This is a genomic window from Bacillus sp. V33-4, from assembly GCF_002860225.1.
In the GTDB taxonomy this organism is placed as follows: domain Bacteria; phylum Bacillota; class Bacilli; order Bacillales; family Cytobacillaceae; genus Bacillus_BJ; species Bacillus_BJ canaveralius.
This window is the reverse complement of the sequence record NZ_PGVC01000018.1, coordinates 1-89,384: the sequence shown is the minus strand read 5'-3', so window position 1 is coordinate 89,384 and position 89,384 is coordinate 1. Positions and strand designations below refer to the sequence as shown.

The window sequence follows — 89,384 nt, the reverse complement described above, 5'->3', positions numbered from 1 at the left end:
TGATTTTTATTCCATTTTTTCATCCTTGACTTTTTCATAGATTTTTTGTGCAACGCTAGTGTAGTTTTCTCTATTGATAAAATACATGATAAATCCCCTCCCCTTATCTAAAAACTATTCTACTCTTTTTATAAAAAACCTTTATTGAAGTTTTAAAACTCAACGCAACCTTGCAATTAGATATGCGGAAATGCATAGATTTTTTGTCATGGTACTGATTTTTCAAAATAGATTGACCCATACATAAATAAAATGTATGTTTATTTTATTAACAGAAAAGTCGAAATTATGAGTATTTATTTGTTTATTCTAACCTAAATTGTTCGTTCATAGAATCATCTTTATTTTTTGGCACAAATATTGCATCTTTTCAAGGGAGAACAAATTCATCTTATAGGAGTGGTTTGTAATGACAAAAAAAGAGATTTTAGTTGCATACGGTGTAGATGTTGATGCAGTAGCTGGATGGCTTGGTTCTTATGGAGGGGAAGATTCACCGGATGATATCTCTCGCGGTCTATTTGCTGGGGAAGTGGGCTCTCCCCGTTTACTTGATTTATTTGAAAAGCATAATTTAAAAACAACCTGGTTTATTCCTGGACACTCTATCGAAACATTTCCAGAGCAGATGAAGGATGTTCATCTCCGCGGGCATGAAATCGGTATTCATGGTTATTCTCATGAAAATCCAATTGCAATGACACGCCAGCAAGAAGAGGCTGTTCTCTTAAAATCTATTAAATTGGTTGAAGATTTAACAGGCAAGAAGCCAACCGGGTATGTTGCACCATGGTGGGAGTTTTCTAATGTAACCAATGAACTTCTCCATAAGCACGGCATAAAATACGATCATAGCTTAATGCACAACGATTTTACCCCTTACTATGTACGGGTTGGCGATAGCTGGACAAAAATTGATTATCGAAAACAGGCAGAAGAGTGGATGAAGCCTTTACAAAGAGGTAAAGAAACCAGCTTAATCGAAATACCTGCAAACTGGTATTTAGACGATCTTCCGCCTATGATGTTTATAAAAAAATCGCCTAACAGCCATGGTTTCGTTAATCCGAGGGATATTGAGCAAATGTGGAAGGATCAGTTTGACTGGGTATATGAAAACATGGACTATGCTATATTCACAATGACCATTCACCCGGATGTCAGCGGCCGTCCGCAAGTGTTAAAAATGCATGATAGATTAATTGAATATATTAACACTCATGAAAATATAAAATGGGCGACATTTGACCAAATTGCTGATGACTTTGCAAAGCGTAATCCATTCAAAGGTGAATTCGAAGAAGTCGCTGTATCGAAGGCCACTGAATAACGGCCATTATCAACGAGTTGTTCTTTTGCATCGTTCTATAAGATAGGAGGAACAGATTTGTGTGTGTTCTTTGCGGAGAGTTTGTGATGCAGGTACATTGGACTGACCAAACGTCAGAAGTATCAAGTGAGATTATTGTTGGTGAGCTGCAACGAGAAAGACAGAGGACTCGTCTTCACCGAACCCGTCTTTGTAATGAAATTCTGCAATTCTACCGCCTAAAATTGGAAGAATGGAACGGCAGTAAATTTATCTTAAGTGATCCTAAGGGCAGTCAAGAAATTGTCCATGATCTTGGAACGCTCTGGCATACTGCTGAAAAATTGCTTGGATATCCAATCGACCCATTGGATCCATACTTGCTCCAACAGCTTCACGAAGAAAAGAGTCGCAATTAAAGGAATGAACATAAATGAGCCAAGCATTCATAATTCCTATTACAGTTGTGACTGGCTGCTTAGGAAGCGGGAAGACGACCTTATTAAGAAAATTATTAACGGAGCCTGAACTTCAACATGCGGCTGTTATTGTAAATGAATTTGGCAAGGTTGGACTTGATCACCATTTGCTAAGGAAAACCGATGAAAAAACAGTTTTACTTAAAGGTGGATGCATCTGCTGCAACAACAGGGAAGATTTAGAAAACGAATTAAAATCACTATTATGCACGGATGAAAATAACCAGACAAGTATTAACCGAGTCATTATTGAAACAACTGGCATGGCCGATCCGGTTCCGATTCTTTTTACGGTCTTAACCAACCCTCTTCTACAGCACCATTTTTATATTGATTGTGTAATTGCTACTGTAGATGCGAAGAATGGATTATTGCACATTAAAAATAATCCTGAGTTAGTGAAGCAAGTGACCGTTGCTGATAGAATTGCTTTAACAAAAACCGATATTGCTTCTCCTTCGGAAGTCATGGAACTGGTTAGTCAATTGAGGAAAATAAACCCTTCCATTGAGATTATTGAAGCGGTTCATGGAAATGCTGATATCGCAATCGTTACAGGAAATTTCAAAAAGGGGTACATAACTCCTTCATTAAAAACCGAATACAGGGAAAATAAAAGCCATTATTCTTCAAACATCAAGTCGATATCTTTTACTTTTAAGAGACCGCTTGATTGGACCGCATTCGGGTTATGGCTGAGTGCATTACTCCATGCAAATGGCGAAAAAATTATGCGGGTAAAAGGACTCTTGGATGTGGGCGAGAAAGGCCCCATTGTTTTAAATGGTGTTCAGCATATCATCCACCCTCCCGACCACCTTCATGAATGGCCTGAAGAAAGCAACCAGTCCCATTTAATTTTTATTCTTAAAGATATCGATCCAAATGCTATTTTTGAGTCGCTAAAGACATTTCAGTATTTCCTTAATTCTGATTTTGAATTATTGGAATTAAACACAGCGTTATAAAAATTATGGTCATTTTATACTTCCCAACTTAGGGAATCACCTTGGTTAAGAAAGAAATATATAAAAATCACTTGAACTAAATGTTAAGCAACCTAAGTTCGTAATACTACCCGAACATAGGTTGCTAATTTGCGATAATTATTTATTGTGGGATTCTCATGCTCCCTACAGTCTATTCGTAAATTTGCTGTATAGCTAAACATGGTATTCCTATGTATACGCTAGATAACTTTTTCCTGCTGCGTCTGCTTTTGTACTTGTTTGTGGACTTTCAGTTCCTTAAACCTGCCTGCTAATATAACACCAGCAATAATTAAGAATTCGAAGCCATATTTAATGATCGCATTTGAAAAATAGTCATGTAAAAAAGGCTCATTAATAATCATCTTTGAAGCTGTCCATGCTAAAATGGCTGAACCAATCGTAATAATAATTGGAAAGCGATCAATCCACTTAAGCATAAGGGTGCTTCCCCACATCACAATAGGTACAGAAATTAATAAGCCGAGAATCACAAGGGCAATATTTCCGTGTGAAGCTCCTGCTACAGCCAGAACATTGTCTAGTCCCATTAAAGCATCGGCGATAATGACTGTACGAATGGCGGACCAGAAATTTTCTCCTGCTTTAACATCTGAGTGATCATTTTCCTCTGCCAGTAATTTATACGCTATTATCACCAATAAAAGCCCGCCGACCAGGTGCAAACCAGGAATCTTTAGTATCCAGACAACCGTTAGCGTCGCTACTATTCTAATAAGAATAGCTCCTACTGATCCCCACAAAATCACTTTCTTTTGCTGGCCTTTTGGCAGATTTCTAGCCGCCAGCCCTATTAGGATCGCATTGTCACCAGCCAACACTAAATCAATAACAATAATAGCTAACAGTGAACTTAAAAATTCCATCTCCATTTATGTGCCTCCCTTATTTTTTTCTTATTAACTTTATACAGTTTGCTGTTTATCTGCTTTGTGTTCCGCTTTTACTTTTTGCATGCGAGTAAAATAGGCTCCAAACAGGAGGATCCCGCCACTGACCAAAAAAATCGCCGAAACACCAGCCATTCTGCCCACCATCCCAAAGAAAAAAGGTGAAATAAACTGGGAGAAGCGGTTAAATGTCAAGCGGATTCCGAGCACCTCTCCCTGTCTTTCAAAGGGACTAATGTTCATCGCATAAACAAGACTCAGCGGCTGGCCCAGACCTAAACCGGCTCCAAGAAAAATGGCAATGATTCCAAAAATAATCGGCCATGAACTCAATTGAAAACACATAAAGGAAATACCACTGAGTACTAAAGTCGCAGTCAACACCTTTCCACGTCCAAACGATTGCACCAATCGGAACTGAACAATGCGAACTATAATCGATGCTGATGCTGTTAAAGACAAAATAATACCAATACCGCTAGCCGTCATCCCTGCCTCTGTTCCCAAGACTGGAAAGTAGGCTACAAATAAATCTTTGGAGTATAAAACTAATCCACTAATAACAAGGGCTTTACGTAAATTAGGATTTTTCAGCATTTTCCAGGAGGAAGATTTCTCTACTAATTTTCCTGCTGCCCCGCCACTTTTCCACGATTCCTTCGGGACTAACAGGCCGATAAGCAATGCCACCCCAATAAAGACTGCAGCTGTCATGAACGTAAAACGAAATCCATAGTGGTCATAGCCGAATCCGGTTACCAATGGACCAATTAACTCACCTATCGATGCGGTAAGACTGAACATTGCTATAAGTTTATCACGGTTTCCCGGCAAATTACCAACTGTTTTTTGTAAAGAAACCAGTGCACAGATTTGGCACAAACCCGTTAATAATTGAGAGAAAAATAGAGTCGCCATGTGAGGGATTAAAATAGGAATTATTATCGCAAGCAGCATTCCTGTGCTTCCTAAAAAACATAGTCGGCGGGCCCCGTATATATCCAGCCATTTTCCTGCCTTGACCGCCAAAAGCATTGGAAAAAAGGCATAAGAGGAAACTAAGAATCCAATGACAGCAACAGATGCTCCTTGCGAATCAGCAAATATCGATACAATCGGCCGGGTTCCCTGTATAGCTATTGAATACAATGTCTGCATGACTAAGAAATAAAAAAGAACCAAGAATACCTCTTCCTTTCACCTCATTTAAAAGGATAAAAGGTAAAGGGCTTCAACTCTTTTGGAGTTGAAGCTTTTTACCTCATTTTACAATGTGTATTCTTCAAAAGTAGAGTTAATAAAAAGGTCTTCAATTTCAAGTTGTTTATGGATCATGCCCTGTTCTAGAGAATAACGTACCGCTGTATCAATTGTTTTACGGTTCTTTTCAATGCCATATGGCCAGAAATCATTCCCCATCAGTTCTTTTGTTTTCTCCACTTCTGAAACCAGCCAAGGTAAAGTCGTTTTACTGGCTGCTGTCTGTGCAAGTCCCTCGTATACCAGGTTTTTTGCTTCTGTAAAGGACTTATATAAGTTGTATGCGACCCAAGGGTGTCTTTCCAAAATTTCGTCCTTAATGACGACCACATGCATAATTGGGAAAATTCCTGTCTTTTTGTAATACTCTTTTTCTACAGATACATAGTCAGGAAACAATCTTCTAACATTGGGTGAACCGTTAAGAAAGCATGATGGTGCCCTTGGAGCAATCAGTGCATCAATTTCCCCACTTTCAATCATTTCATTTAATGTTTGCTTTGCACCAATAGGTCTTATTTTGATTTCTTCAGGAAGTTTTATAGCTACTTTTTCGACTCTTCCAGGGGCTTCTTCTCCGCCGGTATACCAGTTCATTTCATAACTGTCGACCCCATATTCACTTTTTAAAATCCCCCGGATCCATAGGCAAGCAGTTAACTGATATTCGGGGATACCCACCCGTTTACCACGTAAATCCTCAGGCTTTTCGATACCTGAATTGGCATTGATGTAAATTCCTGAGTGACGGAAAAACCTAGAAACGAAGACAGGAATAGCAGTAAAATTATGGGTTCCGCGATCCTTCGCGATTAAATAAGATGATAACGACAATTCAGATACATCAAACTCCTGATGACGCATCATTCTCCAAAATGTCTCCTCCACAGGCATATTCAGCCAGTTTAAATTAATTCCTTTAGGCTGTATTGTTCCGTCGGACAACGGTCTAATCCGGTCATAATCCCAACAAGCGAAAGTAAGGTTTAGCTTCGACATACCATTACTCCTCCATAATATATAATTATTTGCTTACGGTTCTGTGAGACGGTTCTACTGCAACCTGATGAGATAAATAGACTTCCTGTCGCTTCTTTGCAGATTCTAAAACTGCCCGACACACTTCAAGATTAGCCTTTCCCCATCTTCCATCATGAGTCGGGGGATGGCCATGTGCAACAGCATCATAAAGTTCAGCAATCATTATATCCCGACCTGTTTCATGACTGAGTTGCACCTCGTATTTATTATCGTCACCATAAACAAACAACCCATTTGGGGATTGACGAATATCTCCTCTTTCACAGCTTACAACAGTTAAACCAAAAAACGGTTGAGTGGTTACTTCTTTCGAATAGTTTTTAGAATGGCTGCCACCGTAACCCTTTTGGCTTTTCATCGTTGTTTCTGCTTCACCGCTGCCCAATTGCCGGATTGTTTTTCGGGAGCTGCCATATCCTGATGGCTTGATTGAAGGACCTCCTTCACCAATTCCAAATGTTAGTTCAGTTGTATGAAAGTGATCGTAACCATTATAAATGGCGGTGGCCGCAGTTCCATCTTCAAATTCAAGGAAGGCAGCATGGGCGCCTTCTGTTGGACGCGTTTCATCCCAGCGTCCTGTTATGGCACGAACGCTCCGTAGCATTCCGCCTCCAATATAGCGAATAATATCAAACTGGTGGGAACCTTGCCGATAAGTTACACCCCCGCCTAAAGAGGTATCCAGTTCCTCGGGCGTTCGAGGCCGATACATCCAATCATTGAAATACCAATTATTAATGATCCGTACCCGTCCAAGTTTGCCTTCCTCAATGATTTCCCTTATCTTGCGGATTGGGGGCTCGAAACTAAATGAATGGCCAACAATCATATGCACTCCAGCTGATTCCACCTCTTGAATGAGCATATCTGCCTCTTCAACAGAGACCGCAAGTGGCTTTTCAACAATGATATGCTTTTTGTAGGAAGCAGCAATCTTTACATGTTCAACGTGAAGCTCAGTAGGGCTTGCAATGTAAACGGCATCCACATGCTCACTCCGGCACAGGTCATCTACACTTAAATAATAGTTAGCCTGAAAATCAGCTGCAAACTTCTCTAGCCGCTCTTTATTTCTTCCAGCAGCAGCCGTGACCTTTACATGCGGGTGTTTGGAAATGCTCGGCAAAAGAGCACTACCTGCATTGCCTAAGCCGATTATGCCAATTCCCAATTGATGCTTTCTGTTTATTAAGCTAGTCATCTGTTCACCCCTTCTTGATTTATTCTTGTTTTTGTTCCACTATGCGGAATCCGTTTCGTTTGTTGGATAAAAAAATATAACATTCACATTATTATAGTTTCAATATTGAAATTTATTAAAAACTTCTGAAAATAAAATAAGGATAATGAAAAATGCATCAGAAAAGCATGATCCCAATGCATTTTTGATGAATATTATCCTGCTGCTATCTCCATCATCGGATAACGGTTTTTGGCTTCGCTATCGCCCATGGCCTCAGAAATTTTATAGGCGGTATACATCACCAGTTGATGAAGCGGCCGCTCCTCGGAAAGCCGGTGAATGGGTCCTGCGGCGGTTATTCCACCTATTAAATTTCCTTCATGATTAAAGATAGGCGCAGCAACCGCAAATGATCCCTTCACCCTGTCATCCACAGAGGTTACATAACCCTGGGATTGAATTGTTGCCAATTCTTTTACCAAATTGTCCAAATCACCCTCGAATTGATTATTGGACATTGCTTCGCTGAGAATCCTGTGACGTTCCGATTCATCTAGATTGGCAAGCATAACTTTACCCGAAGCACCAATCCATAGTGCATTGCGCTGCCCAACTTTTACAATATTGCGTATTTGTTCCGAACTTTCTACCATTTCGATACAAACACGTTGGCCATCCTCAATAATATTTAGATCTATCGTCTCCGATATTTGATCGCAGAGATCCCTCATAAACGGCAAAGCTGTATCACGTAATGAAATGTTCCCGGCTATTACGGCTCCCAGATTGAACAGCTTAAACCCCAGACTGTACTTTTGTGTTAAATGATCCTGTTTGATATAGCCACATTTCGCCAATGTCGACAACAGGCGATAAACAGTACTCTTAGAAAGCTTCGTCTGGACTGCCAACTCTCCCAGAGTCTGTTGGGGCTTTTCCAAAGAAAAGCATTCCAAAATCATTAAGGCTCGTTCCACTGATTGCACTGTTTGCACTGATTCCCTCATCCCTATCCCCTACTTCGCAACCGTTATGTTTCACTTTATCAGGTTCAAATACAAAGTTTCTTTAATCTTATCATTTTTTCTGAACTTTTCAAATTCCACTATTCAGAGGATTTCGTCAGGCAATGCTATGCATCAATCCAATTCATTAAATGTTTCCAAGCTTACTTACGCTTGGCGAGCATTAATCAATGACGATCCGAATTTTCAAAGAAAGTAATGAATTTTGAAGCCTACAACAAAGACTACATAAATGAATAAAGTGACTGTGGAAGAGTATATGATGGACATTTTCCAGCTCTCTTTGGAAATCCATTTCAAATAGAGGAACATGGAAATTAAGATACCCCATATCATACTGGAAAAATAGATGAGTATCGTGAACAATAACATCCATCCTATAAAAAAATACCTCTTCTTCACATTCTCCTGGGTTTCGACTAATTTCTCCTCCCGAGCAGCACCACTTTCACTGAGTGCGGACGCTTCTCTTTCTATCTGGAGCATGAAAGTTCGCTTTATCGGTATACGCGGCAGTAACATAGTAACCAATTGTATTCCAGAAAAAAACAATAAACAACCGCTGACTATTTTGGGGACAAGTGCTACATCTCCTCTTAATCCTAACGTGGAAACGAAGATAAGGAGGCCAAACAAAAAGATAACAATGGAGAAAACATTGTTCTCGTTTAAACGTGTCATACTACAAAGCCTCCTTTAAGCAGCTTTCTTTGTTTTATCTTTTTCACATAGTGCCAAACAAGGGAAGCAATGATCATTAAACATAAAGTTAGAGCAATCGGCCTCGTAACAAACCCTTGAGGGCCAAAAGTTGCCATTGTCTGATGGTAGGAAGATTCCATCAACTTCCCTAACACCAGTGCAATAATCAAAGCGATTCTTGAAAAACCGTATTTTTCCATCATATAACCGATAACCCCAAACACCAATGCTACAATAATATCCCCAAATTTCCCATCCGTTCCGTATGCACCGACGAAAGAAATGGTTATTATCGCAGGTGCCATTATTGATCCACGAATTTTTGTTACAAAAACAAGCTTAGGGCCTAACAAAAGTCCAAAAATCATTGCGACAAACTTTGCGATTATTGCCGCGGCAATCAAAAAGTAAGTAGTTTGGAGATTATTAGTCAACATTTCAGGGCCTGGTGTAAGTCCATGGATCATGAGCCCGCCAATCAGTACCGCCATTGCTGCTCCTCCAGGTATACCGAAAGCCAGCGTTGGCAACAGATTCCCACCTTCTTTTGAATCATTTGCTGCTTCAACTGCAATTACCCCTTCAATAGCTCCTTTACCGAATTTCTCCTTATTCTTAGACATTTGAACGGCTGTTCCATATGCCATGAAACTGGCTACAGTTCCTCCAACTCCAGGGATCATGCCAAGATAAATACCTATGAAACACGATCGGAGAAACAACCAGAAGTTTTGAAAAACAGACTTAATCCCCTGCCAAGCCCCGCCAGTTTTAACTTTCACCTCGTCCGCGATGGCGGAATTCTGAGTGAATAATGAAAAAGCTTCGGTTATCCCAAACATTCCGATAACAACTGCAAGCAACGGGATTCCATCCCAAAGATAATCGGTTCCGAACGTAAAGCGGTCCGATCCCATAATCGGATCTGTGCCTATATAGGCTAACAGTAAACCTATTAAACCCGACATGATCCCTTTAAACAGGCTTCCCTTCGTGACTACTGCGATAATGGCGAGGCCAAAAATCGCTAACATGAAAAATTCAGGATATGAAAATGCAAGAATAAGTTTACGTGCAACTGGAATCATTAAATCTAACACAACCAAGCCGATCATTCCACCAAGGGCAGAAGCGACCATCGCAGCTGCGATGGCCATGCCTGCCTTCCCTTGTTTAGCGAGCGGAAATCCATCAAAAGCGGTTGCCGCATTTGATGCATCTCCAGGTGTATTAATAAGGATTGAAGTTAGCGAACCGCCAAAATTACTTGATCCGTAAGCGGAAATGAGTAACACGATAGCCTGCTCCGGAGTTAAACTAAATGTAAGCGGGATCAGAAGGGCCATAGCTATACTTCCTCCAAGGCCCGGCAGAATCCCGATGATAAGACCATAAATAACTCCTGCAACCATAAAGAGCATCATTTCAGGTTGCAATACATTTCCTATTTGTGATAGAAAACCCATATTTCCACCTCCAGCAGAACATTGATTCGTCTACTATTCTCCTTTGTCGAATAATTCTTTGACAGTGTCTGTATAATTTGAATAATCTTTTAACAGCTTTTCTACACGTGCATCTGTCGCTTTTGCATCCAGGTAACTCGATGTCCGCTTCATTTTTTTAAGAACTTCCTGGAACTCTGGGTCCTCTACAGATTTTTTTATGGCCTCTTCGAGGATGGAACTTACATCTTCCGGCATATTTGGCGGAGCACCAATCATCTTATAAGTATCGAATATTTCGTTAAATTCAGGCATGCCCAACTCCGATGGAATCGGTACATCCGGAAATTTCGGATTTCGCTCGGTCCCGAACCATATGGCCGGTTTTAAATCACCCGAATCAATATATTTCTGTTGGCTTTCGTAAGATCCAAACAAAATATCCGCGTCTCCCCTGATCACTGACAATACGGCTTCACTTGTCGCTTCATGATTCAACGGCTCCCAATTTACACCCATTTTCGTTAACGTGATCGCACCAACAATCGAGTCATTTGAAGCAAGACCCCGTGTGGAAACTATATATTTCGGCTTCTCTTGCTTCATAATATTTTCAGCCGTATTATCGCCCGTGGCCTGCACAGATCCTACATTGTTATCTACAGCCACGGTCCCAAGCCAGGTCACCTTTCTTAGATCGAAGGAATCTGGACGAGCCAACTGAGTAGGAGCAAGCCCATTAACATCATAGAGCCCAATCGTATAGCCGTCCGGCTTTGCTTTTTGGATATGGTTTGTTGCAATGACACCTCCGGCACCTGGCATGTTGTGCACTGTCACATTTACTTTATTGGGCAGGTGCTTTTCTATAAATGGAGCGATTGCCTGGGCCCATTCATTGAAACCTCCTCCCGGCTTATAACCCACGACCAACTCAATATTTTTTTCTGGATATTTCGTTGCAGAACTTGATTTTGTGTCGTTTGCTGAAGCAGATTTCGTTGTGCTTCCTCCCGACCCGCACCCTCCGACTATCAACCCTAACACGATAATGATCAGCATGGTTGTTAAATAGCTACCCTTCCTCTTCTGCATTTCCATCCTCCTCAAACAAAATATGCAAACGCTTACAGTTTTTTCTTGACAAATAGACCTGCCATTAAAAGCCTTCATCTTCCTCATCGAGCTCCATTGTCGTAATTGTTTTTATTTCAACCAATTCCCACCTGTGTCCGCACGAATGGCACCAACAAAAATATACTGTCTGGTCTGACCTCCAATATTCCAGAATAAAACTGCGAAGATCTTTCATGGAATGCCCACACTGGTTGCAAAAATGAATCATCGAAAAAGGGCTTGCTCCTTCCTCTTCCGAAGGAATGAGGAAGGGTTCTACATATTCACCGGAAGCTCTCATACTATTGCTCATTTTTACTTGACACCCACTTTATCAAACAGTTCGACCACATCATCAATGATTGGGGAGAACCGGGTCTGGAACCGTTTGAATACGCTTTCAAAACCGTCACTGAAATGATGTTTCTTACGCTCCAGTGGGAGCTTAATGATTTCGTTTTCCTCTGGATCACGGATGGTACCAATCGGGTCTTCTCCCCGTCCAACTCTGGCAATTTGCTCCTTAAGCATTTGGCGGTAAAAGATGATCCCTTTGTCAGTTGTCCCTAAACGTTCTGTCATTCTGTCGGCAACAGTTCCCTGGGTAATCCAGCACATGATATCCTGGCCATCTATATAATCAGTCAAGAATTCCCCATTTTCGTCTCTGTACGGAACGTCATATAAAGGAACTTCCTTAAGATGCGGCGGAATCTCTACATCCGGGCCAGGAATATACGCCATATACCATACATGCCATGTGTTATCATCATCGATCGGTACTCTGATTTGGAATTGGTAGGATCCCAATCCACCGCTGCCGACCGCGAGCATGAATGGAAAAACAACAGGATGACCAATCCGCCAATCATCACTATCTTCCGACTGTCCTTCCAGCAGCCTTCTTTTTACTATGCCGTATTCAAAAGCATCAAAGGCAATTTTATTATGCTTTCGCTGAAAGGCTACCTCCTGGGTTTCACCCTTTAAACCTGTAATATAGGCATGGTAATGTCCATGGAGCCATTCAGTATGGACTGGATCCAGTGAGTTCTCCATAATTTGCAGCCAGTTACAAGGAAGCACCGCATTTCCAATCATGCGCACCGCACTATCTACCACAAAACCGTCAAAACGAGGGAGCAACGGGGCAGGCTCAGGTCCGAGATAAGCAAAAATAAGTCCTCCCATTTCTTGCACAGGATACGATTTCGTTTTTATGCGGTTTTTAAAAGTACTTGTTTCCGGCTCATTTGGCTGTTCAAGACATTGCCCCTTTTGATTAAAGCACCATCCATGATACTGGCAGCGCAACCCTTCTTTTTCGGGCATCCCGTAAACCAGCGAGACTTTACGATGTGGACACTTTTCGTCAATCAGTCCGAGATTCCCAGACAGGTCACGGAAGAGGACCAAATCCTCGCATAGAACCCTGACTTTTTTTGTTGCTTTGTCTTTTAGCTCACTCGTGGCCGCTACAGGTATCCAATAGCGACGCAATAGATTTCCCATCGGCGTACCTGGTCCGACCTTTGTTAATACATCGTTTTGCTCCTTACTTAACATACTTTAGCCTCCTGGTAATTTTTTAGATTATTAGATATTAAAGCAGTTCGACATTGTCTTTTGAAAACCATGCCTAGTTTCAAACTAATTTTTTACGGGCCATGACTATGAATCATGCTCGAAAGATATTATTATAGAAGGCCTGCCAGCGCATTTTCTTTCATGGCTTTTTCCTGATAATACGTCCATATTTTTTCAATGATACTCGGTTGCCAGTTTGTCTCTCTTGTACGGACTAAATTCTCTCCATCAAGCACCCGAATATCGGGTCTTATTAACATAGCATCGTATTGTTTTTTAGCATTTTCTTCTAAAAACACCGATTTTGCGAATGCAGCTTTTACACTGTCGCCTACGACAACTGTGCCATGATGTCGGATCTGTACGGTGACCTCCCCCCCGAGGAGTTCAGCTAATTCTGCGCCCATTTCTGCTGTATTGACCAAACTTGATTTTTCGTAAACCGGCACTTTTTCAACAAATGAACCGATGCCAAACACGGGTTGCATCGGAATGTCAGCAATTCCGAGGACTGTTTGATAGTGAGGATGGTTGTGAATGACACTAAACACATCATTCCGCCTTTTAAATATTTCTGTGTGGATGTGATATTCACTCGGTGGCTCCGTATCCCCTTCTAACAAGTTCCCTTCCAAGTCACACATAACGATATCCTCCGCCGTTACCGAAGCACGGCTTGCCTTACGAGAGTTGATATAAAACTGATCCGTACCGGGAATCCGGAAGCTCACATGTCCATTCATATCAAGCAGATCAATATTTTCTAACAAACGCACTGCTGTTGCTACCTGAAGTTTGGAGTCTTTCACAATCACCTTATTCATTTCCTGCCTCCCATAAGAATTTTGATTTAATAATCTGGACAACGAGTAAGCTTTCTCAACAGGCAATTAAAAACGCTTTTTTACCCCCTTTTGATTTTAATAAACTAGAACATCCAAGTACCTTATTACACATTGATGTTGTTCCACCATACGGAACGCATGTTGTATTGTGGTTTCATGTTTTGATTATACTATTCGCACAGTGTTAAAATCAATACTGAATATTTATTATTTTCAGAATTATATCTAGATACTTTTTCCTAACAATGGTGCTTCGTTCAGTACATTTTCAAATTGTTTTTTTTGAATTGGCGCGTTTAAACAGCTTTCCACGAAAGCCATTTCTGAAAAACACGTGGAGAAAACTCTTTTATTCTTGGGCCACAAATCCATTTATCTTTTATTGAACGATCTTTTACTCAATGCTTCTGCTTCAATGAGACAGGTTTCATTATTAAAACGCACGCAGCTACTTTAATGCTGAAAGAAGGATTACAACCTAAAGACGTTCCAAATAATTAGGACCTTCAATGAGTGGATGACTTTGGATACGTAGATCGTATTGGATGCAAATATGAATAGAAGCTGCCCAACAGTTTGAGCAGCCATGAAGTCACACGTATTAAATTTAAAATTGAACATAGACCTGTCCAGGTCACTAGCAATTTTGAAGAGCGTGAAAAAATATCGGGAAGCCATAATCGGTAAGTTTCATTCAGGTTACAAGTTCGCCCTTTCACCTATATAATCCGATATCCATTTAGTATATCCTCTTATTTCTAAAGGTGTATTGTGAATCCATAAAGTGCAACCGTCGGAGTGGGTTGGCCGCGGAGTCGCCAGTCTTGATTCTAGACAATTTCTGTGCCCACAACGTGCACCATAGCATACATAATCCTTGGGAACGTAAAAAACCACGGTTTTATTCACCGTGGTTCTCATTCATTATTCTAATCCAAATTGAGCTTTATTTTGTAGTTTATTTCCCTGGAACATAAAGTTTGCGTTAGCCCCTAATCCGCTCTCACCTTTGTATTCATACATTACGGTATAAAGATCGCTACCCTTCTCACCGGATTCGGATAATATTGTGCCTTCACCACCAATAATTGAGACCACTTCTTCATATGACATACCGTTCTGTACTTCATTAAATTCATCAAGCGTAACAGTAACGTCGGACCTTTCTACAACGCCCATTTGCGCTTTATTTACTAGCTTTCCACCTTGAAACATGAAATTAGCATTTGCGCCTAAACCTCCGTCAGCCTCCCATTCGTACATAACGGTATGGAACTCCGTACCTGCTTCACCTGATTCGGAGATTACTTGACCTTCCCCGCCAATGATGCCGACAACTTCCTCATAGGTCATTCCATTTTGTATTTGATTGAATTTCGCTTCATCAAGAACGCCGGCCTTACTCTCTGGTTGTGGTGCAGTAGCTTCTGCCGCATCTTCCTTCGGTGCCGATTCGTCTTTCTTGACTTCCGTAGACGCTGCGTCAGTTTTTTTCTTGTTGTCGGCCGCTGTTTCTTCTTCGCCACCGTTTGCAGCAATCGATCCGACTACGATCACAACAATTACCCAAAACCACCAACGCTTGTAAAACGGTTTTTTTACCTTTTCCATTCCATAAACCCTCCTGGTAATCTATTAGTAGTCTACATGAAAATAATACCATAAAAATTCCGAAAAAAATCGACATTGTAAAAATCTTGAAGTGACAATTTTGTGTCTGTTTGTGCTTTGTTTTCACGAACAAGAGTGAAATAAAATGAAATAACAACTTTCCTTGGAGCTATTACTTTTGCACACTTGACAGCCAAGAAACGTTCAAACATATCGGAACAATTGATTAGCTTCTAACCATCGGCATCTGTGCCAGCCTATGTCCTTCTCCTGAGAAATGAATTTGGTTGCAAAATAAAAAAACGCCCTTTTTGCTCGTAATTTTAGTACGAAAAAGCCAGCGTTTAAACTAACATACTCCTGTATTTTTTACGAAAAAATACTTTGTGCCCTACTGTCATAATAACCGTATTCATCTTCGAATGAGAATCGGATAAATAACGTAGAGTAGCGCGTTTATTTGGCGGGACTGCGTGGGAATCGAACCCACCTGACCTGGCACGCAGGTCACAAGCGGTTTTGAAGACCGTGGAGGACACCAGTACCCCATTCAGCCCCGTATATTGAGCATTCCAATTATACATGTTAATAACTAGTCTATCAAGCAGGAAAGAGGCTTGACCGGAAAACGGACAATTTTAATGTCCTCAATTGAAAATGTTTGGCATAACACCATGTATTATGTATTAAAATAAATCAAGAGAACAAATCGTCTAAATGATTGTTCCCCTCCTAAATCTATTATATGTCCTCATCTAACCCGTATCCTCTCCCCCACCCGAATCAGATCAGGATTCCTAATATGATTCAACCTTACCAACTCTCCCACCGATGTCCCAAACTGCACTGCAAGTTCACTCAGTGTATCCCCTGCTCTTACCGTATACATCTCTACAACAGGTGTGGCAATTCCATCCGGTTTCTGAGCCAAGTTGAACGATCGTGCAAGTCCATTCACATGTCCCCGTGCTATTCTCTCAATAAATGAAGCTTGTTTTAGGCTGGTTGCATCTGCCTCATTGTCGATAAAACCGTTCTCTGTCAGCAGCGCCGGCATTGCCGATTCCCGCAGCATATGGAGATTGGCTTGTTTTTTGCCGCGGTCACGGAAACCTGTCGCCGATACTACTTCATTATGGATGATATTATGATAGGTCGTTGTCGGGGCACCTGTTCCGGGATAGATATAATCTTCATATCCTGTTCCACCACCAGCGTTCACATGAATCGAGAGCAAAAAATCCGCGCCCCAGTTATTTGCCAATGCTGTCCGTTCAGAAAGAGACAAATTTTGGTCACCGGTGCGACTCATTTTGATCTCTGTATTTTCGTATTCAGACAGAAGAATATCCTGGACTCTTAAGGCAATTTGCAAATTAATCTGTTTCTCTTCAATGTCGTTTGCACTAGCACCAGAATCCCTTCCTCCATGCCCCGGGTCTATAAAAAATTTAACCATATGTTTCATCTCCTTTACTTTATATATATGGATGACTTTTAAATATGGCTTGTTTATCGTGATAATTAGACGATGACAAAAATTACATAAGAGATTTTGAGAATACTGCGGGCGCAAGCCTAGATAAGCTATGAAGAGCAACATTCCCCCGCACGCTGCTCCAATCATTCTCTCCAAAATTGCGGACGTCAGCTAGACACTGTAAAATTTGCGGCTTGTCTATCTGACTTTAAAAACATTATAATAGGATTGAAAGCGTGAGCGGGCAACTGCTTAAAAATAGATTTGCAGGTGAGGATTTATGCTTGATGGTTGGTTCTTATGGTTTATTTTATTTTGGATTTTTATATTGATCGGTTCTTTTGCCATTGGCGGATTTTTTATGTTCCGCAAATTCCTGAAGAAACTGCCGAAGGAAGATGGCAAATCGGATATGGATTGGGAAGAGCATTATGTGAATAAAACGAGGAAGCTCTGGAACGACAGCGAGAAGGAGCTGCTTGAGGATTTGGTAAGTCCGGTCCCGGAATTATTCAGGGATGTGGCCAGGCACAAAATCGCAGGAAAGATCGGCGAGCTGGCACTTAAGGACAATGCCAAACAAATTAGCGAAGAGCTCGTCATCCGCGGCTATATTTTAGCGACACCGAAACGTGACCATAAATTTTTAAGAAAAAAACTGGCTGAAAAACAAATTGATATTACACCATATGACCATCTGTTCCAATAAAAAAACATCAGTCTCGCTGATGTTTTTTTTATTGAAAGCGGACCGGTCTTGGCGGCCCATGCGTTTCCGTATACAGTTTTCTATAGCTTAAATACATTGCCACACGCCATGGCACGATCATTCCAAATGCGAGAATCCAGAACATCCCGCTTAGTTCCCCATAATCGATCGACGCGCTCAGCACCGTTTTTCCGATAATACGGATAATAAGCAAGCCAATCAAAATAAACACAAATGCTTTTGAACGCTGTAAATAAATTTTATTTTTCCGTACTTCAAAACGGGAGGTTTTTATTAGAAGGATTGAAAAGAGCATCCCGACGCTTAACGCTTCTACTATTTCTAAAGGGGTGACCCGAAAAAAAGGAAATAAAAACATCAAGGCTCCGGTGCTCATAAAAATTGGCGGCAGAATAATTTTTCTCGCTGTGACCGGTTTATTTGCAGCCTTTATCCGGACGAACATGACGAGAATTGCCATACCAATCGCTCCAATCGATGAAGCAATGACCATGTTCATAAATTTTCATCCTCACCTAAATTTCATTGTTGTCTGAATCATTATAACTTAAAAGAAGCTTGTCTAAAAGGCATTTTCGCTTGAGGTTGTTTGTGGATACGCTGATTTCGCGATATATTATGATTTTCGTGGATAAATCGTTCCTCCACAGGTTGTTTAAACTTTTAAAAAAGGCTGGCGCAATGGAAGAATGATTCCGATGCTGCCAGCCTTTTATTGCATTTAAACAATCAACTTAACACTCTGTTAACAGCATCTATCACACGGGCTTCATCAAATGGTTTGACTATAAAGTCTTTGGCACCTGCCTCGATCGCTTCGACGATGATTTTCTGCTGACCCATCGATGAACACATAATGACTTTTGCCTGGGGAAATTCATTTTTAATAACCCTTACAGCTTCAAGTCCGCTCATTTCAGGCATTGTTATATCCATTGTGACTAAATCAGGTTGGAATTCACGATATAAACTGACCGCTTCCTTACCGGTTCCGCACTCTCCGACGATTTCGTGGTCTGCCTTGGTTAAAATATGGGACAGGGTCACTCTCATGAATTTTGCATCATCTACAATTAATATTTTTGCCAACTCTGCTTCCTCCTTGATACGCACAACGGATGAAAAGTCTATTGAATTGTTTGCTAAAATCATGAAAAATATATTAATCCGTTTCAAATGAACACTGCTTCAAATATATCGAAACCTGATCTAAATTTCAATTGAAAGAATCCGACAAATTTCGTAGTTCTTATGGAGTCAACGAATTTAGAAGGGATAAATCCAGGAGGACACTGTTCATCAAAAACCAGTAAAGCCGCCAAACAAGCCAGAAAAAATCGCAATAATTTTTGTCATCCAGTTAAAATACAGAACGACACCCATAACGATCATGATGTAGCCGCCGATTTTCATGATCTTAACACTGTTTCGCTTAATCCATTGCATTCTGCCGACAAAAAATGATAATACGAAAAACGGAACAGCAAAACCAAGAATATATGCAATCATATAAATCATTGATGAGGAAGGATTCGTTGAAGACAATGAAAAGACGGCGCCTAAAATTGGGCCTGTACACGGAGTCCATCCGGCAGCAAATGCAACACCGATTAAAGCTGAACCTAAATAACCGGGAGGCCGGTTTTTAAATTCAAATCTTCTTTCCTTCATCAGAAATTCGGGCTTGATGATACCGACAATAATCAAGCCAAACAATACGATAAGAATCGCACCAATTTGGCGGATTAAATCCTGATATTCTTTGAAAATAGTTCCGATTAGTGAGGCACTAAAGCCTAGTGCTATAAAAATACTGGAAAACCCGATGAGAAAGAACAACGTATGAAGCATGCTCCGCTTTTGTAGCTTGGCGGTGTCACTCTTCAAATCCCCAACGGACATTCCGGTTATGTATGAGAGAAAGGCCGGGTACAGTGGCAAACAGCAAGGTGAGATGAAACTTAAAAAACCTGCACCAAGCGCCAGAAAAATATTTACGTCGGTCATAACAACAACTCCGTTTCAATCGATTCGTATTCATTCTAACAAATCTTTTCTTTAAATGATAATGACAAGATGTGAACAATTTTTGAATAGACCCTATCTTTTTTGCTATGTCTGTAACATTGATAACAAAGACGGCAGTTAACAACGAAAGATTTATGGCAGTAAAATCACTTTTTTTCCACGGTAAAAATTGTTAATTAAATTACTTGAAATATCTTGGTTTTTCTTTTGAATTAATGACCTTAATCCGCTATACTGTTAAAAGACTTAAACATTTATTGCTATTATCTTTCATCATTATACATATCTCTCTCACCAATTCTTCCATTTTTCATGAAAGGAGTATCAGCCGTGTCGAAACAAAATTTGCTTTCCCTAATTGAACAAAAGCGTGCTGAACTCATTCAAATCGCGAGCAAAACAGGATTGAATTCGACAGCAGCAATCCGCCACAGCCAGGAGCTTGACCATCTTCTCAATGAGTATAGCCGTTCCTTTATAAAGAAAATGCAAACCTATTAGGTTTTAGAACCATCTCCTTGATTCCACAGTCATTCACCAAGTTCTCAGCTATTCCCAATAAAAAAAGGAGCCGGAATTTTTCATTCCGCCTGCTCCCTTTTTTATTGGTGTCTAGCTGACCACATCCTCGAGGCGCTCCGCTGAACCATTTTGCAATAGATACATTTTGTGGTAAAGGCCGCGCTTTGCGAGGAGTTCTTGATGGGTCCCCTGTTCAACAATTTCCCCCTGGTGCAGGACAAGAATCAATTCAGCATCCTGGATTGTTGAAAGTCTGTGGGCGATCGCAATCGTTGTTCGGCCTTTTCTCATTTTTGAAAGAGCAGTTTGAATCGCTTCTTCTGTTTCTGTATCGATATTGGCCGTCGCCTCGTCGAGAACGAGAATTTTTGGATTGGCAGCAATCGTTCTGGCAAAAGCAAGCAGCTGCCTTTGTCCGCTTGAGAACGTCGCTCCCCTTTCGACCACTTTATGGTCATACTTGTCTTCCAGCTTTTCAATAAATGTATGGGCTTGAACAAATCGGGCCGCTTCGACCACTTCCTCTTCTGGTAGGTCCGCGTTGTGCAAGCGAATATTATCTTTTATCGTTCCATAAAACATAAAAGGATCCTGCAAAACGAGCCCCATCTTATCACGCAGTTCCTCGATTGAAAACGACTTGATTGTTTTTCCATCAATCAGGATTTCGCCTCGTTCAAATTCATAAAACCTCATCAGTAGATTAATGATCGAGCTTTTCCCGCTTCCCGTATGGCCAACAAGTGCAACGGTTTCACCCGGGTTAGCGGTAAAGGAAATATTTTTCAGTACATCCCTCCTGCCATCATATGAAAAACTGACATTTTTAAACTCAATTTTCCCAGCTGATACTTTATGATTTTCAATATCTGCTTGTGCCGGCGCAACTTCCTGTTCATCAAGCAGCTTAAAAACCCTCGACCCGGCAACAATCGCTTGCTGGTATAATGACAGGCGCATCATCATCTGGTTAACAGGCTCAAAGAACCGGTCCAGATAACTGATAAACGCATAGAGGACACCGATTTCTATCGTATTGTTTAACGAAGTAACGCCAAAATAGCTCAATACAAGGATCAGGGCAAAGACATAGACCAAATCAATCGCAGGCCGCAGCAGTAAACCGTCGACCTTGATGTTGCGCATCCCGGACACATAATGTTTCTCATTAATGTCACCAAATTCAGCGCGCAGCCTTTTTTCCTGGCGAAACATTTGAATGATCCCCATTCCCTGCAGTGATTCACTAAGTTTGGCATTTAGCTGGCTGAGCCTTTCGCGCATATCCTGGTAAAAAAGGGAGCTGTATTTCCGGTATGACTTGATGATCATTAAAATGATCGGAAGAATCAATAAACAAAACGCTGCTAATTGGACGTTCAGAATAAACATCGCCACAAAGATTCCAGCGAGCAGAAAAAAGCCCTGAATAAATGTTACTAGTACGGTCACAAACATCTCTTTAATCGCTTCCGTATCATTGGTCACCCGCGAGACAATACTTCCGGCTGGCGTTTTATCAAAGTACTTCAAGCCGAGAGCCTGCACTTTTGAAAAAACATCGATCCGGAGCTGCTGGATAATCTTTAATGCGATTTTTTGAAATGTTAACAGTTGAAAATAGGAAACAAGAACATTGGCAACCTGAATGCCAATATAAGCAGAAGCGAGACCAACAAGGGCACTTCTCATCAAATTTCCCGGTGTTAAATAATCATCAATAAAGATTTTTACTAAAATCGGGCCCAATATATCCCCTACCGTTGTTAAAATAAGCAATCCGAAGGCAAGGCTGATTGTTTTCATATGCGGTTTTGTATAGGAAAGGAGACGGAACAGCACGTGCCTCTGCTCTTTCCCGCTTAGGGTCGTTATTTTCTCCATTCGTTATCCTCCATGCTCGACAAGTTCTTCCAGCTGCTGGCGCAAATACATTTCCTTATACCAGCCTTCTTGGGGCATTAATTCTTCATGGGTGCCTCTCTGGATGATTTGCCCTTCGTCCAAAACAATAATCAGATTGGCATGTTGAATCGCACTGAGCCGGTGCGCAGTAATGATCGTTGTTTTACCGTGCCTGTTTTGTTTTAGAGAGGATAAAATTGCCTCCTCTGTTTTTGCATCGACGGCTGACAGGGAGTCGTCCAGAATCAACACTTCCGGATCCATGAGCAATGCCCTGGCAATTGAAATCCGCTGTTTTTGCCCGCCTGAAAGAGAAACACCCCGCTCACCGACGACTGTTTCATATCCATCAGAAAATTGGAGAATATCTTCATGGATATGAGCCATTTTCGCCGCATTATAAATCTCTTCACGCGGTACATTCGGATTCGTGAATGCAATGTTTTCTGCAACAGTTGCAGAGAATAGAAAATGGTCCTGCGGGACGTAGCCAATTGCTTCACGTAACTTTTCAATCTTAAAGTAGCTTAACAGCTCGCCGCCAAACTTGATATGTCCATCATAGCCTTCAAACTCTCTCGTTAACAACTTTAAAAGGGTGGTTTTGCCGGCGCCGGTTTTCCCAACAATGCCAAGCGTTTCCCCCCTGTTCAGATTGAATTGAATGTCTGAAAGCATTGGTTTAGATTCACCTGGATACTGGAATGAATCAATCGCATATGTGATATTCCCAGAGGGCAGACGATCAACTGCATGTTCATCATCCACAATATCGACCGTTTCACGTAACAGCGCGGCAATGCGGTCATAGGAAGCCCGGCCCCGCTCGACAATATTAAAAAGCCAACCAAAGGCAAGCATCGGCCAAATGAGCAGCCCGAGATATGTCGTAAAAGAAATCAGCTGTCCGATCGTCAGTTCTCCATTAAGGACATATCTTGCCCCAAAGGCAATCGACATGAAAAAGGAGATTCCCACGATAATGCTGATCGTCGGATCGAATAAAGAATCTATTTTCGCCACAGCAATATTTTTTCGCACCACATCTTCAGACTGTTTTCGGAAATCCTCAATATCTTCTTGTTCCTGCCCGAATGTTTTAATCACTTTAATCCCGGATATACTTTCCTGCGTTTTATCATTTAACGAAGAAAAAGCTTCCTGGGCTTTGTGAAATTCCTTGTGTAAAAGGGTTCCGTACCAGCTGGTCAGCATCGCCATTAAAGGCATTGGAATTAGCGCGATAAGCGTAAGTTTCCAGCTGATCGTCGCCGCCATCGCAATAATCACAAAGCCGCCTGTTGCGAGCGAGTCGACAAGTGTCAGCACACCGGCACCGGCTGTCTGTTGCACAGCTTGCAAGTCATTGGTCGCGTGTGCCATCAAGTCCCCTGTTCTGCGCCGCTGGTAAAAGGATTGCGACATATTTGTAAAATGGTGATAAAGCCGATTCCTTAGCAAGCGTGATAGCTTGACAGCCGAACCAAAAATCATTATTCGCCAATAATAACGCAAGATATACATCATCATCGCGGCAACAATTAAGATACCGATCCACTGGAGAAGAATGCGCCCTGATAATGTTCCGTTCTCGATATGATCAACGACGATTCCAATTACCTTGGGTGGCACCAGCTGAAGAAACGCAACGAATAGTAATAGAATAATTCCGGAAATATATGATTTTTTCTCTTCCTTAAAAAACCACATTAAATCATGAAATACTTTCATGGTGCCTCCCCCAGAGCTTGAGTCAAATTATAGGAAACAAAACAAATGTAAAAATAGTTTATCAAATATTCACAAAATAAGGAAGGTAAATGTATTTGGTTGCGGCAACTGCGCAGTTGGTGCTGCTTCGCCTGATTTAATTTGGTTCGAGGCCATAAGAAAAGCACTCTCCCTGAGTGCTTGTCCTTGATTATTTTGTTTGTTTATTCATGGCAGACATCATCTGGTTGATTTTCTTTTGGGATGGCTTCATGCCCATTTGCATCATCATCATTTTTAACATTTGTTCATTGATTGGCGGATTTTTCTTTAAATAGCTCATCATATATTTACGAGCAATGAAAAATCCTAGCGCTACACCAGCCAATAGAGCCAGTATACCAACTAGAATAAGATCCCACATAGCTTAACTTCCTCCTTCGTGTTGTCTATCATACAGTGTACTAGACCACACGTTATTATACAATATTTGCGCTGTGTTTTCCTCGTTTTATACAAAATTTCTTTCTTTAATCGGTTTCAGCCATCCATACCGATTTTGCGAAGTATCAACCGCCAAAAAAGAGTGTTCACATTTACGAAGCACTTCGAAAAAAATTGTTTCCGAATCAAAGCTGCCGTATGACTCCACTGTCACCAGGCGGTCGTAGACGGCTAGCTTGGCAACACTTGCATTTCCTTTTTTCTCAATTAAATAGGAGTTTTGCTCAATACGGAATCCCCGGTTCTTGACGAGCTGCTGATGGATAAGCTGATGAAGCTTGATTGCAGGAATCTTTTTCGTAATATAATCGATTTGCATATGCAGTATCGACCGCAGTTGGCCATGTGATTGCTCATAATCCTTAAAAAGTTCATAGAACATTCGTTCTCTTCCGTAATAATGACAGGCGAATTCATCTTCAATTAAATAAAGGCTATAATTCCGCATTGCTGCCCTCCTCAAGGACAAACTTTTTCTTTCATTATAATGAATAAAAAAGGGGCTGTTTGTCTGAAGATGTTAAAAAATAGCGATTTTTTTGTCGAATTCGGAAATTGTGATTAATTTAACTATATCTTATGGGTTTGTTGTTAGGAAAGGGGGGAAATTATTTTCCATCATTGATTAAATAAGAGTTGAATGCAGCAAGCATAAGGATTTTAGTAGAGAATTTCGGATATTTCGACTAATTAAAAGCCAAATATTAATGTCTTATACCCTTAAATTGAACCCCATCAGCATTTTTTCTTTCCATATCGGGTTCCAATGTTGTCGCTTATCATGGCTTGACCATTTTCGTTTGGCATTGTTGTACACCGGTCATTACTTTTTTCGTCTCGATTAATGGAGATTCTTCCATCAAGTGATTATGGATTCTGTATTTTTTTAATAAACTGTCCTTTGAAATAAATAAATACAACGGATCAGGCCTTTTACTACCCCTGGGAATTTCCGACTTTGAAAGGAGATAAATTGGGTAGAGTGCCAGTTGTTTTATCCATTTATACGGGCGACTCGAAATTGCATGAGGCTCAAATCCTAATCGTTCGCACCCTTTGTTTATCATTGTAATGCCGATGATTCCTTTAATTTCTCGGTTATTTTTATGCTGATGAACATATAGCGCAAGATAAGGCAGCGACTCTTTTACTTTTTTATACAGGATCACCGCCTTTTTAACATCATTCTCAATATGTTGCAGCTCTTTTAATAAACGAACGTTGTATAAATGTATCTTTATTAGAACATCATTTTTCTTTATCTTTGTTCCATCCGCCAAAACGACTTCACGACCTTTATAGCGAGTTAGCCTTACCCGAAATATGGCGGCTTTTTCTTCCGTTCGGTCAAGATAATTTAAGCGAGAAAGGAAAAAGTACACCGGATCAATTATACTCCATGCCAATAGAAAGTAATGTCTCAGCCTCATTGTCATTCTCCTTGCAAATATGTTACATAGTTCTTTAATAACTGTTTTATTTTGACTAAGTCGATGAGTAAATATAGGTGGAAATTGTAGGTTGTGTTGAAATAAAAGGTAAATTAATGTTATTGTTCCAGGGAGAAGGAAGCATTTTGTCAACGATGAATTGAATCACTCTTACCTGATCTGTAGTCTAATTGTAAGAGGATCGTATTTTTAAATTCACAAGAAAAAGGCATTTCTGAGGTTAATGTTCTGTTCATTATAGGTGAAAGCAATCAGGTTTCAACAGAAATGCAAAAGAGCAGGATATCCAAATTCCTGCTTTATGCTTTCAACATATGTCTGAACCCGTATAACAACAACGGGCCACTTCTTTCGTTTGTTTCTTGTCTATTACATGCTTTTGTCTAAATAACGTATATCGGCATATCCTTTTTTACGGCGGTAGTATATTATCATTATGGCCGCAAAGATTAAAACGACAGAAATGACTTGTGCCATCCGTAAATAATCTGTAAGCATTAAACTATCTGTTCTCATTCCCTCGATAAAGAAACGGCCGAATGAATAGTAAATGATGTATGTTAAAAACAATTCACCACGCCTTAAATTTGTCCTGCGGAGGGACATCAACACAATAAATCCAGCAAAATTCCAAAGAGACTCGTATAAAAAAGTCGGATGAAAATAAGTCCCTTTAATATACATTTGGTTAATGATAAAATCGGGCAAATACATACTTTCGAGAAATTCCCGCGAGACGGGTCCTCCATGAGCTTCTTGATTGATAAAATTTCCCCAGCGTCCGATTGCTTGACCGAGAATCAGACTTGGTGCCAAAATATCGGCAAGTTTCCAGAAGGAAATATCCCGTAGCTTCGAAAACACGAATATCGTCAACACTGCACCGATTAGTACACCGTGCATGGCCAACCCACCCTCCCGGATAGCGATTATTTTGCCGGGATTTTCGACATAATAATCCCATTTAAATATCACATAGTAAACGCGGGCAACGATGATCGAAATCGGAACGGCAAAAATGACGAGGTCAGCTAAGGTTTCTTTTGGTAAATCTCGTCGTTCGCTCTCACGCATGGCGAGCCACAGGCCGAGAAGAACACCGGAAATGATAATAACACCGTACCAGTAAAGTTGGATAAAACCGAGATCGATTGCAACCCTATCAATCGATTCAATCGTTACTTCCATATTCTCACCCTTTTTTTTACAATTTTGGTCATTTCAAATCGTTTTTGTAGTTGAAATTAGGGTTAAACGGCATTCATGGCTTGTCTGACATTTAACATCCTGGTTTATACTGAAGCATACACATCTGTTTCACAAAAGACATTCATGCCTGCCCGGTCGAACACAGATGATAAAGTTTCTAATTATAATATCAGCTAGATAATTTGTTTGGCCTCCCTAAACTTTTTATCCCATCGGTACTTGGGGAATGACTTTTCCTTCAATACGTTCAAAAATGTCACTTAAGTCACGCCCTGTAATGGTTAAACCATGATTTCTAAGACCAATGATCGTCCTTGAAGCATCATCGGCATTTCGTACCAGGTCGGCTACAGTTTCTGCCAGTTGTATCGTACCACAAGGATAATTCATGTCAGTGGCTTTTACCCCATCCATCCATGCATGAATATGAACAATAGCCCCCACTTTTGGATGTTCTTTATAAATCATCCAATGTTCAATGGCATCAACTGATGCTCTTTTTGGAGAAATAGAAGGTGGAACACTTATTTCCATCGCATTTTTCTTCGGATTAAATCCTTTAATATATAAAATATCTTGTCCTATTACGCGCATATTCGCTTTATTGACACCACTTGCGCTCATCCAAAATCCCCTGTCATCGTGACGGCTGCTAAGATTACCATAGCTTAGACCGCCAATCCCATATAATTTTTTCAACTGACGCATATCACGATATGATAAATATTTTTCAAGTGGAAATGGTGCAGGTAATAAATTCATTTCATCCAATTTCTTACCTGATACGTACATTCTTTTTGTAATTTCGTTACCATTCCATAAATTTTCATCCAGATCCTCTGCAAACTCATTGTCGATGACTAATTGAGCTGATGCCACCGGTTCCAATCTTTCATAAATCTTTTTGAAAAAGTCTTCCGCGTTATTTTGGTAACTTAATTTGTAAAATCCTTGTTCAGGAGTAATAAAATAAACATCCATTTTTTCCTTAGTGTTTATGATAAACATTAAATGGTTGGCTAATGACCTGATTAGATATGGATAAGCAGCTTCAAAGATATTCTCAGGTTCTTCATTTGTCTCAAGTATTGAGATAACAAAAGTCGCCTGTGCTTTTCGACGAAATGGACGTGGTTTTTCTTGATCGATGACATTAAACACGATCCTAATATCATCGACTGTTTCTTTACAATATGTATATCCTTCGTTCGAAAATTTTTCTCTTAATCCTTCCATATACCATGTCAGGAAAGGAGTTTTTTTGGTACCTGTTATCGCAAAGTTATTCATATTGTCTTCCTCCAAATTTCTATTAAGATCATCATCGTTTACGGTTCAAAAACTACTTTGATTGCTGCAGTATTTTTCTTATTTGATGCAGTACTAAGAGCATTTTGGTATTCTTCTAATGGAAATCTGTGAGTGACCAATGGTGATAGATCCAGTTTTCCAGCATGCATTAACTGAATTGCAATATCAAACGTCCGTTTTCTTTTTCCTTGAAATACTTCTGTGCTATAAGCGAAGCTTCCTTTGATATTTAACTCATTAAGCCACACTGTGGTCCAATCAATTCCGTCCATGATCCCGGCAAGACCTAACAGCACAATTTTTCCACCATTTTTTGCAAACCGCAGTGCATCATTGATACTCTGTTTTTTCCCAACACATTCAAATACAATATCCGCACCTCCCTGTATCACTTCAGGACCAAAAAGCGGCTTTAATACTTGTCCTTTAATAGATTTTGTTAGGTCCCCAACGTAAGTTTGCTTTCGCAAGAAGATTATTTTGTTTGCCCCGTAATTGGATGCCAACCCGGCCTGAAAATCATGTTTCACCAAAGCAACAATGTTACACGGGATTTCCAGTGCTCGAATAGCAGCAATAACGCAGAGCCCAATCACCCCTCCTCCTATAACCAAGACGGTGTCGCTTTTACCAGGTCGATTCCTTAAAATACTATGTAAAGCGCAGCTAAAAGGCTCTATCATCACTCCGTTTAAATCATCTACGGTTGCAGGGAGCTTAAAAGCTTGACTCTTGTGAGCCACAATATATGAACCCCATCCCCCACCTGTGTCATGACAGGTTCCTATTAACAGTCCCGGGGATAAATTTCCTTCAGTTTTATAGACACACAAACTAAAATTTCCTTTAAGGCAAGCGGGACAAGGAGGGGCTATTCCTCGTGACACACACGACAAGATTGGATCTATTACTACTCGATCTCCCCTGTTCAAACCAGTAACTTGTGAACCCGCTGCCACAATTGTTCCTACAATTTCATGCCCAATCGTAAAAGGAAACGAAACAAATGGTGAGGTAGCAGGACTATCCCTTAAAGAAATAAGATTAAGATCACTGCCGCAAATACCGCCATATTTCACCTTTACTTTAACCCAATGTTCATTGGGAAGCCCCGGCTCCGATTGTTCAAGAAATTTTAAACAGGATAGCCGGGAATCCCAATAAACAGACGGAAATAACTTTCCCGTTATTTTACTGAAGATGTAGCGAGGGACTTTATAATCGAATTGCAAAGCTTTCAACACTAATCACCTAGTTTCTTCAAACGTTATAGTCAATAATTTTTCCATATCGGTATCTGGCTATTCATGTTTTTGATAAATATGGAAAGAACTTCTGAGTATTTTTGAAGGAAAAAAAGAAAAATAAGTATTGGTCAAAGAATTTTTCTTTTGGTCGGAGGTTGGACAATGAATACAGTAAACAAACAGGCTTTAATGGTTTATAACGCTTTTTCCGGGAAAAAGGCAACTCACAAAGACTTTCCTTTACTAATACAAAGACTTACAGAAATGGGTTATCGAATCACGATTCAGCAGCCAGCAGAGTTCGAAGATGTGGTTAAAGCTATTAAAAATGCATGCCAAAGCAGATGGGATGCGATTTTTATTGCCGGAGGAGACGGCACAGTAAACCAGACAATCCAATTGTTAGCTGAAGAAGAATATAGACCAACTGTAGGAGTTTTCCCATTTGGAACGAGCAATGAGCTTGCAAAATATTTAGGGATGTCATGCCCCATGGAAGCTCTTTCAATTATTGAAAGAGGTAATACTAAACAAGTTGACATCGGAAAATTTGGAAACCGCTACTTTGCCAACATTGCAGCAGCAGGATGGTTGTCGGATATAACCTATCGAACACCTCCAACTTTCAAATCGTATTTTGGTGAATGGGCCTATTGCTATTATTTTCTTAAAACATTTTTTTTGACAAAACAGTCGGATGCAATATCCGTTGATGTTTCCTCCGACCAAGTGATTTCGGATATCTGTTTATTTTTAATTATGAATGGAAACTCCGTCGGTCCATTTGAACATCTAATTAAGAATTCAACTGAAAATGATGGTTATTTTCATCTGATTACGTGTAAAAAAACCAATCGGTTACAGCTGCTTGTTTCATTACTTGCAAAAATGCTTAACATTCCTGACAATTCATCAGTCATAAATCATACTAAAATAAAATCGGGTTGCTTTACGATACCAGAGTGCATCGCCCTCAATCTTGATGGAGAAAAAGCTTATGTGAAAAGCCTGCATTTTAAAGTATTGCCCCAGCACCTTCGTGTTTTTTGCTCAACTGATAAATAAAACTCCCTATTTAAAGAATGTATTTTCACAAGTAAAGTTGGCTATAATTTTGTTAAAAACCATAGATAGGTGAGACTTTTGTTTTGTTTTATTGTTAATAAAGCTTCGGGTAATGGAAAAGCTCTTAAAGTTTGGTATCAAATAGAAAAAATGCTCAAAGAAAAAAACGTCTTTTACTGTGTTCATTTTACTCAAAAGCCAAAACACGCCACAGCATTAGTTCGAGAACTGATTCATAATGAAAAAGTGAGTGTGATGGTGGCAGTTGGTGGGGATGGGACTATCCATGAAGTGGTCAATGGATTAGTCGGCACGAATATACCTTTAGGAATTATCCCAGCTGGTTCAGGAAATGATTTTTCTAGAGGACTGGGCATTCCGCTCAAACATGATAGAGCTTTAGAACGTATATTAAGCGGAAAACCCCAAATTATCGATATTGGAAAAGTAAATTCCACATTATTTTGTACAGTTGCAGGAATAGGATTTGACGGGGAAGTAGCACGATTAGCGAATGAATCTAAATACAAAAAATTCTTTAATGTGATCCGAATGGGTCGCATTTCCTACATTATTAGTGCATTAAATGTGCTGCTTCGCTATAAACCAATGGATATGTCCTTAATCATTGATAATAAACTCCACAACATTCCAAAGGCATGGCTAATTGCCGTAGCCAATTTACCTTTTTACGCAGGAGGACTTGTGATCTGTCCAGAGGCAGAAAGTAATGATGGGTTTTTTGATGTATGTATTGTTCAAGAGATGTCCAAGTGGGAACTCCTTTGTATATTTCCATTAGTTTTTAAAGGAAAACATACCTCTTCCCCATCGATAAAGATCATTAAAGGAAAGCAGTTAGAGATTTATTCCTCCTCGGCATTGTTGGTACACGGGGATGGCGAAGTAATTGGACAAACTCCTGCCCGAATTACAATAAAACCATGCGCATTATACGTCTTGTAGAGAATACGTATAAAGAGGCTAAACCCGTGTTTCATCAAAGGCTGAAATTAGGGCTTTCTTCGCTAAAAGTTATTTATTTTTTTCATTTTTTCCAAGGCTTCGTCATAGTCAAATTCAACTAGCGCCACGAACATTCGGTTTATTGTTTGAATAAACCCCTTAATAATCTCAATCATGATCTGTTTGAACACCCCTTTCTTTGATTTGAAGTTTGTCTGTCCATATTATTGAAAGTATGGAATCATTTTAAGTTGATCAAAAAAAGGATTTGCTATTCAGGCTCCTTAAAATTTCTATTTTATTCTTATCGGGTTTTAGAACGTATTATCTTCGTCTTGAGATTTTTTATTTTATAAAACTAATGTAAATTCGAGGTGAGATATTTTGGAGTTTAAGATCATGACATGTAACATTCACCATGGAAAAGGTATGGATAAGCAAATAGATCTTCACCGAACAGCCAAAGTAATTGAAAAAAGTGATGCAGATATCATTGGCCTGAACGAAGTTGATAAACATTATTCTGAGAGAAGTGATTATCTAGACCAGAGTATGTGGCTTGCACAACAATTAAATATGTATCATGCTTTCAGCCCCTCTCTCACTTTGACGTCTAAACAAACAACCACAAAGAGACAGTATGGAAATGCTCTTTTGTCCCGCTTTCCGATCGTATCAGAAAAGAGTTACTTATTTAATTTCATTCCCGGGTTAATTGAAGGAAGATCATTGCTCACCGCCACTGTTGAGCACAACAAAAAGTTATTTGATATTAATGTCACGCATTTAAGTCTTAATCCCATTCTTCACAGGAAACAAATAAATTTTATTGTCAATCAGTTACATAAAAATTCTCATCCTATGATTATCATGGGTGATTGGAATATGAAGCCCGGGTCAAGAGGTTGGAGAAAAATGACTACTGAGTTCCACGATGTATGGGATCATGCGGGTAATGGAACTGGATTTACTTATCCATCTCTTCGACCAAAATTAAGATTGGACTACCTTTTCGTTAGCCCTTCTTTTCAGGTTGATGATGCAGAAGTGATATCAAATCTACCGCATGCATCTGACCATTTGCCATTAAAAGCAACGCTTTTATTCAGTCAATAGAATGAAGAGAATATTGCCGCAATAAACGAATTCTATGGACGACTATGAAAAAATGCTCAAATAATTTCATGTGCGACAATCCATAATAAAACAAGAAATTAATGTTTTTTAGTGAGGAGATAAATGATGACATCACCCCTTTCTCAGAAAAAAAGAGTGATCCTGCTTTTGATTGACACATTAATGGGTTCGACTGTACAAGCTGCCGTAAAGAGTGGACAAGCTCCTGCTTTACAATTTTTTATTGAAAACGGCCGTTACTTTCCCGATGTTGTCAGTCCATTTCCAACTATGTCAGTCAATGTCGACAGCACATTATTAACTGGAGTGTACTGCAATAAACATAAAGTCCCAGGCTTGGTTTGGTATGATCAAAACGAAAAAAGAATTATTAATTACGGAAGTCATGTAAGGGAGCTTTTAAAACTGGGACTGACGCAATCCATGGAAGATATCCTTTATAATTTGAATAATAAGCATTTAAGCAAGCAGCATAAAACGATCCATGAAATTTTAAAAGATAAAGGAATCAAGACGGCTTCAATCAACACGCTTATATATAGGGGAAGTCAACCTAACATATTGAAAGTACCCTTTTTATTATCTTTGTTAACAGGCATGAAAAAAGAGCAAATAACTTATTCTCCAGAGTTGTTTTCGTATGGAGCTTTACACCGGTTTAATCATTTAAAAAAGAACTCTTTCTTTTGGCAAAAATATGGCTTTAATGATAACTTTTCAGCAAACCAATTGAAATATCTTATAAACGAGCATAAACTTCCGCCCTTCACGATTGCTTATTTTCCCAATTTAGATCAAAGCATACATAAGAACGGAAGAAAAGATATAAACGGTATCCATAAGATTGATCAGAATTTGCAAGAAATTTTAAATCAATATGAAACATGGAATGATGCTCTGACCGAGAACATTTGGATTATTCTTGGAGATAATGGTCAAGCATGGATCGATAAAAATCGTCATGAAGCTTTAATTGATTTAAGAAAGCTTTTAAGTTCATACAAAATAGTAAAGTTAAAAAAAGGAATTACGCCACAAGACCAAATTGTTCTTGGTGTTAACGAGAGGATGTCCTATATTTATTCTCTTAACACTGAAAAGGTACCTTTAAGTGATATAGCAAATATCCTGCAAAAAGATAACCGAATTGATGTCATTGCATTTAAAAAAGGAAACACGATAACTGTTACATCCGGAATTCATAATGGACACCTTCATTTTGAACCTGAAGGAGACTTTGTGGATCAATATGGACAATCCTGGTCTTTTGAAGGGAATAAAGAAATATTGGATCTCACCATTTCGAACAAAAAAATTGAATTTGGGGATTACCCCGATGCTTTTGCAAGGTTATATGCATCATTATTCTCACATGAAGGTGAATACATGATTGCAAGTGCGAAACCTGGCTATGAATTCATAGGTGAAGGTTCTCCTACTCATGTGGGTGGTGCAAGTCACGGAGGCTTACACAAACAAGATTCTGTTATTTCAATGATCATTGCAGGTACCGAGTCAACACCGAAGTACTTACGCACATTAGATATAAAGCATTGGCTTTTGTCGTTAATTCAATGAAGTGAACTTCGAGCAATCAGGTTATCCTAACAATTCACTGAACGTGTTTTGTATTACCTTTATTTTAGTTAAACTTCAAACACTCTCAAGGACTTTTTCGTTTTTCTTCAAGGCTATTATCAAGTATATTTATTCTCTTTCTTAATAAGTTCATCATGCTCTTGTATTGAATAGGATTAATTATCAAATACTGTTAATAGCCATTTGATAAAGGAGTGAAAGAAGTGAATAAAGGTAAGGGTACTTCGATTCATTTATTTCTATTATTGTTGGTTACGGCAATTTTTATATGGTCAATGATTAAACCAACAGGCGGTTATTTGACGTGGGCAATGGAGGTGGGACCTGCCGTTGTGGGTCTAATTATCGCGATTGCGACATACAATAAATTTCGTCTCACTACCCTCTCATATATCATTATCGCAATTTTGGCAATCATCATGTTTGTCGGCGGTCATTATACTTACTCAAGAGTTCCCCTATTTAATTGGTTAAAAGACGTTTATGATTTAAAACGAAATCACTACGACCGGTTTGGACATTTAATAAAGGGTTTGATTGTGATAGTCATAAGAGAAATATTATTACGAAAAACACCGTTAACAACAGGGGCCTGGTTATTTACCATTGTGACAAGTATTTCCCTTGCACTCGCTGCTTTATATGAAATCATTGAATGGTTAGTTTCTGTGATAACAAAGGGAGGAAAAGCATCTAAAGACTTTCTGGGTAATCAGGGCGACATCTGGGATTCACAATGGGATATGTCGTTTGCCTTGATTGGTTCCATTCTTGCATTACTCCTCTTCTCAAAATTACATAACCGCCTCATGAAAAAAGAATTAAATGATTAAAACGAAACAATCAGGTGCAAAAACGACTGAAAAAAGCTTTGTAATGTACTTTTCCGCTGTGTTTTGTTGAACCAAAGATATGTCAATTCCTCCAGTAACACTTTTAAACTAGGTGAATAAATTTAGGAATGAAAAGGAGGAATGCTTATGGATCACAACAACGGTTTTCGATTAGAAAACCAACAACCAAACTTTGGGCACCTGGCAGACCAAGATTATAGAGATATCAAAAGCCTATGCAAGAAATACATGAGCTATCATGTTATTGGACATAGAAGTGACGGTTCCAGTATGGACGGAATTCTCGATAGTATGGACGATGGCGGCATAACTATGTTAGTGCCAGAAGATGTTGAAGATGATGATAGACAATTTGGAGGATATGGCAGACGAAGGTACAGAAGATATCGGCGCCGCCGATATCCGTATTCATTCTTTGTTTTCCCATTTTTTGTACCGTTCCCTTATTACTACCCATACTGGTGACAAATTGTCTGAAACCCTCCTAAAGATTATGTCTTGTAATCCTATGAACATTCAAAAGCTGACACCGAATCTTTTCGTGTCAGCTTTTGAATGTTCAAGAAGATTAATTTGCAACTGAAACCAGTTGTACCTTCAAAAGAATAGTAAATTTTGCAGCAGCTTTCGAAACTTCTATTCATTTATTTTTACATTGAGCTATAAGTTTGCTGGAAGGAAAAAGGGCAAAAAAGCAAAGCTTGGAGAAATTTTTGGTGGAAGTCTGGTAAATTAAAATGAGCAATTGCCTTTTTATAGAAAAAGGGGTGGAAATTTTATGGAGTTTATGATTATTTTCAGTCTTCATTTTTTTATCATGGGTTCTTTGGTCCTCTTGATTAGCGGGGCGATTACGTTTATATGTCAAAGGATGCATTTTATTTTTGTAGTTTTATTGATCATGCTGGCAGGCTTTTTTTATACTTTATATTTTGAGGTTGTTAATGAATTAGCTCTGTTCGCGATTTTCTTTAACGCCGTTCTTTCGATTATCGCGATGGGATTAGTCAAATTAGGTCTTTACATGAGGAAAAAAGCTGAAGAGTTAAATTTGAGGGAATAACTTATATCAAAAAGGACATAAAAAGAGCATCGACAAAAATCGACGCTCTTTTTATATTTGGTGCATCCTCGCCGATGGAGGATGCACTTATAAATTAGTTTTGCAGCAACGCTTTTACACGTGCGACAACATTTTCAACCGTAAAACCATACTCTTCGATAATTCTTTCTCCAGGCGCGGATGCCCCAAATTGGTCAATCGCCAATACATCGCCTTCATCGCCTGTGTAACGGTGGAATCCTAAAGAAGCAGCCATTTCGATGCCAAGGCGTTTCTTGACCTCTTTCGGGAGCACGCTTTGTTTGTATTCTTTGCTTTGTGATTCAAAACGATCCCATGACGGCATGCTTACAACGGAAACGTCAATGCCTTCTGCAGCCAGTGCTTCTTGGGCTTTCACGGCCAGGGCTACTTCAGATCCTGAAGCCAACAAGAGTGCGTCGGGCACATCTTTTCCAGCAGGAGAGACGACATAGGCACCTTTTGAAACTCCCTCATATCCATGCTCAACAGAACCTTTTAACGTCGGCAGGTTTTGGCGCGTCAAGACAAGCGCGGTCGGCTTGTCTGTTGATTCGACAGCAAGCTTCCAGGCAGCAGCAGTTTCATTGGCGTCTGCCGGGCGGATCACAGATAAATTCGGCATTGCCCGAAGTGCAGGCAGTTGCTCAACTGGCTCATGCGTCGGACCGTCTTCGCCTACTGCAATGCTATCATGAGTGAATACATAGGTTACAGGCAATCCCATTAACGCTGCAAGGCGAATCGCCGGACGCAGGTAGTCAGAGAAAACAAAGAACGTTCCGCCAAAAACTTTAAGCCCGCCATGAAGCGCCATTCCGTTCAGTGCTGCTGCCATGGCAAATTCACGTACACCAAACCAAATGTTGCGGCCTTCATATGAGTCAGGCGTGTAATCGCCTGTCCCTTTAATCATCGTCTTGTTCGAACCGGCAAGGTCAGCTGAACCACCAAGGAAGAAAGGAAGATTTTTCGCAATGGCATTCAATGCTTCTCCCGAGGATGCGCGGCTTGCTATGCTTGATCCCTCTTCATAAACTGGCAGGTCTTTATCCCAGCCCTCCGGAAGCTCTCCTTTTATTGCTAGTTCAAGCTGTTTTCCAAGTTCCGGAAAATCCTGTTTGTATTGGGAGAACAACTCATTCCATTCCCTCTCTTTTTTGCTGCCGTTATCAGCAATATGTTGCTTAAAGTGGGCATAAACCTCTTCCGGTACATGAAAATCCTCTTCAAACGTCCATTTATAGGCTTCCTTCGTAAGCTTTAACTCATCCGGTCCAAGCGGTGCACCATGCACGTCCGATTTCCCGGATTTGTTAGGCGATCCGAACCCGATAATCGTTTTAACTTCGATTAAAGTTGGATGCTCTGTGTCTTGCCTTGCTTCTTCAAGAGCTTTTGCAATGGCATCAAGATCATTTCCATCTTCGACACGCAAATACTGCCATCCGTAAGATTTGAATCTGTTTTCAACACTTTCAGAGAACGCGCGATTAAGGTCTCCATCAAGCGAAATATCATTTGAATCATAAAGAACTATCATACGGCCAAGTTTTAAATGCCCGGCAAGCGATGCCGCCTCTGCCGAAACACCTTCCATCAAATCCCCATCACCGCATAAGCTATATGTATAGTGATCAATTAATTCATAGTTTCCTCTATTATAAACGGCAGCCAAATGACGTTCAGCCATGGCCAAACCAACTGCCATCGCAATGCCTTGTCCAAGCGGGCCTGTTGTCGCCTCTACTCCAGCTGTATGGCCATATTCAGGATGTCCCGGCGTTTTGCTGCCCCATTGGCGAAATTGTTTCAGATCGTCAATCGATAGGTCATAACCGGCCAGGTGTAGCAAACTGTACAAGAGCATCGAACCATGTCCAGCTGACAGAACAAAACGGTCGCGATTAAACCAATCCGGATTCGCTGGATTTTGGTTCATAAACCTTGTCCATAATGTGTAAGCCATCGGTGCTGCGCCCATTGGCAAGCCCGGGTGACCGGAATTTGCTTTCTCAATAGCATCAATTGAAAGTGTGCGAATAGAGTTTATTGATAACTCATCAATTTTATCAAACATGTGATACATCCCTTCCTTGTATGTTGATTCCCAACCTTAATATTATAGTGATTGAAATTTTTAAACAACCAATTGTTCATCGGTTTCTCAAAAAAAACAACTATTTCTTATTTTTTGACACAATTAATCTGAATATGCACAATGCTTACTTTCGATTATATCATTTCCACATTGCTCAGCTTCTGCAGGGTAATACACACAACCTAAAAAAATAAAAACAAGGAATGCATTGTTTTGCATCCCTGATCTATATCTTAGTGAAGGCGATTTTTGTTCTGGAGCTCTTTTAGTTTGGCAGGTGTTACGTCGTTGCCCTTCGGATCCATAATCGTGACACCTTTTAATGTGTTGAGCATTCCGGAACGAAAGGACTGTAAATATTCTTTGCGCAAAGTTGTTTGCTCTCTTGCCTCAGCTTCTGTTAATCCTGATTGCTTCGCTTTGTTGGCCAGTGCATTGATTCGGGCAAGTTTATCTTTTGACAGCATGGAAAAACTCCTTTACAAAAGTTCTTTAAAGAGGAAATATCATTTACTCCAGCGGCTAGCAGCTTTTAATTGTAGACTAATGGTCATAATACTAAAAACAAGAACTTTTGACAAGGCAAAAGCCTCTATGACTCTGTCGATTGACTATATTCCTGGTATCGTCTGTGGGTGGTAGCCTTCGACACTTCATAACCGAATCCCCTTAGTGTAGCTGCAATCTCAGCGAAAGTCAGCCCGTTTTTCCGCAGACGAACAATTTCCTCAATAGGTACCTCAATTCGGTCTCTGCCTGAGTTCACGCCAAGGTTTTTCAAATTCTTTTCAGGACGGTACCCTTTGCTGACGGCACGGACCATCCCTCTTTTTATTTTTATATTATGGATTTTCCGTTGATACTCCTCAACCATGCCAACTATTTTTAATACCATTGAGTCCGACTCTGACAATTGCAGTTCACCGTTGTCAGCTATGCTGTAAATTTTCACGCCTTCTTTGAAGATGCAGTGCAGGAGTGCTATTTTCGCGTTGCCTCTCCCAAGCCTCGTTTCATCCTGGATAAGAACTGCGTCAATATCGCTGTGCTTGATGATGGTGAGTAGTTGAAGGATTCCTTCCCGGTCGAGTTCATAACCACTTGCTCGTTCTTTAATAGAAGCAATAATATGATATTTGTATTTTTCAGCAAGATTGATTAACTCTTCTTCTTGCCTCAGCAAGGAAGTTTCCTGGGATTCTTTGGTCGTGCTGACCCGGCTGTAAAGAATAGCATTCATTTTTTTAATGCTCCTTATTCACCGGCATAAATTTTAATATCATCCGCCGGTGATTCACCTACGGGAATCACAATTTCATCTCCAGGATAAATTAGATCCCCGCTGATACCGTTAAGCGTTTCTACTAAACTGACAAATTGTTGTGGCGACAATGAGTGTTCATTTGAGAATTCGTTCGATAGCGTCCATAAAGTGTCGCCTTCCGCCACTTTAATTTTCATATAGTTTTCGCCTTCGTCGGGTCCGTTAATTAATAAAGCTGTAGCAAAACTAAACAAAATAAGCAGGATAGCAAAATAGTAGTTGGACCATAGTTTTCTCATCGTTTCCATTTCAAAACACTCCATTTCAGAATATATGTTCGTATTTGTTAAATTGATTATAAATCGAACGTTTGTTTCATGTCAACAAAAAAACTCGAACTTATGTTTGTATACTGTCCACATACATGCTATACTTAATTCAACAATAACCATAACGAGGTGCATAGTTATGCCAAAACTATCGAAACGCCAACAAGATATACTTTCTTTTATTAAAGAAGAAGTGAAAAAAAAGGGATATCCCCCTTCCGTACGGGAAATCGGCGAGGCAGTAGGACTTGCTTCCAGCTCAACCGTCCATGGTCATCTTGCACGGCTTGAAAGCAAAGGACTCATTCGCCGTGACCCTACAAAGCCGCGTGCAATTGAGATACTTGAGTTAGATGAAGCAGCACACATTCCGCAGATTAATGTGAGAAGTGTCCCGATTGTCGGTAAAGTAACAGCCGGTCTGCCGATTACAGCCGTTGAAAATGTTGAGGAATACTTCCCACTTCCCGAACGGCTTGCTCCGGCGGATGATCACGTATTTATGCTTGAAATCATGGGTGATAGTATGATAGAAGCAGGGATTCTTGATGGCGACTATGTGATTGTGAAGCAGCAGCAAACCGCAAATAATGGGGACATTGTCGTAGCAATGACGGAAGAAGATGAAGCGACGGTAAAACGTTTTTTTAAAGAGAAGGACTTTTTTCGCCTCCAGCCTGAAAATTCCACCATGGAACCGATCATCCTCCGCCATGTCTCGATACTTGGAAGGGTAATCGGTGTATACCGCCATATCCATTAATTTATTTGTTAAAGAAAGCAAGCCGAATGGCTTGCTTTGGCTTTTTGGTGACACTATTCTTGCCAACTAAATATATCTTAGTGCAAAAGGTTACAAAAAAGGCAGAAATGAATCTTTATATCCAGTCTCTTGCCATTTATAGTAATCATGGACCACAAAAATTAATCAGAAAATTCGATATATTTACATATATTATCAAGAAAGGAAAACAATTATAATAAATATACAGCAAGAATTAACCTAGGGTCTTTCCAAATATTCGACCGTGGGAGTGTGAAGGAAGTATGTATGAAAACATTGTCTTCGCAACGTTATTTGGTGGGCTTGCCGGGGTTATTGGACATGTTAAAAGCAAGGGCAAAATGATCATGCCACGGAAAACAAAGAAATTTATTTATTTAGGGTTTTTTGAGGACTTTCTAACGGGGGCAATGTCGGCAGCTCTTCTCGTTTTATCTTCGGGGATCAATTCAGTGTTGAACGTTCTCTTTATTTCGATTGTCGCCGGGTTAGGTGGAGAAGCGCTGATCAGAAAATTAGAATTAATACAATGGCAGGAGCAGCAAGACTCTTTGCCCGAAAAAAAACCGGACAACTGCAAAAAAGAATAATAGCCTGAACTATAATCTGTTGAGGTTTTCAACGGATTTTTTTTTGAAACCAATAATGAAAAAAAGTAGATCTTGTCATCCAGATTGCAACTCAAATTTGAGCCTTAACCTAAATTAAAGATGACTCCGCATGTTCAGAATCACCTTTCTTCAATCTTTCAAACTAAGAATTGATTTTTAGTAACCAGTTTGCTCTATACCCCCACCAGCATTCACTAAATAACTTCCGTGTTCTGATAAATCTTTAAATGATCCGTCCGGGAAGACGCCATATTCATGAAAAACGCCGTACTTGTCTTTATAGTAACCGGAAATATAGCTTACCGAATCAGCATCGTCTGAAAAATGAAAGACGATGATGAACTTAACACGATCAGTCATAAGTGCCTCTACATCAACAGCATCGCCATCCAGTGTGTATTCATATCCTTCAACCGCGCCAATGCTGAAATTCCAGAGCTTGTTTCCATTCATGGCCCCTTCTAATTCTACATAATCAACGCCAAACAAACCAATGATCCCACCCTTGCTAAGATGATAATGTGAGGAATCGATCAACTTCCTAATTTCGGTCTCAACGTATACGGTGTCCTTAACAGTTTCTGTTGAGGTATTCACAACTGCGGGCGCTTTTTCTTCATTAACATTTATATTGTTAATCGCGTCAGGCTTTGCCACGCTACTTTTATTATCATCAGTTAACTCTGAGGAATTCACTTCACCAGGTTGATTATTGACGCCATCCTGAAAAAAACGTGCAGAATAGTCTTTTTGTTGACTTTTTATTAATGAATGAGTTGAATTGGTATCTGCCATTACTCTCGTCTCGTAAGAATCTGTCCGCGTGGAACCATTTTCAGCAGAATAATGGTAAGAACCAGCTAAAAAAATCGAGGCAAAGCTAAAACTCATTACCACTAACCTTTTTTTCAAATTGATCACTCCCCTTTTCTCTCTTTACATATATAGACGAGTTTATGGTTAAAAATGCCTCATATTTTACAAAAATATTTCATTGATAACTCAAGAATTTTTAACTATAATTTTCGGTTCATGGGTATATGAATCGTTTTTCGCTAATATTTTATTACATTTTTATTACAGGTATTTCAACTTATCCGATTAATCAAAATTTCGTGTGGACATTTTGCAAACCCATGCGACTGCCCGTGGCACAAAAAGCACCCCAATAGGTGGCTGCTAACCTTCGACTACTGCAGAATCTTTCTTTCTTATTAGATATATTTTATAGCTGAGTACCCTCGTTCTAATTCTTTCCCCTTCCAAACTTTTAAGCTCATAAATATCTATATTAGAAATTAATACCTCATTCTTTTCTGTCAGAAAAATATTATATCTAAAAAACAAAAAAAGTGGATTTAGGTAAACTAAGCTGTTTTTCACATAGATAAATCCCAATAAAGAAAACAGCCCAGCGTTAACTAGCAAGCTATTTGCTTTTGTTATATCTATAGACAATATTGGAACCAGGTAGGTTACGACATAACTAAGTAAGTTATCTTCTGTTTTGCTGATCCCTTCAAACTGATGCTTTTCATTGAGATTAATCTTCATAATAATAAAAAGGGAAGAAACAGATATAGCTATCAAAACTAAGATCGAATAGCTGAAAAGAGAGGGTAAAACATGTTCGAATAGGAGTATACTTTTTATTCTTGTCCAAGATATATAATAATTGTAGTTATCAATAATTAGTAAAACATAAAGAGGAAAAAACGATGATACGTATAAACCAATTCTAAACAGTACTGAAACCATCGACAATCACCCTTACCTTGTTATACTCCTTCATCAACACCTTCTCTGTTGTTAATCAAACTCCGATAAAACGAGTCCCTCATAAGTCTGGTTATATCAAGTAATTGAGATTTGTCTTCATATACTAGCATTGTATTTTCTTCTACCAGTTCAATGTTTAAGTCAAATATATCAATAACATGAATTACGTTTTCGAAATTCTCGAAAACCTGATGAATTCTATCCTCCTCTGTTAGTAATTTTGTTAATGCCCTTGTAATTCTCCCATCGGATAGACAATCTTCTCTGAATTGATCAAAATTTCTAATTCGATTTGCTCGTCCAACTAGATCAAGGGTTTGAGTAGCTCTTTCATGATATTGGTCTTGAATTGAAAAGATTCTCTCCAGAGATATATGATTAAGTATTAACATATCTTCCCCGAAGATAACAATATCAATATTTGGGTCAAGCCCTAACAATGTATCGTCTAACTTTTCAAAATCGCCTGCAGCAAATCTGCCTATAAACCCGTTACCCTTAGCTAATTTGTTGAACTTGGTAACTCGTCTAAAAAAAAGGACATCCCCTCTATTGTCAATATGTATTTTAAGACAGTAAAACGTTAATTTACTTACTTCTTCGGGATCAATTGTTGTTCGCGTTACTAAATCCTCATTCATACTTTCGAGTATGCCATTAAAGCTAGCTACTTGATTAGGGGAGTATGTTTCTATAAACCCTTCAATTGTTCCAACAGGGCTAAAAGGACGCTGTTCAACTTCGCTAACTTTTGCTAAAGCAGATGTAACTAAATTCTTTAATTCAATTTGTAGCCGGCTTCCTATAGTTGGAGAAAATGATAAATATCTGCCGTTAGGTCTTTTCCTTGTAAAATATAATCTTATATCCAAGTCGTCGTCATTTAGTCCGCTCAATAATTCTAAAACATCAGCTACGTTCATGTTTTTCCCCCTTTCGTCTAAATATTTCGATAAAAGGGGGAAATTCCCTGCAAAAATTATTAAAATGAGCAATTGTATATATAGTGATCCCGGTTTTTTGTGTACTCATCGCCATTCTCCTCATAATAAAGAGCATTTTATCGAGCAGCTATCGACAAGCCGAGTATCTATAATTAAAAAAACCCTCAACACCAAATTAGTGTCAAGGGTTTCGTCAATCTTAATACATCGACATATACTGTTCGCGTTCCCAAGGATGAACCTGAGTGCGAAACATATCCCACTCAATCTCTTTTGCTTCGATAAAGTGTTCGAGAATATGCTCACCCAATGCAGAGGTCATGACTTCGTTTGCTTTTAACGCATCAAGAGCCTGTGCCAATGTTGCCGGCAGGTCATCAATTCCTTCAGCCATACGCTCTTCTTTGTTCATCACATAAATGTTGCGGTCAACTGGAGCTGGAGGATTCAGTTCGTTTCTGATTCCGTCGAGGCCTGCTTTTAAAAGCACTGCCATTGCCAAGTATGGATTTGCAGCCGGGTCTACGCTGCGCACCTCAACACGTGTGCTGACTCCGCGTGAAGCCGGGATACGGATCAATGGTGAACGGTTGCGTGCTGACCAAGCTACATAACATGGAGCCTCATAACCAGGCACTAAACGCTTATATGAGTTTACAGTCGGGTTTGTAACCGCCGTAAAGCTCTTTGCGTTTTTAATGATTCCGGCTATGAAATGACGCGCTGTGTCGCTTAGCTCAAGATTACCGCTTGGATCATAAAACGCGTTTTCGCCGTTTTTGAATAATGATACGTTACAGTGCATTCCTGATCCGTTAACACCAAACAAAGGTTTTGGCATGAACGTCGCATGCAGGCCGTGTTTGCGGGCAATTGTCTTTACAACGAGCTTAAACGTTTGGATATAATCACATGCTTTGATTGCATCAGCATATTTAAAATCGATTTCGTGCTGACCTGGAGCCACTTCATGGTGGGATGCTTCAATTTCGAAGCCCATTTCTTCAAGTTCAAGTACGATGTCACGGCGGCAGTTTTCGCCTAGATCTGTAGGTGCCAAATCAAAGTATCCGCCATTATCGTTAAGCTCTAACGTCGGCTCCCCGTGCTGGTCAAGCTTGAAGAGGAAAAATTCCGGTTCTGGCCCTAGATTAAAATTAGAGAAGCCTAGGTCTTCCATTTCTTTAAGGATTCTGCGCAAGTTGTTACGCGGATCTCCCTCGAATGGGGTGCCGTCAGCATTATAAATATCACAGATTAAACGGGCAACTTTACCTTTTTCAGCAGTCCAAGGGAATATGACCCAAGTATCCAAATCAGGGAATAAATACATATCAGATTCTTCAATCCGAACAAATCCTTCGATCGAAGAACCATCAAACATCATTTTATTATCCAATGCCTTATCAAGTTGGCTGATTGGAATTTCAACGTTTTTGATCGTCCCTAAAATATCTGTAAACTGGAGACGAATAAATTTAACATTTTCTTCTTTTGACATGCGTACGATGTCTTCTTTTGAATACTTAGCCATTAAAATGGTTCCTCCCTTAGTTAATGCTCTATATTTTTATTTATTATTAATGGAAAAAGCGTGACATATCCCCCTGGCGAAGCGATGAGCGGTTAAATCTGCCCGCCTGCATCAACTCACTTCTCAACAGCTTTCTAAGCTCGTCATCGGAAAGATCACGCCGCACTTTTTCCGCTTGCTGCTCCATTTCCGCCGTTAAAGTTTGCTGTTCCTTCACGGAAAACAGCTGCTTGATTCCGGCCATGTTCACACCTTGGTCAATTAAATCTTTGATTTCCAAGAGAACATCAATATCATTTAAAGAAAAGAGGCGTCTTTTCCCATCGGTTCTTGCCGGAGAAATTAATCCATGCTCTTCATAATATCGAATTTGCCTCGCGGTTAAATCGGTAAGCTGCATGACAGTTCCTATTTGAAAAAGCGGCATCGAACGACGAATTTCTCTTCCACTCAAGACGGTTCCTCCTTTTCCGTATTCCACTATACCGTCATTATATTTCATGTAAGTTTTTCTGTCAATCAAATGTTAGATTTTCTAACATATAAAATTTTTACCCATAAATAAACAGGACAACTAGCGATCTAGCTGTCCTGTTATATATTTGCCTATTATAATTGAATTAAACCTTTTCTGTTTAAATGGTCTATTGCGATACAAATGGCCATCTTCACATGGGAATAAGTTAATCCGCCCTGCACATAAGCGACATACGGCGGCCGCGTCGGGCCGTCTGCGGTAAGCTCAATGCTCGCTCCCTGGATAAAAGTGCCAGACGCCATGATTACGTCATCCTCATATCCCGGCATATAACTGGGGTATGGAGTTACATGAGAATTGATCGGTGAAGCAAATTGAATCGCCTGGCAAAAAGCGACCATTTTTTCACGATCATCAAATTGAACGGCCTGGATTAAATCAGTTCGCTCCGCGTCCCATTTCGGCGAAGAATTCATGCCGAGCGATTCCAGTAAGGCTGCTGTAAAAACAGCTCCTTTCAATGCCTGGCCTGTTGCATGCGGCGCTAAAAAGAAGCCCTGGTACATTTCCTGCAAGCTATAAAGGGAAGCGCCCGCCTCCGCACCGATTCCGGGCGAAGTCATCCGGTACGAGCAGGCATCCACCCATTCTTGTTTGCCAACAATATAGCCGCCGGTTTTGGCTAAACCGCCTCCCGGGTTTTTAATCAGTGACCCGGCGATCAAATCGGCACCGACATGGCACGGCTCCAGCTCTTCAACAAACTCCCCATAGCAGTTGTCGACAAATACGACTACATCGTTTTTTATTTCTTTGACAAAGCGGATCATTTCTTCGATTGCACGGATTGTAAACGAAGGCCTTGTCGCATATCCTTTGGAACGCTGGATTCCGATCATTTTTGTATTCGGCTTGATCGCCTTGCCAACGGCTTGAAAGTCAATTTTTCCGTCTTCAGCAAGTGGAACGCTGTTATAGCTAATGCCGAATTCTTTTAAAGAACCGTTTCCGGTTCCCCTGATTCCGACAATTTCCTCAAGAGTGTCGTAAGGCTTGCCCGTTATATAGAGAAGCTCATCACCAGGGCGCAGGACTCCAAATAGCGCAATTGAGATCGCATGCGTTCCGGAAATGATTTGCGGCCGGACGAGGCCTGCTTCGCCGCCGAACACATCCGCATATACTTTTTCGAGCGTCTCCCGCCCTGCATCATCATACCCATAACCGGTCGTTGGGATGAAGTGAGAATCACTGACACGATGTTTTTGAAAACTTTGCAGCACTGTAAACTGATTCGTATCGATCCGCTCATCGATTCTTTTATGAACGTCCGCAATTTTTTTCTCTATTTCCTTGACGAGCGGATAAAGTTTTTCCCCTGATTGTAAATGCTGAAACATGCTGCCTCTCCTAACTAATCTGAAATTCTTTTAATTGCCCTGCTATATGGTGGTCTTCAAGTGCGAACCCTTTGCATACGTAATGCTGTTTATCTTCACTAAAAGACAGCTCCCTGAGGATCGTTTCGTTTTTTAACTGCGAAAGCAGCTTCCCTTCGGTCGATGGAATATGAACATGATACGGCTCCATCAGGTCGAGGATGATTTCCTCTGCTTTCAGCTTTAACTGGTCGCGGTCCTCTTTTTCAAACGCACTGATAAAAATAGTTTGCGTTTTCGCAGTCGGCACAAAATCCGGGTGCTGCAGATCCCTCTTGTTATAGACGGTCAACTGTGGGATATCTTTAATTTTGAGTTCTTCCAGCAGTTGGTTGACCGTCTTTTCATGCTGAAAATAATCGGGATTTGACATATCGACAACATGAAGGAGCAAATCGGCTTCCTTTACTTCTTCAAGCGTCGATCGGAACGCTGCGACAAGTGTTGTCGGTAAATCCTGAATAAAGCCGACCGTGTCAGTAAGCAGCGTCATAAAACCGCTCGGTAAAATCAATTTTCTCGTCATCGGGTCGAGCGTCGCAAACAGCTGATCCTCTTCAAAAGAGTCAGCTTCTGCAAGGCGGTTAAACAGGGTTGACTTCCCGGCATTGGTATAGCCAACGAGGGCAATTTGAAACGTCTTATTCTTTTTCCTTCGTTCCCGGTAACGGTCGCGATGCTGAACGATGGTGTCCAGCTGTGATTTTATATCATCAATGCGGCGTCTGATGTGGCGTCGGTCCGATTCAAGCTTTGTTTCACCAGGCCCTCTCGTTCCAATCCCGGCCCCTAATCTGGACATCTCGATTCCTTTACCGGCAAGGCGCGGCAGCAAATATTGAAGCTGGGCAAGTTCGACCTGGAGCTTCCCTTCTTTCGATCGGGCCCTTTGTGCAAAAATATCCAGAATCAATTGCGTCCGGTCAATGACCCTCGCATCAAGCTGGGCAGACAGATTCCTGAGCTGGCTTGGCGACAGTTCATCATTGCAAATGATAATATCTGCTTCAAACTCTTTTTCCAAAGCCTTTAGTTCCTCGATCTTCCCTTTTCCTATATATGTAGAAGGATGGATTCTTTCCCGCTTCTGAACGACGGAAACAAGCACCCTGCCTTTCGCTGTTTCCGTTAATGCGGCTAACTCATCCATTGAATATTGAAAACGGAGATCGTCGTTGTCACCGGTTTGGCAGCCGAGAAGAATAACCTTTTCGAACTCTGTACGCTGTTCCATGTATATTCCCCCTCTCATGTTCTTTCTTTTAAATATCATACCAAAAATAATTTTTTAATCCTAATTTCATCTTGATTACAACCAAACAAACGGCCGGAAACTCGATCTCCGGCCGTTTTCTTTATGATTCAATTCCTAAACGCTTGGTTGTTCATCGTTAATCTTCTTCAAAAACAAGATCGTTGCTGCGGATTGTCATTAAGTCATGGCGGTCATAGCTGCTTTGCATCAGCAATCTCATCGCCTGGCATCTGATCGACTTTTCGATAATATTCCGCACGTAACGGCCATTCGAAAAACTGGCCGGATTCAGAACGGATTTCACCCAGATTAAATGTTCGCGCAGCTTCCGATCCGCTTCATGGCTTAAAGTGTATTCTCTGTCCTTCAACATTCTGCTGCCGATTTCCATCAGCTGCTCAATCGTATAATCCGGAAAGTCAACAACAAGCGGAAACCGCGAGTACAGGCCGGGATTCAATGTTAAAAAGTAATCCATTTCACGGGAATAGCCTGCCAGTATTAAAATAAATTCATGCTGTTTATCTTCCATGTGCTTGACAAGCGTATCAATCGCTTCCTTGCCAAAATCCTTTTCCCCGCCCCGGCCGAGCGAATAGGCTTCATCAATGAACAAGATGCCACCGATCGATTTCTTGATTAAATCCCGGGTTTTCTGGGCGGTGTGCCCGATATACTCCCCGACGAGATCGGCACGTTCCGCTTCGATTAAATGTCCTTTCGACAAAACATTCATTTTTAAAAACAGCTTGCCTATCAGTCTTGCAACCGTTGTTTTCCCAGTGCCGGGATTGCCCTTAAACATCATATGGAGAGCCTGCCGTTCCGCTTTCATCCCAAGCGCCTCCCGCTTCTTGTTCACATAAATCCAGGCGTATATTTCCTTTATCATTCTTTTCATTTCATCCATGCCAACCAGTCCGGCAAGCTCATCTTCAATTTCTATTAAAGCAGTATGCTCGGAAGGGATCGCTTGATGAACTTGTTGGGTGTCAGGCAGTTCTTTTGCAAGAGCTTTTCGCTTTTGATTATTCAGAACTATACTTATTTGGCCATTATTTTTCAGGCGCATAGGTTGGTCCACAGCTATCACCTCACCATCTCAAAACAGTATACGCTAAAAAAAAACAGTTGTGACAAAAGCCCAGTTATCCCGATAAAACGTCGATGTCTCGCTTGATATGCTTCCTTGGTCTTTAGGCAGATACAGACCAAGTACCTAAAAACCGACATAAATATTTACGAATCTACAATGACCGCGCCTGTGCTGTCGTTTCCTGCGCTTTCCCGAGAAATAATTTCTGACTTTTCTTAAATTTCCAAAGAAACTGACTCAGGCCGTTTCGACAAGAGACTCGTGGCTTTGGCGTATCATCTTATATGTATTCAGCTTGATTACAATTCATTAATGCAATTTTATTGGATGGCGGAATTACATGGGGTTTTCCTTATTAAAATAAAAATCAGCCCGCATAAACACGGGCTGCGCTGGTATAGTATTCAGATTTAAACTTACTGCTGCGGTGCTTCCATATCAATTTGAACATTGCGCTGTGGCGCGAATGTGGAAATAGCATGTTTATAAACGAGCTGCTGCTTACCTTCCGATTCAAACAGAACCGTAAAGTTATCAAAGCCTTTAATCTGCCCCCTTATTTGAAAACCATTTAATAAAAACACCGTTACGTGCACGCCATCTTTGCGAAGCTGGTTCAAGAACTGGTCCTGAATATTGATCGACTGTTTCATCATTGGGATCCTCCTCTTTTATCTCTATTAGTATGTATTCGATTTTATTTCAAGCTTTCCTTCAATAAAAGCTGAAATTTCCGCGATTTTTTTTGCGAGTTGGGAATTATCCAATACATCCGTCATATCAAACCATTCCACATTGAGTTTATTTCGAAACCAAGTTAGCTGCCTTTTCGCATATCGCCTGGAATTTTGCTTTAAATTCTCAACCGCTTCTTCGATCGTCACCTTACCATCAAAGAAGTCATAAAGCTCTTTATATCCGATTGCCTGTATTGACTGACAGTCGCGCAGTCCCCGTGAATAGAGGAGTTCGACCTCGTCTATCAACCCCGCTTTCACCATCTCATCAACACGCTGATTGATCCGGTCATATAAACGGACTCTTTCCATTGTTAATCCAATCAATGCGGTTTCATACAAAACTTCAGGAAGTTGGCTGCTTTGAAGGTCAGACATTGTTTTTCCGGTACAATGATAGATTTCCAGTGCCCTGATGACACGCCGCGTGTTATTCGGATGAATCCTTTCCGCACTGTCCGGGTCTAGATGATGTAATTTATCGAAAAGTGCCTCATTCCCTTCGCGTTTAGCAAATTCTTCAAGCTGTTTTCGGAATGGTTCATCAGAAGGTGCATCGGAAAATTTATAATCAAAAATGGCGGATTGAATATAAAGTCCTGTCCCTCCAACAATCATTGGAAGCTTGTTACGGGAAGAGATTTCAGCGATTTTGGCGCGGACAAGCACTTGAAACTCCGCTGCCGAAAAGGGCTCGTCAGGGTTTTTAATATCGATTAAATGATGGGGAATCCCATCCATTTCTTTTTTCGTTATTTTCGCTGTCCCGATATCCATCCCCTTATAAATCTGCATCGAATCACCGCTGATAATTTCACCATTATATTTCTTTGCAAGTTCAATGCTCAGCTTTGTTTTTCCAACTGCTGTCGGCCCGATTAGAACAATAAGCTTCTCTTTTTTCATGAATCTTTTCACACTGCCTTTTTCGGATGCTTTAAAGAGGATAACCAAAAAACGGGCCTATCCTTTTTGTCTATCGTACCACAATTATTTTCCGCAGTTGAACATCTAAGCATTATGACCATAAATGTCGCTTTCTATTCAGGGATTTTTCGGTTCTTAATTTACCAAACATGATAAATTTTTCATCTTTCATTACAGTTCGTTAACGTTTTGTTAACAATGGCGTGCCTGGGCCCAATTTCATGGTACCTTTATGTGTAGATTTATCCTATGAAAAGCTAATAAACAGAAACTGGGTGATGATTGATGCTGTCAACTTCAGAAATTGGAATTGATTTAGGAACTGCAAATATTTTGGTGTACAGCAAAAATAAAGGGATCGCTTTAAACGAACCCTCTGTTGTCGCCATTGATACAGAAACAAAAAATATTTTAGCAGTTGGAAAAGAAGCGAAAGAGATGATCGGAAAAACACCGGGTAAGATTGTCGCAATCCGGCCGTTAAAAGATGGTGTAATTGCCGATTTTGATGTGACGACTGAAATGCTTAAAAACGTTATGAGAAAAGCATCCAAGAAGATCGGTCTCACGATTCGTAAGCCGAATGTGGTTGTCTGCACACCTTCAGGCTCGACCAGCGTTGAAAGACGTGCTATTCACGATGCGGTCAGGAATGCCGGTGCAAAAAAGGTCCATTTAATCGAAGAACCGGTTGCTGCAGCAATTGGTGCGGGACTGCCTGTTGATGAGCCTGTTGCCAATGTCATCGTCGACATCGGAGGCGGAACAACAGAAGTTGCGATTATTTCATTCGGCGGTGTCGTTGCCTGCCATTCAATCCGGATTGCCGGTGATCGGCTCGATGATGATATTGTTCAATATGTACGCAAGGTATATAATGTTCTGATTGGAGAAAGGACAGCGGAAAAAATCAAAATGGAAATCGGCTACGCCATGATTGACCATGATGAGCTCACTATGGATATTCGCGGCCGCGATCTTGTGACCGGGCTGCCGAAAACAATCGCCCTATCATCCTATGAAATTCGTGATGCCCTTAAGGAATCACTCTCACATATTTTAGAAGCGATTCGCGCGACCCTCGAGGATTGCCCTGCTGAATTGAGCGGAGATATTGTCGACAGAGGCGTGATCCTCACCGGAGGCGGTGCGCTGATGAAAGGAATGCAAGATTGGCTGAGCAAAGAAATCGTCGTTCCCGTCCACCTTGCGCCCAGTCCGCTTGAATCTGTAGCGATCGGAACCGGAAAAGCTCTGCAATTCATTCATAAGCTTCAAAAAGCGGTTAGATAATCAAAATAACAGGATAAAACGCCTCATATTCATTGGAGGCGTTTTTATTTATTTCAGATCAACTGTGACTTTTCTTTACTGTTGATCTTTACTAACAAGTGTGTACCTCTGTTCGTTAACCTTTTCGAGCAATGGACTAATTTTCTCTAATGAAAAGATGTGAAGCTCGTGCATCGCACGGGTGCAGGCAGTATATAGCAGCTTCCGCTCGCTTTCTCTTTTATAGCTTGAGCTATCATACATTATGACCGCATCAAATTCAATACCCTTTGCCAAGTATGCCGGAATAACCAGTACTCCCTGATCATACCCGGACGTACCTTTTTCAATTAACCGTTTCTCAATCCCGTCCAAGCTTTGATAGGCTTGACGGCTTTCATCAACCGTTTTACAAATAACGGCAATCGTCTTATGCCCTAGTTGTAAAAGAGTTTGTATCGTGTTAGTCATCGAATGGAAAAGCTCATCAAAACTGCGAACGACAGTCAAGACCGGTTTGCGGCCATGCCTGTTAAAAGGTTCAATGTTCACAGCGTCAATGATTTCGCTTGTAAATTCGACAATCTCTTTAGTCGACCTGTAGGTTCGATTGAGAACAATCGTTTCTTGCGCATCATCACCATCGATATCAGCAGCAAGAATCGATATGGAGTCTGTCGCATTGGCATAAATCGCCTGGTTTAAATCTCCCAATAACGTCATTTTGCTATAAGGAAACTGATCCTTCAAAAAAGCGAATTGGAATGGAGAATAATCCTGGGCTTCGTCAATAAAGATATGGCGGATTGCGGTGTTGGACTTTTTACCTTCGATCTTATCTTGTAAATAGAGAAACGCGGTTGTGTCTTCGTAAGATATTTCGCGGGCCGCGTCCAATTTTTTGATTGTCATGGAACAAATGGCCGGCCATTGCTCCGGAACTTTGATGCCCCCGGGAACATCATGGCGAAACAGCCTATTGTATACGGCAAGGATATCAATAAATTTTAAGCGTTTCACTTGCGCAAACAAAGGTCTAAACCTCTTCTTGACGATCGATTGAGCGAGAAGCTGCCGCTCTCTTTCAAAATCATCAAAGCTGTCTTCCGAAAAACGTTGTTTCTTTTGCAGGTGTTTAAATGCTTCCAGATAATCTTCTTTTTCCAAGTATTGCAATTCTTCTTCTACCCATTCTTGTTCCACTTCCAGTTGCATCGCTTTCCTGAGCTCTCTTAGAAGCTTGGCTTTTAACAGTTCTACGCGGTTTGGAATCGACATTCCGCGATCGAAAGAATAGAAATATTGATAAATTTGTTCCTTGCTGATTAATGTTTGTTTGCGGAAATTTAAGTCTTTAAAAACAAGTCCTTCATTTGCCAAAGACCCGATATATTCATCAATCAGCTCCTTAAAATCAAGACTAGATTTAAAACGGATACTCTTGACCCGGTCATCATAATCAGGATCATCACAGTCGGCCAGCAAGTACTCCATTTGTGTATAAGCATCTTCACCTTGAAGATCATGGTTCATCCGGCTGTTCACATATTCCTGATAGGTGGTTTGTTCCATGTTTTCTTCACCCAGTTCTGGGAGCACGGAAGAAACATAGCTATTAAATAAAGGATTGGGAGAAAACAGCAGTATATTTTCCGGATTTAGCGTTCCTCGATGGCGATAAAGCAAATAGGCGACCCTTTGCAGTGCTGCTGAGGTCTTCCCGCTTCCGGCAACACCTTTTACAATTAATAGTTTGTTTTTTTCATTCCTGATGATTTGATTTTGTTCCTTTTGAATCGTTGCGACAATAGTTTTCATTTGTGTATCAGCATGATTGCCGAGCACCTCGATGAGAAGCTGGTCGCCGATCGTGAGCCCGGTATCAAACATGCCGGTCAGCTCTGCGGCGCGAATAATAAACTGGCGCTTTAACGTTATCTCGCCTGCAATTAATCCAGACGGCGTCTCGTACTCGGCTGGACCGGGAATGAAATCATAATAGAGGCTTGAAATGGGTGCGCGCCAATCATAAATGAGAAATTGGTCTTTGTCTTCATCGCGAAAAGAAGCAATCCCGAGATAGATCGCATCGGCTGCAGGTTCACCATCTTCACTAAAGTCGATACGCCCAAAATAAGGTGAATTCCGCAATCTTTCAAGCGTTTTTTCGGCAACACTAAATTGTCGCTCACTTCTTTCGCGTTCTGCCAAAAGCTCAACCTGTTGCTTTATACTCGTATATGTTTCAGCAATGTCATCGGCTTCATCAAAGTTGACAGTGACATCATTCCAAAACGTCTTGCGAATTTCGGAAGCATCTGCTTTAACACGGTTTGACCCTTTAGTTAATTTTTCAATTTGCCTGTTGATTTTATTAACTACATGGTTGACTCTTGCTTGTTCCTGCTGCCACTCCATATTGCGATTATTCACTCAGGTCACTTCCCGGTAAAGTTTTTTAGTCTAACCATTGACAATCATTTTTTATTATGATAATGTTATTATAGACTATTTTTATACATATTTTTTATACGCGCAAAAAAAGTTAGACCAATATTCAGATTAGCAGACACACCTGTATTTTTCAAGGGTGTTTTTTTATTTTTTACAAAATATAACCCTTCATCCAGAGAGTCGGAGAAGGGAACTTCAATGTGCATTTCTATCATGATGGGTTCTTTCTCAATCTGTTGAAATACAAAAATACCGGCAGTGGAATCACTATAAAGCCGAGACTTTTAATGATTTGATTCTTGGCATTCTCCCTGATTCGATGGCGTTCGTCAATGACTACTTGCTTATAATCCTCACGAAGTTCTTGCTCTGATAGATTAGTTTTTTGCTCCGCTCCCTTTTCATATTCCCTCATTTGTGTGTATTCCTGAAAACTCTGATAATAGTTTGGTGGAGCAATCAAGTCCGCAGAAGCCATAAAAATGGATATACCGCCGCCCAGAACCATCATTAAGGTCGCAAACGAGACGAGATTCGTATATAAATGCCTGATCACAGTCTCCTCCCCCTTCTCCTTATTTTTCACAGTATAAACGATCACAAATAAGATGATCGCGAACACCGAAAGCAAAATGCCAAGCATACTGACGACGACCAATAACCCACCCCCATGCTTTCCTGTTAATTTAAATATATGCTTATATGTGGAAAGACACCAGCTTATTTTTCCGATTTTTCTCTAGATTAGACTTAGTGTCACGAAATGTAGCATTTTACTCTATAAGAAGAGAGAAAATAACAGTGATTGCACCGCCGATGACTGCTGTTAAAACGGAAGTGACAATTGCATTCGTGAATGTCCGTCTCAGCCACTTTGTATCTTCCTTTATCTCTTCCAGGTCACTTTGAATAGATTGGATGATCTGGTCTTGAATCAGCTGTTTTTCTTGCAATCTGCGAATGTCACCTCTGATTTCATCAATATCATTTTCTATCGTGTCCTGCCAGGTTACGATATCTTCTTTTTTCACTCCCGATTGCCCCTCCCTTCTTATTCAGGATCATGTAAAATTAATAAAACCCCCATGCATTCATGGAGGAATCACTGTTGTTGTCTGGATCTACTGTGTCACTAAAACTTTAAAATAGCCTGCAACTCCTCCTGATATATTATATTGATAGTTAGAATAATTGCTTGTACGATTAACTATCGCCAAGTCTTTTATTACAAAAAAAACTAAAAAAGCGTCTCCCCGCTATACGGAAAGACGATTATTTATAGACTATCATCGCTACAATACGCGCACCTTGAATATGTACTCCATCTAAACAGGTGCCGTAATGTCACGGAATCAAAGCTTTTCATGTGGTGTTGGAATAATAACGTTAAGGCTCTGTTAAACAATAATATCGATTTTTCTGTAAAAATAAAGGACCCCATTCGAGGTCCTTTATTTGGACTACTTAATCACAACAGTTGAACAATTGATTGGGCAGAAGGTGGTAAGTGGACACAAAGCAACTTAGTCAATTTTTTCATATAATAATCGCCCGTAATCAGGCGGTTTTCTCATTTTGTAGTGATTGTATCGTTCTTGGACGTCCTTCCTCCCAAGCGATATATCCGGCTTTTCTTAAACGGACTAAATGGCCTGTCACCGTTGCCGGTGATGCAAGGTCAACCATCTTACCGATTTCCCGTATCGCTGGTGGATATCCATGGGCTTTAATATATAGATTGATCGCTCCTACTATACGCCTCTGTCTGTTCGATAACTTATGCATAAAATTGTTCCTCCCTTTGATTTGACCGCTGCAACCGCGAGTATTGAATTAAACTGAATTGTTCATAGCTATCGTTTAGAAAAAGCACAAAGCCTTGTTGTACTTATCATTTATACTGTTTCGAAGAATGTAGGGCTTGTGCTTCACTCATTATCTTCCTTTTTCCTAATCATATACGAACATGCGTTTTATTTCAAGTATTTTTAGAACATTAGTTCGTTTTTAATTTATGATAAGTAAAAAGCACCCAATTAATGGATGCTTGCAACTCTTACTGAATATGATGATTTAACATATTAGGTTGTAGTGAATGGTTAGGAGGGCAAATGGTGGGCAAGACCATTTCCTACCCTCCGAAATCTTGCTACATCACCCGCTTGAACATCTTCTCCATTTCATAGGTGGAGTAATGAATAATGATCGGGCGGCCATGCGGGCATGTAAACGGATCTGTCGTTTGCCTCAGTTTGTCAAGGAGGGCTTGCATGTCTTCATGGCGTAAATAATGGTTTGCTTTAATCGAAGCTTTGCAGCTCATCATGATCGCTGCTTCTTCCCTGAGCTTTTTAATGTCGACCTTTTTCATCGCAAGCAGCTGTTCAATCATCCCTTCAATCATCCTTGGTTCATCTCCCTTTGGAAGCCACTGCGGATGGGAACGGACAATAAAACTATTATTGCCGAACGGTTCAAGAAAAACGCCGACCTTTTCCAATTCATCTTGATATTCTTCGATTTTGATATATTCATCCGCGGAATACTCAAAGGTGAGCGGAACTAGCAATTCTTGCAGCTCGCTCGCGACGTCGCCGACTCTTTCTTTATAAAACTCGTATTTGATTCGCTCCTGGGCGGCATGCTGGTCAATGATATAGAGCCCTTTGTCATTTTGGGCAATAATATACGTCCCATGCATTTGCCCGATTGGATATAAAGGCGGAACCCGATCCGGCAGCTGCTGATCCGTTTTTTCAAAAAAGAAATCATCATCGTCTGTCGGCCGTTCAAATACTTCCTGATTCATTGCTTGGGGTTCAGCGGAAACCGCTGGATTGGTCGCTTCGACAGGCTGAAACGTATTTGCAGGTTCCTTTATTGTACTTTCGTTGCGGCTGCCTTCCATTGATCGGCGACTGTTGAACGACTGGTCACGATTTTCACGAGCTGGCAAATGGTCAAGTTCAAACGCTGTTTGCTCGGAAACAGGCCGGGCTTTTTTTTCGTGAACGAAACCAGTCGGAATCAGTGTTTTCGACTTAAATGTTTGTTTGATGCTATTTGAAATAAGTTCATTTAGTTCATGCTCTTTGCTTAGACGGACTTCCATTTTCGATGGGTGAACATTGACATCAACAAGCAACGGATCCATTTCGATATGAAGAAGTGCGATCGGAAATCTGCCGATTGGCAGGAGTGTATGATACCCTTCCTGAATCGCCTTAACGAGCTGGTAATTTTTAATAAACCGGCCGTTAATCATCGTCGAAATATAGTTGCGCGATGCCCTTGTCACTTCCGGAACTGAAATAAACCCGCTGATTGTAAAATCAAGGCTTTCAGCAGAAATCGTTGTCATGCTTTTGACAATATTCAAGCCGTATATCGCAGCGAGTACCTGGCGGACATCACCATTGCCATTTGTATGCAACAGCTTTCTGCCGTTATGGACAAACCGGATCGATACATGCGGGTTGGCAAGGGCGAGCCGGTTCAACACATCCGTAATATTGCCAAGCTCGGTATGGATCGTTTTCATATATTTTAAGCGGGCTGGTGTATTAAAAAATAGATCGGTAATTGAAATGTCGGTACCCTTTCGGCTCGCTGCTTTTTCAATGACCTCGATTTTCCCGCCTTCAATGACAATCCGTGTTCCGGCATCAGTACCGGTTGACGTTTTCATCTCCAGCCTTGCGACAGAAGCAATGCTCGGGAGGGCTTCGCCGCGAAAACCAAGCGTTCTGATGCGAAACAGGTCGGTTTCATCTTTGATTTTGCTCGTTGCATGACGCTGGAAAGCAACCGGAACATCCTCCGCGTCGATTCCATCGCCATTATCGATGACCCGGATTTTGGCGAGTCCCGCTTCTTCAGCTTCGACCTCGACCAGCGTGCTTCCCGCATCAATGGCATTTTCAACAAGTTCTTTCACGACCGAGGCCGGCCGCTCGACTACCTCGCCTGCGGCAATTTTATTTGAAAGTGCGTCATCCAGCTGAATGATTCGCCCCATTCTTTCCACCTCCCGAGTTGTTTTGTTAAGCAACGCAATTCTTTAATTTGAAAAAAGAACAGTCTATTTAAAAAATAAGATAGTATCTTTCGTTTCCTTGGGCATACTCCTGTTTATTCAGACAACTTCATTCGTTTTTCGGTTTAGCTCATTACATTGTGAATTTTCTCAAGCCTTTAATTTTTTTTGCAGCTCATATAATGTATTTAAAGCCTGGAGCGGCGTTAATTCAAGAATGTTCAAGTCTTTCAGATCGTCAATCAGCTGCTTTTCTTTACGTTTTAACGGGACTTTTTGCTCCCCATGTTCAGCGAAAAACGAGAGCTGTTCCGACGCTTCCGCTGCTGTTGCAGTTGGTTTCCCGGTTTGCTGGCCTTCACGGTTGTCTTTTCGTTCCAGTTCGACGAGTATATCGTTGGCGCGCCTGATCAGTTCGGAAGGTAGCTCGGCCAATTCGGCAACATGAATACCATAGCTTTTATCCGCAGCACCTTCTTTTATTTTATGAAGAAAAACGACTTTCCCGTTTTGCTCAACTGCACTGACATGGACATTTTTCAGGCGCGCAAGCTCAGCTTCCAGCACAGTCAGTTCATGGTAGTGGGTCGAGAACAGCGTTTTTGACCCGATCCGGTCGTGAATGTATTCGATCATCGCCTGGGCGAGTGCCATGCCATCGTAAGTGGATGTTCCGCGGCCAATTTCATCAAAAAGAATCAGGCTGTCCGGGCTCGCATGGACAATCGCATTCCGCGCTTCGAGCATTTCCACCATAAAGGTGCTCTGTCCCGAGATCAAATCATCAGCCGCCCCGATCCGCGTAAATACCTGATCAAAGATTGGCATAATCGCACTGGACGCAGGTACGTAGCAGCCGATTTGCGCCAAAATTGCTGTTAAGGCGATTTGCCGCATATAGGTGCTTTTTCCGGACATGTTTGGCCCGGTAATCAGCAGCATCTCCCGTTCCGCATTCATATCGCAATCATTCGGAACATACTCCTGGGCATTCATCACCTTTTCAACGACCGGATGCCTGCCATCTTTAATGATCATTTTCCGGTCGCTTGAAAATTCCGGTTTTACATAGTGGCGTTCTTCGCTTACAGTGGCAAAGCATTGCAGCGCATCGAGCTCGCTTACTGTTTTGGCAAGCGCCTGGAGCCGCGGAATATATTCCTTGACTTGCTCGCGAATCTCGGCGAACAGCTGGTATTCGAGCTCAACGCTTTTCTCCTCCGCTTGCAAAATTAACGTTTCTTTCTCTTTCAATTCAGGAGTGATATATCTTTCTGCGTTGGCCAGTGTTTGTTTTCGTTCGTACTGCCCTTCCTGAAGCAGGTGGAGGTTGGCTCTTGTCACTTCAATATAATAGCCAAAAATTCGATTATAGCCGATCTTTAGTGATTTTATGCCGGTTTTCTCGCGTTCCTGGCGCTCAAGCTGGGCAATCCACGTTTTACCGTTTCGGCTCGCATCGCGGTAACGATCCAGCTCCTCGTGATAGCCGTCCTGGATGATGTTCCCGTCTTTAAGCGAAAGCGGAGGATTATCAACGATTGCGCGTTCAAGCAACCCGGTAATAGCTTCGCAAGGATCAAGGCTTTCTGCAAGTTTCGCTGCTTCTTCGCCCGGAAGCTTGCCGACCAAATCCTTCAATTCGGGTACTTGTAACAGCGACCGCTTTAACTGCATTAAATCACGTGCATTGACATTGCCAAATGCGACCCTGCCGGCAAGGCGCTCCAGATCATATACTTCCTTCAGCCTTTCACGGAGCTCCTGTCTCTCAAAATAAGATTCTATGAAAATCCCGACAAGCGATTGGCGTCTCAAGATCGCTTCCTTTTCAATAAGAGGCCGGTCCACCCATTGCTTTAAAAGCCTTCCACCCATTGCTGTCATCGTTTCATCAAGCAGCCATAAAAGCGAGCCCTTCTTGCCTTTTGATCGGATTGTCTCGGTTAATTCAAGATTTCGTTTAGAAAAATAATCGATTTTCATATACTGGTGAATTTGATATGGCGCGACCGGCTGTAAATGGTCGAGGCTGCGCTTTTGTGTCCGGTATAAATAGTTCAACAGCCTGGACACTGTCACGCCTAGCATTTCATGACTTACATTTTTTAACAGATTGTGATAAGCTTCTTTACTTGCTGTATCATCTTCAAAGGAAAGAGTCAGGCTGGCACGCTCGCGCATTTTTCGCTGCAGTTCCTCATCAAAGTCGCTTGCAATGACGACTTCCCGTGCCCCGGATAGAGATAGCTCATTTAAAACCTCTTCAAAACTGCCTGACAGCAGGGTAGCCCGGCTTTCACCGGTTGTAATATCACTGCAAATAAATCCGTATGTATTGTTTTCAAAAATGCTGATCGCAGCGATATAGTTATTTTCCTTATCATTCAGTCCTTTGCCTTCCATCATCGTTCCAGGCGTAATCAGCTGGACAACTTCCCGTTTGACAACGCCTTTCGCCTGTTTTGGATCCTCTGTTTGTTCACAGATGGCAACCTTGTAGCCTTTTTCAATCAGCTGTTCAATATAAGCAGGCGCAGAATGGTATGGAACCCCGCACATTGGAATCCGGTCGTCGCCGCCGCCATCCCGGCTTGTTAATGTAATCTCAAGCTCCTGCGATGCCTTGATTGCATCGTCAAAAAACATTTCGTAAAAGTCACCCAAGCGAAAAAATAAAAAGGCATCCTGGTAATCTGCCTTTACTTGCAAGTATTGCAGTATCATCGGCGTATAAGCAGCCATAATATCCCCCAACATTCTTCTATTTCTTTCGACAATCTATTATATCACAAATAGAGGATTGACTTAAGGTGCTGCTTCACGAGGAAAAAAGAAAAACTAGGAAGCAAATTCTTCCTAGTTGCCAGTTATTCCTCTTCACTTCCTACTAAGAAGTCAGGATTCAATTCTTCAAATTCTTCATCGTCAACATCCATGCCCCAATCATCATCGTCACCTTCAACTTCATCAGGGTAAATGGCTACACATACCTTTGTTTCTCCGATTACTTCAACGAGAAACTCTCTTTCAACATGAACGATGATTTTGTTTCCGTTAGGAGAAATAACGGCTTCGACACAGTTCGGCTGCTGTAACACCCGGACGACTACATCCTCCTGTTCATCAAGACCTTCAAGGTCGCGGTACTTAGTTTTAATGACATCTGGATACGTTAACCGTTCAGTAACTACTTCTGTTTTTGTATTATCATCAAAGGAGTACCAAACGTTAATGTCATAGGAGCCGCTGACTTCCACTGTTTTACCGGCCTTGTTTGCCTCATACTTATGGTTGATAATCCAACAGCCGAGGATACTGGACGGATGGTGCGCGGGGTTGATCGTATGATTGGACTGGGTAAACTTGCGCCCTTTCGCTACGACCGCTTTTGTTATAATCTCTCTGTATTCTCCCATTGCGAGCAAACCCTCCTCATTCATTTTCACTTCATCCTATGCGGGATATTAGACTAGTGTGCTTATCTTTTTAGCAGGTCTAGGATCCCACCGGGTCCGATATAGTCCATTCTATGCGGATGGCCAGTTGCGGGTGCAAAGTTCGATGAGGAGTGTATCAAGCAATCGCAGAGATTGCAATATAAGAAGATTAAAAAGTATATTAACCAAATTTATAGCTGCAAAAGAAGAGTCGACAATTGCATAATAAAACGCCCGGGAATTGATCCCGGGCGTCAGGCTGATTAATGTTGGTGACTGCTTGTTTTCGTGTTAACCTGTGCTCCTGTTTCACCGTGGAGCAAGTCTCCCCCGGTTGACGTGATAATCTCGTCTGTAACCGAGTTGGAGATGGTGGATGCAATAATTTGCAACAGCTCATTCACTTCTACCTGTGACTGCTTGAACTCCTGGACAACTGGAATCTCATCCAGATTCTGCTCAAGCGCGGAAATTTTCTCTTCAACTTTCTTTAGTGCTTCCGGCTTTCCATAATGCTGGAGATTGACGGCCTGCTTTTGCAGCCCTTTAATGTCAGAGATCATTGAACGGACTTTTTCATTTTCATGAATTTGTGCTTCAGCACGCTTGAAAAAATCTACCTCTTCTGTTTCAGAGATCATCTTTGCCAACTCTTTTGCGCGGGCGACGATGTCGTCTTTTGTATATTTCGCCATATTAATTCACCTCAACTTGTTGTAGTTCTTCCACAATTTCTCCGTTTAACGACCATGTTTTTGCGTCCGTTATTTTTACTTTAACAATCTTGCCGATCGCCGTTTTTGGTCCTTTAAAATTAACAAGCCTGCTTTTGCTTGTATAACCGGCAAGCATATCAGGATTATTTTTACTTTCCCCTTCGACCAGCACATCGACAATCTGGTCCTGATATTTTTTCATCGCTGCTGCAGAAAGTTCGTTTACAACCGCGTTTAACCTTTGCAGCCGTTCTTTCTTCACAGCCATCGGCACATTGTCGGTCATTTTCGCAGCCGGTGTACCTTCTCTCGGTGAGTAAATAAACGTATAGGCAGTTTCATAGCCTACTTCACGATAAAGCGACAATGTTTCTTCAAACTGTTCTTCTGTTTCATTCGGGTAGCCGACAATGATGTCAGTCGTTAAAGAGACATTCGGAATAGCAGCTTTAATTTTTCTAACAAGCTCTAAATATTGCTCTCTTGTGTATTTGCGGGCCATGATTTTCAGAACATCGGTTGAACCTGATTGAACCGGCAAATGAATGTGATCCATCAAGTTGCCGCCTTTGGCGAGCACTTCAATCAAGTGATCATCAAAATCACGCGGGTGGCTTGTTGTGAAGCGGACACGCGGGATATCAATTTTGCGGATTTCATCCATTAAATCGCCAAGTCCGTACTGGATATCGTCGAAGTCTTTGCCATATGCATTAACATTTTGGCCAAGCAGCGTAATTTCCTGGTAGCCTTGAGCGGCTAAATGGCGAACCTCCTGGATGATATCATCCGGCCGGCGGCTCCGTTCTTTTCCGCGGGTATACGGAACGATACAATACGTACAAAACTTATCACAGCCATACATAATATTAACCCATGCTTTAATGTTGCCGCGGCGCACTTTCGGAAGGTTCTCAATGACGTCACCTTCTTTAGACCATACTTCGATGACCATTTCTTTGGACATGTACGCTTCGTGTAAAATATTCGGCAGACGGTGAATATTATGCGTTCCGAAGATCATGTCGATATGATGATGCTTTTCAAGAATTTTGTTTACAACAGATTCTTCCTGGGACATACATCCGCAGACGCCGATAAGCAAGTCGGGTTTTTCCCTTTTTAATGCTTTTAAATGGCCAATTTCACCAAACACTTTGTTCTCGGCATTTTCACGGATCGCACACGTATTCAGCAGAATCACATTGGCATCTTCAGCCTGGTCGGTTACTTCATAGCCCAGCCCTAAAAAGATTCCTGCCATGACCTCTGTGTCGTGCTCGTTCATTTGGCATCCGTACGTACGAATGTAAAACTTTCGGCCAGTTCCCATTCCGAGAAACTCTTCTTGAATCGAAAAATCGTTGTGGTACTTTACTTCCTCTTTACCGCGTTTTTTTGCATCCTTTAAGGATGGGGGAATATAAACAGCTTCGAAGTATTTGCTGTAGTCCTTGACGGATTTTTTGTCCGGAGAATTAACAGCTTCTACTTGCTGGCCTTCAATTCGTTGTTTCTCGTTCATGAAAAATCCCCTTTCGAGTAATCTAAACACTATATTAATTGTTAACGTACAACTAACCATTTTAAACGATTGGACGAAAACAAACAATAAAATATGATAATGTGCTGGAGCGACACTTCTATTTTACTATAAAAAGAGGGCCCTGCTAAATTTGAATTTTTTAGTAAAAAATACATGAAAAACCCCCGGGATTGATTAATTTTGAATCCCGGGGGTTTTTCACTGCTTTTATTTACATAAACTCTGCTACCAGCTTGTTGAAGTGCGCTTCATTTAAATTTAAATCAGCATGGGCAAGCGGGGTTTCCGAGTAGCCGTTGACCAGCTCCTGGTAAGACTTGCGCTCTGTGTCTTGATAAATCAAGCCTGTGACTAGGCCGTCGTGCCTCATTAGCGTTTGCATCGCAACTTCTCGGCTGGAAGGATCATAGCCTTCGATGTCACTCAGCTTCGTTAAGTTTTCTTTAAACCAATCGTACGTGTTTACTTTATTGTATGTCACACAAGGGCTGAACACATTGATTAACGAAAATCCTTTATGCTTAATTCCCGCTTCAATCAGTGCTGTTAAATCCTTCAAATCGGTTGAAAAGCTTTGCGCTACAAATGTCGCACCCGCTGTCAAAGCCATTTCCATTGGAGAAACAGCCTGTTCAATCGATCCTTGCGGCGTTGACTTTGTTTTAAAACCAGCAGCAGAGCGCGGTGATGTCTGCCCTTTTGTTAATCCATAAATTTGGTTGTCCATCACAATATAGGTGATATCAATATTGCGGCGAATCGCGTGAATGGTGTGGCCCATTCCAATTGCGAATCCGTCGCCGTCCCCGCCTGAAGCGAGCACGGTCAGGTCACGGTTAGCCATTTTCACACCTTGGGCGATTGGCAATGAACGCCCGTGGATACCGTGAAATCCGTATGAGTTAATATAACCGGAAATACGGCCGGAACAGCCGATTCCCGAAACAATCGCCAAGTTTTCAGGGTCAAGCCCGACATTTGCCGCGGCTCGCTGGATCGCCGCCTGTACGGAGAAGTCGCCGCAGCCCGGGCACCAATTTGGTTTTACATTATTTCGAAATTCCTTAAATGTTGTCATTTAAAACAACTCCTTGCAGTTTGTATGAATTTCATGCGGCAAGAATGGGTTTCCATCATACTTTAATATCTTGACAACTTTTTCAGCATGACCGACGTTCATTTTTAAAATGTTTGCCAGCTGGCCTGTTGCGTTATTTTCAACAACTGCAATTTTTTTCGCCGATTTCACGAGTGGCAGCAGTTCATCTGTCGGGAACGGATGAATCAAGCGCACTTGTGCATGGTTTACTTTTAAACCGTCTTTTTCAAGGCGGGCGATTGCTTCTTCGATCGTACCGCGAGTCGAATTAAAACCGACAATTAGCAGGTCCGCTTCTTCGTGAGGAGCGTTTTTATAGACAGGGGTGTTGAAACGAATATGTTCAACCTTCTTGAAGCGCTTATCCATTTGTGCCTTCCGGTTTGCCGACGATTCTGACGGTTTTCCGGTTTCATCATGCTCAACACCTGTCACATGGTGGATCCCGTTTTTCATGCCTGGAATGACACGTGGTGACACACCATCGTCTGTCACTTCATAACGCTTAAAATAGCCTTTGTTTTCGATTTCAGGCAGTTCACTGTTGGCAAGCTTGCCACGGCGGATTTCTACTTTATCAAATTCGAGCGGTTCCACCGTTTGCTTTCCTAACGACAGCTGCAAGTCTGATAGAATAATAACCGGACACTGATATTCTTCTGCAAGATTAAAAGCTTCGGCTGTATCATAGAAAGCCTCTTGAACCGTACTTGGAGCGAGGACAATTTTTGGAATCTCACCGTGAGTCCCGTAAATCATCGCCATCAAATCAGACTGTTCCTGTTTAGTCGGCAAACCGGTCGAAGGACCGCCGCGCTGTGTATCAACGATGACGAGCGGCGTTTCGGTAATTCCTGATAAACCAATCGCTTCCATTTTCAAAGACAGTCCCGGACCAGCTGAAGCTGTAATCGAGCGAACGCCGGCATAGTTCGCACCAATCGCCATCGTAACGGCAGCAATTTCGTCCTCTGTCTGAATAACGGTTCCGCCCAGTGGAGGCAGTTTTTTAATCAAGTATTCCATTATTTCAGAAGCAGGCGTAATCGGGTATGCAGCCATAAAACGGCAGCCTGCCGCTAAAGCTCCAAGGGCGATCGCATCGTTTCCAATCATGAACATCCGCTTTTTCCCGTCTGCTTTTTCAAGCTGCATGGTCTCGATGCTGGCGCCAAGCTTTTCTTTTATGTAATCATAGCCTGCTTGAATCGCTTCCATGTTTTTGTCAACGACCTGCTGGCCCTTGCGTCCAAAAATCTCTTGAACTACTTCTTCGAAAACTTTAATATCAAGATCTAGTACTGCTGAAGTTGCTCCGATGGCAACCATGTTTTTCATAAGGGATGTGCCGAGTTCCGTGGCAATTTCCGTAAATGGAACCGCATACATAGTAGCTTTAGTATCTTCTGGCTGTTTTGGGTCAAATTTTGAATCGGCAATAATGACACCTTTATCATGAAGCTCTTTGTAGTTTACATCGATCGTCTCCTGATCAAATGCCACAAGTATGTCTAAATCATCTGAAATGGCCCGAACTTGAGTTGTGCTTACACGAATTTTGTTGTTGGTATGGCCGCCTTTAATACGTGATGAAAAGTGGCGGTAACCATACAAGTAGTAGCCTAAACGATTCAGCGCAATGGAAAATATCTCCCCGGTACTTTCAATACCTTCCCCTTGTTGTCCGCCAACTTTCCAAGAAAGTTGATTGATCATTCCTTACACCCCTTTAGATACGTTAAAAGAATTATGTAAAAACGTTGCATGTTTAACGAGTAGCACCATTCTATATCACCATTTCAAGCCTATATACAAAAAGATATCGGTTAATAGGAGGGTACTAAACGCTTTCAATTCTAGACCTATGTAGTAAAAAAAGCAACCCTTTCAGATTAAATATTGGCTAAAATGTGAATATTTTTTTATTTTGCGAAATATAATAGCTATTTACATTTTAGCGTGTATCACGTTCGGGCCATTTGTATTGTTTAATACCTGTATTTTAAAGCTTCCCCGGTTTTTTAGCGCGGATATCTTCCTGCAAAATTTTGATAGAGAAACTTGTCCACCTGTATATTAGAATAATATTTATAAAGTTCATTGACGAGAGCCGAATAATCGGCCATTCTTTCCAATCCCGTCACGATGTCATCACTACCGTCAAAATCCGAACCAAAACCGACGTGGTTTTCCCCGCCAAGTGCGCAAACATGGTCAAGATGCCTCAATACATCTGCAATCATTGCCGATCGTGTTCCTGACAGAAATGGAGAAACAAACGTGATGCCAAGAACACTGTTTCTGTCTATTAACGCCTTAATTTGCTCATCCCGCAAATTCCTTGGATGCGGACAAAGGGCATAGCAGTTTGAATGGGATGCGATTGGATAATCAGCCAGATCGATTACATCCCAAAACCCTTTTTCCGATAAGTGGGATACATCACACCATATGCCCTCGTTGTTCAAGACATCGACAACCTGTTTCCCAAACCTCGACAGACCTGCACCTCTTTCCTCCAACACCCCGTCAGCAACGCTGTTCGCATAATTCCAGGTAAGCCCTACAGATGATACTCCGAGCCGCAGGAGCGTCTGCAGTTTGTTTATATCCGATCCGATCGCGTCGCAGCCTTCGAGTGTTAAAATGGCTCCGATTTGGTGTTCAGTTAATCGCATGATCTCATCCTTTGTCAGGATCATTTTAATATTTGAAAAAGACTCGATAATCCTTTCGTAAAAAAGCTCGACCATATGAAGTGCAGCCTGAAATTTCAGATCCGGATGGACTTTTTCCGGTACATAGATTGCAAAGCATTGAACCTTCGGCCCTGGCCCCGATAATTGCTGCCACGTCACCTGCAAATCCGGGGAATCCGTAAAATCAAGGCTGTTGTTCATAAATAGTTTATAAAGGACATCGCAGTGAGCATCAAATATCTTCACATCCATCCACCTCGTTTAAATATAATATAAAAAAAAGAGAACCTGTTTGCATGTTGCAAACAGGATTTTTTGTCTACAAATTCGACCGGAAAGAACTGCCAAGTTCCTGTGGTTTCCCCTTTAGAGAAACTTTTTATCTTGGTTCGATAATTAACTTAATGGCAGTCCTCTCTTCTCCATCGATTAGGATATCTGTAAATGCCGGGATGCAAATTAAATCGACTCCGCTAGGTGCGACAAATCCTCTTGCAATCGCTACTGCCTTAACGGCTTGATTCAATGCACCTGCACCTATTGCCTGGATTTCCGCAGCACCTCTTTCGCGCAGAACACCGGCAAGTGCACCAGCTACAGAATTAGGATTAGATTTTGCTGAAACTTTTAATATTTCCATTCCTAGCTCCTCCTTGTTTAATCCCGATCCCGTATGTTCAAAAATTGAACAAATCAGGTTGTACGTGAAATCATCCACCAACTGGTCAAGCTCTGTTTGTGTGCCTGCTGCTGACAAATTCGGGTAAACCAATCCATTCCCAAGCCTTCCTCAAGCCCGTGAACTAAAAACTGTCCAGTCTGCGAGAACGGATAAATCTTTCCATTGCTACTATATTCAGCACTTAAAAGACATATTCCGGCTTGGACAAAAAAAGGATTGCTTATGAAGCTTCCTGGGATCGTTTTTCAAGGAGCAGAAGAAATTGTTTCTTTATGAGAAAAATGGGTGATCATCATTCACTAAGATGGTTTGAATTTTTTTTGCTTTTCCATCCTGTTTATCAATGTCAATTATTACCGCACTCAGTTGCGTCCGCCCTTCCTTCGTCACTTCAAAGCGGACCGGCAAGGCTGTCAAGAATCTTTTCAGTACGGCGTCTCTTTCGACACCGAGAATACCATCATAGGGGCCGGTCATGCCAACATCTGTCAAAAACGCTGTTCCAGCGGGCAGGATGCGCTCATCTGCCGTTTGAACATGTGTATGGGTACCGACCACCGCTGACACCCTCCCGTCCAAATACCACCCCATCGCCTGCTTCTCACTCGTTGCTTCCGCATGGAAATCAACAAAAATAATCGACGTTCGCTTTCGCGCTTCTTCAATAAGCTGATCTGCTTTTTTAAACGGGCAATCAATCGGTGTCATGAAAGCCCGCCCCTGCAGGTTGATCACCGCCACTTCATCCTGATTCACTTTTAAATAGACGATTCCCTTCCCTGGTGTTCCATCTGGAAGGTTGGCAGGACGCACCATATTTTTTGCGTCATCAATAAATTCATAAATTTCCCGGTTGTCCCAGGCATGATTGCCAAGCGTAATAGCCTGAGCCCCTTCCTCAAGGAAGCGTCGGTAAATTTTGTCAGTTATTCCCTTCCCGCCTGCGGCATTCTCTCCGTTGATAATCGTAATCGTCGGACGGAATTTCTCTTTTAATCGAGATAAATAGCTGCTGACCATGTCCCTCCCGGGTGAGCCAACGACATCCCCTATAAACAGTATTCTCATGTTAGTGCCCTTTCCTTTACGTGTTTTTTTGCTTATGTAGATCTTACCACAATCCCACTTGGTTCTATTCATGGAGCAGCTGGATACAAAAAAAAGCGGTGCTGAAGCACCGCTTTATTTTGCATATTCTACCGCTCTTGTTTCGCGTATTACTGTTACTTTTATATGGCCCGGATAATCGAGTTCTTCTTCGATTCTTTTCCGAATATCCCGTGCCAGGCGATGAGCTTCAAGGTCATCAATTTGTTCTGGTTTTACCATAATTCGAACTTCACGGCCTGCTTGAATTGCAAATGATTTTTCAACACCGTCATACGATTCTGAAATCTCTTCAAGCTTTTCAAGACGGCGAATGTAGTTTTCAAGTGTTTCACTGCGAGCTCCCGGTCTTGCCGCTGATAGAGCATCTGCTGCTGCCACAAGCACCGCAATAATCGATGTTGGTTCCGTATCCCCGTGGTGAGAAGCAATACTGTTGATAACGACCGGATGTTCCTTGTACTTCGTAGCAAGTTCAATCCCGATTTCAACATGGCTTCCTTCAACTTCATGGTCAATCGCTTTACCGATATCGTGCAGAAGTCCCGCGCGGCGGGCCAGGGTCGTGTCTTCCCCAAGTTCAGCTGCGAGCAGCCCGGAAAGGTGGGCAACCTCCACTGAGTGCTTTAATACATTTTGGCCATAACTCGTTCGGAATTTTAAGCGGCCAAGAATTTTGATTAAATCAGGATGGAGCCCGTGAACACCCACTTCAAATGTAGTTTGTTCACCTATCTCACGGATATGCTCATCCACCTCGCGTCGAGCTTTATCAACCATTTCCTCGATGCGTGCCGGATGAATCCTTCCGTCTTGCACAAGCTTGTCCAGCGCCAAGCGAGCTGTTTCACGTCGAATCGGATCAAAGCCGGATAAAATGACTGCTTCAGGAGTATCATCAATAATCAAGTCGATTCCTGTCAGTGTTTCGAGAGTCCGTATATTACGGCCTTCCCGACCGATAATTCGGCCTTTCATTTCATCATTCGGCAAGTTCACAACCGATACAGTTGTCTCCGCAACATGGTCTGCTGCACATCTTTGGATAGCAAGTGACAAGATCTCTTTCGCTCTCTTGTCTGCTTCCTCTTTTGCACGATTTTCGCTCTCCTTCACCATGATTGCGATATCGTGGGACACTTCCTGTTCGATACGATCCAAAATGATTGCTTTCGCTTCTTCACGCGTCAAGCTCGAGATGCGTTCCAGTTCAACCTGCTGTGCTCGTACCATCTCGTCCACTTTGCTTTCCATCTCTTCAATATGCTGTTGTCTTTGGTTAAGGGAATCATCTTTTCTCTCTAAAAGATTTTCTCGTTTATTCAACGACTCATCTTTGCGATCAAGATTCTCCTCTCTTTGCAGTAAACGGTTTTCTTGTTTTTGCAGTTCATTTCTTCGTTCACGAACCTCACGTTCAGCTTCAGTACGAAGCTTGTGGATTTCATCCTTTGCCTCAAGCAAGGCTTCTTTCTTTGAGGCTTCTGCATCACGCTTTGCATCTTCTAAAATCTGCTCCGCTGCGTTTTTTGCTCCAGCTATCTTCGCTTCCGCAAAGGATTTACGAATAAAATAGCCAACAACTGCACCGACGAATAGGCCAAGCAAAATGGAGATGATCGTAATGGGTTCCATCATTTCACCTCCTCTTGCTATGAACTTTTGTTACGTTTTTTTAACTGTCGGCATGTACATTGTTTATCAACATACAGCTCTAGGACTTTTAAACGTGTTAATACTAAAAAATGTGTAAAATATACATGCTTAATTGTATAGCTGTAAAATTTTATTGTCAAGGGCCAGTCCCTGCGCCTTTTTTTGTCTATAAGCAAAAAGCCATATCATCCAAGCGATAAATTCACATATTCAAGCAATAACATTCATATACCGGTTGCTGCGGACTTTTATATTTCAATCCCGGAGTGTATACAAAATCAAAAAAAACAAAGCCCTGAGGCTTTGTTTTTTAGTCTACAAGCTCGAATTGTTCCGGCTCTTCTCCAGAGTCAATAACCGTTTTTTCGTCGTCAAGACCGTAATGGTCGCGAATTTTTTGCTGGATTTCAAGGCGCAGCTCTTTGTTTTCTTTTAAAAACAGTTTCGCATTTTCACGGCCCTGCCCTAAACGCTCTTCATTATACGAATACCATGAACCGCTTTTTTGGACAATGTCCAGCTCTGAGCCCAAATCAATAATTTCGCCGTCTCTGGAAATTCCTTCGCCGTACATAATGTCCACTTCAGCTGTACGGAATGGCGGGGCTACCTTATTTTTTACAACCTTAATTTTTGTTTTATTTCCGACCATATCCGTTCCTTGCTTTAAAGCCTCCGCACGTCGGACTTCAAGGCGCACTGTTGAATAGAATTTTAATGCGCGTCCGCCTGGAGTCGTTTCCGGATTTCCAAACATAACTCCGACTTTTTCACGGATCTGGTTAATGAAAACGGCAATCGTTTTTGATTTGTTAATGGCACCTGACAATTTACGCAAAGCCTGAGACATTAAGCGGGCCTGCAAACCAACGTGGCTGTCACCCATTTCGCCTTCAATCTCGGCCTTTGGCACAAGTGCTGCAACCGAGTCAATAACTAAAATTTCAATCGCGCCGCTCCTGACAAGAGCTTCCGCAATTTCGAGCGCCTGCTCGCCTGTATCGGGCTGGGAAAGCAGCAGTTCATCGATGTTCACACCAAGCTTCTGGGCATAAACCGGGTCAAGCGCATGTTCGGCATCGATAAATGCAGCTTGTCCGCCGTTTGCCTGGACTTCGGCAATCGCATGCAGGGCAACTGTGGTTTTACCTGAACTTTCAGGTCCATAAATTTCAATAATCCTTCCGCGCGGATATCCACCTACTCCAAGAGCAACATCGAGGGCAAGGGAGCCACTCGGGATAGTCGAAATCCTACGATCTGTCTGCTCTCCAAGCTTCATAATAGAACCCTTACCGAATTGCTTCTCTATTTGTTTTAACGCCATTTCTAAGGCAGCTTTACGGTCACTCACTAAGTATTTCCTCCTTTATTGTTAACGAATCGGATTCGTTTTCTGTCTCATCTCACAGAACCTATCTCTAACTATAAATGTTTTTTTATGTTTTGTCTAGAAAAAAATCGAACGTTTATTCGGTTTTTTTCTATCACTAAAGATATCAAGAAATAGTCGTTATATCAAGAAACTTCCCTATTTTCGAGTTAATAAAGCGTAAAAAATAAACTTTTTTACTCATATTCTGAAATTAAAAAGCAGAGCGCTTTGTTAAGCACTCTGTGAATTAGCGAGAAGCTTTAATAGCAAGTGGCAGCCATATTTGACAGCGCGAATGCGATTTGCTTCTCTGCCGCCGCCAAATTGCATTTTTTCAACAACTGCCGGTGTTCCTTTGACAGAAATGCCAATATAGACCGTTCCGACCGGTTTTCCTTCGGACTCATCAGGACCTGCCACTCCAGTAAAGCTGATTCCGAGGTCAGATTCGAAAATGTTTGCTGCATTTTCGGCCAGTTCCCCGGCACAGGCCCGGCTAACCGCGCCGTGCTTGTCAATCGTTTCCTTGCTGACTTGAAGCACATCCGTTTTGGCCGTGTTCGTATAACAAACAACACCGCCCTTTAAGATAGCCCCGGCTCCCGGATAAGAGGTAAGCTCCTGCTGGAACATCCCTCCTGTTAAGCTCTCGGCGCAGGCAATTGTTAAGCCCTTGTCCTTCAAAGTTTTCGTCAATTCCTTCATAAGCGATGTCTCATCATAACCATAAAAAAATTCTCCGGCACGGGCGAGCACTTTTTCCTCCATTTCATCCAATAGCAATTGGGCAACATCAAAAGAGGCAGCACTTGCTGTCAGCCTGATGCTGCATTCCCCGTCGGAGGCAAGGGGAGCAATCGTCGGGTTCGTCTGCGCTTCGATTAAGTCTTCAAGTTCTGTTTCAAGAAGCGATTCGCCAATTCCGAAAAAACGCAATACCCTTGAAGCAATTACTTTTTGTGAAGCCGCTTTGCCAAGCAAAACCGCATTCCCGTATTTCAGAAACATCGGTTCCATTTCCTTCGGGGGGCCCGGCAGCAGCATATACGTATGATTTTTCGTTGAAAGAACCATGCCAGGTGCCATTCCGTGATCATTTTTCAACACTTGAGAGTCTTCAAGAATAAGAGCCTGCTTTCGGTTATTATCCGTCATCACTCGATTTGTGCGTTCAAAATATTGCTCGATCGAACGGAGGGCTTCCTCATCGGTAACGAGGTTTTTCTGTAAATGTCTGGCAATCGTTTCCTTTGTTAAATCGTCTTTCGTCGGGCCGAGACCGCCCGTAAAAATAATTAATTGCGAACGGCTTTCAGCTATCTTGATAACAGCTTCAAGACGGGCTGGATTATCCCCGACAACGGTATGGTAAAAAACATTGATGCCCATGTCGGCGAGCTGCCTTGAGATAAAGCGCGCATTTGTATTGACAATTTGACCAAGCAGCAGTTCGGATCCGACTGCAATAATTTCTGCATTCATCAATCTGCCCTCCTAAAGCGCCCCGATTATTTTGAATTAAGAAAAGCACGCTTGTTTTTGGCGAAATAATCCCATCCGGACCAAATCGTAAAAAACATGGCGACCCACAGGGCCAATTGGTCAAACGGTATCGAGACAAGTTCAAATATCGCATTGTGGAGAAGCAGGGCTGAAATCGCAATAATTTGCGTCCATGTTTTGATTTTTCCCAGCATGTTGGCAGCTACTACCTCTCCTTCTCCAGCAAGGACAAGCCTCAGGCCGGTAACCGCAAATTCACGGCTGATAATCACGATGACAATCCAGGAGGCTGCAAGCTCCAGATCGACGAGCACGATTAAAGCAGCCGAAACGAGCAATTTATCGGCGAGCGGATCAAGGAACTTGCCCAAATTGGTAACAAGGTCGTATTTTCGGGCATAGTAGCCGTCGATCCAATCGGTTGTGGAAGCAATGATAAAAATTATCGCACCGATAAAATGGGTTACAGGTAGTTCTGCTCCGATAAAGGACATGTTCCCCCAATCAAAGGGTGCCAGCATCACAATAAGAAATACTGGAATAAGCAATATTCTTGAAATGGTAATTTTATTAGGCAGATTCATGATATACCTCCAAAATAGTATCTAAAAAGCGCCCAGGGCTCATTCAACCCGGGAATTAAAACAATATGTAAAGGAAAATAGCCATCTTGCAGATGACTATTCGTTTGCCGGTACTTTTCGAATTGTAATATCCTGGCGTACCGATTCTGATGGCGAGACAGCAAACTCTACCTTTTGATCATTCACGAAGATTTCAGTATTCGCCGAATTTCCAATCACGATCACTGCTTCCGTTTCTTGTGACAGATCAACTGTTTGGCTGTTCGTCCCTGTTGGAGAAAGTGTCCCTTGATAGAAAGAATGCCCTTTGCCGTTTGTGATGTTGACCCACGTATTCGCACCGGTCGCCGCCACTCTCAAATTGAATGTTTTGGCGTTTGTTAACTGGTAAGTGGTATTTCTTCCACTGGCTTCAACAACAGAGATTTGCTGGGCAGGAGCTTCCTCCACTTGACCTTCTCCATTGCTTGCGGAGTCGTCAGCTTTGTCTGAATCCTCTTCTTTCTGCTTATCCTCTGTGTTTTCATTTTTTTCATTATCTTTATTTTTCTCTGACTCTTTATCGACGCTATCCGGCTGCTCATAATTAATCGTCGTATCCTCTTCATTAACAGGTTCATCTGCTCCTTGATCCTTGTTTTCGAGGACAAGGTACCAGATAAGGACAATTGCCCCAATCACAAAAATGCCTATCAATATTTTTGGCAGCAAATCAAGAATCTTTGAGCTATTGTCTGAAATGTTTTTCCGCGTTTGCACCCTTGAAATTTTTTCTGTAATATCTTCATTATGTGCTGCAGGAATATCGTTTTTATATTGCTCATAGAGCTCTTCCGGTTCAATGCCGACTGCTTCTGCATACTGCCTGATAAAAGCTCGTACGTAAAATTGGCCAGGCATCATTTCGTAATTTCCTTCTTCAATGCCTTTTAAATATCGTTTTTGAATTTTAGTCGCCGTTTGCAGCTCGTCAAGGCTCATGCCTTTTGCTTCACGTGCTTCTTTTAATCTATTGCCTAGTTCAGTCACAATAACACCTTCCATACGTTTAAAAATCAAAGCCACCAAATTCAGAATCAGAGAACATGCTGTTTTTATGTTCAAGTTCGTATGTGATCTCTTCATCAGGATCATTGCGCAATTCAATAATATAATCAAAATCTTCAAGAGTATATTCAGAATTCTGCACAAACACGTCCGGGTGCTCAACTACTTTTACAGCGTTGAGGCGCATGATTTCCCTGACAAGCTGCCAATGCCGTTCATTTGCTCTTCTCGTCGAGACTATGCCATCAATAATAAATAAATTGTTTTCGTTATACTCATCTTCAATCAGTTGATTACGAATCGTTTGCTTCAGCAAAGTCGAGGAAACAAACAGCCATCGTTTATTGGCACACACACTGGAAGCCACGATTGATTCCGTTTTGCCGACACGTGGCATTCCCCGGATGCCGATCAGCTTATGACCATCCTGCTTAAACAATTCTGCCATAAAATCAACAAGAATGCCAAGTTCATTCCTGATAAAGCGGAATGTTTTTTTATCATCGGCATCACGCTGGATGTATCGGCCATGCCGGACAGCCAGGCGATCCCGGAGCTTTGGTTCCCTAAGCTTAATTACTTTTATTGTATCCATCGTATTTAAAATAGACTCAAGCCGCACAATTTGTTCATGGTCCTTTGCAAGAATCAGTAATCCGCGCCTGCCTTCATCTACGCCATTAATCGTGACAATATTGATTGAGAGCATACCGAGCAAAGACGAGATGTCGCCAAGCAAACCAGGACGGTTTTTTTGTATTTCATATTCTAAATACCATTCGGTTTTATCCATAAAAACCTCCCACACGATAAACCATTTGACAAATTCCTGCAAAATTTTTATCCCGATTCTATCATAAATTATTTTTCCAGAAGATGAAAGGAAAAACAAGCATAACTTTTCCTTAACAGGCAAAATGAATGCTTTCGGGACTGGCCAAGCTCCGAAGTATTGTTAAAAGAAAACAGCCCTTGCCGGTTAAGGCAAGGGCTGTTTCATCAATTATTGTTGTCCAGATCCGTTATTTTGAACGAGCTTGGTCATCATACTGGCAATCGCATGCTGTTCTTCACGACTTGCAACCGACCAAAGATCAGCAAGAACTCTTTCCTGCTCATTTTTAGGGTCAACGTTCTCAGAAAGGTAACCACCAATTTCATAGGCAAGGTTACTGATCGTTTCATCGTTCATCCCCTCATTTTGGGCATGTTGGAGGCGATTACCTAAAAAACTTTTCCATTGGTCCCAGCTTTCTAATATAGACATTTTTTCATCCTCCTTTTCATAAATACATGGTTATTTTGGATTTACAAGGATGAAAATATGCATGAAATTTTTAAGTATACCAACCGCCGTTGACACCTAGTATTTGGCCGGTTATGTAAGTGGCTTGATCTGACAGAAAGAAAGCAACTGAATTCGCGACCTCCTCTGGATTTCCGAGTCGGCCGATTGGAATTTCATTTGCCAGTTCATCAATTTCTACTTCAGTGAGGCTGTCAAGCATCCTCGTATCGATCGCGCCCGGCGCGATCCCGTTGACTCTGATCCCAGTCCGGGCCAGTTCCTTGCTCAATGCTTTTACAAAGCTGATCTGTGCCCCTTTCACAGCAGAGTAAGCAACTTCAAATGCTGAGCCGGTTTGCCCCCATATCGAAGAAATGACGATGATGTTGCCGCCCTTTTTACTGTGCAGCTTCGGAAGCAGTTCCTTTGTAAGCAAAAGCGGCGATGTTACGTGAATGCGGACCAGTTCCTCGGCGGATTGTTCATCAAGATCAATCAGCATGCCAGAATGGCTGTTGCCGCTATTATGAATAATTGCATCAAGTGAAAAGACCGAAGAAGCAATTTTTTTATAGCCGGACGGAGATGAAAGGTCAGCTTGAATCGGAATATACTCCCCTTCAAGTTCATTCAGTTCGCTCATCAGCTGTTTAATACCTTCTTTGTTGCGATGGTAATGCAAATAGAGTGAATAACCGTTCTTTGCCAATTTTTTTGCAATCGCGCTCCCGATACCGCCGCTTGCCCCGGTAATTAATATGAATTTTCCCATGCACTTCACTCCGTACAATTTCAGTATATGCCCTTTATCATACAATTCTTTATCTATTGAGTAAATTCACAAAGTATTAAGCCAAACCGAAAAACGAGTTAAATTGTGTTGATAAACCAGGAGGATTCGTATGAATCATATGAAAAAAAGTACCGCAATGGTACTTTTTTCAGACTTCATTATTTGTTTTTCGGAATCACCTGGCAGACACTGAAACGGTCATCAGAGATGAATCGGTTTGCAGTAGCTTTGACATCTTCCAACGAAATACTCTCAAGCGTCGGAACGACATCAAATAAATTCATATCGTTAAAGGCATAACGCGTAAATTGATTGGCGATATATTCAGGGGAGTTTACCGCACGAAGAAAAGCGCCGATTTTCTTCTTTTTCGCTCTGCCGAGATTTTCTTCCGTAAAGACGATGCCTCTTTTTCCTTCTGCCAATATTTCCGCAATGCGCTCAGAAAGACGCTCAGGATCATTCGTATCCCCGCCTACCATCGCAAAGCCAAAGCCCTGTTCCTGTGTATAATCATAGGAAAATGTTTCATCAATCAGTCCTTCATTGTATAGCTCGCTGTATCGTTCGGAGCTTTTACTGAACAAGATATCGAGGATAACATTGATGGTTAACTCATTTTTCAGCAGTTCAGCACCGCTTTCGTTTGGATCCGGAGCTTTGATTCCGAATAAGCATTTCGATGTTTGCACATTCATTTTTAGGACTTGCTTTTTGACCGCAGCTTCGGCAGGTTCTTCGGCAAGCTGGCGCTTGATTTCCGGCTGGTCATCATACTGCTTTTTAGCCTGATTCTCCTTGACCTGGTTCATGATCCGCTCAGGATCGACCGGCCCTGTTACAAACAGCAGCATGTTGCTCGGGTGATAAAAGGTTTTATAGCATTCATAGAGCATATCCTGTGTAATTTCGGAAATTGATTCAACTGTTCCTGCAATATCAATCTTAACAGGATGGTTTTTGTACAAATTTTCAATAAGGCCAAAGTATAAACGCCAATCGGGATTGTCTTCATACATGGTGATTTCCTGGCCGATAATACCTTTTTCTTTCTCAACTGTTTTCTCAGTAAAATAAGGATCCTGGACAAAATCGATTAACGTTTCGAGGTTTTCTTGCACATTCGACGTACTCGAAAACAGATACGCTGTTCGTGTAAAAGATGTAAACGCGTTTGCTGATGCACCCTGGCGGCTAAATTGCTGGAACACATCCCCGTCTTCCTTCTCAAAAAGCTTATGCTCCAAAAAGTGGGCAATGCCATCCGGAACCTCGATCACTTCATCTTTATCAAGAGGCTGAAAATGGTTATCGATCGACCCGTAATTCGTTGTAAACGTAGCATAGGTTTTATTAAATCCTGGCTTAGGGAGAATATATACATTAAGCCCATTCTCAAGCTTTTCATGAAAAAGCTCTTCCTGGAGCTGGTCAAATTTAATTTTCTTCACTTTTTCCAACCTCCATTCCCGTTAAAAAATAGATCGTATCAAGATCGACTTTTTGTGCGGCCGCAACGATATCTTCCTTCGACACTTGCCTTGTGTTTTCGAGCCATTCGTCGAGGTCCACAAGGGTACCGGCAACAACACTATGGTAGAACACCTCGACAAGGCCCCGGGCTGTGTCAATCGTTTCAAGCATCTGGTTGATTGTTACGGCCTTCGTCTGTTCAATTTCAGGCTCCGTAAAATCGCCGTTTTTCATTGCTTCCATTTGTTCCTTAATAATCGTGACTGCCTGCTGATAATTTTTCCTGTCTATTCCCGACATCACCATCAGCAATCCTTTGTGGCTTTCTAGCCGGCTTGCCGCATAATAGGCAAGACTCGCTTTTTCGCGGACATTAATAAACAGCTTCGAGTGTGAAAAGCCGCCAAAAATACCGTTGAACAATTGCAGGGCATAATAATCAGCATCCCCATATGTGATGTTTGTGCGGTATCCGATATTCAATTTGCCTTGCTTGACATCCTGCTCCTCGATTACTTCATGAACCTCTGGCTTTTTTTCTGGTATGTACGACGCTGAGACCTGGGGCTCGCGCTCGTTAAATTGCAAGAGGCTATCAGCGATTTCAATTACTTCATCCTCGACAATATCGCCGATGACATAAAGATCAAGTTCATCTTCTGAAAAAGCTCTTTCATAATATTCATATAAATTTTTCGCATTAATATCATCGACTTTTTCAAGTTCGCCGTTTACAGGAATAGCGTACGGTTCGCCTTTACACATTTCCTCAACAAGCCTGAAGTTAGAATATCTCATTTTGTCATCGTAAACTGCTTGAATCCGCTGCTTTAACGTCCGTTTCTCTTTGTCAACTGTCTCCTTATCGAATGCTTGCCCGTTTGCATGCGGGTTTCGGAGGATTTCTGCGAAAAACTCAAATGCTTTTTTCAGTAATGGGGCCGGGTCGCTCAAAAACTTCTCGTTGGCGACTTCGATAGAGAAGCTGATAATATGATATTCACCCTTTTTTGCGAGATCGACAAAAAGGGTTGCCCCATAAAGTTCATCTAAATATGAACGGAGAGCGGTTGTCGAAGGATAGCGGTCTGAACTGCTTTGAAGAACGTAAGGCAGGATTGCTCTAAAAGTTGCATCATCCTCATTTAAAGGTGCCTTCATTTTCCAAACGATTGTATTCGTTTTATATTTTCCCGTTTTGACAATATGCAGTTTGTAGCCTTTCATTTTCTTCATGGCTTCAGATATTATAGCCATCATAATTCCTCCCTTACCAAACACTTTTTTTCAGTCGAGCGGTTATTTTCTATCATATCCTTTAATTTGAAGGCTATTCTTTCTTATAGTACCAGAATTTAGACTTTTTACATTATACTTAGCTTCCGGGCAGATCATTTCATTTCTTTTTCAAGGGGGTGTTTACATAATATTATTATGATGAAATAAATAAAGCCCCCGTTAATGGAGGCTGTTAACTTGAAATGGCTTCTGTCGGGAGTGGGCTGGAATTGCAGAAGGCAGTACCGCAATCAAAACGGGCCTGGTTTTTACCATTTCTCTTCGCCATATATAAAAGCTTATCTGCTTCGGATATGACATCTTCGCTTGTCTGTGCCTGTTTGCTGCCAGCAATGCCAAAACTCATCGTAATTTTCAGACAATTATTTGTGAATTTTTTCTTGTTTAAGTATTCATAAAACTATGTAAAAAATTGCTGCAGCTGTTCTGTCTTCTGGTTGCGGAGTACAAGAGCGAATTCCTCGCCTCCATAACGAAATGCTTGTCCGTCATATTTTAATGCAAAATCATTCATCATTTTGCCGATTTCCCGGAGTACTTCATCTCCCACTAAATGGCCATACCGGTCATTTACCGACTTGAAATGGTCAATATCACCCATTATAAGTGAAAAGGGAATCGACTTTTCCCTCAAATGACGTATATGCTCCTGGAAGTGGCGATGATTATACAGTCCTGTTAAATAATCGGTAACAACAAGCTGCTGATACATGTTTTTTTGCTTAATATGCTTTCGTTCCCTTAGCACAAGCATGGCGCCGAAGAGTCCGACAATCCAAACAAAAGCCGTATTTAATAAAAAGACAAACCACACTTGTTGAGGTACAGGCATCTCCATTAATAGTATTCCGGAATAACCGGCAGTTGCCGAGGCACTTGAGATGAAAAAACCTTTCGTACGCCAATAAATAGTCGCATGCATAACAAACAGGTAAGTAATCGGAAAAAGATAGCTCATCACGCCGCCGGTCAAATATAAAAGCCAAAAGAGCGCAATAAAATCAAACAAGATCCCTATTTTTGTAATTAAAGGGAAGTACTTATGATCAGGCCTCATTTTAGATAGTGCTATCTGTGCTGTTAACATATATGTGGCGCCGACTGCGACGAGGTACGGAAATGAGCCTGATTCAAATTGGAGAATCTTAGCCAGGGGAGGAAAATAAAATATCGTTATTGCCATCGCAAAGAAAATCCATCTTAGATAGGAAAAGATTCTTTCGGTTTTATAATCGTTCATATACAGAGAAAAACCCATATCTATTACCCTCTTAAAGTATTAACAACTAATTCCATTTTAGCACAATAAAGCGTTTCAAAAAGATAAATATTTAGACAATCTTCGTCAATTTTCTTAACTTACTCTGGTCATTTTTATACAAAAACACCCCTGATTCACTTAAGAACCAGGGGTGTAACGTATATTATCTGCTTCCTTTTATATAATGTGTTCCGGAAGCTTTAGGGGCTTCTGCCCGGCCAATAAAACCTGCCAGAGCCAGAATCGTTAACACATATGGTGTAATAAGCAAATATACATTTGGAACATTCTTTAAGAAAGGTAAGCTTGATCCGATAATGCTCAAGCTTTGCGCAAATCCAAAGAATAGCGCGGCACCCATTGCTCCAAGCGGATGCCATTTACCAAAAATTAATGCTGCAAGAGCCATAAAACCCTGGCCGCTGATTGTTGCATGGCTGAAGTCAGAGGAAATTGCCTGTGCGTATACACCACCGCCAATTCCGGCAAGCCCCCCGGAAATGATGACGCCAATGTAACGCATTCTTGTGACGTTAATTCCCATTGTGTCCGCCGCCATTGGATGTTCCCCGACGGCACGAAGACGGAGGCCGAACGGTGTCTTGAACATCACATACCAGGCTATAAACGCAAAAACGATCGCAACATATGATGTGTAATACGTATTGGAGAAAAACAGATCTCCAAGCAGCGGAATATCGCTTAGCAGCGGAATATCGACTTTGCTGAATCCCTTTTGGATAATATCAGTCTGTCCTTTTCCGTAGATGAGCTTGACTAAAAACAAGGCCGCCCCTACTGCTAGCAGGTTAATCGCGACACCGGAAACCGTCTGATCAGCTCGGAATGTAATCGACGCAACAGCATGGAGAACAGAAAGCAAGGCGCCAACAACCATTGCCACTAACAGGGCAATCCAAGGCGTTAAGTTTCCTAAACTGTCAACGAACGTTAAATTAAAAACGATCGCAGCGAATGCCCCAATCACCATTAATCCTTCCAACCCGATGTTTACAACGCCGGAACGCTCCGAAAAGTTTCCACCTAATGCAGTGAAAATAAGTGGTGCTGCCCAAAGTAAAGTAGATGGAATAATAATTAATAAAATATCCATTAAGCCCACTTACTTCACCCCCTTTTTGCTCAATCGTTCAATCAATAAACGAATCATATAACTTGCGGCAACAAAGAAAACGATTAGCGCAATAATAATATCAACGAGTTCGTTCGGCACACCGGCCTCAAGCGGCATGTTCAAGGCACCAACCTTTAAGCTGCCAAACAGGATGGCTGCAAAAACAATCCCGATCGGGCCGTTTGCGCCTAAAAGGGCAACGGCGATTCCGTCAAAGCCGACACCTGTAAAACCGCCCTTTATCGCTGCGTATCCAAATGTTCCGAGTCCTTCCATCGCACCGGCGAGCCCGGCAAAAGTACCGGATATAACCATTGACTGGATGATATTGGCGTTGACGTTCATACCCGCATATTGTGATGCATGCTGATTGAAGCCAACAGATCTTAATTCAAAGCCTTTCGAAGTTTTTTCTAGTAAAAACCACATAATGAATACGCTTATGATAGCGATGATAATTCCCCAGTGGAGGCGGGAATAGTCGGTCAGCCCTTCAAGAAACGGTGATCGAAGTGTAGCCGATCCATGAATGTTTGCTGTCCTGTCGCTTCTTTCGGAAAGGACAGTCCGAATCATATAGTTTGTTACATGTAGAGCGATATAGTTCATCATAATTGTGACAATAACTTCGTGAACGCGGAAACGGGCTTTTAAAAGGCCTGGAATAAAGCCCCATAGTGCTCCTGCCAGAGCAGCGGCCAATATCGCAAGCGGCAAATGAATGATTTTCGGAAGCTCTAAGGCCACGCCAACCCAAACAGCTGCAAGCCAGCCGACAATCAGCTGGCCTTCAACACCAATATTGAATAAACCGGTTCTGAAGGCAAATGCTACCGATAATCCGGCTAAAATATATGGAGTGACCTGGCGAACCACTTCACCGGTATAATATGCTTGTCCAAAAGCACCATTCCACAGCGCGGTATAACCCGCAACGGCATCATAGCCGCTGATAACCATAATAATCGTTCCGACAATGATGCCGAGAAGTACGGCTATTACCGGAATTAAGATATTTTTTAGGCGATTAGATATTGCCTTCTTCACCTGAACTAATATATTTTTTAGGCGATTAGACATGGCTTTCTTCACCTGCTTCCTTTCGTTTCGAACCGGCCATCAACAATCCGAGCTCTTGTTCTGTCGTCTTCTTTGGATCGACTATTGCGACAATCTTTCCCTCATAAATAACAGCAATGCGATCGCTGACATTGATGATTTCATCCAACTCAAATGAAAGAAGCAGGACAGCCTTTCCATGATCACGCTGTTCGATAAGCCGTTTATGGATAAACTCGATTGCCCCAACATCAAGGCCGCGTGTCGGCTGTGCGGCAATCAATAAATCCGGGTCGCGATCCACCTCACGGCCAATGATCGCTTTTTGCTGGTTACCGCCTGATAAAGAGCGGGCGAGTGTGTATTCACTTGGTGTTCTGACGTCAAATTCCGCTATCAGTGTTCTTGCTTTTTTGTAGATCTCTTTGAAATTCAAGATACCCTTTTTTGAGAATGGGGTTTTATAATAAGTTTGCAAAACCATATTCTCAGCAACCGGAAAATCGAGGACAAGACCGTGCTTATGGCGGTCCTGCGGAATATGGGCAACTCCGGACTCACTTATCTTCCGCGATGAAAGATTGCGGACTTCTTTATTGTTCAGTTTAATTGAGCCGCTTTCCGACTTTCTGAGCCCGGTGATTGCTTCGATTAATTCAGTCTGGCCATTCCCGTCAACCCCGGCAATTCCGAGGATTTCTCCGGCATGGACAACGAGGTCAAGTCCTTTGACAGCCGGAACACCGCGGGAGTCCTTCACAAACAGCTGATCAATCTCCAACACGGGTTGCTTTGGGTCGGCAGGAGTTTTATCCGTTTTAAAAAGGACTTCACGGCCAACCATAAGACTCGCCAGCTCGTTTGGATTCGTGTCCTTTACATTGAGGGTGCCAATGCCAACCCCTTTCCGGATAACCGTGACCCGGTCGCATACTTCCATGATTTCTTTCAGTTTATGAGTAATCAGGATAATCGACTTGCCTTCTGTAATAAGGGTTTTCATAATTTGGATAAGCTCTTTAATTTCCTGCGGCGTCAAAACGGCTGTTGGCTCATCAAAAATCAGGATTTCCGCGCCGCGGTAAAGAGTTTTTAATATTTCTACCCTTTGCTGCATTCCAACCGAGATATCGGAAATTTTCGCTTTTGGATCGACAGCGAGCCCATAGCGTTCCGAAATTTCCCTTACCTCTTGTTCGGCTTTTTTAAGATCAATCTTCCCACGGGATGTTGTTTCTTTTCCGAGAATAATATTTTCGGTGACTGTGAATGTATCAACAAGCATGAAGTGCTGATGCACCATGCCAATTCCTAAATCGTTAGCAATGTTCGGATTGGTAATATTCACGGCTTTTCCATTAACACGGATTTCACCTTGCTCTGGCTGGTACAGGCCGAAGAGCACATTCATTAATGTCGATTTACCCGCCCCGTTTTCCCCGAGCAAAGCGTGTATTTCTCCTTTTCGCAGTTGAAGGGTTATATTATCGTTGGCAACAATCCCGGGAAACTCCTTGCGGATATTAAGCATTTCAATTACGTATTCCATCATTTTTCACTCCTTGCTCTTAAATAAAGGAAATTAAAGTTTAGTAGTATGAAGTCAGACTTTTACTTTAGTTAAAAAACGGGGTTGCCCCCCCTAAAATCTTAAGTGAAAAGCAGAAATGGGTTCTGCGCTTCAATTAACATTCTATTAATTGAATGAACTTCATAAAGCCATTCTTTAATTGAAAAACGAACAGTTATTTAAGTTAAGATATATGTATTCCTACGGTATACTCCTGTTTATTAGACAACTTCATTCGTTTTTCGGTTTAGCTTATTATATTGTGATATTTATCCAATTATAAAAAAAGGAATAAGAGGCCGAAAAAGCCGTGACCACTTATTCCTTTTTGTTCATTAACTAGCAGAGAAAGTTTTTAATTCGTCACGAGTTCCTGGAACCGTGATTTCCCCGCTAACAATTTTTTGTTTCCACTCTTCGACAGCTGCTTCAATATCTGCTTTATTGGCAAGCTCTTCATTGATTGGAGCAAGGCCGACGCCGTCTTCACTTAATCCGTAAGTCGTAATTTCTCCGCCAGGGAAGTTTCCTTCTTTAGCCTGTTTTGAAATATCAACTACGGCATTGTCAACACGCTTAAGTGCCGATGTAATGATTACATTGTGCTCTTCGCCGTCAATTTCTACTATACCCTCGGCTGTTTGATCAGAGTCAACGCCGATTGCCCAAATTAGATTAGAAGGATCTTTTTTCTTAAGGTCGCGTGCTTCTTTAAATAGGCCATTACCAGTGCCGCCAGCAGCATGGAAAATCACATCCGCACCAGAAGAGTACATTGTCGCTGCAATCGTTTGGCCAAGCTCAGCTTTGTCAAACGCACCTGAATACTTAACATCAACTGCTGCTTCAGGATTAACCGCTTGGACACCAGCCCGGAAACCCGACTCAAAACGCTCAATTACCGCACCCTCGACACCGCCGATAAAACCGATTTTCTTTGTCTTGGTCGCAAGTCCTGCTGTGACACCAGCAAGGAATGATGCTTCCTGTTCTTTAAACAAAATGCTTGCGACATTTGGCTGGTTGACTTCAGCATCCACAATCGCAAATTGAGCGTCTTTTTGTTGTTTGGCAATCTCATCGACAGCTTCCATCATCATAAAACCAATACCAAAAATGAGACTGTAATCTTTGCGGACAAGGTTATTTAAGTTTGTCGCATAGTCAGCGTCAGATTGGGATTGCAAATAATCATAGCCTGTTCCTTTTTCAAGGCCATTGTCTTTACCAAACTTCTGGAGACCTTCCCATGCAGATTGGTTGAAGGATTTGTCATCTACACCACCGACATCCGTTACCATTGCTATAGAGAATTTGTCTTCTTTTTCTCCTCCGCCAGCTCCGTTATTGTCTTTTTCGTCTGAATTGCCACAAGCCCCTAAAATCGTTCCAGCAGCAAGCACAAGTGACAGCGCTAATCCGAATTTACGCGTTTTCAAGGTTTGTACCCCCTAAAGTGTTGTAGATATAGTAGAAATGGTCTGGATCGCCTAAGCGTTTACAATCTCTGAAAAAATTAAATTCTTTTTCTCAGAACGTGAAAACTGAACTTATCGGCTTTAAAATAATTGACCGAATACAGAATGGGTTCGTCCGTTTCATCGAAATGCATTTGCTTTAAGACTAGCAAAGCTGTTTCCGGGTCACATTCCAGGATCGGTGAAATTCTTTCATGATAGCCGATCGGTTCGATTTGGGCAACCGCATAAGTAATTTTCCGCCCTGCCTTCTCCTCCAAGATGCTGAGAAGCGATTCTTGCTCATGGGAAAAGGATTCCGGCATGATTCTTTGGGGAACTTTATCAATGCAATACACGACTGGTTCGCCATTAGCGGTTCGAACTCGTTCACTCATGACAATTTCTTCGTCCATGGTACATGAGAAGCGGCGAATATCCTCTTCGGTTGGACTCATCGTTGATGAGCCGAGGAAAATCGTCCCAGGAGTCATGCCTGCTTGTTCAATCATATTCGTTACACTGTTAAGCTGCTCGATCCCCGAAGTAAACAGCGGCTTGGCATTCACAAATGTCCCAACGCCATGACGGCGGATGATCACATTTTCCTCTTCTAGAATTCTTAACGCTTCCCGAAGGGTAGCCCTGCTGACTCCGAGCTGCTTGGCAAGATCAAACTCTGAAGGCAGCTTCTCTCTTTCTTTATACTTGCCTTCGTCAATATCCTGCTTAATTCGATCGATGACTTGTAAATACAAATGCCGATTATCTGATTTGATAGACATGAGCTCCTCCAACCACTTTTCTCCAGACATCAGACCTCTGATGTTCAATCATTCCTACTAATCGAAAATACTATAACACTTTTTTCCCTATAAATAAATAGAGTTTCAGGATTTTGTCGAAAAAAGCTTATAGTTTACAACAGTCGAAGATATATGCAAAAAAAGCTCCCTATACAGTTAGTCTATTCATGCAAAAAACAGTTAGAATCCTTGTCCTGTCAATTATTTTCTTTCGTTTACCCCAAATAATTTTTCTCCGCTGATCCCGGTAAAAAATTGACATAGATTGTTCTCTTGACTTTTTTGTAAGCGCTTTTAATAGTATGTCATATTTACTGTTTACAAGAGTCATGCTAACGGCTGGAAACAGTTTCTAGCTTAAATAATCTCGTGATTTTGTTTTTGTAGAGTAGAAAACAGGAATTAGATATTGTCTTCTTGTCCTCGGGTTTCAGGGTGTTC

Annotated in this window: 82 protein-coding genes, 1 tRNA gene and 1 pseudogene; 15 read left to right on the top strand and 69 right to left on the bottom strand. The window is 41.5% G+C overall.

Going from position 1 to position 89,384, the window contains the following annotated elements:
* Positions 1–409: 409 nt before the first annotated feature.
* The 3 genes from CVD23_RS07365 to CVD23_RS07355 all read left to right on the top strand — a co-directional run bounded on the left by CVD23_RS07365 (position 410) and on the right by CVD23_RS07355 (position 2,756).
* Positions 410–1,330, top strand: a complete 921-nt coding sequence (locus tag CVD23_RS07365; protein WP_101579614.1) for a polysaccharide deacetylase family protein — start codon at positions 410–412, stop codon at positions 1,328–1,330.
* Positions 1,331–1,416: 86 nt separating this feature from the next.
* Positions 1,417–1,728 (top strand): hypothetical protein, encoded by a 312-nt coding sequence (locus CVD23_RS07360; RefSeq protein WP_219619918.1) that lies wholly within the window; start codon positions 1,417–1,419, stop codon positions 1,726–1,728.
* Between the two features lie 14 nt (positions 1,729–1,742).
* Positions 1,743–2,756 carry a CobW family GTP-binding protein gene (locus CVD23_RS07355; protein WP_101579616.1) on the top strand — a complete coding sequence of 338 codons (1,014 nt, stop codon included), beginning with the start codon at positions 1,743–1,745 and terminating at the stop codon, positions 2,754–2,756.
* Between the two features lie 221 nt (positions 2,757–2,977).
* Here CVD23_RS07355 and CVD23_RS07350 read toward each other — a convergent pair whose 3' ends face one another.
* The 14 genes from CVD23_RS07350 to CVD23_RS07290 form a co-directional block, all read right to left on the bottom strand.
* Complete coding sequence (locus CVD23_RS07350; RefSeq protein ID WP_101579617.1) at positions 2,978–3,670, bottom strand: TerC family protein; 693 nt, start codon at positions 3,668–3,670, stop codon at positions 2,978–2,980.
* 33 nt (positions 3,671–3,703) lie between these two features.
* Positions 3,704–4,870: an MFS transporter gene (locus tag CVD23_RS07345; protein ID WP_257988107.1), complete on the bottom strand. Its 1,167-nt coding sequence runs from the start codon at positions 4,868–4,870 to the stop codon at positions 3,704–3,706.
* Positions 4,871–4,954: 84 nt separating this feature from the next.
* Positions 4,955–5,947, bottom strand: coding sequence for a 4,5-dihydroxyphthalate decarboxylase (locus CVD23_RS07340; RefSeq protein WP_101665614.1), 993 nt, complete (start codon positions 5,945–5,947; stop codon positions 4,955–4,957).
* A gap of 25 nt (positions 5,948–5,972) precedes the next feature.
* A complete protein-coding gene (locus tag CVD23_RS07335; protein ID WP_101665613.1) occupies positions 5,973–7,193 on the bottom strand; it encodes a Gfo/Idh/MocA family protein in 1,221 nt (406 codons plus the stop codon).
* A gap of 194 nt (positions 7,194–7,387) precedes the next feature.
* Complete coding sequence (locus CVD23_RS07330; protein WP_101579620.1) at positions 7,388–8,182, bottom strand: IclR family transcriptional regulator; 795 nt, start codon at positions 8,180–8,182, stop codon at positions 7,388–7,390.
* Between the two features lie 204 nt (positions 8,183–8,386).
* Entirely contained in the window at positions 8,387–8,881 is a 495-nt protein-coding gene (locus tag CVD23_RS07325; protein ID WP_101579621.1) for a tripartite tricarboxylate transporter TctB family protein, read from the bottom strand.
* Entirely contained in the window at positions 8,878–10,368 is a 1,491-nt protein-coding gene (locus CVD23_RS07320) for a tripartite tricarboxylate transporter permease (RefSeq protein ID WP_101665612.1), read from the bottom strand. The genes CVD23_RS07325 and CVD23_RS07320 overlap by 4 nt, the downstream gene beginning before the upstream one ends.
* A 33-nt stretch (positions 10,369–10,401) precedes the next feature.
* Entirely contained in the window at positions 10,402–11,442 is a 1,041-nt protein-coding gene (locus tag CVD23_RS07315; RefSeq protein ID WP_180955589.1) for a tripartite tricarboxylate transporter substrate binding protein, read from the bottom strand.
* A gap of 64 nt (positions 11,443–11,506) precedes the next feature.
* Positions 11,507–11,776 (bottom strand): hypothetical protein, encoded by a 270-nt coding sequence (locus tag CVD23_RS07310; RefSeq protein ID WP_101579623.1) that lies wholly within the window; start codon positions 11,774–11,776, stop codon positions 11,507–11,509.
* A 2-nt stretch (positions 11,777–11,778) separates the two neighbouring features.
* Entirely contained in the window at positions 11,779–13,029 is a 1,251-nt protein-coding gene (locus tag CVD23_RS07305; RefSeq protein ID WP_101665610.1) for an aromatic ring-hydroxylating dioxygenase subunit alpha, read from the bottom strand.
* 131 nt (positions 13,030–13,160) lie between these two features.
* Positions 13,161–13,874 carry a class II aldolase/adducin family protein gene (locus tag CVD23_RS07300; protein ID WP_101665609.1) on the bottom strand — a complete coding sequence of 238 codons (714 nt, stop codon included), beginning with the start codon at positions 13,872–13,874 and terminating at the stop codon, positions 13,161–13,163.
* A 945-nt stretch (positions 13,875–14,819) separates the two neighbouring features.
* Positions 14,820–15,506 carry a DUF3862 domain-containing protein gene (locus CVD23_RS07295; protein WP_101579626.1) on the bottom strand — a complete coding sequence of 229 codons (687 nt, stop codon included), beginning with the start codon at positions 15,504–15,506 and terminating at the stop codon, positions 14,820–14,822.
* Positions 15,507–15,967: 461 nt separating this feature from the next.
* Positions 15,968–16,064 (bottom strand) — tRNA-Sec (locus tag CVD23_RS21880).
* A gap of 193 nt (positions 16,065–16,257) precedes the next feature.
* Positions 16,258–16,965 carry an N-acetylmuramoyl-L-alanine amidase gene (locus CVD23_RS07290; RefSeq protein ID WP_101665608.1) on the bottom strand — a complete coding sequence of 236 codons (708 nt, stop codon included), beginning with the start codon at positions 16,963–16,965 and terminating at the stop codon, positions 16,258–16,260.
* A gap of 301 nt (positions 16,966–17,266) precedes the next feature.
* Between CVD23_RS07290 and CVD23_RS07285 the strand changes: the two genes are divergently transcribed.
* Complete coding sequence (locus tag CVD23_RS07285; RefSeq protein ID WP_101578039.1) at positions 17,267–17,695, top strand: DUF2621 domain-containing protein; 429 nt, start codon at positions 17,267–17,269, stop codon at positions 17,693–17,695.
* Between the two features lie 28 nt (positions 17,696–17,723).
* Here CVD23_RS07285 and CVD23_RS07280 read toward each other — a convergent pair whose 3' ends face one another.
* The 3 genes from CVD23_RS07280 to CVD23_RS07270 form a co-directional block, all read right to left on the bottom strand.
* On the bottom strand, positions 17,724–18,215 hold the full coding sequence (locus CVD23_RS07280) for a CcdC family protein (RefSeq protein ID WP_101578038.1): 492 nt from the start codon (positions 18,213–18,215) through the stop codon (positions 17,724–17,726).
* Positions 18,216–18,445: 230 nt separating this feature from the next.
* Positions 18,446–18,805, bottom strand: coding sequence for a response regulator (locus CVD23_RS07275; RefSeq protein WP_101665607.1), 360 nt, complete (start codon positions 18,803–18,805; stop codon positions 18,446–18,448).
* A 210-nt stretch (positions 18,806–19,015) separates the two neighbouring features.
* A complete protein-coding gene (locus tag CVD23_RS07270) occupies positions 19,016–19,723 on the bottom strand; it encodes a cytochrome c biogenesis CcdA family protein (RefSeq protein WP_101578036.1) in 708 nt (235 codons plus the stop codon).
* 333 nt (positions 19,724–20,056) lie between these two features.
* On the opposite strand from CVD23_RS07270, the gene CVD23_RS07265 reads away from it, so the two are divergent.
* Entirely contained in the window at positions 20,057–20,245 is a 189-nt protein-coding gene (locus CVD23_RS07265) for a Spo0E family sporulation regulatory protein-aspartic acid phosphatase (protein WP_373270875.1), read from the top strand.
* Positions 20,246–20,356: 111 nt separating this feature from the next.
* Here the strand turns inward: CVD23_RS07265 and CVD23_RS07260 are convergent, their stop codons facing one another.
* The 8 genes from CVD23_RS07260 to CVD23_RS07225 form a co-directional block, all read right to left on the bottom strand.
* Positions 20,357–22,150: an ABC transporter ATP-binding protein gene (locus CVD23_RS07260; protein ID WP_101665606.1), complete on the bottom strand. Its 1,794-nt coding sequence runs from the start codon at positions 22,148–22,150 to the stop codon at positions 20,357–20,359.
* A 3-nt stretch (positions 22,151–22,153) separates the two neighbouring features.
* Positions 22,154–23,902: an ABC transporter transmembrane domain-containing protein gene (locus tag CVD23_RS07255; protein WP_101665605.1), complete on the bottom strand. Its 1,749-nt coding sequence runs from the start codon at positions 23,900–23,902 to the stop codon at positions 22,154–22,156.
* A gap of 190 nt (positions 23,903–24,092) precedes the next feature.
* The gene (locus CVD23_RS07250) at positions 24,093–24,305 is read right to left on the bottom strand and encodes a YneF family protein (protein WP_101578032.1); all 213 of its coding nucleotides are present in this window, start codon (positions 24,303–24,305) and stop codon (positions 24,093–24,095) included.
* Between the two features lie 87 nt (positions 24,306–24,392).
* The gene (gene sirA, locus CVD23_RS07245; protein WP_101578031.1) at positions 24,393–24,833 is read right to left on the bottom strand and encodes a sporulation inhibitor of replication protein SirA; all 441 of its coding nucleotides are present in this window, start codon (positions 24,831–24,833) and stop codon (positions 24,393–24,395) included.
* 331 nt (positions 24,834–25,164) lie between these two features.
* Complete coding sequence (locus tag CVD23_RS07240; protein WP_101578030.1) at positions 25,165–25,815, bottom strand: YkoP family protein; 651 nt, start codon at positions 25,813–25,815, stop codon at positions 25,165–25,167.
* 390 nt (positions 25,816–26,205) lie between these two features.
* On the bottom strand, positions 26,206–27,024 hold the full coding sequence (gene lgt, locus CVD23_RS07235; RefSeq protein WP_101578029.1) for a prolipoprotein diacylglyceryl transferase: 819 nt from the start codon (positions 27,022–27,024) through the stop codon (positions 26,206–26,208).
* A 225-nt stretch (positions 27,025–27,249) separates the two neighbouring features.
* Positions 27,250–28,335 carry a class II aldolase/adducin family protein gene (locus tag CVD23_RS07230; RefSeq protein ID WP_101665604.1) on the bottom strand — a complete coding sequence of 362 codons (1,086 nt, stop codon included), beginning with the start codon at positions 28,333–28,335 and terminating at the stop codon, positions 27,250–27,252.
* 38 nt (positions 28,336–28,373) lie between these two features.
* Positions 28,374–29,597 carry a zinc-dependent alcohol dehydrogenase gene (locus CVD23_RS07225; RefSeq protein ID WP_101665603.1) on the bottom strand — a complete coding sequence of 408 codons (1,224 nt, stop codon included), beginning with the start codon at positions 29,595–29,597 and terminating at the stop codon, positions 28,374–28,376.
* Positions 29,598–29,765: 168 nt separating this feature from the next.
* Here CVD23_RS07225 and CVD23_RS07220 point away from each other — a divergent pair, with 168 nt between their 5' ends.
* From CVD23_RS07220 to CVD23_RS07190, 7 genes are all read left to right on the top strand, one after another.
* Complete coding sequence (locus CVD23_RS07220; RefSeq protein ID WP_101665602.1) at positions 29,766–30,668, top strand: YegS/Rv2252/BmrU family lipid kinase; 903 nt, start codon at positions 29,766–29,768, stop codon at positions 30,666–30,668.
* A gap of 69 nt (positions 30,669–30,737) precedes the next feature.
* Entirely contained in the window at positions 30,738–31,634 is an 897-nt protein-coding gene (locus CVD23_RS07215; protein ID WP_308314928.1) for a diacylglycerol/lipid kinase family protein, read from the top strand.
* Between the two features lie 399 nt (positions 31,635–32,033).
* On the top strand, positions 32,034–32,750 hold the full coding sequence (locus tag CVD23_RS07210) for an endonuclease/exonuclease/phosphatase family protein (protein WP_101665600.1): 717 nt from the start codon (positions 32,034–32,036) through the stop codon (positions 32,748–32,750).
* 126 nt (positions 32,751–32,876) lie between these two features.
* On the top strand, positions 32,877–34,349 hold the full coding sequence (locus tag CVD23_RS07205) for an alkaline phosphatase family protein (RefSeq protein ID WP_101665599.1): 1,473 nt from the start codon (positions 32,877–32,879) through the stop codon (positions 34,347–34,349).
* 215 nt (positions 34,350–34,564) lie between these two features.
* Positions 34,565–35,203, top strand: coding sequence for a DUF2238 domain-containing protein (locus CVD23_RS07200; RefSeq protein ID WP_245917475.1), 639 nt, complete (start codon positions 34,565–34,567; stop codon positions 35,201–35,203).
* A gap of 147 nt (positions 35,204–35,350) precedes the next feature.
* Complete coding sequence (locus tag CVD23_RS07195; RefSeq protein WP_257988096.1) at positions 35,351–35,689, top strand: hypothetical protein; 339 nt, start codon at positions 35,351–35,353, stop codon at positions 35,687–35,689.
* 313 nt (positions 35,690–36,002) lie between these two features.
* On the top strand, positions 36,003–36,287 hold the full coding sequence (locus CVD23_RS07190; RefSeq protein ID WP_101665598.1) for a hypothetical protein: 285 nt from the start codon (positions 36,003–36,005) through the stop codon (positions 36,285–36,287).
* A 94-nt stretch (positions 36,288–36,381) separates the two neighbouring features.
* Here the strand turns inward: CVD23_RS07190 and tkt are convergent, their stop codons facing one another.
* The 4 genes from tkt to yneA all read right to left on the bottom strand — a co-directional run bounded on the left by tkt (position 36,382) and on the right by yneA (position 39,981).
* Complete coding sequence (gene tkt, locus CVD23_RS07185) at positions 36,382–38,388, bottom strand: transketolase (protein ID WP_101665597.1); 2,007 nt, start codon at positions 38,386–38,388, stop codon at positions 36,382–36,384.
* A gap of 254 nt (positions 38,389–38,642) precedes the next feature.
* On the bottom strand, positions 38,643–38,876 hold the full coding sequence (locus tag CVD23_RS07180) for a DUF896 domain-containing protein (protein WP_101578021.1): 234 nt from the start codon (positions 38,874–38,876) through the stop codon (positions 38,643–38,645).
* Between the two features lie 125 nt (positions 38,877–39,001).
* Positions 39,002–39,649, bottom strand: coding sequence for a YneB family resolvase-like protein (locus CVD23_RS07175; RefSeq protein ID WP_125928929.1), 648 nt, complete (start codon positions 39,647–39,649; stop codon positions 39,002–39,004).
* A 14-nt stretch (positions 39,650–39,663) separates the two neighbouring features.
* Positions 39,664–39,981, bottom strand: a complete 318-nt coding sequence (gene yneA, locus CVD23_RS07170; protein WP_245917473.1) for a cell division suppressor protein YneA — start codon at positions 39,979–39,981, stop codon at positions 39,664–39,666.
* A gap of 160 nt (positions 39,982–40,141) precedes the next feature.
* Here yneA and lexA point away from each other — a divergent pair, with 160 nt between their 5' ends.
* A complete protein-coding gene (gene lexA / locus CVD23_RS07165; RefSeq protein ID WP_101578019.1) occupies positions 40,142–40,765 on the top strand; it encodes a transcriptional repressor LexA in 624 nt (207 codons plus the stop codon).
* A 284-nt stretch (positions 40,766–41,049) separates the two neighbouring features.
* Positions 41,050–41,376, top strand: a complete 327-nt coding sequence (locus tag CVD23_RS07155) for a DUF4257 domain-containing protein (protein WP_101578018.1) — start codon at positions 41,050–41,052, stop codon at positions 41,374–41,376.
* Between the two features lie 177 nt (positions 41,377–41,553).
* Here CVD23_RS07155 and CVD23_RS07150 read toward each other — a convergent pair whose 3' ends face one another.
* From CVD23_RS07150 to miaA, 10 genes are all read right to left on the bottom strand, one after another.
* Positions 41,554–42,309 carry a hypothetical protein gene (locus tag CVD23_RS07150; RefSeq protein ID WP_101578017.1) on the bottom strand — a complete coding sequence of 252 codons (756 nt, stop codon included), beginning with the start codon at positions 42,307–42,309 and terminating at the stop codon, positions 41,554–41,556.
* Between the two features lie 267 nt (positions 42,310–42,576).
* A complete protein-coding gene (locus CVD23_RS07145) occupies positions 42,577–43,155 on the bottom strand; it encodes a hypothetical protein (protein ID WP_101665595.1) in 579 nt (192 codons plus the stop codon).
* Positions 43,156–43,175: 20 nt separating this feature from the next.
* Positions 43,176–44,099 carry a Kiwa anti-phage protein KwaB-like domain-containing protein gene (locus tag CVD23_RS07140; protein ID WP_101665594.1) on the bottom strand — a complete coding sequence of 308 codons (924 nt, stop codon included), beginning with the start codon at positions 44,097–44,099 and terminating at the stop codon, positions 43,176–43,178.
* Positions 44,100–44,319: 220 nt separating this feature from the next.
* Positions 44,320–45,654: a type I glutamate--ammonia ligase gene (gene glnA, locus CVD23_RS07135; protein ID WP_101578014.1), complete on the bottom strand. Its 1,335-nt coding sequence runs from the start codon at positions 45,652–45,654 to the stop codon at positions 44,320–44,322.
* Positions 45,655–45,700: 46 nt separating this feature from the next.
* The gene (locus CVD23_RS07130) at positions 45,701–46,108 is read right to left on the bottom strand and encodes a MerR family transcriptional regulator (RefSeq protein ID WP_101578013.1); all 408 of its coding nucleotides are present in this window, start codon (positions 46,106–46,108) and stop codon (positions 45,701–45,703) included.
* Positions 46,109–46,263: 155 nt separating this feature from the next.
* On the bottom strand, positions 46,264–47,532 hold the full coding sequence (locus tag CVD23_RS07125) for a methionine gamma-lyase family protein (protein WP_101665593.1): 1,269 nt from the start codon (positions 47,530–47,532) through the stop codon (positions 46,264–46,266).
* Positions 47,533–47,542: 10 nt separating this feature from the next.
* Complete coding sequence (hflX, locus tag CVD23_RS07120; RefSeq protein WP_101578011.1) at positions 47,543–48,805, bottom strand: GTPase HflX; 1,263 nt, start codon at positions 48,803–48,805, stop codon at positions 47,543–47,545.
* Between the two features lie 157 nt (positions 48,806–48,962).
* Positions 48,963–49,910: a stage V sporulation protein K gene (gene spoVK / locus CVD23_RS07115; protein WP_101578010.1), complete on the bottom strand. Its 948-nt coding sequence runs from the start codon at positions 49,908–49,910 to the stop codon at positions 48,963–48,965.
* 428 nt (positions 49,911–50,338) lie between these two features.
* On the bottom strand, positions 50,339–50,575 hold the full coding sequence (gene hfq, locus CVD23_RS07110) for an RNA chaperone Hfq (RefSeq protein WP_101578045.1): 237 nt from the start codon (positions 50,573–50,575) through the stop codon (positions 50,339–50,341).
* Positions 50,576–50,602: 27 nt separating this feature from the next.
* A complete protein-coding gene (miaA, locus tag CVD23_RS07105; protein ID WP_101665618.1) occupies positions 50,603–51,565 on the bottom strand; it encodes a tRNA (adenosine(37)-N6)-dimethylallyltransferase MiaA in 963 nt (320 codons plus the stop codon).
* A 306-nt stretch (positions 51,566–51,871) separates the two neighbouring features.
* Here miaA and mreBH point away from each other — a divergent pair, with 306 nt between their 5' ends.
* Positions 51,872–52,879 (top strand): rod-share determining protein MreBH, encoded by a 1,008-nt coding sequence (mreBH, locus tag CVD23_RS07100; RefSeq protein ID WP_101578009.1) that lies wholly within the window; start codon positions 51,872–51,874, stop codon positions 52,877–52,879.
* Positions 52,880–52,954: 75 nt separating this feature from the next.
* Here mreBH and helD read toward each other — a convergent pair whose 3' ends face one another.
* The 30 genes and pseudogenes from helD to CVD23_RS06945 all read right to left on the bottom strand — a co-directional run bounded on the left by helD (position 52,955) and on the right by CVD23_RS06945 (position 88,922).
* Positions 52,955–55,291, bottom strand: coding sequence for an RNA polymerase recycling motor HelD (gene helD, locus CVD23_RS07095; RefSeq protein ID WP_180955587.1), 2,337 nt, complete (start codon positions 55,289–55,291; stop codon positions 52,955–52,957).
* A gap of 232 nt (positions 55,292–55,523) precedes the next feature.
* Complete coding sequence (locus tag CVD23_RS07090; protein WP_101665592.1) at positions 55,524–55,970, bottom strand: hypothetical protein; 447 nt, start codon at positions 55,968–55,970, stop codon at positions 55,524–55,526.
* A gap of 115 nt (positions 55,971–56,085) precedes the next feature.
* Complete coding sequence (locus CVD23_RS07085) at positions 56,086–56,343, bottom strand: hemolysin XhlA family protein (protein WP_180955586.1); 258 nt, start codon at positions 56,341–56,343, stop codon at positions 56,086–56,088.
* 526 nt (positions 56,344–56,869) lie between these two features.
* On the bottom strand, positions 56,870–57,097 hold the full coding sequence (locus CVD23_RS07080) for a transcriptional regulator (RefSeq protein ID WP_101665591.1): 228 nt from the start codon (positions 57,095–57,097) through the stop codon (positions 56,870–56,872).
* Between the two features lie 364 nt (positions 57,098–57,461).
* On the bottom strand, positions 57,462–59,330 hold the full coding sequence (gene mutL / locus CVD23_RS07075; RefSeq protein WP_101665590.1) for a DNA mismatch repair endonuclease MutL: 1,869 nt from the start codon (positions 59,328–59,330) through the stop codon (positions 57,462–57,464).
* A 168-nt stretch (positions 59,331–59,498) separates the two neighbouring features.
* Positions 59,499–62,093 carry a DNA mismatch repair protein MutS gene (mutS, locus tag CVD23_RS07070; protein ID WP_180955585.1) on the bottom strand — a complete coding sequence of 865 codons (2,595 nt, stop codon included), beginning with the start codon at positions 62,091–62,093 and terminating at the stop codon, positions 59,499–59,501.
* Between the two features lie 125 nt (positions 62,094–62,218).
* Positions 62,219–62,767 carry an outer spore coat protein CotE gene (locus CVD23_RS07065; protein WP_101578041.1) on the bottom strand — a complete coding sequence of 183 codons (549 nt, stop codon included), beginning with the start codon at positions 62,765–62,767 and terminating at the stop codon, positions 62,219–62,221.
* Between the two features lie 284 nt (positions 62,768–63,051).
* Positions 63,052–63,483, bottom strand: coding sequence for a RicAFT regulatory complex protein RicA family protein (locus CVD23_RS07060; protein WP_101579192.1), 432 nt, complete (start codon positions 63,481–63,483; stop codon positions 63,052–63,054).
* Position 63,484: 1 nt separating this feature from the next.
* Positions 63,485–65,029, bottom strand: a complete 1,545-nt coding sequence (gene miaB / locus CVD23_RS07055; protein ID WP_101665589.1) for a tRNA (N6-isopentenyl adenosine(37)-C2)-methylthiotransferase MiaB — start codon at positions 65,027–65,029, stop codon at positions 63,485–63,487.
* A 232-nt stretch (positions 65,030–65,261) separates the two neighbouring features.
* Positions 65,262–66,128 (bottom strand): 2-oxoacid:ferredoxin oxidoreductase subunit beta, encoded by an 867-nt coding sequence (locus CVD23_RS07050; protein WP_101576746.1) that lies wholly within the window; start codon positions 66,126–66,128, stop codon positions 65,262–65,264.
* The gene (locus CVD23_RS07045) at positions 66,129–67,865 is read right to left on the bottom strand and encodes a 2-oxoacid:acceptor oxidoreductase subunit alpha (RefSeq protein ID WP_101576744.1); all 1,737 of its coding nucleotides are present in this window, start codon (positions 67,863–67,865) and stop codon (positions 66,129–66,131) included.
* A 305-nt stretch (positions 67,866–68,170) separates the two neighbouring features.
* Positions 68,171–69,100 (bottom strand): dipeptidase, encoded by a 930-nt coding sequence (locus tag CVD23_RS07040; RefSeq protein ID WP_180955584.1) that lies wholly within the window; start codon positions 69,098–69,100, stop codon positions 68,171–68,173.
* Between the two features lie 127 nt (positions 69,101–69,227).
* Positions 69,228–69,488 carry a stage V sporulation protein SpoVS gene (gene spoVS, locus CVD23_RS07035; RefSeq protein ID WP_029281188.1) on the bottom strand — a complete coding sequence of 87 codons (261 nt, stop codon included), beginning with the start codon at positions 69,486–69,488 and terminating at the stop codon, positions 69,228–69,230.
* Positions 69,489–69,800: 312 nt separating this feature from the next.
* Entirely contained in the window at positions 69,801–70,598 is a 798-nt protein-coding gene (locus CVD23_RS07030; protein ID WP_101576740.1) for a TIGR00282 family metallophosphoesterase, read from the bottom strand.
* A 114-nt stretch (positions 70,599–70,712) separates the two neighbouring features.
* Complete coding sequence (gene rny / locus CVD23_RS07025; RefSeq protein ID WP_101665587.1) at positions 70,713–72,272, bottom strand: ribonuclease Y; 1,560 nt, start codon at positions 72,270–72,272, stop codon at positions 70,713–70,715.
* A gap of 331 nt (positions 72,273–72,603) precedes the next feature.
* Positions 72,604–73,647, bottom strand: a complete 1,044-nt coding sequence (gene recA / locus CVD23_RS07020) for a recombinase RecA (protein WP_101576736.1) — start codon at positions 73,645–73,647, stop codon at positions 72,604–72,606.
* A 252-nt stretch (positions 73,648–73,899) separates the two neighbouring features.
* Positions 73,900–75,150 carry a competence/damage-inducible protein A gene (locus CVD23_RS07015; protein ID WP_101576734.1) on the bottom strand — a complete coding sequence of 417 codons (1,251 nt, stop codon included), beginning with the start codon at positions 75,148–75,150 and terminating at the stop codon, positions 73,900–73,902.
* Positions 75,151–75,176: 26 nt separating this feature from the next.
* Positions 75,177–75,755, bottom strand: coding sequence for a CDP-diacylglycerol--glycerol-3-phosphate 3-phosphatidyltransferase (gene pgsA, locus CVD23_RS07010; RefSeq protein ID WP_101665586.1), 579 nt, complete (start codon positions 75,753–75,755; stop codon positions 75,177–75,179).
* Between the two features lie 96 nt (positions 75,756–75,851).
* A complete protein-coding gene (locus CVD23_RS07005) occupies positions 75,852–76,784 on the bottom strand; it encodes a helix-turn-helix domain-containing protein (protein ID WP_101665615.1) in 933 nt (310 codons plus the stop codon).
* A gap of 19 nt (positions 76,785–76,803) precedes the next feature.
* Positions 76,804–77,595, bottom strand: coding sequence for a DUF3388 domain-containing protein (locus CVD23_RS07000; RefSeq protein ID WP_101576730.1), 792 nt, complete (start codon positions 77,593–77,595; stop codon positions 76,804–76,806).
* A 210-nt stretch (positions 77,596–77,805) separates the two neighbouring features.
* Complete coding sequence (locus CVD23_RS06995; RefSeq protein ID WP_101576728.1) at positions 77,806–78,069, bottom strand: DUF3243 domain-containing protein; 264 nt, start codon at positions 78,067–78,069, stop codon at positions 77,806–77,808.
* Between the two features lie 70 nt (positions 78,070–78,139).
* Positions 78,140–78,862, bottom strand: a complete 723-nt coding sequence (gene ymfI, locus CVD23_RS06990; RefSeq protein WP_101665585.1) for an elongation factor P 5-aminopentanone reductase — start codon at positions 78,860–78,862, stop codon at positions 78,140–78,142.
* A 179-nt stretch (positions 78,863–79,041) separates the two neighbouring features.
* Entirely contained in the window at positions 79,042–80,334 is a 1,293-nt protein-coding gene (gene yfmH / locus CVD23_RS06985; RefSeq protein ID WP_101665584.1) for an EF-P 5-aminopentanol modification-associated protein YfmH, read from the bottom strand.
* A complete protein-coding gene (gene yfmF, locus CVD23_RS06980) occupies positions 80,321–81,613 on the bottom strand; it encodes an EF-P 5-aminopentanol modification-associated protein YfmF (RefSeq protein WP_101576722.1) in 1,293 nt (430 codons plus the stop codon). Before yfmF ends, yfmH begins: the two co-directional genes overlap by 14 nt.
* A gap of 214 nt (positions 81,614–81,827) precedes the next feature.
* Positions 81,828–82,613 (bottom strand): annotated as a pseudogene (locus CVD23_RS22355) (GGDEF domain-containing protein).
* Between the two features lie 466 nt (positions 82,614–83,079).
* A complete protein-coding gene (locus tag CVD23_RS06965; protein WP_101665581.1) occupies positions 83,080–84,039 on the bottom strand; it encodes an ABC transporter permease in 960 nt (319 codons plus the stop codon).
* Positions 84,040–85,086: an ABC transporter permease gene (locus CVD23_RS06960; protein WP_101576762.1), complete on the bottom strand. Its 1,047-nt coding sequence runs from the start codon at positions 85,084–85,086 to the stop codon at positions 84,040–84,042.
* A 37-nt stretch (positions 85,087–85,123) separates the two neighbouring features.
* Positions 85,124–86,659 carry an ABC transporter ATP-binding protein gene (locus CVD23_RS06955; protein ID WP_101665580.1) on the bottom strand — a complete coding sequence of 512 codons (1,536 nt, stop codon included), beginning with the start codon at positions 86,657–86,659 and terminating at the stop codon, positions 85,124–85,126.
* Between the two features lie 356 nt (positions 86,660–87,015).
* On the bottom strand, positions 87,016–88,119 hold the full coding sequence (locus tag CVD23_RS06950; RefSeq protein WP_101665579.1) for a BMP family lipoprotein: 1,104 nt from the start codon (positions 88,117–88,119) through the stop codon (positions 87,016–87,018).
* Positions 88,120–88,196: 77 nt separating this feature from the next.
* A complete protein-coding gene (locus CVD23_RS06945) occupies positions 88,197–88,922 on the bottom strand; it encodes a GntR family transcriptional regulator (RefSeq protein WP_101576711.1) in 726 nt (241 codons plus the stop codon).
* Positions 88,923–89,384: the final 462 nt, after the last annotated feature.

Bases quoted from the DNA above. Each gene is read 5' to 3' on its own strand.
- CVD23_RS07260 (WP_101665606.1), bottom strand. From the start codon at position 22,150: ATGGAGAAAATAACGACCCTAAGCGGGAAAGAGCAGAGGCACGTGCTG.
- CVD23_RS07060 (WP_101579192.1), bottom strand. From the start codon at position 63,483: ATGGCGAAATATACAAAAGACGACATCGTCGCCCGCGCAAAAGAGTTG.
- glnA (WP_101578014.1), bottom strand. From the start codon at position 45,654: ATGGCTAAGTATTCAAAAGAAGACATCGTACGCATGTCAAAAGAAGAA.
- CVD23_RS07360 (WP_219619918.1), top strand. From the start codon at position 1,417: ATGCAGGTACATTGGACTGACCAAACGTCAGAAGTATCAAGTGAGATT.
- CVD23_RS07195 (WP_257988096.1), top strand. From the start codon at position 35,351: ATGGATCACAACAACGGTTTTCGATTAGAAAACCAACAACCAAACTTT.
- CVD23_RS07285 (WP_101578039.1), top strand. From the start codon at position 17,267: ATGCTTGATGGTTGGTTCTTATGGTTTATTTTATTTTGGATTTTTATA.
- CVD23_RS07240 (WP_101578030.1), bottom strand. From the start codon at position 25,815: ATGAGGCTGAGACATTACTTTCTATTGGCATGGAGTATAATTGATCCG.
- mutL (WP_101665590.1), bottom strand. From the start codon at position 59,330: ATGGGGCGAATCATTCAGCTGGATGACGCACTTTCAAATAAAATTGCC.
- CVD23_RS07140 (WP_101665594.1), bottom strand. From the start codon at position 44,099: ATGAACGTAGCTGATGTTTTAGAATTATTGAGCGGACTAAATGACGAC.
- rny (WP_101665587.1), bottom strand. From the start codon at position 72,272: ATGGAACCCATTACGATCATCTCCATTTTGCTTGGCCTATTCGTCGGT.
- CVD23_RS07210 (WP_101665600.1), top strand. From the start codon at position 32,034: ATGACATGTAACATTCACCATGGAAAAGGTATGGATAAGCAAATAGAT.
- CVD23_RS07265 (WP_373270875.1), top strand. From the start codon at position 20,057: ATGAAAGGAGTATCAGCCGTGTCGAAACAAAATTTGCTTTCCCTAATT.
- CVD23_RS07190 (WP_101665598.1), top strand. From the start codon at position 36,003: ATGGAGTTTATGATTATTTTCAGTCTTCATTTTTTTATCATGGGTTCT.
- CVD23_RS07180 (WP_101578021.1), bottom strand. From the start codon at position 38,876: ATGCTGTCAAAAGATAAACTTGCCCGAATCAATGCACTGGCCAACAAA.
- CVD23_RS07310 (WP_101579623.1), bottom strand. From the start codon at position 11,776: ATGAGCAATAGTATGAGAGCTTCCGGTGAATATGTAGAACCCTTCCTC.
- CVD23_RS07205 (WP_101665599.1), top strand. From the start codon at position 32,877: ATGACATCACCCCTTTCTCAGAAAAAAAGAGTGATCCTGCTTTTGATT.
- CVD23_RS07000 (WP_101576730.1), bottom strand. From the start codon at position 77,595: ATGGATAAAACCGAATGGTATTTAGAATATGAAATACAAAAAAACCGT.
- CVD23_RS07250 (WP_101578032.1), bottom strand. From the start codon at position 24,305: ATGTGGGATCTTATTCTAGTTGGTATACTGGCTCTATTGGCTGGTGTA.
- CVD23_RS06955 (WP_101665580.1), bottom strand. From the start codon at position 86,659: ATGGAATACGTAATTGAAATGCTTAATATCCGCAAGGAGTTTCCCGGG.
- yfmF (WP_101576722.1), bottom strand. From the start codon at position 81,613: ATGGCTATAATATCTGAAGCCATGAAGAAAATGAAAGGCTACAAACTG.
- mreBH (WP_101578009.1), top strand. From the start codon at position 51,872: ATGCTGTCAACTTCAGAAATTGGAATTGATTTAGGAACTGCAAATATT.
- lexA (WP_101578019.1), top strand. From the start codon at position 40,142: ATGCCAAAACTATCGAAACGCCAACAAGATATACTTTCTTTTATTAAA.
- CVD23_RS07220 (WP_101665602.1), top strand. From the start codon at position 29,766: ATGAATACAGTAAACAAACAGGCTTTAATGGTTTATAACGCTTTTTCC.
- CVD23_RS07040 (WP_180955584.1), bottom strand. From the start codon at position 69,100: ATGGATGTGAAGATATTTGATGCTCACTGCGATGTCCTTTATAAACTA.
- sirA (WP_101578031.1), bottom strand. From the start codon at position 24,833: ATGCGGAATTATAGCCTTTATTTAATTGAAGATGAATTCGCCTGTCAT.
- CVD23_RS07325 (WP_101579621.1), bottom strand. From the start codon at position 8,881: ATGACACGTTTAAACGAGAACAATGTTTTCTCCATTGTTATCTTTTTG.
- hflX (WP_101578011.1), bottom strand. From the start codon at position 48,805: ATGGAACAGCGTACAGAGTTCGAAAAGGTTATTCTTCTCGGCTGCCAA.
- miaA (WP_101665618.1), bottom strand. From the start codon at position 51,565: ATGAAAAAAGAGAAGCTTATTGTTCTAATCGGGCCGACAGCAGTTGGA.
- CVD23_RS07305 (WP_101665610.1), bottom strand. From the start codon at position 13,029: ATGTTAAGTAAGGAGCAAAACGATGTATTAACAAAGGTCGGACCAGGT.
- CVD23_RS07230 (WP_101665604.1), bottom strand. From the start codon at position 28,335: ATGAATAACTTTGCGATAACAGGTACCAAAAAAACTCCTTTCCTGACA.
- CVD23_RS07320 (WP_101665612.1), bottom strand. From the start codon at position 10,368: ATGGGTTTTCTATCACAAATAGGAAATGTATTGCAACCTGAAATGATG.
- CVD23_RS07290 (WP_101665608.1), bottom strand. From the start codon at position 16,965: ATGGTTAAATTTTTTATAGACCCGGGGCATGGAGGAAGGGATTCTGGT.
- CVD23_RS07030 (WP_101576740.1), bottom strand. From the start codon at position 70,598: ATGAGAATACTGTTTATAGGGGATGTCGTTGGCTCACCCGGGAGGGAC.
- CVD23_RS07365 (WP_101579614.1), top strand. From the start codon at position 410: ATGACAAAAAAAGAGATTTTAGTTGCATACGGTGTAGATGTTGATGCA.
- CVD23_RS07015 (WP_101576734.1), bottom strand. From the start codon at position 75,150: ATGAATGCAGAAATTATTGCAGTCGGATCCGAACTGCTGCTTGGTCAA.
- CVD23_RS07315 (WP_180955589.1), bottom strand. From the start codon at position 11,442: ATGCAGAAGAGGAAGGGTAGCTATTTAACAACCATGCTGATCATTATC.
- CVD23_RS07280 (WP_101578038.1), bottom strand. From the start codon at position 18,215: ATGAACATGGTCATTGCTTCATCGATTGGAGCGATTGGTATGGCAATT.
- CVD23_RS07330 (WP_101579620.1), bottom strand. From the start codon at position 8,182: ATGAGGGAATCAGTGCAAACAGTGCAATCAGTGGAACGAGCCTTAATG.
- pgsA (WP_101665586.1), bottom strand. From the start codon at position 75,755: ATGAATCTGCCTAATAAAATTACCATTTCAAGAATATTGCTTATTCCA.
- CVD23_RS07045 (WP_101576744.1), bottom strand. From the start codon at position 67,865: ATGATCAATCAACTTTCTTGGAAAGTTGGCGGACAACAAGGGGAAGGT.
- hfq (WP_101578045.1), bottom strand. From the start codon at position 50,575: ATGAAACAGTCGATCAATATTCAGGACCAGTTCTTGAACCAGCTTCGC.
- lgt (WP_101578029.1), bottom strand. From the start codon at position 27,024: ATGGAAGTAACGATTGAATCGATTGATAGGGTTGCAATCGATCTCGGT.
- tkt (WP_101665597.1), bottom strand. From the start codon at position 38,388: ATGTTTGATAAAATTGATGAGTTATCAATAAACTCTATTCGCACACTT.
- spoVS (WP_029281188.1), bottom strand. From the start codon at position 69,488: ATGGAAATATTAAAAGTTTCAGCAAAATCTAATCCTAATTCTGTAGCT.
- CVD23_RS07145 (WP_101665595.1), bottom strand. From the start codon at position 43,155: ATGGTTTCAGTACTGTTTAGAATTGGTTTATACGTATCATCGTTTTTT.
- CVD23_RS07125 (WP_101665593.1), bottom strand. From the start codon at position 47,532: ATGTTTCAGCATTTACAATCAGGGGAAAAACTTTATCCGCTCGTCAAG.
- CVD23_RS07080 (WP_101665591.1), bottom strand. From the start codon at position 57,097: ATGCATAAGTTATCGAACAGACAGAGGCGTATAGTAGGAGCGATCAAT.
- ymfI (WP_101665585.1), bottom strand. From the start codon at position 78,862: ATGGGAAAATTCATATTAATTACCGGGGCAAGCGGCGGTATCGGGAGC.
- CVD23_RS07175 (WP_125928929.1), bottom strand. From the start codon at position 39,649: ATGAATGCTATTCTTTACAGCCGGGTCAGCACGACCAAAGAATCCCAG.
- miaB (WP_101665589.1), bottom strand. From the start codon at position 65,029: ATGAACGAGAAACAACGAATTGAAGGCCAGCAAGTAGAAGCTGTTAAT.
- yneA (WP_245917473.1), bottom strand. From the start codon at position 39,981: ATGGAAACGATGAGAAAACTATGGTCCAACTACTATTTTGCTATCCTG.
- mutS (WP_180955585.1), bottom strand. From the start codon at position 62,093: ATGGCTGCTTATACGCCGATGATACTGCAATACTTGCAAGTAAAGGCA.
- CVD23_RS07335 (WP_101665613.1), bottom strand. From the start codon at position 7,193: ATGACTAGCTTAATAAACAGAAAGCATCAATTGGGAATTGGCATAATC.
- CVD23_RS07050 (WP_101576746.1), bottom strand. From the start codon at position 66,128: ATGACAACATTTAAGGAATTTCGAAATAATGTAAAACCAAATTGGTGC.
- CVD23_RS07255 (WP_101665605.1), bottom strand. From the start codon at position 23,902: ATGAAAGTATTTCATGATTTAATGTGGTTTTTTAAGGAAGAGAAAAAA.
- CVD23_RS07270 (WP_101578036.1), bottom strand. From the start codon at position 19,723: ATGACCGACGTAAATATTTTTCTGGCGCTTGGTGCAGGTTTTTTAAGT.
- CVD23_RS07340 (WP_101665614.1), bottom strand. From the start codon at position 5,947: ATGTCGAAGCTAAACCTTACTTTCGCTTGTTGGGATTATGACCGGATT.
- CVD23_RS07300 (WP_101665609.1), bottom strand. From the start codon at position 13,874: ATGAATAAGGTGATTGTGAAAGACTCCAAACTTCAGGTAGCAACAGCA.
- CVD23_RS06945 (WP_101576711.1), bottom strand. From the start codon at position 88,922: ATGTCTATCAAATCAGATAATCGGCATTTGTATTTACAAGTCATCGAT.
- CVD23_RS07350 (WP_101579617.1), bottom strand. From the start codon at position 3,670: ATGGAGATGGAATTTTTAAGTTCACTGTTAGCTATTATTGTTATTGAT.
- CVD23_RS07295 (WP_101579626.1), bottom strand. From the start codon at position 15,506: ATGGAAAAGGTAAAAAAACCGTTTTACAAGCGTTGGTGGTTTTGGGTA.
- CVD23_RS06995 (WP_101576728.1), bottom strand. From the start codon at position 78,069: ATGTCTATATTAGAAAGCTGGGACCAATGGAAAAGTTTTTTAGGTAAT.
- CVD23_RS07155 (WP_101578018.1), top strand. From the start codon at position 41,050: ATGTATGAAAACATTGTCTTCGCAACGTTATTTGGTGGGCTTGCCGGG.
- CVD23_RS07355 (WP_101579616.1), top strand. From the start codon at position 1,743: ATGAGCCAAGCATTCATAATTCCTATTACAGTTGTGACTGGCTGCTTA.
- CVD23_RS07065 (WP_101578041.1), bottom strand. From the start codon at position 62,767: ATGGGAGAATACAGAGAGATTATAACAAAAGCGGTCGTAGCGAAAGGG.